This window comes from Streptosporangium sp. OZ121 (genome assembly GCF_051918885.1).
Classification (GTDB): domain Bacteria; phylum Actinomycetota; class Actinomycetes; order Streptosporangiales; family Streptosporangiaceae; genus Streptosporangium.
In genome coordinates this window covers 1-113,711 of the sequence record NZ_JBPXMC010000023.1, presented here as the reverse complement: position 1 = coordinate 113,711, position 113,711 = coordinate 1, and the positions used below count along the sequence as shown (strand labels likewise).

Below are 113,711 nucleotides of genomic sequence, written 5' to 3'. Positions count from 1 at the left end.
GCGGCGCAGAACGTGCTGGCGACGCTGACCGGCGGCATGCAGGGCGGCGCCGGAGAGGTCCTGCCGATGCCCTCGGTGTGCGTGGACCGCTGGGGGCTGAACGTGCTCGGGGCGATGCTGGCCTTCGCCTGGACGAACGATCCGCCCTCCCTCCTGGACAGCTCGGCGGGGGAGGTGGTGCTGTACTTCCGCGGCGGCACGGGGCAGTTCTTCGCCGCCTACTATCCGACCACCGTCTCGCCCGCCGTCAAGCAGCTCAAGGTCACCGACGGGGCGATCCGGTTCACCAGCCGCGAGATCTCGGCGGCTCTGGCCGACTTCTCGGTGAAGGTGAGCGCGGCAGGCTCGGGGACGTGCACGGTGACCGTGTCCAAGGGGACGGTGACGGAGACCTACACCAAGGTGCCGCAACGCGCCGACCACCTGGCCGCCGTGCTCAACGGACCGGTGCAGGGCGCGGATCTGGGCACGCTCCTGGCCGTCCAGGACAAGGTCGTGCTGCTGGTGGAGCCACTCGTCATCGCGCTCCCGCCCGGCTCGGCGATCACGGTGGGGGATGAGATCCGTACAATCGCCGCCTCGCAGGCCGGCTCGCCGCAGCTCACCCTGACCACCGGCAGCCTGACCGCCAAGCCGGGCGCCAAGGTTCGCAAGGCGGTCTACGACTACACCCAGGCCTCCTGCAGCACCCCGGGCGTCTCGCTGGCCGGCGGCTCGCTCCTGGTCAGGGCCGACGCCGGAGCCGCCGTCGCGCCGGTGGCCGACGGCACCGCCACGGATCTGCGCGGGCCGCTCGTGCCGCGCTGGCAGGGCGACGCGCCAGGACGCGCCTTCTCCTTCGACGCCATCGACCAGCACCGCCTGGAGATCTCCGAGGCCTCCAAGCTGGCCAAGCTCGCCGCGCCGGGAGACCTGGCGATCGAGGCCTGGGCCTTCCCGACCTTCGTCGACGGGCCTGTCCGGGTGCTGAACACCGACCTCGGCAACGGCTTCCGCTACTCGCTCGGCCTGGACAAGGCGCCGCTGCCGTCGGGCAAGAGCGGCTACGTCCTGCTGGCCGGGGTCAACGACCAGATCGTGCGCGGCACCGAACCGTTCGCGCTGGAGGAGTGGGCGCACCTGGCCGTCTCGTTCAAGCAGAGCCGCGCGATGGCCATGGACGGCAGCGGTCACCTCGACGCGGGCGGGCCCGGCGGTCTGGACCTCGTCGAGGACCTCACGATCGAGGCGTTCGTGAGCCTGGACACCCTGGGCTTCAGGCAGGGCCTGGTGGGCAAGGGCGCGATGGGCGCCGGTCTCCACCGCGCCGTGCCGTACAGCCTGTATGTCGAGGCCGACGGGCAGCTCGCCTTCGGCTTCGAGGCCGGGTCCGGTGGCGACGGGCAGCAGAAGACCTACCTGTCGGGGGCCTTCCTCAAGCCCAAGGAGTTCACCAAGGTCGCGGTCACGCGCAAGAACCCCACCAGCAGTTCGGGCTCGGTGGAGATCTGCTTCTACGTCAACGGCAAGATCGTCGGCAACGCTCACGAGTACGGCGGGGCCAAGCCGGTCGGCAACGACGCGCCGGTCCACCTCGGCAGCCACCAGGTGGGCAAGGAGGCGTTCGGGCTGCGCGGCGTGCTGACGGAGGTGCGGATCTGGTCGGTGGCCAGGAACTCCAAGCAGATCGCCGCGCCGATCACCACGAAGGCAACCGGCCTGACCGCCTGGTGGACCTTCCCCGAGTCCAAGGGCACGCAGACGGCCGACCTGTGCGGCTCCTACCCGGCCACGCTGTCGGCGGTCACCCGTGTCGCCACCCGCGACCCCGCGGGCAACCGGTTCACCTTCTACCGCAACGGCGCTCCCACTCCCGCCAAGCTGGTCACCGACCAGGGAAGCCGGCTGATGGACGTGAAGAAGAGCCCCGCACACAGCGCCGTGGCCGCCCGCAGGCTCACGACAGGGTACGGCGAGGCGTACACGGGTGACCTGGACGAGATCCGCGTGTGGCGCAGCGCCCGCACCCAGGAGCAGATCCTGGACAACATGTTCGGCCGCATCCGCGGCGACCGGCAGGACCTGCTCGCCTACTACCCCTTCGGCATCGAGGACACCGCGGCCGGGGCGCAGGTGCACGACGCCGGCCTGGGCGGCAATCACCTGACCCAGTCCACGCCGGCCCCGAAGATCGTGCTGTCCAGCGCGCCGATCTCCTCCGACACCGCCGAGGTGCGCTCGGCGCTGACCGGCCTGCGCAGCCCCTTCCACGCCACCACCACCCGCACTCCGGCCGCCACCGAGTACGGCGACGTCCAGCAGAACGTCGAGGGCATGACGTTCGGGGTGATGAAGCGCGCCTACTCCTACCTGCAACCCAGGAAATGGGTGCTGGTCACCGGGTACAAGGTCGGCGAGCTGACCACTACCTGGGTGGGTCAGGCGCAGTTCGACCCGCAGCTCATCGGCTACATCGAGGGCGCCCCGCCGGTCCCGTCGGAGAACCTCGTGACCAGCGGGACCGACTACGGCAACGCCTCGTCCGTCGCGTTCGTGCAGGCCGACAACGTCGTCAACGCCCTGTCGTCGCAGAAGGAACACAGCGTCGACACCTCGGTGAAGCTCTCGCTCGACTACTCGACGAAGAGCGACGTCATGACGGTCCAGGCGCCCCTGGGTGTCGGCACTGCCACTCCCGCGGGCTCGACCTCCTTCGAATACGGCTTCAACGCCCAGTTCGACTTCTCCAACAGCTGGAGCAACGAGGCACGGGTCTCGCAGGGCACCAACACGACCCGCACCAGCAAAGTCGAGCTCACCGGCGGGTGGGAGGACCCCGACGCACGCCGGCAGGTCAACCCGGCCGCGGGGCGGCGCTGGGTCCCGGCCAACACCGGCTTCGCCGTCGTGCAGTCGGAGACCGCCGACCTCTACGCGCTGCGCCTGGTGCACAGCGGCGCCCTGGTCGCCTACCGGATGCTGCCCAGCCCCGACATCCCCCGCGACTGGAACCTCATCCCCTTCCCGATCAACCCCCGCTACACCAAGCAGGGCACCCTCGACGGAGTGGTCGGCTTCGCCGAGCAGGGCACTGCGAAGGAGCTGCGGCCCTTCGCCGATCCCCACTTCCCCAACGCCGCCGACGGTCTGCGCGGCGAGTTCAGCTACTACCGGCCGGGTGAGGCCTACCGGCTCAGGAAGCGCATCCAGCGCGAGCAGCAGCAGCTGCAGAGCTTCTACGACTCGGTCTCCACCGAGACCCACGCTCCCGACCCGACCCGCGCCCAGGCCGCCAAGGTGCTCAACGGGATGATGGGCGGGACCGGAGCGGAGATCGAGCCCGGCGTCGATCGCGAGGCGCTCAGGAACGCCACCCGGTCGGCCTCCCGGCGCAACATCGCCAACACCTACGTGTGGACCGCCGCCGGAGGATTCTTCGCCGAGACCACCGGCACCACCGACCAGGTCACCGAGACCGTCACCGGCTCCTACTCCTTCAACGCCACCATCGGCGGCCACTTCGCGGTCAGCTTCGACGTCGTCGGGACCGGCTGCAAGTTCGGCGTGGAGGCGTCGTTCGGCACCGGATACAGCGTCACCCGCAGCAAGTCACAGGACGCCACCCGGACCTTCAGCCTCGACGTCAACTGCGCCCCCGGCCGCCAGCTCCAGCGCTTCGACGGTGACACCCCGCTGTTCGACAAGGACGGCAAGCCCGCCCTCGTGCCCGGCCGGGTCGACGCCTACCGGTTCATGAGCTTCTACCTGGACACCAGCACCGACAACTTCGAGGACTTCTACGGCAAGGTCATCGACCCCGAGTGGCTGGAGCGCAGCACCGAACCCAACGCCCTGGCGCTCAAGCGGGCCCGTCAGAGCGACCGCAAGCCGCCCTGCTGGCGCATCCTGCACCGCGTCACCTTCGTCAGCCGGGTCCTGCCCACCACCCCCGGCGCCAAGGCGTCCTTGCAGCAGGTCATGGCCACCCAGAAGATCACCAGCACCTACGCCCTGGTCAAGCGCCTGGAACCCTACCTGGGCACCTCCATCGGCAACCCCACTGACCTGACCGCCAAGGCCAAGTCCGTCATCTCCGAGCACTTCCCGGCGTTCATCCCCCACATCAACGACATCGCCGTCCTGCTCACCGACTACTACCTCACGACGGAGTCCACCGCTTCCGGCACCTCCGTCGCCGCGGTCGCCTCCCCACCCGCGTCCACCGCTCCGGCCCTGCCCCCCGTCCCCGCCCGCGCCCACATCGTGGCAGGGCACGTCGAGAAGGTCATCGACGTCTCCCAGTCCTCACTCGCCGACGGCGGGCAGGTCGTGATGGCGACCTGGGCCGGCGGCGGCAACCAGAAGTTCTCCCTGAGCCCGGTCAGCGACGGCTACTACGCCATCATCGCCAAGCACAGCGGGAAGGCGCTGACCGTCGCCGGAGCGGGCACGGTGAACGGCACCGGGGTGCAGCAGCGGGGATGGGAGGCGGCCGACCACCAGAAGTTCAGGCTCGTCCCGAAGGGCAACGGGTCCTTCGGCATCGTCGCCAAGCACAGCGGGCTGGCTTTGACCGTTTACAGCGCGCTGCAGACGGACGGGGCGGCGATCCAGACGTGGGACTGGGTGGGGTCGGCTCACCAGAGCTGGCAGCTCCGCGCCATGGACGACAGCAACTGGTAGGCCGATCCTGCCGGAAACCGCGGCGGGGACGACGTCGCCTCTTACACGGCCTGGCGGTCCATTGCCGAGGTGCGCGCCACGATCTTGCGCTTGATCGCCACTCACATGAAGACGAGAGCCCCCGATTCCCCGGCACGGTGCCGACTCGGACTTCACAGGCGTGGTCTTCACCAACGACGCCGACTTCACTGACGCGATCTTCTCCGGCGGCATGGCCCTCGTTCAACAGCGCGAAGTTCTCGGGCCGCACCGAAGCGCGGGCTCTGTGGCAGATCGAGATCGCCACCGCCCGCGCTTCCGGTCACGCATCGGACGGACGCCCCGATCGACGAGCGGTCCGGGGAACTGGCCGTCCTGCGCGCCCTCGTCGCACCCGGTGAGAACGAGATCGGGCCCGCCCTGGAGCGATGCAACCGCTGGCCCGACTTCGAGCAGGACATCTCCGAAACATGCGGCGCTCACCAGCAGGCATACGAGATCGCGCGAGGCCTGCTGGAGGGATTCGAGCCTTCCCGGGGTCGCGATCCGCACCGCACGATCATCCGGCAGAGCGAGCACGTGGCTCAGATGACCATCCATATCGATGAGTACTTCGGCCACCGCCAGTGGTTCGTCTTCGATGACGTCTGGGCCGCCGCTCACCCCGACCTGGCCGTTTCGCTGCTGCGTCACGGTTCGCACTGGGATCCTCGTCGCCATCGCGACCACGGGATCGGGGAATGCACTCCGCGGGGACGGCAGTATCGACCTGCGAGCTCACCAGGTGCAGGGGCGTGACCACCCGATGCGGTATTCACTTAGTCCGAGACAGACCAAGATCCGGAGCATATACGGAACGGTCGCGCCACCTACACAGCAGGTCACGTGAGATACAGCAGATCAGCGAGCCAACCAGCGGAGGAACGGCGCTCCACATCCAATCCGACGGTCGCAGTTTCGAATCCTGCGGGGCGTGTTGTCGCCGGAGGGCTACGGGTGATCGTGCCGATCAACTGCGGGCGGGGGTTCGGTCCCTGGGGGCCACGCCACCGGTTACGGGTCTCGGCGGAGCTGCTCAGAAGGCACGCGGCGCAGCTCCCAGCGCAGCTGCTGTCCGGAGGTCAGATCCGTGGCGGTGACCACCAGCCGGTCATCGGTGAGGTCGTACCGCCCGGACAGCAGCTGTTCACCTTTGCTGAGCCACGTCCGCCAGATCCCGATCGTTGCGGTGACCGGATCGACTTCGAAGTGGTGGGTCTGCCGCGTCTGTCCGCTGCGCAGGACGAGTTGGTGGGCGCGGTTGTGTTCGAAGTAGACGCGCTCGGCCGGACCGGACAGGCCCGAGGGTCGGAAGGTGCCCGCCGTCACGTCCCATGTGCCGTCGAGCGGAGTGGGCGACCGGTTGTTGTAGTTGGCGACGTAGTACGAGCATGAAGCCGGAATCGCGAGCAGGAGCGCCACGAGCACGGCGTGCACCCACCAGGGGCGCGTACGTCGCGAGCGGGGCGCGACCCGGTTTTGGCCGTCCCAGAACACCGCTGCCAATTCCCGGCGGTGCTTCCACAACAGGTAGCTCGCGCAGCAGGCCCCGATCAGAGCGATGACCAGGGCGTCGTAGGCGATCCCGTAGGAGACGTTGAGCACGGTGATCCCGGCGAGCAACGGTGCGGCGCCCACGGCCCCGAGCAGCGTGGTGCGACGGAACGCCAACGCCAGGCCGAAGCCGATCTGCAAGAGCGCGATCAGATTGCCAAAGAGCGGTGAGTAACCGAAGTAGTACCAGGTCAGCCAGAATCCACTCACCGTGCCCATCGGCTTGTCGAGCTCGGAGTCGAGCACGGTGAACTGGGCGCCGAAGAGCTTGGCGAAGCCGTACTGCAGCAGGATCACCGTGACGGTCCACCGGCATATCGGGTAGAGGAAACGCCCGCCCTCCGGCGCCACGACGTCATCATCCTCATCGTCGCGCTTGGTCGCTGTCTGCCTCGTCACCCGCTGCCTCCCGTCCCAGGCTCACGTTGGCATCCCGAGGTTGTCAAGGCTGGACGCAACGATGCCGACACGGTCATGCCTGCGATGGGGACATTCGGCTCCGAGGTGATTGAATGGAGAGGCGCGTGCGTCCGCGCGCGTCAGGATTCTCTTTCCAGTTGCAATTCAGCGCCGTCCCCCGCCTGAAAGACCTCCATTGTGGGTGAAAGCTCAGTGGGAGCCGCACGGCGATGACGCGGGGGCCGAGGACCCGTGCGACATGCGCGCAATGATCTTGATGGTTGTAATGGCCGAACAAGATGTCGCCGCAGTTCAGAGGCATTGCATGAACAGGAACGGTCACGGGCTGTAAAACCACCTGCTCGTGCCGGGCGGCGGGGGTTAACCTGACCGCATGAACGCGTCCGCGCACCAGGTGACGATGCCCCGCTCACGGGGCCGCTGACGCTGCACGGACGATCGTTTCCGAGGCCCGCTCACGGGGCCTCGACGCTTTTCCCGCCGGTCGGAGCCCCCGTTCTCACGGAGGTTCCGATGACCACACCGCACATCTACGTCACCACCACCATCCCGTACGTCAACGCCCGTCCCCACCTGGGGTTCGCGCTTGAGCTCGTGCAGGCCGACGTGCTCGTACGGTTCCGCCGGGCGCTGGGCGACCGGGTGCGGTTCCAGACCGGCACCGACGACAACTCGCTGAAGAACGTGCTGGCCGCCGAGGCCGCGGGTGTCGCCGTCCAGGAGTTCGTCGACCGCAACGCCGAGGCGTTCGTCGCGCTCCGCGAGCCGCTGGCGCTCGCGGTCGACGACGTCATCCGTACCAGCCGCGACCCCCGCCACCGGGTCGGGGTGGAGCGGCTCTGGCGGGCCTGCGCCGACGCCGGTGACCTCTACCGTAAGCACTACGAGGGCCTTTACTGCGTCGGCTGCGAGCAGTTCTACACCCCGGCCGAGCTCACCGGCGGACGTTGCCCGGAACACGGCGTCGAGCCCCAGCGGGTCGCCGAGGAGAACTGGTTCTTCCGTCTCTCCCGCTACGCGGACCGGCTCCACGACCTCGTCTCCAGCGGGCGCCTGAGGGTCGAGCCCGCCGAACGCCGCAACGAGGTCCTCGGCTTCATCGCCGGTGGTCTGGATGACCTCTCGGTCTCCCGGTCGACCGCGCGCGCCCGCGGGTGGGGAATCCCCGTTCCCGGCGATCCCGGCCAGGTCGTCTACGTGTGGTGGGACGCGCTCGGCAACTACGTCACGGCCCTGGACTACGGCACCGGCGGGGAGAACTACCGGCGCTGGTGGACCGGCGCCGGCCGCCGCGTCCACCTGGTCGGCAAGGGGGTGCTGCGCTTCCACGCCGTCTACTGGCCGGCGCTGCTGCTGTCGGCCGGGCAGCCGCCGCCCACGGACGTGGTGGTGCACGACTACCTCACCGCCGGAGGCCGCAAGATCAGCAAATCCGGCGGGGGCGCGGCCGACCCGGTCGCCCTGGCCGGGGAGTACGGCACCGACGCCGTCCGCTGGTGGCTGCTGCGCGAGGTGCCCCGCGTCGGGGACGCCGATTTCACGGTCGATCGGCTCGTCGCCCGCGCCGACGACGAGCTCGCCAACGGGCTGGGCAACCTCGTCAACCGGGTCGTCACCATGGTCCACCGTTACCGCGACGGGCGTGTTCCCCGGACGGGGCCCGGAACCGGCGCGCCGGGAGGGGAAGGTCTTGAGGCGGCCTGCCGCCGGGCGCCGGATCTCGTCCGCGTGGCCCTGGACGACTTCGAGTTCCGCCGGGCCACCGCGCCGGTCTGGGCCATCGTGGACGAGGCCAACCGCTACGTCGACCACAGCCGGCCCTGGGCGCTGGCCCGGGCCGAACGCGACGGCGACCCCGGCGCCACGGTCCGGCTCGACGCCGTCCTCGCAGCCCTCGTCCGGGCGTGCGAGACGCTGGGCGATCAGCTGGCGCCCTTCCTGCCGGGTACGGCGGCCCGGATCGCCGCGCAGTGCACGGCCCGGGACGGCAGGATTCCCGAACCGTGCCCGGTCTTCCGGAGGATCACCGTCCCGGAGCCGGGAGCCGTGCCCTGACCGTCACCGCGTACGGCTGCCGGGACCCGTGTCCTGACGGTCCTCACCGTGACGCGACGGCGACGGGCGGCGTGGGGGCGTCGCGGCGGCCGCGGATCACGGATGGGCCAGGACGAGGACGAAGTCGCCGGTCGGGTCGGTGTACTGGCGGATCATCCCGAAACCGGCCGTGAGGAGTTCCCGCCGCAGCCCTTCCGGGCGGAACTTGGCGCTGATCTCGGTCCGCATCTCCTCCCCTGTCGCGAAGGAGACCCGCAGGCCGAGGTCGCCGATCCGCACGCGCATGGCGCGGCTCGCGCGCAGCCGCATCTCGATCCACTCGTTCCGGGCGTCGTACAGCGCGACGTGCTCGAAGGCGTCCGGCTCGAAGTCGGCGTCCAGCTCCCTGTTGATCACGTGCAGGACGTTCCGGTTGAAGGCGGCCGTCACCCCGCTCACGTCGTCGTACGCGGCGATCAGCCGGTCGGTGTCCTTGACCAGGTCCGCGCCGAGCAGGAAGGTGTCGCCGGGGCGGAGGGTGGCGCGCAGCTCCTTGAGGAACACCTCGCGTGCCGCAGGGGCCAGGTTGCCGACGGTCCCGCCGAGGAAGGCCACCATCCGCCGTCCCGTACGGGGCAGCAGGGCAAGGTGCACCTCGAAGTCGGCGCAGATCGCGCGCACGGTCAGGCCCCGGTAGCGGGAGGCGAGCCGGTGCGCGGCCTCGCCCAGGGTGACCGCGTCGACGTCCACCGGTGTGTAGACGCGCAGCGTTCCCGTGGCGGAGAGGGCGTCCAGCAGCAGGACGGTCTTCTCACTGGTCCCGGAGCCGAGCTCGACCAGGGTGTCCGCGCCGCCGCGCACGGCGATGTCGAGGGCCTCCCTGCGCAGGATGGCGAGCTCGCGGCGGGTGGGGTAGTACTCGGGCAGCCGGGTGATGCGGGAGAACAGCTCGCTGCCCGCCTCGTCGTAGAACCACTTGGGCGGTAGCCACTTCGGCGTCGACGTCAGCCCGGCGCGGACGTCGTGTTCGAGTGCCTGGCGAAGATGGTCGCGGCCGAGATGGTTGACCAGGCTGATGGCTGACTGGCTGACGGACACGGGGCCTCCTGGGTGTGTGGGCCACGATCCCGCTCGCCGGTCCGTGGCCGGGTTGTGCTTTCCTGTGGTCTCGCTCCGCCCGGTCACAGGGGCTGGACGCGCACCCCGTCGGGTGAGGCGAGGACCAGGCTGTGGTCCGGTACGGCCTGCCAGCCGGGCCGGTCGTCCAGCGGCTCGCTCGTCACGAGCACGCCGTCGTGCGGGGGGCCGTCGAGGCGGAGGAAGAGCGTGTCGCCCCAGGCGGTCGCGGCGATCGACGTACCGTCGCAGGCGAGGAGGTTCAGGCGGGCGCGGGGATCCTTCAGCCCGGCGCGGGTGACGACCTCCGCGAGGGCCTCGCCGAGCGGATCGCCCGCCCGGCGCCGGAGGAACACCGCGGCGGCGAGCCACGCGGAGTCGCACGTGCTCTCCGCGTCGTCGGCGAGTTCCCTGACCACCTCCCGCGCGACACGGCCGTTGTGGCTGAGCAGCCACGGCCCGTCGGTGAAGGGCGCCGTCGCGGTCTCCTCGACCGGCATCCCGGCGCTGGCCGACCGTACGGCGGCCAGCAGGCAGCCGGAGCGGGCCGTCCGCGCGAGACCCGCCAGGTTGGCGTCCGTCCAGGCGGGGATCGTCCGGCGGTAGCGGACCGGTTCCGCGCGGGCGGCGTCGTACCAGCCCATGCCGAAGCCGTCGGCGTTGACCGTGCCGTGGCGCTGCAGGCGCGGGGCGTAGGACTGCCGGAGCAGGCCGTGGACCGGCTCGTGGATCAGCGAGGCGAGGGTGCGGGGAGCGCCCAGCCAGGACGCGTGGCGGCACATCTACCGGCGCTCCGCCGAGCGCCCCGCCGAGCGTGCCGAGCGTTCCGTGGAGCGTGTCGTGGAGTCCGGAGAGTGTCCGGAGGAGTGCTCCGGGGAGACCGAGCGGGCGCACCGGAAGCCGGAGAAGATCTGCCTGCGGGCCGGGCGGTCCCAGTTCCTGAACGTGGTGCGGACCACGGCCGGGTCGGAGGCCCAGGATCCGCCGCGCAGCACCCGGTACCGGGAGCCGAAGAACACCTCGCTGTACTCGCGGTAGGGGAAGCTGCGGAAGCCGGGATGGGGCAGGAACCACGAACCGGTCCACTCCCACACGTCCCCGATCATCTGTTCGGCGCCGCAGGGGCTCGCTCCGGCGGGGAAGGCGCCGAGCGGCGCGGGCCGCGCCGCCCGGTGCCCGAGGTTCGCCATGCCGGGCACGGGGGGATCGTCGCCCCACGGGTACGTCCGCGACCGCCCGGCCTCCGCGTCCCAGCCGCAGGCCTTCTCCCACTCGGCCTCGGTGGGCAGCCGCCGCCCCGCCCACCGGGCGTAGGCGTCGGCCTCGTACCAGCACACGTGCTGTACGGGCTCGTCCATGGGGACGGGCTCGGTCCTGCCGAAACGGGTACGCCACCAGGTGTCGCCCTCCCTGGTCCAGAACAGCGGGGCGAAGGCGCGGGTCCGCCGCAGCCAGCGCAGGCCGTCCGGGGCCCACCAGCGGGGGTCGTCGTAGCCGCCGTCCTCGATGAAGTCCGCGTAGGCGCGGTTGCCGACGGGCAGCCTGTCGATCCAGTAGCCGGGCAGGTCGAGCCGGTGGGCGGGGCGCTCGTTGTCGTAGGCCCACGGCTGGGTGTCGGTGCCCATCATGAAGGGGCCCGCGGGGACGAACACCTCGTCGGCGCCCTGCGCCCGCCAGGACCGGCCGGGCGGCAGGTCGCCGTCGCGGACCAGTCCCGGCCGCCCCGACAGCTGCAGGGTGGCGAGCATCGTCTCGTCGTGCTGGTGCTCGTGCTGGATCACCAGGCCGAAGACGAAGCCGTACCGCCGCAGCGGGTCGGGGTCGTGCAGGTCGACCGTGTCCAGGACGTCCAGCACCCGGCCGCGCACGCCCTCGATGTAGTGGCGCGCCTCCACCGGTCCGAGGATGGGCAGGGACGGGCGATCCGCGCGCGGGTGCCTGAACGCGTCGTACAGGTCGTCGATCTCCGGGCGGAGCGGGGTGATCCCGCCGACCTGCCGCAGCACCCACAGCTCCTCGTAGTTGCCCACGTGGGCGAGATCCCACACCAGCGGTGACATCAGCGGTGAGTGCTGCGTGACCAGCAGGTCGTCCTCGGCGTCGGTGTAGGCCGTGGAGCGGTTGCGCGCGGCGGTCAGCTCGGCGGCGATCCGTTCCTTGAAGTCGCTCATCAAATACCTCCAGCGTGGAGACCCCGGGCTCTTCCGGCCCGGGCTCCCGGTCCGGTCCGCGCCGGTCCGGTCCGGAACCGATTCGGTCCCGGTCCGGTCCCGGGCCGCTTCCGCTCCGGTCCCGGTCCGGTCCCGGACCGGTTCCGGGGAGAGCTCAGATCCGTCCTTCCTCGGCCAGCCAGTCCGGCAGGCGCCCTCCCGGTCCTCTCGCCAGATCCAGCAGGTCCGCGGCGGGGGCACGGCCGGGTGTCACGTGGCGGTCGGCGAACGCGGCCACCTCGCAGACCAGGGCCGGGCCCGCCCCCAGCCGGGGCAGCGCCGAGAGCGCGGCGCGGAAGCAGGCTCCTGCGGCCCTGCGCAGCCGGGGCTCCGACAGGCCGTGGCGCGCCGCCGCCGACCACATCCCCGCGCACGGTCCGGCCTCGGCCAGCGCCGCGTCGGCCGCGCGGTCGTCCATCACCAGGGCGTGGGTCACCGCCGCGCACACCGGCCAGCTCGCCGGGTGCTGGGCGTCGAGGTAGCGGATCTCCAGCCAGCCGCGCGGCCGTACGGGAGGGAAGAGCGTCGTGGCGTGGTAGGTCAGGTCCGCCAGGGTCGGCGGGTGTCCGGACGAGGCCAGCCGGTCGCGGAAGGTCGAGCCGTCGAGGACCGGGCGGTACGGCTCCACGCCGTTCCCGTCCCCGTTCCCGGTGCTCTCGCGCACGGCCATGAGACGGGCGTCGAGCAGGTACTCGGCCCACGCGGCGCCGGGGTCGCCGCTCGCCGGGACGGCGGCCGTCCGGGTGCGGTCGAGCCGCTCCCACACCGCCTGGCGCCCCGACATCCACCCGCACGGCCGGCCCTCGCTGAGCGGCGAGTTCGCGAAGGCCGCCACGAGGACGGGTCCCAGCAGGTGGGCGCGCTCCCACCGCGCCGCGGGCCTGTCGCCCAGGTCCAGGTTGACCTGGATCGACGCCGTCGAGCACATCATCAGCGACCCGTACGGCGTGCCGAGGAACCGCGCCATCACCTCGTACCTGGGCAGGCGCAGCTGCCGCCTGGCCGGGCGCAGCGGGTCGAGACCCACCCCGCCCAGCGCCAGGCCGGCGTCCCGCAGCGCCCGGCGCACGGCGTTCACGTCGGCGGCGAGGAGGGCGATCGCGCCCGGCAGCGAGCCGGGTGGCCCGGAGAGCTCCAGCTGGCCTCCCGGCTCGAAGGTCACCAGGCTCCCGCCGGGCAGCGGGGGCAGGGCGCCGGCGATCCTGGCCATCGGGACCTGCCGGGCGGGGGCCGTACGGTCGAAGACCAGGAACTCCAGCTCGATCCCCACCTGGTCGCCGGGGGAGCCGAGGAAGCATCGTCGCGCGAAGGTCTCCACATCCGAGGCGTTCCGGATCAGTGTGTCCTCGGTCGCCAGACCGGTCATCCCCATCCCCTTTCGCCTGATATATGCAGATGTGTACGGATTTATAGAGCCGCGAGGCGCTCAGGCGTTACAGAGGGGCGAGGGCGGGGCGGGCCCTCGCGACGGCAGGGCGGTGAAGCGACGAGGTGTGGCCGGGGCCGAGAGGGGCCGGTACGGCGTCGCGGGAGGCGGGGTCTCCACCGGCTCAGGTGGGCCGCCTGGCGCGGAAGGCGGCCCGCAGCCGGTCGCGCGTCTCCTTCGGCAGACCTTCCGGCCGCGACGGGCCGGGAGTGTCGGCGGTGTCGGTATCGCCGGTGCCGCCGGCGTCACCGGCGTTGTCGTGGTGCGGGCCGTCGGCCTCGATGTCGTCGCCGGCGCTGTGGCGCCGATCGGGGGCGTCGGTGGTGTCGCCGGCGGTGTGGAGCCGGTCGGGGGCCTCGGCGGTCCGGAGGCGGCCGAGGGCCTCGACGGTGACGCGGAACTGGTCGAGATAGCGCTCGCAGCCCTCACAGCCGCCCAGGTGCTCCTCGAACCGGTCCCGGGTGGGTTCGTCGAGTTCACCCTCCAGGAAGGCGGTGACGAGTTCCACCGCCTCCTCGCAGCTGAACCGCTTCACAACCGTGACCACCTCACCGTCCCGATGACCGGACCTGTAATCGACCCCTTGACCTGACCTGACCTGACCTGCCGCGCCGCCCGGCGCTACGCCGGCCGTCTCGCCGTCTCGAAGTAGTCCTCCAGCCGCCCGCGTACCGCCGTGCGGGCGCGGTGCAGCAGGACGCGCTGGTTGGCGGCGGAGATCTCCAGGATCTCGCAGACCTCCTCGGAGGTGCATCCCTCGACGTCGCGGAGCGTGATCACGGTGCGCTGCCTGATCGGCAGCTCGGCCAGGGCGGCGGCGATCCGGCCGCGCACCTCGGCGGCGAGCACCTCGCTCTCCGGGGTCGGCCAGGCGGCGGGAAAATCCTTCCAATGCCCAGGGTGGGGGTCGTCCACCCCCTGGAAGCACGAGCGGTCGACGGTCTGCCTCTCCTGCTCGAAGGCACTGCTCCAGGGCACCGTGCGGTTCTCGCGCACGCCTCGCTTCCTGGCCGTGTTGACCAGGATCCGGTAGACCCAGGTCTTGACCGACGAGCGGCCCTCGAAGCCCTCGATGCCCCGGATCACCGCCAGCCAGGTGTCCTGCACGACCTCCTCCGCCGAGTCGTTGGTGGACACGTGCGCGCGGGCCAGCCACAGCATCCCCCGCGACCAGGTGTCCAGCAGCGCCGTGAACATCGCCTCATCCCCGGCGCGCAGGGCCGCGACGACGACATCGTCCGAGGGCAACGCGCCGTCTGTGAAGGACTTCACGGTCGCCTCCTCCCGGTGGGGCATCTGGAAGATCCATGGCCGTGACGCGCGCGGCCGGCGCGCGGCGCTCGCGGGTCGTCGTGACGACGCGGCGCTCCGTTCGGCGTCCCGGCCGTCGTGGCACCCTCCCGGTCGAGAGCGCAGCCGGGAGAAAAGGTAGGTCTGGGAGGAAAATTCCCATTCTGACCTGCTTCGACACCTTTTCGTCCTTGGCCTCCGCCCGTACGGCCGCGATCCCCGGTCGTGCCGGGGTCGCGTGCCGTCGGGCCCCGTTCGAACCCGTTTTCGTAACCGATCGGCCCGCCGGCCGGTCAGCCGGTCCCGAAGGGGTGGCCGTCCGGGAGGAGAGCCAGGACGCCTTCCAGGCCGGGCGGTTCCGGCCAGTCCGCGGGCTCCTGTGCGCCGGAGAGGCCGAGGACCGCGCAGGCCAGCCAGTGCTCGCCCGGCTCGTGCTCGCCGCGCAGCGTGGGGATGACCGTACGCGGGACGACGACGTTCGTCCCCGGCAGGGGACGGACGAGCTCTCCGGCCCTTCCCGCTCCGGGCGTCCCGCCGAGGTCCTCGATCACGCACAGCCCGGCGGGGGAGTCGAGGCGGGCGTGGCCGGGCCCCTCGGCGACGCGACGCGCGAGGGGGTCGCGATCGACCGCGAACGCCCCCTCGGCCGACAGCAGCCCCCGCCCCGACCGTACGCGGTGCACCCGCACGTGCCACGGGGATCGGGCGAGCAGCCAGGTGTCGACCTCCGCGTCCGGCCACGGCGTCCACCGGGCGTGCAGCACCCCGTCACACGCGGAGAAGTCCCCGGGCGCCTCGCAGGGCCGCCAGTGCGTCCCGTCGTCGCTCAGGGCCAGGGTGCTGTCGAAGGCTCCCTGCTCCAGCCCCCACGAGCCGGCGGGCACACTGAACCCGAAGGACGTCGAGTAGGCAAACTTGGCGTACTTCGCCGCGCCGTGCCGCACCCACGTGTTGTGCTGCCCCGCGCTCAGCATGACGACCTGCCGGCCCTCCTCGCACCGCATCAGCGCGACACCGGCCTGCGGCTGGACGCCGATCTCGGGAAGCTCCCGCGCGGGCTCCTCGCCCGCCGCCCAGAAGGGGTGGCCGTCGGCGAGCGCCAGCGGCAGGAACGCCTTCATCGCCCAGTATGGGGAACCGGGGGCGTTGTACTGCTCGGCGAGGGCCGGCTGGGCGTAGCCGTACCCCAGGGTCAGCAGGCCCGAGGAGTCGCGGAGCGGCCGCCGCAGCCACCAGCGCAGGTGCCGCATGAGGTGGCCGCGCACCTCCCCCCACGGCAGGGCCTCGACCCCGGCGAAGCCCAGCGCGCCCCAGAAGGCACCCTGGGCGAAGCGGTAGGTCAGGCTCCGGCCGAAGGGCACGGCGGCCCCGTCCGAGGTGAACCAGTGCTGGAAGTCGAGCGCGAACGCCGACGCCCGCTCGCGCAGGCGCTCCGCCCGGCCGGGGTCGCGGTCACCGGCCAGGGCGGCGTAGACCAGGCCGTAGAAGTGCATCGCGAAGGGGACGTAGTAGTCGCGCTGCGCGGTGGGGCCGTCGCCGTACCAGCCGCCGCCCAGGGCGAAGGACTCCAGGCGCTCCAGCCGGGCGAGGTTGGGCCCGGGGTCGAAGGGCACCCCGACCCGGTCCAACCCGAGCCCCACCAGCACGGGGAAGAACCGCCAGTTGTTGTCGGCGGTCTCGCGGGTCATCGCGTGGAGCAGCCAGGCGGCGAGGTTGTCCCGCTCCGCGCCGCTCAGCGGGTCCCACACGGCCTCGGGGGCGAGGGCGAGCGCCAGGCCGATCGCGGCGGTCTCCACCAGCCGCTGGTCGACGTCGGTCGCCGCCCCCCAGAACTCCCCGTGCCCGGGGTCGGTCCCGGCGGCGAGCCCCCGCCGCCACAGCTCCCAGTGACCGAAGGACCCCCCTCCGGCCGCCAGCGGCGCCAGCCCCCACAGCGGGCGGGCGAACGCCTCCAGCTCGGCGGCCTCGTCGCCGTAGTGGGCCGCGTTGGCCCCGAGCCGCAGGCGCGCCCGCCCGGGGCTGAAGCGGGGGAGCAGCGGCTCGGCCAGCTCGGCCACGAGCCGGCGCATGTCCTCGCGGTCGCGCATCGCCCCGCCAACGGTCGGCGGATCGTGGCGGTCGCGCGTCGCCTCACTCGCGGCCGGTGGATCCTGGCGGTCGCGCGTCGCCTCGCTCACGGTCGGCGGATCCTCGCGGTCGCGCGGCGCCCCGCCCGCGACGGGCAGGGCCGGGGGAGGGGTCAACTCTTGAGCCCGGTGAACGCGATCCCCTGCATGATGCGGCGCTGGAAGATCAGCAGCACCACGATGACCGGGATGACCGCCAGGGCCGCGCCCGCCATGATGTAGTACGCCCGCCCGGACTCACTGCTGGCCAGCTGCTGCAGCGCCAGCGGCAGCGTGTAGAGCTCGGGGTCGTTGAGCACCACCAGCGGCCAGACGAGGTCGTTCCAATGGAAGATGAAGCTGGTGATCGTCACGACCGCCAGCACCGGCTTCGACAACGGGATGATGATGCGCCAGAAGATCTGCATCCGCCCCGCGCCGTCGATGCGCGCCGCCTCCTCCAGCTCGGTGGGCAGCGACATGAAGAACTGGCGCAGCAGGAAGATGTCCAGCACCGAGGCGATGTTGGGCAGGATCAGGCCCCACCCGGAGTCGAACATGCCGAGCGCTTGGGTGACGTGGATGCGCGGCACCAGCAGCGTGATCGTGGGGACCATCATGCCCGCGAGCAGGACGACGAACAGCTTGTCCCGGCCGGGGAAGGGGATCCTGGCGAAGGCGTAGGCGGCCAGCGCGTCCACGAGGAGCTTGGCGGGCACCAGGATCAGGCAGACCCAGACGCTGTTGACGAACGCCTGGCCCAGCCCGCTGACCTGCAGGACGTGCTCGTAGTTCTCCAGGGTGGGGGAGAACTCTCCGGTCTTGCGGTCGAGCGGCAGCAGGCTGGGCACCTTGGTGTAGACGTCCGAGCCGTGCTTGAACGAGGTCGCCAGCATCCACAGGAACGGGACGACCGACACCAGGGCCAGCAGCACCAGCGCGATGTAGATGGGCGCGAGCCGTACGTTCCTCGCGGCCTTCACGACGCCTCCTGCTTGACGAACTTGAACTGCAGCGCAGTAATGATCATGATGAAGACGAACAGGATGAACGACATCGCGCAGGCGGCGCCCATCGCGTCGTAGCGGAACGCGAACAGGTACAGGTGCAGGACGTAGGTCAGGCCCGACTGCTCGGGGCCGCCGGTGACACTCCTGCCGCCGCCGCCCGAGAAGATCACGTACACCAGGCCGAAGACCTGGAGCGCCGCGATCACGCCGGTGACCAGCAGGTAGAAGGTGGTGGGCCGCAGCATCGGCACGACGATCTTCCAGAACCGCTGGACGGGTCCCGCGCCGTCGATGATCGCCGCCTCGCGGATCGAGTCGGGGATGCCCTTCAGCCCGGCGAGATAGATGATCATCGAGATGCCGCACTGCCAGGCGGCGATGAACGACAGCGCCGGGATGACCAGGTCCGGGGTGTTGAGCCAGTTCTGCGGCGGGATGCCGACCAGTCCGAGCATGGTGTTGACCAGGCCGTACTGCGGGTCGTAGAGCCAGCGCCAGATGGCGCCCACGGCCGCCTCGGCGGTCACGACCGGCAGGAACAGCAGCAGCCGGAACATGTTGGAACCCCGGCGGATCGCGTTGATCAGCAGCGCCTGGACGAGCGCGGTGCCCAGCGTCAGCGGTACGGCGATCAGCGTGTACTGCAGGGTGACCTGGACCGACTTCCAGAAGTGCGGATACTTCACGTCGTCGAACAGCAGGTCGGTGTAGTTGGCCAGGCCCACCCAGTTCGGCGCCGTCCGCAGGTTCCAGTCGGTGAAGCTGTAGTAGAGGGCGGCCAGGGCGGGGTAGAGCAGGAAGATGACGAAGTAGATCACCGCGGGGGCGATCAGCAGCCACCCGATGACGTGGTCGCGTCGCCCGAAACCCGGGCGACGGCCTCGCCGCCCGGGAGGAGGCGTCACGGCGGGCTTGTCAGCCAGCACCGGAGATGCCACGTTTGCCTCGCTTTCGCGTTAGCCGTTCCAGCCGAGCAGCGCGCGCGTCTTGTTCGCGGCCTCGGTCAGCGCCTCCTGGGAGGTGACCTTGCCGCTCAGCGCCGACTCGATGGCGGGTGCGATGATCTCGTCGTTGATCTGGATCCACTCCGGCAGCGCCGGCCTGGCCTGGGCGACCTTGAGCTGCTCCAGGAACGCCGCCTGGTCGGGCCCGAACGTGGCCGCGTCCCGCTCGGCCGCCTCGATGTTGGTCGGGAAGCCGCCCAGCGCCTGTGCCAGCGTGGTGTTGTTCTGGGCGTTCGTCAGGAAGGTCAGCCACTTCCACGCCAGCTCGGCGTTCTTGCCCTTGCTGAAGACCACCGCGTTCTCGCCGCCGATGTTTCCGGCGGGCTCGGTCTTGTACGGCAGCGGGGCGGTGCTGAACTCCAGGTCGGGGAAGTCCGCCTTGATGGTGGCCACGTCCCACGGGCCGGAGATCATCATCCCGGCGAGGCCGTTCTCGAAGGGCTTGTCCGAGTCGGTGATCTGCCGGGGCGACGAGGGCAGCAGGTCCACCCAGAGCTGGAGCGCCTCGACCGCGGGCGGCTGGTCGAACAGGATCTTCTTGCTCTTCTCGTCGACGAGGGAGCCTCCGGCGCCCCCGACGAAGCCCGGCCACATCCAGCCGCCGTAGCCGTCGCCCTTCGGCACGACCATGCCCGCGATCTTCGGGTCGGCCTGGTGGATCTTCGCGGCCGTCGCCTTGAGCTCGTCCCAGGTCTTGGGAGGCGTCGGCACCAGCTTCTTGTTGTAGAAGAGCGCCACCGCGGTGTGGTCGAGCGGCAGCCCGTAGAGCTTGCCGTTCACCTTGTTGGTGTTGAGGGCGCCCTCGTAGAAGATCTTCTCGTCGACCGTGCCGGCGGGCATCTCCTTGATGGTGCCGTCCAGCGCGTACCTGGCGACCAGCGGCTGGTCCAGGATGCCGACGTCGGGGACGGTCCCGGCGGCGACGGCGCTGCCCAGCTTGGTGTTGTAGTCGTCCTTGGGGATCTTGACGATCTTGACGCTGACGTTGTTGGCCTTCTCGAAGTCGGTGCGCAGCTTCTCGATGACCTCCCCCGCCTGCGGGGTGCGGTCCTGGAACATCCAGTAGGTCAGTGTCGTGGCCTCCGAGGCCGTCCCGTTGTCGCCGCCGCAGGCGACGAGTCCGGCGAGCAGTGCCATACCGGCCGCAGCCCCTGTGACTCTCCTGATCATTTCTTCCTCCTGATGGGGGGTGCAACGGACGATAATGTAAGATGTGAAAAAAGTTCAGTCCCCTTAAGAAACGCTTTGGTAACACGGAGGAGAGACGGACGTAGGCCACCCGTGGGGGCAGGGACCGTCAGGAGGCTCGGGGGCCGGGCGAAGATCTTCGAGTTCTCAATTACCATGTGCCGTGACATGGGGAGGTGGGCCATCGTGAGGCCCGAGCGCAGGACGGTCCGCGACGTGCGCAAGGGCAACCGGGCCATGCTGCTGCGGACCCTCTACTTCAGCGGTCCCGTGACCCGCAACGAGCTGACCAGGCTCACCGGCCTCAGCGCCGCCACGGTCAGCAGCATGACGGGCGACCTCCTCGCCGAGAACATCGTCGTCGAGGCCGGCCAGGCCGAGTCCGACGGCGGCCGCCCCCGCGCCATCCTCCGCGTCAACCCCGTGTACGGCCACGTGGTCGGCGTCGACGTCGCCGAGACCCACGTGCGTGTCGAGCTGTTCGACCTCGAGATGAACGAGCGGGCCAGGGTCGAGTACGCCCTGCGGCCCGGCGGCCACCAGATCGAGCTCGTGGTGCGCCACATCCTCGCCGGGGTCGAGGTCGTCCTCGACGACGCGGGCGTCCCGGCCGATCAGGCCCTCGGCGTGGGGGTGGGCGTCCCCGGCATCGTCGAGGACGGTCCCGACGCCCTCATCCACACCAGGACCTTCGGCTGGGACGGCGTACCCATGGGAGCGCTCCTACGGGCCGGCACCGCGCTCCCGCTGTTCGTCGAGAACGGTGCCAAGGCGCTGGGACGCGCCGAGCTGTGGCCCGCCCTTCGCCGCGGCGGCGACCCGGGCCGCGACGGCGCGGGACGCGGCATCGGCGGCACCGGCGGCACCGACGGCATCGGCGGTACCGCGCCCGGTTCCGGCGACAGGGGAGGTTCGGGCGGCCTGGCGGGACCGGGTGGTCCGGGGCGCGGACCGGGTGGTCCGGGGCGCGAGAGCGACGGCGCGGGACGCGGGTCCGGTGACGCGGTGATCGTGCTGATCGGCTCCGGCGTCGGGGCCGCCATCGTCTCCGACAGCGTGACCTTCCGCGGCGTGAGCAGCAGCGCGGGGGAGTGGGGCCACACCAAGATAGTGGTGAACGGCCGGACCTGCCGGTGCGGCGGGCGCGGCTGCCTGGAGGCCTACATCGGGGCCGAGGGCATTCTCGACCGCGCCGGGGTGCCCACCCGGACGACCGACTGGCAGGCCGAGCTGGCCGCCCTGGTGGAGTCGAGGTCGCCGGTGATCACCCAGACCGTCACCTACCTGGGCGTCGGCCTGTCCAACCTGGTCAACCTCATCAACCCAGAGCGGATCGTCATCGGCGGCTGGCTCGGGCTCCTGCTCGGCAGGCACCTGCTCGACGACATCCGCGCCGCCTCGGCGGAGAACTCCCTGCCCCGGCCGTACGCGGCGACCTCCATCGTCCTGGGCCGTCTCGGCCCCGACGCCGTGGCCCACGGGGCCGCCACCCTCGTCCTGGACGAGTTCCTGAACGCCCACCCCTCCGCGCGGATCCCCGCGTCCCGCTGACCCGGTTCCGGCTGATCCGGAGGAGTCATCCGGCTGGAAGGGGGCCCGCCGCCCTGGACGGCTTCGCGGGCCGGGCTCGCGAAGCCGTTTCGCCCTGACCGGGAAAGGCGGGGGTGACACGGGGAGGGTGCCTGTTAGATCCTATTTGCCCAGGTGAGAGCCTTAAAGTATGAGATATTCAGACAGGGGTGGTGGGCTGTCCGCGCAGGAGCGGGCCAGGCGAGAGAGGCTGCGGTTCCGGGCCGCGGACATGTTCGCGGGGGAGATCGCGCCGGCGCGGGTGGCCCGGCTGCTGGGAATCACCCGGAAGTCCGCCTACGAGTGGTACGCGCTCTGGCGGCGGGGCGGCAGGGCGGCACTGGCCTCCAAGGGCACCGGCAGTGGCCGCAAGCTCACCGACGAGCAACTGGCACGGCTGGAGGAGGCCCTGGAGGCGGGCGCCGCCGCCCACGGCTGGGCCGACAGCCGCTGGACCACCGAGCGTGTCGCCGCGCTGATCGCGGAGAGGTTCCAGGTCTCCTACACCGCGCGCGGAGTGGCCTATCTACTGGACCGGCTGGGGTGGACCGGCCGTTTCCAGCTGCCGGTACGCCGGGCGGGGCGGCGGGCGGGGTGACCGGAGGGACGGTGGACGGGGTGGCCGGAGGGGCGGCGGGCGGGGCGCGGATGCCCGGTGTGGTCGGGTTCGTGATCTCCACTCCGGTGTAACCTCCGCCTTTCCTTCCCGGCGACAATCCCGGACCAAGGCTTTGTCCTTTCTGGGGCGAAAGTCCTTATGCCTGTGAACTAGCGTCTTACGTGACGTCGATTCAGCATATTTCCTGGAAATCTGTTCGGCGCCCTGTAAGTCCTGGCGGCACGCCGGGTTCAACCATCAGACACGGAGTGATTTTTCATGTTCAAGCATGCTCTCGCCGCCGGAACCTTGGTGGCATCCACCCTGATCGTCGGCATGACGATGGCGGCCCAGCCCGCCGGCGCAAGCGCGGCGCCCCAGCAGGTCGCCTCCCTGTCGGCACTCCCGGCGACCGCGGGCGGCAGCAGCTTCGACCCCTTCAACCCCTTCGGCTTCTACCCCCGGTATTCGCCATTCGGTGTCTACAACACATATGTTCCTTTCGGCTTCCGGCCTTACTACCGTCCTTTTGTCTTCCACACCCACTGGTAAGCCCGAAAACGGTAGAGCACGGTAATGGCCGAGCATGACGGCGCCGGGCGTGGCCGACCACGCCCGGCGCCGTTCGCCGTCACGGTGACGGTGGCGTCACCGCCGCCCGTCGCGGTCCGGCCGCACGATCCGGCCGGGCCGATCGTCGCCGTCCGTACGCCGTCCGGCCGAACGGTTTGAAGACCGAGAGCACCACGTTGAGCACGTAGAGGGTCAGGGCGACGCTCGGCGCGATGACCAGGACGCGGTCCACGCCGCCGAGATCCAGGGAGAGCAGCTCCCCGGGGAGTGCCTTCGACACCGCGGCGGCGGCCGTCTCGATGTGGGAGCGCAACGCGAGCACGGACGCGGTGGCCGCGACCAGCGTGGTCACCAGCTTGATCAGCACCCAGTGGTACCTGACGAATCCCCACGGCGTGCCCAGGCAGAGCAGTACGCCGGTCAGCAACGCGCCGAGGCTCACCGGGACGATCAGCACGTCAGCGAAGACGTCCATGGCCAGGTAGGAGGCCCGCAGCACCTCCGGATCCCCGGCCGTCAGCGCGGCGACCCCGAGGCTGAGCAGGCCCAGGTCGAGCCCGAGCCAGCCGACCGAGATCACCACGTGCAGGGTCAGGACGGTCTTGCGGACCGGAGGCGGCATGACCGGCACGGGGCGGCGGGCGGTACGCCGCGCGGTGCGGTCGTCGGAGGGGACGGTCGGGGGCATGGGCGCCTTCCGGGCACGTGCCGCGCCGCGTACCGGCCCCTGCCTCGCGGGCCGTCAGGGGGCCCCGGGCGTGGGGAGGACCGGCGAAACGGCCCGGCGGGAGCGGGACGGGATCGTCATGGTGTCCACTCCACTCTGGCCGGGAACGTCCACCGGGCCGTCCTCCACCGGTTGGCCTCTCACGTACGTCCTCCGTCGTACGGGACGTCATCCGTGAGGCGGCCCGTCTCCGTCCCGCCCCGCGCGCAGGACGGAAGGTGTCCGGGCCGGGGACGCGCGGCGGGCGCGTCCCGGGTGCCGCTCGCGGCGGCTCAGCCCGCTTCCGTCGTCGTGCCCGGAGCGGTGCGTGACTGCCGGCGCATCGCCAGGACGATGTCCGCGATCGCGATCAAGGCCAGCACGGCCATCGCGACGGTGAGCCAGGTGATCCCGGCCACGACGCCGAGCACTCCGAGGCCGATCACCGCTATCAGGGCGAACGAGCCCAGGCGAATGTGAACGACGTCGCGCGGGGTGGCCGCGACCATGGGCTTCCCGCTCGCCGAAGTCTCCTCCGGCATCTGTCCTTCGGCCGTCATGTTTTCCCTCCTTGGTTGAGACGCACCCTTTACCCGGATGTCCCGCTGTCATGTGTCCAGCTCACGTCCGTCGTGACTGTTCGAGGGCTTCCACCAGTCCTTCGGGGTCGGAGACCGTCAGGGTTGCGCCCGGATGGGTCAGGAAACCGCCGGGTGCCAGAGCGGGCACCGGAATGTGGAACCGGACGCACACGCCCCGCCTGGCGTTGGTGCCGAACGTCACCCCGCGGTCGGCCAGCGACAGGCGCGGCCCGATGGCCTTCCACGGCGCGTACGGACCCGTCACGGTGGTGCCCGCGACGTTGGAAAGGGGCGTGCGCAGCGACCAGAAGCCGAAGCGGACCGAGAACTCGCCCTCGCGGACCTCGGCGAAGGCCCTGCCGGGCCCCACCCCGAACAGCAGCAGCGGTATCCGCCACGCCGGGTCGAAGCCGAACGCGAAACGCGTCATTTCATCAGGACTCCCACGGGGCGGCCTCGCCCATCTTGACGTAGTACTTGGCCAGGTGGGCCTTGATCCGGCCGAGGTCCTCCTCAGGCACCTTGACCCCGCCCCGGGCCCCCTGCAGGATCCCACCCGCGGCCCGTACGGCATGGGGCACCACCTTGAGCCTGCCGCCGATCACGTCGGCGATGGGGAGCTTGTAGCTTCCGAAATTCTCCGGTTCGTCGCCGTCGTACCAGAGATGGGCCTCCCGGTAGCGGTCGTTGGGTTCCTCCGTGGCACCTGACCACGAGCGGACGCGCTTCTCTGCCGCTTCGCCGTCCCAGGTCCTGTCGTGGTCGGCCAGTGGCAGATCCTGAAATCGGGTGACCGTCATGAGCTCGCTCCCTTCGTCGAGGGTTTTCCTACCCGGGTGACCGGACCCATGCCTGCCGCCGACATATTTGGACTTTCCCAGGGGAGGGGATCGGCATGACCGAGACTCCTGAGGTGAGCGAAGACACGGCCGGGCGTGACACCCCCGGGCAGGACCCACCGCCCGCGGGCCCGCGAGGGGCCGACGGCGAGACCCGGGTCGTGGCGGAGCGGTCGGGGTCGGACACGACCTTCCCCGAGCGGCCGCTGCTGGCGGACCCCGACGACGCGCGCCGCACCCCGGAAGAGGAAAGCCCCGAGGGTGCGAGCCAGGCCGAGGCCGCAGCCGACGACAAGGCCGACGACAAGGCCGGCGACGGGGCCGAATCCGAGGTCGGTGCCGAGGAAGGCGATGGCGGTGATGGCGGTGATGGCGGGGCAGAGGATAGCGAGGGGGACAGGAAGGGCGCGCCCGGCAACGGGACGCCGGAACCGGAGGTCGGTCCGGCCTCCTGACCCCGGCCTCCTGACCCCGGCCTCCCGGGAGTCATCCGGCCTCCCGGGAGTGACCCGGCCTCCTGAGAGTCGCCCTATCCGAAGCCTCCCGGCCCGAAGCCTCCCGGTCCGGCGGCCTTCGGGGAGTCACTCCCCGAACGCGGCGGCGGGGGCCCCGGAGAACCGGGACCCCCGCCACACGGTCGAGGTTCAGCTCTTGAAAGCGTCCTTGACCTTCTTCGCGCCGTCCTTCACCTTTTCCCCGGCCTGCTTGAGGTGGCTGTCGGCCTGGTCGGTCCTGCCTTCGGCCTCGAGTCGCTCGTCGCCGGTGGCGCGTCCCGCGCCCTCCTTGACCTTGCCCCCGAGCTCTTCGGCCTTGTTGGCAATCTTGTCGTCGGCACCCATGGTGCAATTCCTCCCGTTTGTGGAATTTTGTCCATGCAGTGGTTCCCCTCTCCTGCAGAGGAGGGGGTAAACATGCCCGCCCCGGAGGCCAGGCCGATCCGGCGCCGGCCGGCCGATGAGGACGCCCGGAGGACGGGTGCGCGGGTCATGCCCACTCCCGGGGCCGCCGGTCGGCCGGTACCGGCCGGGTCGCCTCCGCCGCCGGACGTCGCCCGTACGGCGGGACCGCACCCCTCGCCGGAGGCGGGGCGCGCCCCGGCCGCGAAACGCCGTGCCGTGACCGCGAAACGGCCGTGCCAGGCTTCGGAACGGCGCCGTGTCCGGTTCCGGAGCGGCCGGGTGCGGTTCCGGAACGGCCGGGTCCGGCGGGAAAACGGAATGACGGACGCTGCGCTTTCAGCGGAAAGCGCTGACAGCGAACGAACGGAAAACGCGGTCCCCGGCGGGACTATGGTCGCGAGTATTCGTTATTGAAAATCCCGGGTTCGGAGTAGGTGGAAGACATGAGCGGTCCCCAGATCGTCCCCGAAGACCAGCTGTATCAGCGGCTGCTGCGCAAGCGGATCGTCGTGCTCGGCGGCGAGGTGAACGACGAGGTCGCCAACCGGATCTGCGGGGAGCTGCTCCTGCTCTCCGCCGACGACGACCGGCGCGACATCTGGCTCTACATCAACTCACCCGGGGGCTCGGTGTCGGCCGGAATGGCCATCTACGACGTGATGCAGTACATCCCCAACGACGTCGCCACCGTGGCCATGGGCATCGCGGGGTCCATGGGGCAGTTCCTGCTCTGCTCTGGCGCCCCGGGCAAGCGCTACATCCTGCCGCACGCCAGAGTGATCATGCATCAGCCCTCGGGTGGCCTCGGGGGCACGGCCGCCGACATCGCCATCCAGGCCGAGCAGATGCTCTACACCAAGCAGACGATGCGTGAGCGTATCGCCTTCCATACCGGCCAGCCGCTGGAGCGGATCGAGGACGACTGGGACCGCGACCGCTGGTTCACCGCCACCGAGGCCAGAGACTACGGTTTCGTCGACCAGGTCATCCGGAACACCAGCGAGGTGATGTCCGAGGGCTGATGTTTCGTTCCCGAGGCGACTTTCTCTCGGGATGATCGCAACCTGGGAATAATTTCGCTTCCGGGGTGGTTCCGCGCGGAATGGCATGGCGCCATTTCCCCGTTGAGGCAGGAAATGGCGCCGTGGCGATAAGACATCGCCCCGCCGGCCGTTGAACGGCTGCCGTCCGATCGCTTGAACGGCAGTCTCCGGGCCGCCCTCCGGTCGCCCGCCGCCTCCTGAGCGCTTCCCGGCCACCTCTGGCCGCCCCCCGCCGCACGTGGCCGCTCCGCATGCGGCCGCTTCGGCAGTGTGGTTCCGGCAGAGTGGCTCCGCCCGTGGCGGCGCCGTCAGTGGCGCCGTCAGTGGTGGCAGAGCAGGCAGCGCACGGCGTGTTCGAGAGACTCCGCGTCGGTGATGGGCGAGGGCCAGGGAAGCCGGATCAGCGTCGGGTCGTCCACGCCGCAGCGGACCGTCGCCCCGAAGCGGTCGAGTTCCCAGAGCCAGGTCTCCGGCACCGGTGCGGCGAGCAGCGAGCCCAGTGCGGTCTCCAGCTGCCCGCGGTGGGCGTCGTTGACGTGGCGGAGCATGCGCTCGGCCTCACCCATCAGCGGATCGGGGGCGGCGCCGAGATACTCCTCGGCGTCCAGCACACCCGACTCGGGCCCGGTGAGATAGATCACCCTGCCGATGTCGACGCGGAGCAGCCGGGGGCCGTCCGTCCCCTCCAGCACCTCGAACAGAGCCTCGTCGGGGCAGCGCTCGGCGATCGCCACCGCCGTCTCCCTCACCTCGGCCTCGGGCACGGCCTGCACCCAGCCCTGCACCTTGAGCAGGCCGCGTGACAGCTCGTGCTCTCCCAGCGAGCGGTTCGACGTCAGATCCACGGTCACCACGGGCTCGTCCCGCGTGTCATGGAGCGGGTCGCCCGGCAGGACGAGAAGCACGGGCCGGCCGGCGCCGTCCACGCCGCCCCTGGCGGGCCTCGCGGGGCCGGTGGCTCCGGAGACGGACACGTGGGTGGGAGCGGCCGTGGCGGCGAGGGTGCGGACCCGCTCGGGGATCGGCGGAGCGGTGACGGGCTGCATGGACCGGCTCTCCTTGAAGGTCGGGAGATACAGCTGTTGCTGTGTAAGATTAGCCTTGCCTAACTAAGGTAGACCTAACCACAAAGGAGTGAGCATGCGCTACACCGGACCGAAGGTGCGGCTGTCCCGGAGGGCCGGCGTGCCGCTGACCCGCAAGGCCGTCCGCTACTTCGAGGAGCGCCCCTACCCGCCGGGTGAGCACGGTCGCAAGACCAACCGGCGGCAGACCGGTGACTACGGGCTGCGGTTGATGGAGAAGCAGAAGCTCCGCTGGTACTACGACGTCTCCGAGCGGCAGATGCGCCGCTACTGGGACCTGGCGTTGCGCGGCACCGGACGTGCGGGCGCGGAGCTGGTGGTGCTGCTGGAGACGCGCCTCGCCTCCCTGGTCCTGCGCTCCGGCCTCGCTCCGTCCATTTACGCGGCCCGCCAGTACGTCGCCCACGGCCACATCACCGTGGACGGCCGCAAGGTCGACATCCCCAGCTACCTGGTCAAGCCGGGCCAGGTCATCGCGGTGCGCGAGAAGTCACGCCGGATGCAGCCCTTCGTCGCCGCGTCCGAGGGCGTGTACGCGGACGACCGGATCGCCGCCTATCTCGACGTCGATCACGCCGAGCTCACGTTCACCCTGTTCAGCCGCCCGCTACGCGAGCAGATCGTGGTCCCGGTGGACGAGCAGCTCGTGGTGGAGTTCTACTCGCGCTGACCTGACGCCGATCCGCGGCGCCGGCCCGCTGCCCCCCGGGTGGCGGGCTTTCTCGCGCCACCGTTCCTTCGCGCGCCCTTGGGGTCCGAGCCGCCGCCGCTTCCCTCCGGGCGCGCGTCGCCGTTCGACGCGGTGTTCGACGCGGTGTTCGACGCGGTGCTCGCCGCGGTGTCCCTGGCGTCGCCGTCCGCCGCCGTGTCCCCGGAGTCCGGGCCGCCGTTTCCCGCTGAGCGGGCGTCGCCGTTCGCCGCCGTGTTCGCCGCAGTGTTCCCGGGGGGCGGCCCGGGGTCCGGGGCGCCGTTTCCCGCCGCGCGCGGGCGGCCCTTCGCGGCCGGGCCCGGACCGCCGTTCGGCGTCACCGGGACCCGGTCCCGCAGCTCCCGCACCTCGGCCCGGAGCGTGGCCAGCTCGGTGAGCACCGCCCTGCCCAGGTCCTCGGTCGCCTGCATGGACTCCTCGGCGTGCTCCTCCTCCATCGCGCTGACCACCACCGCGATGAACAGGTTCAGCACCACGAAGGTGCACACCAGCATGAACGCCACGAAGAACACCCACGCCGAGGGGTGCTGGGCCATCACCTCGCGGGTGATGTCGGACCAGGCGTCCCCGGTCATCATCTGGAACAGGGTGAACAGCGAGGTGGGCAGGTCGCCGAAGTACTCCGGGGCGGTGACGTGGTAGAGCTTCGTGCCCATCACCGCCGTGACGTAGAGCACCAGTGCCAGCAGCAGCACGATCGAGCTCATCCCCGGCAGCGCGGTGAGCAGCGCGGTCACCACCCGGCGCAGGCTCGGCACCACGGAGATCAGCCGCAGCGCCCGCAGGATCCGCAGCGCCCGCAGCACCGAGAGCCCGCCCGCCGTGGGCAGCAGCGAGATCGTCACGATCGCGGCGTCGAAGAGGTTCCACGGGTTGCGGAAGAACCGCCAGCCGTAGGCGTAGAGCCTGGCGGTCAGTTCGACGACGAAGACGTAGAGCGCCAGGTGGTCGACGATGGTGAGCAGCGTGCCGAACCGCTCGACGGTCGACGCGGAGGTCTCCAGCCCGAGGGTGGCCGCGTTGATCACGATGACGGCGACGATGAACTGCTGGAAACGGTGCGTTTCGAGCAGGCGGCGGAGACGCTCGCGCGGTGGCACGGGGGCTCCCGGGGGTCGGAGAGGCCAAGGACAAGCCAAGATCATAACGGACTGGTGAAGTTCCGGATCCACCGTTGATGTCATGAAACATTCCGGTCATTCGATCTTTGCTGTCCGGAAACATGGCACGGCGGCGTCTTCGTCGCCGTGGCCGGGACTCACGCGGCCCCGGCCATGCTCATGCTCATCATCTCCACAGCCAAGGGAGGGGGTGTGGTGAGTTCACCGGACAGAGCGGAAGGCGGCCTCCCAGGCGAACCCGTCCGGGTCGGTGAAGGTGCCGGCGTCGGTGTCGATGATGAGCCGGTGTGAGCCGGTTCCCTCGATGGGAACGCCGGCGTCCTTGGCGGCGGCGCGGCGGCTGTAGAGGGCCAGTCTGACGGGCGCGGTGGCGAACTCGACGTACTTGCGACCGAAGCTCCTGGTCACCGACAGGCCGCGCTCGACGTAGAAGCGCTTGGTCACGGCGACGTCGTCGACGCCCAGCAGGAGCACGACGTCGTCGATGTTCCGGGTGGTCGGTCCGGTGTCCTTCTTCGACGACGACGCGATCTTCCAGAGCGTGCCGTACGGATCACGCAGGACACCGCCATACCCCCAGAAGCTCTTCACAGGTGATTTCAGGGTGGTCGCACCGCCCTGCAGAGCGGTGCCGAAGAGGCTGTCCACCGCGCTCGGCTGGGACACCACCAGCGACATGAGGTAACCGCGGAAGCCGGTCGTGGGCGTCTGCGAAGCGCGGGTGAGTACATGGGCCCCCACGCCGAAAGCGGTGGCGTAGAAGTCATCGGCGGCCGTGGGGTCGGGGACTTCGAACGTGACGGAGTGAATGGAGGTCATTGCGGTTTCCTTCTTGTCAGTCCTGGATGAGGCCGAGGACGTTGCCATCGGGGTCGGTGAAAGTGGCCACCAGGCGGCCGCCGCCGACGTCGTGCGCCGCCTCCCGCACCGTGGCCCCTGCGGCGGTCACCTCGGCGAGCTTCGCCTCGATGTCCGGCACGTGCCAGTAGGCCACCGGGGCGGTCATGCCCTGCGGTCCACCGCCCGGCACCAGCCCGATGTGCTGATCGTCGGCCTCGAAGCCGACGTAGTAAGGAGTGTCGTTCTCCGGTTGGAGGCCGAGCAGGGCTGCGTAGACCTTTTTGGCCTTGGCCAGGTCGGACACGGGGTGCAGCACGGTCTTGATCATGATTTCTCCCGTAGGCGCGATCTGTTGTGCTCCTAGCTTTCATTCCGGCCCGGTCGGTGAGCATCCGTGGCGACCACGGAACCGACCACGGAACCGACCACGGATCGCCGGCCCGGATAGAGCACGGAGCGGGTGCGACAGAATGCGACCATGGCGACAGAAGGTGATATCTCTCCGAGGGAGACCGAGGTGCTGGAGCTCCTCGGATCTCACTTCAGCAACGCTGAGATCGCAGCGCGGCTGTTCATCTCGGTACGCACCGTCGAAAGCCACGTTTCCTCACTGCTGCGCAAGCTGGACGTGCCGGATCGGCGAGGTCTCGCCCGGCGCGCGACCGTCGATCGGCCTCATCGGGAACCGGTCCCCCCGCCGGCCCCGCTGACCTCGTTCATCGGCCGGGCCAGGGAGCGGGCGGAGCTGTCCGAGATGATCATGGCGCACCGCCAGGTGACCGCGACCGGTCCTGGCGGCGTGGGCAAGACCCGGCTCGCGGTGGCGGTGGCGGCGGAGGTGGCCGGCCAGTACGCCGACGGGGTGTGGTTCGTCGACCTGATCCCGGTCACCGATCCCGGCATGATCGCGGCCGCTGTCGCGGGTGCGCTGGGACTCGGCGAGCAACCCGGCCGCGACTTGACCGAGTCGGTGGTCACCGCGCTGGCCGACCGTCAGGCGTTGCTGGTGTTCGACAACTGCGAGCACGTTGCGGACGGGGCGGCGCTGTTTCTCGAGCGGCTGCTCGCGGCCTGCCCTCGAGTGACCGTGCTGGCGACCAGTCAGGCCCGGCTGATGGTGCCGTTCGAGCGGGTGTATCAGGTCCCGCCGTTGTCGCTGGCCGGTGAGTCGGACGCGGTCGCGTTGTTCATGGAGCGGGCGCAGGCAGCCGGCTGGCCGCTGGATCCGCCACAGCACGACCAGATCGCCGCGATCTGTGCGCGGCTGGACGGCATGGCGCTGGCGATCGAGCTGGCCGCGGCCCGCTACCCGACGCTCGGGCTGGACGGCATCACCGCCGCTGTGTCCCACCCGCTCCGGATGCTCACCGGCGGCTCCCGTGCCGATCAGCGGCACCGCTCGGTTCGGGCCGTGCTGGACTGGAGTCACGCCCTGCTGGAGCCGGCCGACCAGGAGCTCCTGCACCGAGTGTCGGTCTTCGTGGCGCCGTTCACCGCATCGGCGGCGGCCGAGGTCGCCGGATCCGCGACAGGGGTGGTCACCGACGGACTGGCCCGGCTCGCCGAGCAGAGCCTGCTGGGGGTGACGGCATCCTCGAAGGGCACCCGCTACCGGGCATTGGAGACCATCCGCCAGTACGGGACGGAACGGCTCAGCCAGGCCGGTGAGCTGGCCGGTGCCCGGGCCCGGCACCTGCGCTGGTGCCTCACCCAGGCCGTCGACCTGGTGGTGGCCGGGCAGGACTGGCGGGCCCGGTTCGACGCGGCCGCCGATGACCTCCGCGCAGCGCTGAGGTGGGCGGCGAGCGAGCCGGAGCAGAGCGCGGACGCCTACCGCCTGGCCCGGCACCTGGCTGAGCTGACGTTCACCCGCCATCTGATCGGGGAATCGCAGCAGCGATACGAGCAGGCTTCCGCGCTCGCCGACGACCCCGCCGCCACCGCATCCATGCTCCGGCAGGCCGCGGAGGTGGCCGGCTGTCGTACGCGCGGCGATGACATGTACCGCCTCTACCGCGCCGCCGCGGATGCCGCCCGCCGTGCCGGGGACACCGCCGGCGCCGCCGTGGACCTGGCCACCGCCGCAACCGCCGCGTACCGGTTCTCGAGCACGTTCGTGCAGGTCCCGTCCGAGAAGGAGGCGGTCGCCCTGGTCCGCGAAGCGCGGGAGCTGGCCGGTGACGACCCGGCCGCCGAGGCGGCCGTGGCGCTGGCGGAGGCCGGGGTGCTCAGCGACGCGTTCGGCGCGGTTCAGGGCCCGGCCGACAACGCCGTGCCGGAGACGCTCGCGCGCGCCGAACGTGCGGTCGAGCTGGCTCGCCGTATCGGCAACCCGCTCGCGGAGTCCGCGGCGCTCGACGCGCTCACCGCGGCACACGCCTGGGCCGGTGACACGTTCGCCTGCGCGGCCACAGCCGGGCGCAGGATCACGCTGCTCTCCTCCATGCCGGACGAGCCGGAGACGCCGGGCGGTGTCCACGAACTGATCGACGGGCTCGGCATGGCCGTTCAGACCAGCCTCGGCGCGGGGAACCTGGCGGACGCCCTCCGGAGGGGGCGGCAGCTGGCCGACCATCCGGCACTGGCCGAGGTGGGCCATCGGGCCACGAGCTGGCTGCTGGTCGCCGACGCGCTGGCGGGCAACGTCCACGAACTGCTCTCCGGCAGCACGCGCTTCCTCGATGCGTGGCGGCGTGCCGGCAGCCCGGCCAAGGCGGCCCTCGGCCCGGCGGCCGCCGCGGTGGCGATGATCCACAACTTCCGAGGCGCCCATGACGACGAGCGCGAATGGCAGGTGGTTCTGGACCGGCTCGGCGACTCATCCGAGCGCACGTACGGCTACGGGGCGCTTTTCGACGCGATGCGGATGCTCCATCACGGGCACGCCGGGGAGGCCATGGAGCGGATGGCGCCCGAACCCGGCGAGGTGTGGAAGTGGGTGACCTGGATCTGGCTTCACTGGTACGTGGCGATACGCGCCGAGGCCACCGTTCTCGCCGGGAGCCCCGACGCGCGCGACCGCCTGGCCGACGCCCGTACAGTCACCGCCGGCAACCCGGTCGCCGGCGCCGTCGTGGAGCGGGCGGAATCCTTCCTCGACCAGGACCACGAGCGCCTGCTCGCCACCGCGGACGTATTCGAGGCCGCCGGTTGCCGCTACCAGGTAGCGCGGACGATGGTGCTGGCCGGTGGCGAGCATGCCACCCGTGGTGCCGCCGTCCTGGCTGATCTCGGGCTCGCCCCCATGACCGTTACCTGAGTACGCACATCGAAGACCGCTCTGATCGTCTCAAGCTCGTCGATCGTTACCTCGAACAAAGCACTAGGAAGGTTCCCCGGTCGCGGCGGTCCGGGGGGTGTCCTGCCGGCGAAGGCAGTGATCGCCGATGCCCGACTCCAGCAGCTCGAAGCCGCGCTCGGCGTGCCGTCGCAGGTCGGGGGCGATGGCGTCGACGGTCTCGCCCGCCAGCATGCGCTCGACGGCGTGGGTCATCAGCCGGTGCAGCACCGCGCTGATCTGGGCGGCCACGAACACCGGGGTGAGGTCACCCGGATCGGCGCCCGCCTCCTCGGCGAGCGTCCTGGCGAGGGCCTTCTCCCGCGCCTCGTTCATCTCCCGCACCCGGGCGTTGAGTGACGGGCTCCGGGAGACCATGCGGGTGAAGGCGTCGCTTCCCTCGTGGAACCCGTAGCGGTGGTGGCGGGTGTCGAGCGCGTCCAGGAAGTCGCGCCGCAGCGCCGCCAGCGGGCTCTCGCCGGGCCTTCGCTCCCGTACGACCCTGCTCGGCAGGTCCTCCACCTCCTCCTGCCGGTCGAAGAGCAGGTCCTCCTTGGTACCGAAGTAGTTGAAGACCGTGTTGACCGACACGTCGGCGGTCCTGGCGACCTCGGCCACCGTCACGTTGTCGAAGCCCTTCGTCACGAACAGCCACGTGGCGATGTCGGAGATGCGCTGCCTGGTCTCCCGTTTCTTGCGCTCGCGCAGGCCCTCGCTCATGGGGCTCATTCTAGGTGCCGGACTATTTTTGCAGTGACTCCAAAATTGGTGTTACTGTAAAAATGGAGGCGATCAAATGATCAAGACATCGGCACTGAGCAAGACCTTCCCCGGCGGCGTGGAAGCCGTCCGGGGCGTCGACCTGGCGGTGGAGGCCGGGGAGATCGTCGGATTCCTCGGCCCGAACGGAGCGGGGAAGACGACGACGATGCGGATGCTGACCACCCTGGTGCGTCCCGGCGGCGGCACCGCCACGGTCGCGGGCCACGACCTGCTCACCGACCCGAGGGGCGTGCGGCGGCGCATCGGCTACGTGTCACAGGGCGGCGGGATGGACCTGTCGAACCCGGTGGGGGAGGAACTGGAACTGCACGCCATGCTGTACGGCATGCGCCCGGCCGAGGCGCGCGAACGGGTCGGGAGGGTGCTCGACCGGTTCGCGCTCACCGAACTGCGCGAGCGGCCGGGCGGGGCGCTCTCCGGCGGGCAGCGCCGCCGCTTCGACCTCGCCTTCGGCCTGGTCCACGACCCCGTCCTGCTCTTCCTCGACGAGCCCACCACGGGCCTGGACCCGCAGAGCAGGGCCGCGCTGTGGGAGCACATCACGAGCCTGCGCGACGAGTTCGGCCTCACGGTCTTCCTGACCACGCACTACCTCGACGAGGCGGACGCGCTCGCCGACCGCCTGTTCGTCATCGACGACGGCGTGATCGTCGCCCAGGGCACCCCGGCCGAACTCAAGGGCGGCACCGGCACCCTCGACGACGTCTTCCTGTCCATCACCGGCCGCTCCCTCAGAGACGATCCGCCGGGTTCACCGGGCTCCTCGGGTTCACCGGGCTCCTCGGGAACGGGCGACGAGCGGCAGGCGGCTCACCCGGCGGGTGGGCGGTGATGAGCGTCGTCCGCGACACCTGGCTGATCTTCCGGCACCACGTCCGGATCTCGCTGCGGCAGAAGGCCGGGATCGTCTTCGGGGTGCTGCAGCCCCTGCTCTACCTGGTGCTGTTCGGCCCGCTGTTCGTCACGATCGGTCCCTGGGAGACGCTGATCCCCGGTCTGCTCATCCAGGTGGCGCTGTTCAGCGCGGGCCTGGCCGGGTTCGGCATCGTCATGGACGCCAGGGCCGGGGTGCTGGAGCGGCTGCGGGTCACCCCGGCGCACCGCGTCTCCCTGCTGCTCGGCCGCGTCCTGGCCAGCTCGCTCACCCTGGTGATCCAGTCGATCATGCTGATCGTGGTGGGCTACGCCTTCGGCCTGCGCGCGGCGATTCCCGGCGTGCTGGTGGCGCTGCTGATGATGATCCTGCTCGGCGTCAGCCTGGCCGCGCTGTCCAACGCGATCGCGCTCGTCATGGACCCCGAGGCGTTCGCGCCGATCATGAGTACGGCGATCGTCCCGCTGGTCCTGCTGTCCGGGGCGTTCCTGCCGATGTCGATGGCACCGGACTGGCTGGACCTCCTGTCGCGCGTCACGCCGTTCCGCTACGTGCTGGAGGCCATGCGCGAGCTGTTCAACGGCGACTACGTGAACGGGACCGTCGGCCTCGGCGTCGCGGTGACCGTGACCCTGTCGGTGCTCTGCGTCGTCGTGGGAACCCGCGTCTTCAATCGCGAGAACGCCTGACCGCCCTTCTCGCCGACCGGCTCTCGCGGTCATGGCGCCGTCGCCGGGCCGGAACGGGGGCCGGGCCGGAACACGGGCCCCGCCCGGCGAGCGCGGTGTTCAGCCCGGGGGGCCGTACGGCTCGATCCTCGGGTCGGAGTAGGGGCCCCCGTCCGCCTCCGGGGCGACCCGGCGGGCGGCGGACTCGCTCACCCGCAGGCCGTACAGGCCCTGGTCGGGGTCGATGAGCACCAGGCCGTAGTCGGTGTCGACGTCCTCCTCGGGTAACTCCAGGCGCCGCATGGCCTGCGCGAGCGTCGCGTCGGGCGGGAGCCGTACGGTGATCAGGAGCATGCACTCACGCTACGCGTTTGGCGCGGCGGCGCAACGAGGCGAGCATTCCGGCGGTGTCGACGACGCCGTAGCCGTAGTCGTGGTCGAACCCGACGGCGCCGTGGTCGTCGGCGGTGCGCCGGAGCAGGGTGCGCAGCTGGGCGGGCGACAGACGCGAGGAGGGCCACATGGTGCGTACGGCCGCGACCAGCCCGGCGGCGACGGGGCACGCGGCCGAGGTGCCCGAGTCGGCCTCGTCGTCGCCGAAGGCCCCCGAGCCGGAGAAGTGGGTGTAGGCGCAGAGGTCGGGCTTGCGGGCGGTGAGGCGGCCCGGACCCTGTGAGGAGTAGCCGACCCGCTCGCCCCGGATGTCGACGCCGCCGATCGACAGGACGCGCGGGTGGGAGTTGGCGCCCGTGATCGGCCGGTCGGGGTACGCGCACCGGCCGTCGGGACAGTCGCGCCCGCAGTTTCCCGCGGCGAACAGCACGTCGGCCCCCGCCCGCTCCAGGCTGGAGACGATCAGGTTGAACGGGTGGGCCGGGTTGTCGGAGTAGTTGCCGGGGTGGCCGGCGGGGAAGTCCCAGTCGGGAGAGAAGGAGCCCCAGCTGTTGCTGACGACCAGGGAGCGCGAGGCGGCGGGCTGGGCCTCCAGGACGGTGCGCAGGTGGGCGAAGGCCGCCACCGCGTCCGACAGCAGGCCGTCCAGCGCGCTGCCTCCGGGGCGCCGGGACAGCAGCACGGGCACGTCGATCAGTGACGCCCCCGGCGCGGCGATGAGCGCGTCGAAGGCGCACATCGTGCCGTGGTCGACGGGGAACTCGCCCGCCGTGCCCCGTACCCCCGAGGGCTTCCAGCTGTGCTGCGCGTCGAGGGCCACGGCGCGGTCGAGGCGCCGGGCCACGTGCGCGGCGTTGATGCCGGTGTCGAGCACCGCGAGCGCGACGCCCGCGCCGTCGAGACCCTCGCGGGCCAGCTCGGCCACGTTCAGCAGTCGCCCCACGTCGCGCCAGTCGCCCACCGGGGCCGTTCCGCCGCAGGTGAGACCCCGCTCGATCACCGGGTCGGCGAAGACTCCCACGACGTCCGGACGGAGCGAGGGCAGAAGGGTGATCCGGGTGGAGATCTCGTCGTCGGAGATCTCCCCGCGGACCAGGACGGAGGCCTCGTCGTCGGCGAAGGAGAACGTCAGCGGCTGGTTGAGCGAGAGGGGGTCGCCCCCGGCGACGGGAACCGGCCGGGGCGCGACGACCGGGGTGAAGGAGGGGTCCACGACGACCCCGGGCAGCGCGTCGGCGACGTCGGCGGCCGCCGTGCTCACCGTGGGGTCGGCCACGGCCGCGACGACGTCGGGGGAGGGACGGAGCTGGAGCAGGACCCGCATGTGCACCACCGGGGTTCGAGGGGATCGGGTCCCACCACGTTCCTGCATCCGCCTCGATCCCGTCCAGCCGTTGAAATCCCTCCCTATCCGGACTCATGGCATGTAACCCGTGCAAACGATGGGCGTGGATTTCCTTCCCTGTGCGGGTGCCGGTCACTAGCGTTGGGCGTCATGACCGCAGCGGCGGAGACGACTCCACCCCCCAGCCCCGATGTCCGGCACGCACACTGGCTGAGCACGCGGCCCAGACTGATAGTGGCCAGTGGCTTCATGCTCTTCCTGGAGCTGGCCCTGATCCGGTGGACCGGGTCGAACATCGTTCATCTGAGTTACTTCACGAACTTCGTCCTGCTGGGGTCCTTCCTCGGCATCGGACTCGGCTTCCTGCGGGTGGGACGCAGCACCCGGCAGCCGTACTACTCGCCGATCGTGCTGGCCGTCCTGGTCGTGGTCGTGTGGCTCTTCCCGGTCACCGTGGACCGCCAGACCGAGGGGGTCCTGTACTGGACGAGCCTGAGCGCGAGCGGGCCGCCCCCCTGGCTGATCCTTCCGGTGATCTTCGCCGCGGCGGCGATCGTGCTGATGGGCCCGGCCGAGCTGGTCGGGCGCTGCTTCCCCGAGCTCGAACGGCTGGAGGCCTACCGCTACGACCTGATCGGCAGCCTCAGCGGCATCGCGCTGTTCACCGCGCTGTCGTTCCTCAGCGCGCCCCCGGTGGTGTGGGGCACGATCGCCGCGATCGCCTACGCGGTGCTGCTCTGGCCCCGCAAGGTCTGGGCCCGCGCGGCGCTGCTCGTGCCGTCGCTGATCGTCGTCGGCGTCCTCGCGACGGAGACGCTGACGGCCGGGGCGCTGTGGTCGCCCTACTACAAGGTGACCTACGTGCGCGGCTACTGGGAGGGCGTGCCGCTGATGAACATCGACGTCAACGGCATCCCGCACCAGCAGGCCACCCCGGCCAAGAACCGCCTGGAGTGGGAGCGCCAGTACGCCCTGCCGTACGAGCGGGCGGCCTCCGGCAAGCTGGACAACGTGCTCATCGTGGGCGCGGGCAGCGGCACCGACGTGTCCATCGCGCTGTCGAAGGGCGCCAAGCACGTGGACGCCGTGGAGATCGACCCCAAGCTGCTCGAACTCGGCCACTCCTACCACCCGGACAAGCCCTACTCCGACCCCCGGGTCACCACCCATGTCACCGACGGCCGCGCCTTCCTGGAACGGACCTCCGACAAGTACGACCTGATCCTCTTCGCGCTGCCCGACTCGCTCACCCTGGTGTCCGGGGCGAGCTCGCTGCGGCTGGAGAGCTACCTGTTCACCCGGCAGGCGATGGAGGCGGCCAGGGACCACCTCAAGCCCGGCGGGGCCTTCTCGATGTACAACTACTACCGCGAGACCTGGCTGGTGGACCGCCTCGGCTCCACCATGCAGGCCGCCTTCGGCCACAAGCCCTGCGTCGACATCGTCAGCGAGACCGGCCAGCAGGCGGTGATCACCGCGGGGCTCACCCCCGAGGCGCAGCGGTGTGAGTCCGAGTGGGCGGGGGTGAAGGCCGACACCCCGCCGCCGGCGAGCGACGACCGGCCCTTCCTCTACCTGAAGGACCGGACGATCCCGCAGATCTACATCATCACCCTCGGCCTGATCCTCATCGTGAGCCTGCTCGCCGTCCGGGCCGTCGCCGGTCCGTACCGGCGGATGCGCCCGTACGCCGACCTCTTCCTGCTCGGGGTGGCGTTCCTGCTGCTGGAGACGAAGAGCGTCACCGGGTTCGCGCTGCTGTTCGGCACCACCTGGGTGGTGAACGCGATCGTGTTCGGCGGGGTGCTGGTCGCCGTGCTCGCCGCGGTGGAGGTGACACGCCGCTTCAGGGTGCCGTCCCTGCCGGTGATGTACGGCGTGCTGCTCGCCGGGCTCGTCCTGGCCTGGCTGGTGCCCAACTCCTGGCTGCTGAGCCTGCCGCTGCCGCTGCGCGCGGTGACCGCCGTGGTCGTGGCGTTCCTGCCGATCTTCGCGGCCAACGTGGTGTTCGCCAAGCGCTTCGCCGACTCCGCGGACGCCACGGTGTCCTTCGGCGCGAACCTGCTGGGCGCGATGGTCGGCGGCTGCCTGGAGTATCTGGCGCTGGTCATCGGCTACCAGGCGCTGCTGATCGTGGCGGGCCTGGTCTATCTGGGCGCCTTCGCCCTGCTGCCCAGGACCTCCGGGGCCGTCGCGGGCGGCGGGGGAGCCGGGGGCGGCGGCGCGGTCAAGGTCGGCTGACAAGGTCGGCCGCGCCGGTGGGCTCCGGGCGGGGAGCCCGGAGCCCCGACGTCTGGGGGTCCTGAAGTCCCGGGGTCCCGGGGTCCTGAAAGCCCGGATCCCGGGGCCAGGAAAAAGCGTTGTGGCCCGTCCTCCCGCGAAGGAGGGCGGGCCACATGCGTGTGGCGATCGCGCGGGGCCGTCAGCGGCGGAGCCGCCCGCGCGGAGCGGTCAGAACCCGCAGAGCTCGTCCAGGGACTGGGCCTCGGCCTTGCCGTTCTGGGTGGGCGTCTGGCTCGGCTTGGCCACCGCCGGCCTGGAGGGCTTGGGCGTGGCGGCGGGCGTCGCACCGCTCGTGCCGGGCGAGGCCGTCGCGGCCAGGGGGCGGCGGGCGGGCTGCAGCGACTGGCGCAGCGTCCTGGCGGTCGCCGTACGGATCTTCTGCCAGTCGGGCGAGCCGGTGTAGAACTCCGGCGGCACGAACTGGAGGCTGACGATCCTGGCGTCCTTCACCTTCAGTCCCAGCTCGATGATGTGCTCCAGCAGCTCGCGGGGGATGTCGGTCTTGGCCATCTTCTTGGCCACACCCGCGATCTTGGCGAAGTTGGTGAGCACGACCGACGGGGTGGCCTGCTGGGCGAAGGCGCCGATGACGCAGCGCTGGCGGGCCATCCGGGAGAAGTCGTCGCTGCCGACGCGGGAGCGCCCGTACCAGAGCGCCTCCTCGCCGGAGAGCTTCCGGTATCCGGCCTTGATGGTCCCGGCGGTGCCGTAGAGGCCGCCCCACGGGACGTCGCGCTCCACCCTGATCCTGAGGCCGCCGATGGCGTCCACCAGGTGGGCGAAGCCGAACATGTTGACCAGGGCGTAGTAGTCGATCTTCAGGTTGAGCGTGTAGCCGATGGCGTCCATGAGCGCCCGGGGGCCCCGATGCCCGTCCTTGACCCCGGGCATCAGCTCGGGGTGGTCCTCGGCGTACTGCCAGACCTCGTTGAGCAGGCCGCCGTTGGGCAGCTCGCGCATGAAGCCGTCGGGGAACCGCTTGCCGAGAGCGCTGCCGGGCGGGAAGCGGACGTGCTGGAGGTTGCGGGGGAGGCTGAACATGGCGGTGTTGCCGGTCGCGACGTGCACGCTGGCCATGGTCATGCTGTCGGTCCGCACGCCCTCCCGGTTCCCGGCGCCGTCGCCGCCGACGAGCAGGAAGTTCACCCGCTTGCGCCCGCCCCACGGGTCCTCGTGCTTGACGGGGACGGCCGTGGGGTTGTCGGCGGCGGGCGCGAAGATGGCGTTGGCCGTCTCCTTGCCGGTCATCACGGTGCTCGCGGTCAGCGCGAACGGCGCCATCACCGACACGCACAGCACGCCGACCGCGATGCCCGACACGATCTGCCCCCTGCCGCTGAGCCGGTCGGGCCCGAGGGAGATGTAGGAGAAGAGCACCAGCAGGAACCAGGTGATCGCGCCGACGACGGCCAGGACCACCGCGGTCGTCAGGATGCCGTCGCGGGCGACGAAACCCGCGTTCTCCGTACCGCCCAGGGCGAACCAGCCGACCAGGGCGGCCAGCAGCAGCGCGCCGAAGATCGTGAGCAGGATGTACCCGGTGCGGCGGTGTCCCGACCGCAGGTGCGCCGCGCCGGGGAGGACCGCCGACAGCGCGGTCCAGCCGATGAGCGCGCCGACCGTCAGCGGCTTGGCGAACTGCGGCCGCTTCCCGGGAGGGGCGGGCGGTCCGGGCGGACCGCCCGGACCGGGAGGTCCGGGGGGAGACCCGGCGGTCCCTCCGGTCTGCCCCGCCGCCTGGGCCGGGCCGGCGCCTTGGCCGGGCCCGGCGTCCCGGCCGGGCCGCGTGCCCGCTCCGGTCTGCGAGGGAGAGGTCATCCGCCCGTCGGGCGCGCCCGGGGCCGGGAGGGTGTCGTGCCCGTTGTGCGCGGGCTGCCCGTTGGGTACGCCGTGCGGGGGAGGCGTCTCCTGCCCGTTGACCCCCTGCCCGTTGACCCCCTGCCCGCTGATCCCCTGTCCGTTGATGCCCTGCCCGTTGTGCGCGCCCGGGAGGGAGCGCGCCTCCTGCCCGTTGGCGGCGCCCCGTGCGCCGGGCCGAGGCTGCGGGGGAAGCGTCCCCCGCCCGTCAGGCAAGCCCTGGACCAGGTCGGGAACCGCCCGGATCCCGTTGTGCGCGTCCCCGGCGGGAGCGTCCCGGGCCGGTGGCGTGCCGGGTGGGCCAGGGGGGATTCGCGTCTCGGCCGGACCTTGCGCGCCGCCGCGGCCCGCGGCCGGGCCTCCGCTGCGGCGCCGGGGGCGCCGTTTCCCACTGTCGCCGGCGAGATCCCCCGAGTCTTGCCCAAGGCGCATCGTCACACCGCTTCCTACTACGTTTTGCCCCGGTCTACCTGGCAAAACAGCCAAGGTTCCCCGATTGAACGGAATTTGCCAGGATTCTAGTCCCCATACCTGGACATGACAGACAGATAGCCAATCTGTGGTTAATGATCCCTTAAGTCGTGATGTCGCCTAAGACGTGGACGAGGAGGGCGCCAACCAGGTGTTGCACTGGAACGCCTTGTTCTTCTCGTAGCCCTGGCGGAACCACCGGTTGTTGTTCGCCGGGGAGCCGTGGTCACGGGGGTAGCCGGGCCAGTCGCCCACGCGGGAGTAGAAGTAGTAGAGGGTGTTGCGCCGGGCCGGGGTCACCGGGTAGCTGGCCGAGACCGAGCGCATGAACATCGCGCCGAAGCAGGTCGCCTGGAGCTCGAACCTGCGGCTCAGCGCGAGCCTCCCGCTGCGGCTGCTGGACCGCAGCGACCGCTGCCACCAGGTGTCGGACAGCCCCGACAGCTGCTGCACGTGGTGCCCGTACTCGTGCGCCATCATGCTGATGACCCCGCCGTGCCACTCGGTGATGGAGCCGTACCCGCCGGAGTTGCCGACCCCCCGCGCCATCGCCCTGGTCGAGGCGTAGATGGTGGTGTTGCGCGGGCAGTAGTACGGCACCATGCTGCCCGGTGAGGGGAAGTCGCCACAGGCGCCGCGGCCCTTCGTCGCGGTGAGGGCGTAGCCGGGCGGGCGCCAGTCCATGCCCTGCTTGCGCATGATCTGCGACCAGCCCCGGTCCATGCACTTGGAGGTCCTGAGGATCAGTGCCTTGAGCTGGCTGTGGCTGTAGATGCTGGCCGACCCCGCCGGGCAGTTCACCCGGGGAAGCCCTCCGGCCCGGTAGAGCGTGTTGTTCTCCAGGCTGGTGTTGAGCGTCCGCGCCTTGACCGGGGGCTTGATCGTGTCCTCCGAGATGTCGGAGGAGGCCGTGGTCCGTCGCGGCTCGGCGGACGCGGTACGCGCGGGCTCCGCGGTGGGCGTGTACGACGGCCTGCTGTCCGAGAAGGTGGGGATCGCGATCGGCGAGACCGGATCCGAACGGCGGCTGTTCTTGGCCACCGCGCCCATCACCACGAGCCCGACGAACACCAGCGCGAACACGCCGAGGATCCCGCCGACGATCGCCCCGGCACCGCCGGAGCGAGGGCGCTGCGGCTGCCACTGCGGCGGCGGGTGGGCGTGCCGCTGCCAGGGGTCCGGCGGCGGTGGCGGGGCCGGCTGCCCGTACGGCGCGCGGCCCCCGGGCCGCGTCGGCAGGTGCGGGTATCCCTGTCCCGGCGGTGGCTGCTGCGGAGGCGCCGGCGGGGGAGGGAAGTGCGGCGGATACCCCGGGGGCGGCGGCTGGGGGTGGCCCTGGGGTGGTCCCGGCGGGTACCCCCGGCCGGGCGGGGGCGGGGGTGGGGGCGGGACCGGCCGCCGGGAGGGAGGGGGCGGGTACCCGTACCCGGGCGGGAATCCCTGTCCTGGCGGCGACGCCGGGTGGCTCCCGTGCCCCGGCGGCGACGCTGGACGGTTTCCCTGTCTCGGTGGTGCCGGCGGATGGCCCGCCTGTCCCGGCGGGGGTGCCTGCGGGCCCGCCTGCCCCGGATACGCGGGCAGGTGCGGGTATCCCTGTCCCGGCGGTGGCGGCTGTTGCGGATATCCCGGCGGTGGCGGTTGAGGATGGCCCTGAGCCGTCCATCCGGGTGGTGCCTGAGGTGGTCGCCCCTGAGGTGGAGGGGGTGGTGGAGGATAGTGCCCGTTGCCTGTCACGCTGTCTCCCCGTTAACCCGAGCGTCCGATCTGAGCTACAGGTCCGGACTTTTGCCGAATTTGGGGCGTAAGCATACTGATTTATCATCCGTCACGGATGTCGCTGCATTCGATTACATTCCGAAATCATCCGAGGTGATCTCCGCGATGTACCGGACCGATCCAGGGCTCGTGACCTAGCTTCAAATCATGAATCTGCAGCAGCTCCGCTATGTGGTCGCGACGGCGGAGCATCGCACCATGACCGACGCGGCCAGGTCGCTGTACATCGCACAACCTGCCCTTTCCCGTGCGATCAGGGATTTGGAACGAGAGCTCGGGATGACGTTGTTCGCACGTTCCGGACGTGGCGTGGTCGTCACGGCACAGGGACGCCGGGTGGTCAAACTGGCCCGGGAGGCGCTCGACGCCGTCCGCGAGATCGAGTCACTGTCCACGCACGGCCACGCGTCCGAGGCGGAGCTTCGCATCGCCTCGATACCCAGCCTCGAACCGGGGCTGGCAGGACGCCTCCTCCCCGCGTACACCGCCGAACATCCCGGGGTACGCATTCACATCGTCCGCTGTGACGGGCGGGACGGCGTGGTGAGCGCCATCAGGGACCAGCGGGCCGACCTCGGCTTGACGGACCTGCCCGTCCCCACTGATCTGATCAGTCATCCGCTGGAGCGCCAGGAGATCGTGCTGATCTCCCCGCCCGGCGTGGACCTGCCCGACCCGGTGCCGATGAGGAGACTCAACGGCATGCGACTGGTGCTGCCGGTTCCCGGCAGTTCCCGGCGCAGGGAGTTCGACGCGCTCTTCGCCAAACACGGTGTGGCCCCCGTGGTGGCGACGCAGCTCGACGAGCGCGGCAACTGGCTGAGCACCGTCCGTTCGGGCACGGCCTCGATGCTCTGGTACCGGGGGATGGCCGAGCAGGCCGCCCGCGCCGGGCTCGTGGTCCGCACCCTCGATCCCTCGGTCCGCCGGGTGATCGCCATCGTGCACGCGCGACGGCGGTTGCCCGCCATCGCCCAGGAGTTCCTGTCCGTGGCCGAAAGTGGGTCGGCCGCGTAGGAGCCCCGAGGCTCGTCAGTTCTTCCAGTTTTCCCCCAGAGGCGGCGCAGGTGGGAGCGCCGTCCTCTCCGACACCGGGCTATAGGCTCGGTCTCGATGACTATCTTGCGCCTGCGCGGCCGTGAGTTCCGGCCCGGCGAGTTCGCGATCATGGCGGTGGTCAACCGCACCCCCGACTCCTTCTTCGACAGGGGAAGGACGTACGGCTTCGCGGCGGCCCTGGAGGCGGTGGACGGTGCCGTCGCGGGAGGCGCGGACATCGTCGACATCGGCGGTGTCAAGGCGGGTCCCGGCGACGAGGTCGACCCCGCGGAGGAGATCCGCCGGGTGGCCGACCTGGTCGCGGAGGTGAGGCGCCGTCACCCCCGGCTCATCGTCAGCGTCGACACCTGGCGCGCGGAGGTCGCCGAGGTCGTCGCCGAGGCGGGCGCGGACCTTCTCAACGACACCTGGGGCGGGGTCGACCCCGAACTGGCCGGGGTCGCCGCCAAGCACGGCATCGGCCTGGTCTGCGCGCACGCCGGTCGCGTGACCCCGCGCACCCGCCCGCACCGTATCGCCTACGCCGACGTGGTCGCCGACGTCATCGGCTACACCGTCGACCTCGCCGAGCGCGCCGTCGCCGCGGGGGTGCCCAGGGAGTCGATCCTCATCGACCCGGCGCACGACTTCGGCAAGAACACCTGGCACTCCCTGGAGGTCAGCCGCCGCCTGGACGAGATGGTCGCCACCGGCTGGCCGGTGCTGGTCGCGGTCTCCAACAAGGACTTCGTCGGCGAGACCCTCGGCGGTCTGCCGGTGGACGAGCGCCACGCCGGGACCATGGCCACGCTGGCGGTCTCCGCCTGGCAGGGGGCCCGGGTCTTCCGGGTCCACGACGCCGCGTCCGCCCGCGCCGCCCTGGCCACCGTCGCGAGGCTGCGCCGATGACCGTTCCAGCGCCGGCGCCGCCGATGACGCCCGCCTCGCGGGCACACCTCTCCCGCGGGCGCCGTGCCCGCCGCGAACACGGACGGGAGCCCCACCCATGCCGGAAGAACGACTCGACCACCTCGTCTACGCCACCCCCGACCTGTACGCGACCGTACGGGAGATCGCCGGCCTGTTCGGCGTCGAGCCCGTGGAGGGCGGGCGCCACGTGGGCCTGGGCACCCGCAACCACCTGCTGGGCCTGGGCGGGCGCCGTTACCTGGAGATCATCGGCCCGGATCCCGACCAGCCTGATCCCGGCCTCGCCCGGCCGTTCGGCCTCGACCTGCTGCCCGGCCCGCGCCTGGTCACCTGGGCGATCCACCCGGCCGACCTCGACGCGGCCGTCGCGCGGGCCCGCGAGCGCGGGTACGAGCCGGGCGAGATCCACCCGATGTCGCGCCGCACCCCGGAGGGCGAGCTGCTGGAGTGGCGGCTCACGTCCTCGCCCGACGACACCGGCGACGGCCTGGTCCCGTTCCTGATCGACTGGGGGACGACGGCGCACCCCGCCGAGCGCGGCCTGCCCGTGGTGGAGCTGACCTCCCTCACCGCCCGCCACCCCGACCCCGCGGCCGTCGCCGCGGACCTGGCCGCGCTCGGGGCCGAGCTGGAGGTGGCCGCCGGTGACGAACCCCGCCTGGTGGCCGTGATCGGCGGGGTGACGCTCTTTTAGGGCGTCCTTTCAGCAGCGTCGTCCATGGGGAGAGAAGGGCCGGGCCACCCTCGGGGGGAAGGGTGGCCCGATCGCGAGGCGGGGGCGCGCCTCGCATTCCAGGAGGGTCTACTGCGAGGTGATCTTGACGTCGTCGACCCCGGCCTCCACCAGGCTCGCCCCGGAGGCGTCGGCCGCCTCCACGACGACACGGACGACCTGCCCGGCGTGGCCGGAGACGTTGGCCGTGGCGGTGGCCCAGGCGGCGGCGCGGCTGGACGCGGCGCCGGTCTGGTTCAGCACGGTCGTGGTGGTCGTGCCGACCACGCGGACCCGGACGTAGTCCGCGCTGCTCGCGTTGTTCAGGTGGCCGAGGTACCAGGAGAAGGACAGCGTGAGCGTCCCGCTCGCGGGCAGCGTGATCGCCGGCGACTGCGCGCTCGTCACGCCGCCGTCGATGTCGCCGTCACCCGCGCTCGACCCGGCCGCCGCGCCGCTGACCAGCCCGTACGTGCCACTGGGGGTGGTGCCGGGCTGGGTGGTCACGCCGCCGCTCGACGTCTGTCCCGGGTCGCCGCGCTCGAAGCGGCCCGTGGTCGCGGTGTCGGTGCCGCCGGGGTTGACCGTCCAGCCGCGCTCGGCCTCGAAGTCGTCGGAGTAGACCACCGTGGGCTCGGGGCCGGGGCCGCCGCCTCCGACGTACAGCAGCAGGTTCGGCGATCCGGTGCCGGGGTTGGTCACCACGCCGGGCGTGGCATTGGTGACGATCGTGTCGCGCACCTGCGCCGGAGTGGCGGCGGGGCTGCCGCTCAGGACCAGCGCCGCCGCGCCCGCGACGTGCGGGGAGGCCATCGAGGTGCCGTTGATCGTGTTGGCGGCCGTGTCGTTCGTGTTCCAGGCCGAGGTGATGGCCGAACCGGGGGCGAACAGGTCCAGGCAGGTGCCGAAGTTGGAGTAGGACGCGCGGGCGTCGGTGCTGGTGGTGGCGCCCACCGTGATCGCGGCGGGAAGCCGCGCGGGGGAGCGGGTGCACGCGTTGGTGCTCTCGTTGCCCGCGGCGAGCGCGTACACGACGCCGGAGGCGATGGAGTTGGAGACCGCGGTGTCGAGCGCGGTGCTCGCGCTGCCGCCCAGGCTCATGTTGGCCACGGCGGGCTTGACCGCGTTGGCGGTGACCCAGTCCACGCCCTCGATGATGATCGAGGTGGAGGTGCTGTTGCCACAGCCGAACACCCGCACGCCGACCAGCGTGACGGCCTTGGCGATGCCGTACTGGCCGCCGCCGACCGTTCCCGAGACGTGGGTGCCGTGGCCGTTGCAGTCGGCCACGTCGTTGTCGTCGTCGTAGACGTCGCGTCCGGCCTGCGCCCGCCCGCCGAAGTCGGAGTGGGTGACCCGGATGCCGGTGTCGATGATGTAGGCCCGCACGCCGGAACCGGTGTTCGGCGCGGTGTAGTTGCCGTCGAGCGGCAGGTTCCGCTGGTCGACCCGGTCCAGGCCCCACGAGGACACGGCCTGGTTGACCAGGGTGAACTCCTGGTCCTGCTCGACGTAGGCGACGTCGGGCCGCGCGGCGATCCGCCGGGCCTGCTCTTCGCTCGCCCGGACGGCGAAGCCGTTGATGGCGCGCTGGTAGACGGTGCTGACCTGCGCGCCCTCGCCTTCGGCGACCTCGCGCGCCCTGCGGTCGCGGTCGACGAGGCTGAAGCGGCCCTTGAGGACCACGATGTAGCTGTCGGCGAGCGCGGTCGCGCTGTCCGCCTTGACGATGGAACCGGTGGAACGCGTGGAATCCGCGGAACCGGCGGAATCCGTGTGCTGCAGCGCCGAGGCCGGGGTGACCGACCCGAGGGCGAGCAGGAGTGCGGCGGTGACCAAGCCCGCTAATCGGAGGGCGGGGGTCTTGCTCATGTTCGCGGACCTCCTGGAGGGGGGTGGGCCCGGCATCCCGGTCGGGGATCCCGGGCGGCGGTGGAGCGTCCCCATCGTCGGCCAGCACGATATTTACTGCAATATCATGACAGGGGTAAATCAATTTGTTATGTAGTTGTCCGTGGGCGATCGGGAGTGGAGAGCTGACGATCAGGTGTAGATGACGGAGAGGAAGCGGATCAGGATCGCCTCCCGCCGGTCGGCGGGCAGGGCGTCGAGAACCGCGTTGACCACGGCCATCTCCGGCTGCCCCGAGCCGCCCAGGTCCACCCCGACCGCCGCCGCCAGCTCGCCGAACGCGGCGTCGTCGAGCGCGTCCAGGTCCAGGCCCGCCACCAGCTCCACCAGCCCCTCCGGCAGCTCCGCGGGGCCCCGCTCGCGGGCCGCCTCCACGGCCTCCGCGATCACCTCCAGCATCGCCTCGACGCCCCGCAGGGTCACCCCGGTCACCGTGATGTGGATGTTGGCCGGGATGCCCGCGTAGGACAGCTGCGGCTGCAGGAACCACCCGCGCTTCCTGGCCTCGTCCGACAGCACGAACACGTCCACCCCGTCCACGTCGTCCGTGGAGCCGAAGGCGACCAGTGCCGACTCCGGGTCGCCGAGCACCCGCAGCCCGGGGATCTTCGCGATGCCCTCGCGGAGCTCGCGGGCCGCCGCCAGGGTGGTGCGTCCGAGCTCCAGGTAGCCCTCCCGGCCCAGGGCCTGGAAGGTGGCCCACGCCCCGCCCAGCGGGCCCGCGGACTTCGAGCTCTGCACGGTGGCGTTGATCACCGTGTAGCCGGGCCACGACGCCGAGGCGAAGTACGCCCTGCGCCGCAGCGCCGGGTCGGCGAACAGCACGACCGAGGCGCCCTTGGGCGCGTACCCGAACTTGTGCAGATCGCAGGAGAGCGACGTGACCCCGGGAACCGACAGGTCGAAGGGCGGGACGTCCGCCCCGGCCTCGCGCAGCCACGGCAGCAGCCACCCGCCCACGCAGGCGTCCACGTGGCAGAGCACGCCGCGCGCGGCGGCGATCCCGGCGATCTCGGCGATCGGGTCGATCACGCCCTGCGGGTAGGACGGCGCCGAGGCGACCACCAGGACTGTGTCCTCGGTGATCGCGGCCTCGACGTCCGCGGCGGAGGCCCGGAACGTCACCGGGTCCACCGGTACGGCGTCCACCACGACCCCCAGGTAGTGCCCGGCCTTGTGGAAGGCGGGGTGCGCGGTCACCGGCACCGCCATCCGGGGGCGGCCCGCCGTCTCGCGGGAGTCCCGCGCGGCCTTCACCGCCAGCATGATCGACTCGGTGCCTCCGCTGGTGAAGATGCCCGACCCCCCGCCGAGCAGCTCGGCGACCGCGCCGACGACCTGCTTCTCCATCTCCACCACGCTGGGGAAGGCCGTCGGGTCGAGGGTGTTGACCTCCAGCATCTCGAAGTAGGCCCTGGCGGCGGCCTCGTGCACCTCGGGCCGTCCGGTGTCGTAGACGTACGCGGTCACCTTGCCGCCGCGCACCGGCAGGTCGTCCTGCTTGAGGCGGGCGATCTCGGCCAGCAGTTCGTCGGTGTTGCGGCCCTTGTCAGGCAGGCTCATCGGTCTCCTCGGGGATACGGCTCGCGCGGGCCGGAAGGACGCGGCCCGCAGGGGCCGCCAGGGAAATGCCAGCATCACACGAAATAACACGAAATCGTGCCGTACGGAGATCCGGTGGCGCGCACCGGCCCGGCATACGGGACGGAGCCGGGAAACCGGGCGGAGGTCAGGACGGAGGCAGGGAGCCGGGCGGAGGTCAGGCCGGCGTGGCGTCAACGTGGGCGGGGCGAGGGGTTCCGGATCGTCGCGTTCAAACCTGGTGACGTACGCCGCGTGTCGCGCAACGTCGGCGAGGTTCGGGTCCCGAAGGTTGGCTGGGTGCGGTTTCGCCGGTCGCGGCCCGTGGGTGAGGACGTGAGGTCCTACCGCGTCACCCGTGACCGGGCGGGCCGTTGGCATGTGGCGTTCGCCACGATCCCTGAACCGGTCCCAGCACCCGGTCGGGGTGAGGTCGTTGGCGTGGACCGTGGCGTGGCCGTGTCGGCGGCGCTGTCCACGGGCGAGTTGCTGAACGCGCCCACCCTGCGCGGCGCCGAGAAGACACGGCTGCTGAGGTTGCAGCGGAAACTCGCGCGAGCGAAGCGGGGGTCGAACCGGCATGGCACGGTCAAGGCCGCCATCGCGAGGCTGAAAGCCCGCGGGCCGACCGGCGCAAGGACTGGGTCGAGAAGACCTCGACCGGCCTGGCCCGCCGTTTCGACGTGATCGCGGTCGAAGATCTGAAGATCGGCAACATGACGCGGTCGGCCAAGGGCGCCGTCGAAGCACCGGGGCGGAACGTCCGTCAGAAAGCGGGCCTGAACCGCGGCATCCTCGCTGCGGGGTGGGCCGGCTGGTGGAGCGGCTGGAGCAGAAAGCCCCGGGCCGGGTTCAGAAGATCGACCCGCGTTACACGTCGCAGACCTGCAACGCCTGCAAGCACCTCGCCAGGGAGAGTCGCGAGAGCCAAGCTCTCTTCCTGTGCGTGGCCTGCGGGCACCGGGCGCACGCCGACGTGAACGCGGCGAAGAACGTTCGCGACACTGCCGCAGGGCATGCGGTGGCTGCGCGGGGAGGCTTCGGGTTGCCGGAGCCTGTGAACCGTGAACCTCAACGCGACCTCCTCCTCGTGGGGTAGTCGCCGTTGGAATCCCCCGCCTTCAGGCGGGGGAGGATGTCAAAAGCCTCGGTCAAGATAGTGGAAGCCGTACGACCGCCCGGAGGCCCGGGGAGGCGTCCTCCAGGTGGACGGCGCCGCCGTGGGCGTGGACCGTCTCGCGCACGATGGCCAGGCCCAGCCCGGCTCCGCCCTCGTCGCGGCTGCGCGCGCTGTCCAGCCGGGTGAACCGGTCGAACACCCGCTCCCGGTCGGCCTCGGGGATGCCCGGCCCGTCGTCGGTGACGGTCAGCACGGCGTCGGCCCCCTCGGCCCGCAGCTCGACCACCACGGGGGCGGAGGTGTGCCGCAGCGCGTTGTCGACCAGGTTGACCAGCACCCGGCTCAGGTCCAGCGCGTCCCCGGTGACCCTGACCGGCCCGCTTCCCGGCCCGCTCCTCGGTCCGCTTCCCGGTCCGCCGGCCGTGCCGGGTCCGCTTTCCGGCCCGTCGCCGGCCGCGCCGGGTGCGTTCCCCGGTTCCCTCTCCGGTTCGCCCGCGATCCGCACCGTGACGGCCTCGCCGTACCGCTCGACGGTCTGCGCGACCAGCTGGTCCAGCTCCACCGGCTCCCCCCGCGCGGGCGTGCCGCCGCGCTCGTCCAGCCGGGCCAGCGAGAGCAGGTCCTCGGCCAGCCTGGACAGGCGCATGGTGTCCTCCAGGACGCCCTCGGCCGTCTCCCGCCAGTCCTGTCCCTCGGGGTGGCCGAGCGCCACCTCCAGCTGGAGCCGGATGCTCGCCAGCGGGCTGCGCAGCTCGTGCGCCGCGTCCGAGACCAGGGCCCGCTGCCGGACACCGGCCTTCTCCAGCCGGGCCAGCATCGCGTTCAGCGTCGTGGCCAGGCTGTGCACCTCGTCGCGTGCCTCGGGCACCGGCAGGCGGCGCGAGCGGGCGGTGTCGGTGATCTCGTCCGCGCCCCGGCGCAGCGCCGCGATCGGCCGCAGGGTCCGACCGATGATCACCCAGCTGGCTCCCGCGAGCAGGATCAGCAGCAGCGGCGTACCGACGATCAGCACGTGCCCGGCCGTGGAGATGCTGGTCTGCACCTCGCTGAAGGGGCGCGCCGCGATCACCGTCTGCCCTCGGTCGGCGCTGAGCACCCGGACTCGGAGCATGTGCGGGATGCCGTACGGCTTCCCGTCCAGGAAGCGCGCCTCGCCCATGCCGATCGCCGCGGCCCGCTCCCCGGCGCCCAGCAGCGGCACCAGCCTGTCGGTGCCGGTGGTCGTGTGGGTGATCCGTCCCGTGCCGTCGATCACTTGCAGGAGCGTGCCGTCAGGTGAGGTCATCTCGTCGGGCAGCCGCCCCGCGTCGGCCAGCGAGACCGTATCCCTGGCCCGCTGGTAGATCGAGTCGTCGATGGTGGCCAGCAGCGCGTTGCCGAGCACGGTGATCATCACGTAGGCCGAGACCACCAGCGCCACCGCCAGCACGGCCGAGGCGACCGCCGTCAGCCGGAAGCGCAGGCTCTTGCGCCGCCACCGGCCGACCGCGCGCCCTCCCCCGTGCGCGGCCGCGCCGGCCGGGGAGGCCGTGCCGGCGGGGTGTCCCGCGTCCGCTCCGGCGGCGGGCCGGTCCTGGCGGGCCCGGGGGTCCCTGCGGGCCGGGGAAGCCGGATCAGCCGCCATCGCCGGCCAGCCGGTATCCCGCTCCCCGCACCGTCTGCAGCGCGTTCCGGGAGAACGGCACGTCGATCTTGCGTCGCAGGTAGCCGACATAGACCTCGACCACGTTGGGATCGGTGTCGAAGGTGTCCCAGACGTGCTCCAGGATCTCCGTCTTGGAGACCACCTCGTCGTGGTGGCGGATCAGGAACTCCAGCAGCGCGAACTCCCTGGGCGTCAGCTCGATCGGCGTCTCGCCCCTGGTGACCCGCCGCCGCGCCGGGTCGAGCGCCAGGTCCCCGGCCCTCAGCACGGACGGGCGCCGGTTCGCCCCGCGCCTCAGCAGCGCCCTCAGCCTGGCCACCAGCACCACGTACGAGAACGGCTTGGTCAGGTAGTCGTCGGCGCCGAGGTCGAGCCCGTCGGCCATGTCGTACTCGCCGTCCTTGGCCGACAGCATCAGGATCGGCACCCAGTTCTCCTCGGCACGCAGCTGCTTGCAGACGTTGTAGCCGGAGATCCTGGGCAGCATGATGTCCAGCACCACGACGTCGTACTCGCCGTGCCTGGCCTGGTGCAGGCCGTCCTCCCCGTCGTGCGCGAGGTCGACCGCGAACCCCTCGGCCTGCAGGCCCCGCTGCAGGGCGGCCGCCATCCTCCGCTCGTCCTCCACGACGAGAACCCGCATGTGAACGCCCCTTTCGCCATGTCGGACGTGCCCATCCTCGACCACCCCGCCTGAGAGGCGGCTGAGAAGCCTGTGAGCACTCTCAGTCTGTCTCAGCTTCGGCACAGGACCTGTCACGCAGTCTGCTGTTGACAGGGATTGACGGCATACCGTGGAGGAATGAGATGTCTGAGCAAGCGAGACGGGGCCGCGCGGTGAGGTGGGCCGTGCCGGCCGCCGCGATCGCGCTGGTCGCCGGAGCCATCGGAGCCGGACCGGTCATCGCCGCCGTCCAGGGGGATCCCACGCTGCCCGAGCGCACCGCGGAGCAACTGCTGGCGAGCGCGGCCCAGGCGAGCCGGAGCGGGCTGAAGCCCATGTCGGGCACCGTCATGCAGACCGCCTCGCTCGGGCTGCCCGCGCTGCCCGGCGTGCCGGGCATGGGGGGATCCTCGCCCGCCGCCCTGCTGGCGGGCTCGCACGAGCTCAAGGTCTGGTACGGCGGGGAGGACAAGTTCCGCTTCGCCCTCCCCGGACGGATGAGCGAGACCGACCTGATCGCCAACGGCGACCAGGTATGGCTGTGGCAGAGCGACGCCAACAAGGCCACCCGCGTCAAGGCGGGAGGCGCCGAGGGCCTCAAAGAAGGGAGGCCGGGTGCCGCCGACGCGCACAAGGCGCTGCCCACGGCGACCACACCGCAGCAGCTCGCCCAGGAGCTGCTGGGGCGGATCGGCGCCGACACCGTGGTCAGCGTGACCAACACCGAGAAGGTCGCCGACCGCGCGGCCTACCAGCTCGTCCTCGCGCCCAAGGACACCTCGTCCCTGGTCAAGGAGGTCAAGCTGGCGCTGGACGGGGAGACCTTCGTCCCGCTGCGGATCCAGGTGTACGCCAGGAGCGCGGCCGAGCCCGCCTTCGAGGTCGGCTTCACCTCGGTCACCTTCACCCCGCCCGCCGCGGAGAACTTCACCTTCACCCCGCCCGCGGGGGCCAAGGTCGAGGAGGCGTCGATCGGCGAACTCGCAGAGGAGCGCGGCGCGCGGCAGGGCGAGAAGCTCAGGCAGGGCGAGGAGATCAGGGAGAAGGCCAGGACCGTCGGTAAGGGCTGGACCACGGTCGCGGTGATCCCCGCCTCAGAGATGGCGAAACTGGCCTCGGCGCCCCAGGGCGAGGGCCCCGCGGGGCAGGGCGCGGGACAGGACGCCGCCGCGATCACCGACACCCTGCTGAAGTCGGCCAAGCCGATCAGCGGCACGTGGGGCAGTGGCAAGGTCATCCAGACCAAGCTGGTCTCCGCGCTGCTGACCGACGACGGCCGCCTGCTGGTCGGCGCCGTCACCCCGGAGAAGCTGTCCGAGGCGGCCGGTCAGAAGTGAGCCCGGCGCCGGGAGCCCGACGCCGCCCCGTGCGGGGGCGTCGGGCTCCCGGCCAGGGTCCACGGCCAGGGTCCACGGCCAGGGTCCACGGCCAGGGTCCACGGCCAGGGTCCGGTGGCGTGAATCGGGGACGCCGTCCGGGCCACGTACGACGTTTCGGAAATCCAGCGCATACGACGTATCAGCCGCTTCATGGGCGCTCGGGGGCGCTCGTGAACGTCCAGGGCGCGAGCCCTGACCGGGACGACCGCGCGGCCGCCCCGGAACCGACGAGCAGTGGAGAAGAAGTGCCGATCGTCCAGAACGTGAGGAACAGCGGGAGCGGGGAGAACCCGGCCGGCGAGGTCCGGGAGGACCCGGCGGGCGGGAGCGCCGTGCTGGCCGGCGAGAGACCGGCCCCGAGCCCCTCCGGCGGGGAGTTCGCCATCGTCACCAGCGGGCTGACCAAGCGCTTCGGGGGTGGCCAGGTGGCCGTGGACGCCCTCGACCTGGCCGTCCCCGGCGGGTCGGTGTTCGGCTTCCTCGGTCCCAACGGCTCGGGCAAGACCACCACGATCCGCATGCTGCTCGGCCTGGTGACCCCGACGGCGGGGGACTGGCGACTGCTCGGCACGCCGATGCCCGGCGGGGCGGGCGGCGTGCTGCCCAGGGTGGGTGCCCTGGTCGAGGGGCCGGCCTTCTACCCCTACCTGTCGGGCGAGGCCAACCTGCGCCGCTACGACGCCGCCGACCCCTCGGCCGACCCGCGCACCGTCACGGCCAGGATCGGGTACGCGCTGGAGCGGGTGGGCCTGGCCGCCGCGGCCCGCAAGCGCTACCGGGCCTACTCGCTCGGCATGCGCCAGCGGCTGGCCATCGCCGCCGCGCTGCTCGGCCCGAGGGAACTGCTGATCCTCGACGAGCCGACGAACGGCCTGGACCCGCAGGGCACCCGCGAGGTGCGCGGTCTGGTCAAGGAGATCGCCGCCGAGGGGACGACGGTGTTCGTCTCCTCCCACCTGCTGGCCGAGGTGGAGCAGATGTGCTCCCACATCGCCGTCATGCGGACCGGGCGGCTCGTCGCCCAGGGATCCATCGCCGAGTTGCGCGCGGGGGAGACGGTCAGGATCCGGGTGGAGACCCCCGACACCGTCGAGGCGGCGGCCGTGCTGGCCGGGCTCGGTCTGCCGGAGATCCGTCTCGGTGACGGCGACGTCAGCGCCGCGCTGGGCGCCGACGTGCCGGAGCGGGTGTGCGCCGCCCTGGTCGCGGGCGGCGTCGCCGTCCGCGGCCTGGCCGTCCAGCGGCCCAGCCTTGAGGACATGTTCGTGGGCCTGACCGGGGAGGGATTCGATGTCGACGGTTAGCGGGAAGGAAGCCGTGTCCACCGAGAACGCCACACGCGCCACTCCCGGCGGGGAGCCCGCCACGGGTGCGGGCCTCGCGCCGGAAACGGCCCCTACGTCGGAAACGGGCCTTGCGCCGGAAACGGGCCTTGCGCCGGAAACGGGCCTCGCGGGCGGCGGGCACGTCTCCGGGGGCCCGGCCCCCTCCGGGCGGGCGGTGGGCGCCCCCCGGGCGTGGCTGCGGCTGCTCGGCTCGGAGGTCGGCCTGATCTTCCGGCGGCCGAGGAACCTCGCCATGCTCGCGGTGCTCGCCGTGATCCCGGCGCTGATCGGGATCACGCTGCTGACCTTCAGCGGATCCATGGGCGACGGGCCCGGTGGGCCCGGTGGGGGGTCGGCGATCTTCGAGCAGGTCACCGGCAACGGGTTGTTCCTCACCTTCGCCGCGCTCTCGGTCCTGGTGCAGTTGCTGCTGCCGGTCACCGTCGCCGTCGTCGCCGGAGACTCGATCGCCGGAGAGGCGGGCATCGGCACGTTGCGCTACCTGCTCGCGGCCCCGGCCGGCCGGAGCCGCCTGCTGGCCGTCAAGTACGTCGGCGTGATCTTCTTCTGCCTGGCCGCCGTCACCGCCGTGGCGCTGTCCGCGCTGCTCACCGGCCTGCTGCTGTTCCCCGCCGGTCCGATCACGCTGCTGTCGGGAGGGACGATCCCCTTCCTCGACGGCGTGCTGCGAATCGGCGTCGTCGTGCTGTACGTCACCGCGGGCATGGCCGCGCTGGCCGCCATCGCGCTGGCCCTGTCGACCCTGACCGAGGTGTCCGTCGGGGCCATCGCCTCGACCGTGGTCGTCGTCATCGTGGCCCAGGTGCTGGGAGTCATCCCGCAGCTGTCGGTGATCCGGCCGTACCTGCTCACCGACTGGTGGAACGGCTTCGACGGGGTCCTGCGGGATCCGGTGGCGACCGGCGAGATGGGGCAGGGGCTGCTGGTCTTCGCCGCCTATGTCGTCGTCTTCGGCTCCGTCGCCTGGGCGCGCTTCACCGGCAAGGACATCACCGCCTGACCCCACCGCACGTCTTCCCCGTCCTGTCCCGGCCTCGTCCCGGCCCCCGCCCTTCGCCGGCCCCCGCGTCCCGTGAGGTGCGGGCGTCCGGAGGTCGTGCGGGGGTCGCGCCGAGTCATGCGGCGGGAGTGCCGGGCGTCCAGGGAGCCGGACGGCCGGCTTTCCGTGCCTCGGCTTTCCGCGCCCCGGCTGTCCGGAACCGCGCGACGCAGGGGTTCCGGGCCGCCGCCCCTGCTTCTCGCGCTGTCTCCGAACAGGAAAGCTGTCTCCGAACAGGAAAGAGGCGATGAGAGGACTCATTAGCCGGCGGAGACCTTGAAGCCCTGCCGCCGCGCATAGGCGCTGAGCTGCAGCTGCCAGGCCCTCAGCCCGATGTCGAGGTCGGTGGCGTTCGAGAGCGACCGTCCCACGCTGTCACCGAAGAGGCCGTTGGCGTAGAGCTGGAACGGCAGGTACTGCCAGCCCTTCGCCACCTGCGTGGAGCCCTTGCTGAACATCCTGTTCGCCCGCTGACCTCCCAGGATCGGGATCTCGACGTCGAGGAACTCCTTGCTCCTCAGCAGGCCGGTCGTCGCGGGGAACACCCCGGAGACGGTGTTCAGCGACCTGACCGCCTCGGGATCGGAGTTCAGCCACCGGGCGAACCCGAAGGCGGCGAGCCGGTGCTTGCTCGTCGAGAGCACGGACACGCCGGAGCCGCCGTTCTCCGCGTTGACCGGTTTCCCGGCGTCCCAGCGCGGGATGGGCGCGGCGCGCCACCGGCCTTTGGTCCGCGGGATCGCGCCCTCGATGACGCCGGGTGCCCAGGCGCCCGTTATCCACAGCGCGTACCTGCCGCTCGCCATGCTCTTCCACCACGCGTCGCTCCAGGTCACGGCAGGTTCGACGAGCTTCTCCCGCGTCAGTCTGGTCCACAGTCTCGCCCACCGCCTGCTCCCCCTGTCCTGCAGGTCGATCCGGAGGGTCGTGGCGTTCTCGATGCCGAACGGCCGCCCGCCCGCCTGCCAGATCAGGCTGTCGGTGATGCCGGAGTCGGTCGGGTCGACGCTGGTGACGAAGACGCGGGGGTCCCTCTTCCTGATCTTCTCGGCGACCGTCACGAACTCTCCCCAGGTTTTCGGCGGCGTCAGTCCGATCCGGTCGAAGACGTCCTTTCGGTAGATCATGGTCATCGGGCCGGTGTCCTGGGGGATCGCGTAGACGCTGCCGTTGAGGTCCACCTGGTCCCAGGCCGAGGGACTGAACTCCTTCACCAGCTTTTCGGCGCCGTAAGGGTTGAGGTCGGTCACGACTCCGGAGAACGCGAAGCGGGGCAGCGCGAAGTACTCGATCTGCGCCACGTCGGGAATGCCGGTGCCGGTCTTCAGCGCCGCCCGGAGCCTGGCGTACTGACCCCTGGATCGGCCGGCGTTGATCAGATTGATCTTGATTTTGGGGTATTTCCGTTCGAACAGCGCCACCGTCTTCTGAAGGTTGGGCACCCACGACCAGAACGTCAGCGTGGTCTCGGTCCGCAGGGCCCTCTCGATGTCGGCGGATCTGATCTCGGGTGGCGGAGACTGCGAGGGGTGGCGGGGCGGCACGCCGCAGGCCGCCAGGGCGAGCAGGACGATGGAGAGCGCGGCGAGCGCTGTGGCGCGCGTGCTGTGCCGCATGACGAGGACCTCCATGAGGGGCGGGAGAACGTTGCCCTGCGGCTTCGGCCGACGGAACGGACCGTGCCGCGGGAGGGGGAGACGATGGGCCGGCGTAAGGGAAGCGATGTGACGGACATAACGGTAGAACGCTGCCCTGAGCTGCAAACATTTCCGGAACGCGCGGCCCGCCGCCTCGTTTTACGGCACGGTGACGGGCCGGCGCCAGCCGTGAAGGACCGGGAGGCGCGTGCCGCGGCGCCCTCCCGAGAGGCGGGCGGCCGCGGCCGGTGAAGGAAAACGCGGAACGGCCCCGGGAAAGGAGGTTTCCCGGGGCCGCCCCGCGCCCTGAAGGAGACCGGAAGCCGGTCGGGAGGCGATCAGGAGGCGATCAGGAGGCGCGGCCCCGGCGCAGGCCGAACGCCGCGACCACGAGCCCGGCGAGCCCGAGCACCAGCCCGGCCCCGCCGAGCAGGCGGGCGGTGCCGTCCGAGCTCTCCGAGGCGGCGACGGGGGCCACCGACGGCGCCGACACCGCCGGGGCCGTGGCCGAGGGGGCGGCCGAGGGGGTGGCGGAGGCGCCGTGGCCGTCTCCCCCGGCGGGGGCGGGGGTCAGCTTCAACGTCGGGGCCGGGCGCTCGGGCTCGGAGCCGTCGGCCTTGGGCTCGTCCGCCCACGTGACGACCTCGCCGCCGCTGTAGGTCTGGGTGGCGGGGAAGACGAGCTGGTCGGTGTCGGTGGGCAGCGCGCCCATGGACACCTCGAACTCCTGGAACTGGCCGGGATCGATCTTCCCGCCCGACCAGGTGACCTTCGTGACCGCCTCGGTGAGCTCGCCGTACTCGGTGGTGATCGGCTTGGGCAGCTTGCCCTCGACCACCTTGACGTCCCAGCCCGGCACCGGCTTGACCGAGACGAAGGCCAGCGGGTGGTCGGTGGGGAAGGTCACCTCCAGCTTGGTCGTCGAGGCGTCGTCGCGCTCGTTCGGGACCCGGAAGGCGACCTTGGTGAATCCGCCCTGCTGGGCGCTGCCGGGATTGATGGTGACGTGCGCGAGGGCGGGAAGGGCGAGACCGAGGGTGAGGGCGGCGGCACCGGCGGTGACGGCGGCCAGGCGGCGGCAGGCGTGCGTGAGCGACACGGGGTTCTCCACTTGGGGTTTTCGGGTTTTCCGGGGTCGGGTCAGGCGGCGGGAAGCGGAGGACCGCGCCGGCTGACGGAGTGACGGAGGACGGCACGCGAGGGAACGGGCGCGGCCGGGACGTACGCGGGACCCGGCGGGCGGGCGAGGGCGGCGGGGGGCCGCAGCAGCGGGAACATGGCGCCGAGGCGGCGACCGGCCGAGCGGAGCAGCACCCACAGGGCGCTCTCGCCGCGGGCCAGCCACCATCCGGTGATCAAGGTCGCGGTGAGGTGCGCGACGAGCATGCCGAGGCTCTCGCCCAGCCCCCTGACGTGCGGATGCGGGGGCGGGATCCCCTCGACGCCACCGAGCGCGAACAGCTCGTGCAGCGACAGCTGCAGGGTGGCGAGCCCGGCGCTGATCGTCACCATCGACCGCTCGCGCCCGGCGAGCAGCGCGGCCGTCGCCATGACCGCCGCTCCCGCCGCGGCCACCACTCCCGGCCGCGGCCAGGAACCGCCCGCGGCCACGTGGCCGAGGACGGCGAGTGCCAGGCAGACGGCCGAGAAGGCGGCCGCGCGCATGAGGCGTAACGGGAGGCGGGCGCGCATGGTGACCCATATGTTCTCACGCCCTGGGATGTCTGCCGTTCTGGAGTTTTTGTCGCTATGGTTGCCGCGACCGTGACCGGTCCTTCGAGCCGAGGTGGTGGCGATGCGGCACGTCGTTGGGGTGCTTGTCGGGCTGGCCGTGGCGGCCGTGCTTCTCTTCGGCGCGGGCTGGGCCGTGCAGGAGGCGGGGGCGAGTCTGGTGCCCCTCCCCGCGGAGAGCGGTTCGAAGACCTGGATCGCCCTCGGGGTGATGGCCGGGATCGGTCTCCTGGTCGGCCTGGTGGTCGCCGGTCGCGTCTCCCCGCTGGCGACCTTCGTCCCGTCGATGGTCCTGCTCGCCTGGACCGTGGTCTACGCCCTGGACGTCAGGCGAGCCATGGGCCTGGTCCCCGACGATCCGACCTTCCACGAGGTGCTCCTGCAGGCCGGTCGTGGCATGGGCCTGCTGCTGACCACCGGCGTCTACGCGCTCCTCGGCATCCTGCTGTTCCTGCCGGTGCTGATGCCCTCCCGCTGGGCGCCGCGGTTCCGGGACGACGAGGAGGAGTACGAGGAGTCCGACGCCCAGGGTTACCGCTGAGCCCTGGATCGCCGGGGCCGTACCCGCCACCGCGCGTCCGCCGGGCCCGCGCCGTCCCCGCGGTCACCGCCGGCGGGGACCGGCCGAGCTGACCGAGCCCTCCGCGCCGGTGCCCTCCTCGCGGTCCCCCTCATCACGGGAGGGCTTCTCCTCGCGGGCGGGCTCCTCGCCGCCCGCCCTTCCGGGGGGGAGGGCGGCCTTCCCCACGCCGGCGTGCCGGCCCTCCGGGCCGGTCCCGAGCGGCTGCGCGTCCTCCAGCGGGAGCCGGAGGACGAACCGGGCACCTCGCGGCGAGTCCTCGATCAGCAGGGTTCCCTGGTGGGCGTGGGCGATGTCGCGGGAGATGGCGAGGCCGAGCCCGCTGCCGCCGGAGTCGCGCAGACGTCCGTCGTCCAGGCGGGTGAAGCGTTCGAAGACGCGCTCGCGGTCGGCCGGCGCGATGCCGGCGCCGTCGTCGACCACGGCCACGACGGCCTTGCCGTCCGCGAAGCCGACGGAGACCTCGACGCGGCTGTCGGCGTGCCGCCGCGCGTTGCTCAGCAGGTTGTTCACCACCCGGATCAGCTGGATCCGGGAGCCCCGGACCGTCACGCGGGCGGTCACCTGGACCCGTACGGGCATCCCGGTGCCCTGGGCCGCCTCCTCCGTCACGAGGGCGCCGAGATCGATCAGCTCCTTCGGCGCAGGGTCGGCGGCGCGCAGCCGGGCCAGTTGCAGCAGGTCGTTGACGATCGCCTCGAGCCGGCCGCTGGCCGTCAGCGCTCTCCGGATGGTGTCGCGCGGATCGACGTCGTCGGGGTAGAGCAGGGCCTCCTCCAACTGCACGCGCAGGCCCGCGATCGGGGTCCTGAGTTCGTGGGAGGCGGTGGAGGCGAAACGGCGCTGCTGCTCCACGGCCTCCTCCAGGCGGGCCAGGGTCTGGTTGGCGGTGCGGGCGAGCAGCGCGATCTCGTCCTCGCCCGAGGGGATGGGCACCCGCAGGCTCAGGTCGCTCACCGTGATCTCGGACATCCGCGCGCGGATCGCCGCCACCGGGCGTAGCGTCCGCCCCACGACGCACCAGGTCATCCAGGCCGCGAGGGCCAGGAGGACGAGAACGCCCGCGGCGATGAAGTACTCCAGGTGGTGCTCGTGCAGGATGGCGGGCTCCTCGAGGCCCGCGTAGACCACCGGGGAGTCGGCCGCCGGAGAGACCCGGATGGCCATGACCATGACGGATCCCTCGGTCAGCTGCTGGAACCGGTCGTCGGCGGGGGGGCGGCTCGTGCTGATCGGCGGCAGGTCCGTGGCCTGCCTGCTGGAGTTGATGACCACGCCGTGGGCGTTCACCAGCTGGACGAGGTCGACCGGGGCGGTGGCGGGGATCGGGTCGGGGATGTTGCCGATCCGCACCAGCGCGCTCCACTGGCTGGCGACCCGCTCGGCGTTGCCGAAGCCGTCCTCCTGGATCCGGTAGCGGATCGCCATGTCGATGCTCGTTCCCACCAGGGCGAGGATGACCAGCAACAGCATCGTCGTGATGATGGTGTAGCGCGCCTGGATCGAGCGCATGCGCGGCCCCCTCATGGTGACGTCAGCGCCGCGAGGCTGCTCAGCAGGTCCAGAGCGTGCGCGGAAGGGCTTCCGGGTTCGGCCTGGAAGACGATCAGTTTCTGGCCGGGAGAGCCGTTGATGTTGAACACCTCGTACGTGAGCGTCAGGTCGCCGACGTCATGATGGCGGAAGCGTTTGGTCGCGACGTTCTCGCCGGACACCTCGTGGCGCGCCCACATCCGGCGAAAGTCCGTGCTCTTGAGCGAGAGCTCGCCGACCAGCTCGGTCAGGCAGGGATCGTCGAGGTCCGCGCCCGCGATGGCACGCAGCTGGGCCACCTTGGAGCGGGCGGACTCCTCCCAGTCGCGGTAGAACCGGCGGGAGTCGGGGTTCAGGAAGATCAGCCGGAGCAGGTTGTCCCGGTGGTCCAGCCCGTCGTAGAGTGCGTCGGCCATCTGGTTCGAGGCCAGCACGTCCATCCAGCGGCCGGTCACTATCGCCGGGGTGTAGGGCCAGCTCCGTATCAGCCGTACCAGTGCCGGTTTGACCCGGGCCGGCTGGTCGGGGGTTCTGGACCGCCGCGGCACGGGGTGCGCCAGCTGGTGCATGTGAGCCGCGGCGTCGGGGGTGAGATTGAGGACCTGCATGAGAGCGCCGAGCACTCGCTCGGACGGGTGGCGTTCCCGTCCCTGCTCCAAGCGGATGTAGTAGTCGGTGCTGACTCCGGCCAGCATCGCCACCTCTTCCCGGCGCAGCCCCGGTGTCCGCCGGGAACCGGCAGGCAGGAGCCCCACCTGTTCGGGGGTGGTGAGTTCACGCCGAGCGCGCAGGAACTCACCCAGGAGATTGTCGCTGTCCATAGCGTTACGGTATGTCAGAACGCATTTGACAAGGTGGCAGTATTACTCCCATGAACGTTCCCCAGCCTTGACGAACGCCCTGCTGGGAGCCTTTTCTAAGGTTTCTTTCCGATCGTTTTCCCCTCCGGGCCGATGATCGTCGAACCTTGTGCGATCGCGTTCTACCTTTGTCGCTCCGATGCCATTTTCGGCTACGCGTGGGGGATTCCAGTGGTAAAGGGCGGGGGAAAACGGTCATTGGAAAGCTGGTTTTCGTATGGAGGGGGTCTGGGGGGTCAAGAGGGGTCCAAGCGCGAGTGAAGGATGACCCCGCACCGGCGGGAGCATGGAAATGTGATTAGCATCACTCTTGCTTCGCTGGAGATTCCTGGGGGACATCTTGACCTTCTGGCGGGGGTGGCGTAAAAGGTCGTTTCCTCCCTCCGGCCCCGGCCCCGGCCGCTCGCGGCGATGCGCCCCGGGGTGCCGCCCCCGACGTCCGGCGGTCAGCCGGAGTAGAGGCGGGCGACCACCTCCTCGATGGAGTCCCCCTCGGGGGCGGTGGCGCGCAGGTCGTCGAGGGTGCCGTCGAAGGCCAGGCTGCCGTGGTCGATCAGCATCACGCGGTGGCAGAGCTTCTCGATGTCGCCCATGTCGTGGGTGGTGAGCAGGACGGTGGTGCCCCGGTCGGCGTTGAGGTGCCGCAGGAAGTCGCGCATGGCGGCCTTGCTCACCACGTCCAGGCCGATCGTGGGCTCGTCGAGCACCAGCACGGCGGGGTCGTGCAGGAGGGCGGCGGTGATGTCACCGCGCATGCGCTGGCCGAGGCTGAGCTGGCGGACCGGGGTGGTCATGAAGTCGGCGAGGCCGAGGATCTCGGTCAGCTCGGCCAGCCTCCGCCGGAAAATCGGCTGATCTACTTTGTAAAGGTGTCGGATCAGCTCAAAACTGTCCCGCAGCGGAAGATCCCACCACAGGGTCGTCCGCTGGCCGAACACCACCCCGATCCTGCGCGCCAGGGCCACGCGGCGGCGGGTCGGATCGAGCCCGGCCACCCGGATGCTGCCCGAGGTCGGCGCCAGGATGCCGGTGAGCATCTTGATGGTGGTGGACTTGCCCGCGCCGTTGGGGCCGAGGTAGCCGACGAACTCCCCGGCCTCCACGGTGAACGACAGATCCCGTACGGCGTGCACGGTCTTTTTGGCCCTGCGGCGGCCCACGGTGAAAGAGCGGCCGACCCGGTCGAGTTCGATCATGTGTCAACTTCCCGTCGAGCGGTAGCGGCGGATGCCCGCCCGCCAGGCGAGGGCGGCGACGGCGGCCAGCAGGACGGCCGCCAGGGGCGAGGCGAAGCGGAGCCAGTACGGCAGGCCGAGGGGGTCGTCGCGGTCGAGCACGAACAGCGCGGGCTGCCAGTTCACGAACGCCAGCGGCACGACGAAGGTGACGCCCTTGACGAGTTCGGAGCCGTAGACGCTCAGGGGGTACTGGGTGAGGGTGCCGCCTCCGTAGGTGAAGGCGTTGGCCACCTCGGGCGCGTCGGTCAGCAGGAACTGCACGGCCCCGCCGAGGGCGAAGACCGAGGTGAAGATGACGAGCCCGCACGCGACCATCAGCGGGATCATCCAGACCCTGCCCCAGCTCAGGCCGAGCTGGGGCAGGGCGACGGTGAGCACGACGGCCGCCTGGGCCAGCCTGCCGAAGCGGTGCACCCCGAAGCGGTCGACGGCCATCTGTGTGAACGCGCTCGCCGGGCGGATCAGCATGGTGTCGAAGCTGCCGCTCCTGATGTGCTGGCTGAGCCGGTCGACGTTGCCGAAGAGCATGTCGGCCAGTGCGAAGGACAGGCCGGCGGTGCCGTACAGGAACATCACCTCGGCCAAGGTGAAGCCGCCGAGCGATCCGGTGTGCTCGAAGATCACCCAGATCGCCGCCACGTCCAGCGCGTTGACCGCGAACGAGCCCAGCGTCATCATGATCAGCGGTCCCGGGTACTGTGCGGAGGCCCTCAGCCAGGTCCAGGCCAGCAGGAGGTAGGTCCTCACCATCGGGTGCCTCCCGCGGCCGTCTCCCGTGCGGCGGGTCTGTGGTCCCGGTGGTCCCGGTGGTCCCAGGGGTTCCGGTTGTCGTCGTCAGCCACCTTGGATCACGACCTTTCTGCGGGCCGCGTTCGTGGCCAGGGCTCCCAGGGCCAGCAGGGCCGTCGCCCACATGGCCTGGAATCCCAGGGCGTCCAGGACGTCGCGCTTGCCGAGGTAGAGGTCGGCGGGGACCTGGACCATGGCCGACCAGGGGAGTGCTTCGGCGAGGGCGCCGAGCCAGCCGGGGAAGAGGTTGAGGGGCAGGACCATGCCACTGAAGAAGAGGGTCGTCACCAGTGAGATCGTGTGCACCCCCCGGTCGTCGATGATCCAGCAGGCGGACAGTGCGACCAGGTAGCGCAGGGCGAAGCTGACGATCACCCCGAGGGTGAGGCCGGCCATGAAGGACAGCCAGGTCAGCGGGTCGTCCGGTACGACGAGGCCGAACAGGGCGGCGCCGGCGATCGTGGGTGGCAGGCTGCGGCCGAGGAGGAGGTAGCAGGCCCGGCCGAGGTCGTCGGCGAGGTTCCACATCTGCAGGGACGCGGGGCGGAGCAGGTCGAGGGCCACGTCTCCGTTGCGTACGCGTTCGGAGAGTTCCAGGCCGCCGCCGAAGACCTGCATGGGGCCGATGAAGGCCTGGCTGAGGAAGCAGAAGGTCACGGCGTCGGCGAGGTCGTACCCGGCGAGGCCGGGGCGGGCCTGCCAGAGGGCGATCAGGACGTAGGCGCGGAGGATGCCGAAGACGGTGTTGGTGAATGCTCCGGCGACGGCGGCGGCGCGGTAGGTGGAGTGGCGGCGGAAGCCGTACCCGGCGATGCGCGCGTAGAGCAGGAAGGCTGCCTCCTGGAGGGTGTCAGGACAACCCTCCTATCCTCCTTGGCGCTTTGGGGGGAGGCAATGGATTTTCGGCGGCGCGGGGTGCGGCGGGGTGCGGCGGGATCGGTCGTCGATGTGGTCTGTTTCCGGGCTTGGAGGGATGATGACTTTCGGTGTTCGAGTGTGTCGTGAGAGTGATGTATACATGCGTGATACTTAGTTGTAATCTCTCCGATATGTCCAATCGCCGATAAAAGCCCATTCTGAGGGGAATGTCCTTTTGTGGAGGTCCCCCATGCGCGACGAGATCGATATGGATGTCAGTCCGGTCTACCCCTTCAGCTGGCAGGCCGCGACCCTCAACGCGATCATGCGCGGCACGTTCAAGCCCATCTCCGACCTGCTGCTGAGAAACGACGTCGGCTTCGCCGCGGCCTCCCGCATCGTCGCGCTGGCCGGCAGGGTGCCGTTCCGTCTGCCCGTCCACGTGCGCGTGACCCCCGACGAGGCGGGGGCGTGCCCGGGGGAGTGGGTCCGCGCGGGGGAGGAGCTCGACGAGGGCAAGGTCCTGCTCTACTTCCACGGCGGAGGCTACTTCTCCTGCTCCCCGGCGACCCACCGGCCGATCACCTGGCGTCTGTCGGCCGCGACCCGGCGCCCGGTGCTGGCGGTCGACTACCGCCAGGGCCCCGTCCACCGGCCGGCCGAGGCCCTCGAGGACGCGATCGCCGCCTACCGATGTCTCCTGGAGCTCGGCTACGGCCCCGGCGACGTCGTCTTCGGCGGGGACTCCGCCGGGGGCCACCTCACCCTGGCCACCCTTCTGGCGCTCCGTGACCAGGACATGCCGCTGCCGGCCGCCGCGGTGTGCCTGTCCCCGTGGGCGGACCTGACCGGCGCGCCCCGCAGGGTCAACCGGCTGCTCGACCCGATGATCCCGGCCGGCCGTGTCGACTGGCTCGCCCGCCGCTGGACGGCGGGGCTCGACCCCCAGGACCCTCTGCTCTCCCCGGTCCTCGGCGACTACACCGGCCTGCCCCCGTTGATGATCGTCACGGGCTCCACCGAGGTCCTGCGCGACGAGGGCCGCCGGGTGGCCGAGCGGGCCCGTGCCGCCGGGGTGCCGGTCACGTACGAGGAGTGGCCCCGCATGCCGCACGTCTTCGCCATCCTCGCCGACGTCGTCCCCGAGGCCCGCGAGGTGTACCCGCACATCGCCCGCTTCCTCGTCGCGACCCAGGAGCTCATGCCCGGCCGCGCCACCTCGAAGCGGAGCCGCGCTCCGGCCGCCCTGGAGGTGCCCGACCTCTCGGCCTCGGACCTTTCTGTGTCGGATCTCCCCGTGCCGGACCTTCTCCTGCCGGGCCTCGCCGTCCCCGGTCTCGCCCAGCCGGTTGCCTCCCCCGAGGAGGCCTCCGCCCCGGCTCCGCGGAACCCGTCCGCGCGCTCCGCCTCGACCGCCGCCTGAGGCGTTCCGGGACGTGCGCCCGAGAGCCGGCGCGCGCCCTTGCCGCTGGTCACACGGTTCCGCCCCGTCCCAAGGGCATCCCGAACACCACGGATTCCTTACCCCGAGGGATCATTCGCCTTACCTCTCATATCCCTTGTGACCGGTCGGGAGCGAAGGACGCTCGAATCCCGCCACAGTGTGCTTGCCGTAGCCCGCGCACGAGAGGCTCAACGAGGATGGCACGTGGGGGAGCAGGTCCCGTGAACGGCATGCCGACCGGTGTGCGGCCGCTGACCGTCGGGGACCCGGTCATCATCGGCCGCTACCTTCTGCTCGGCCGCCTCGGAGTGGGTGGGATGGGCATCGTCTACCTGGCCGAACACCCGCAGGGTGGGGCGGTGGCGCTCAAGACGCCGCACCCGATGCATCTCAACGATGCCACGCTCCGCGCCCGTTTCGCCGAAGAAGTGCGATTCTCCCGGAGAGTGGTGCCTTTCTGCACCGCCGCGGTGATCGAGGACGGCACCGACAAGGACCGTCCCTACCTGGTGTCGGAGTACGTCCCGGGCCCCGCGTTGTCCCAGGTGGTCTCCGCGCACGGCCCCCTCACCCCCGACCTGGCGTACGGAGTCGCCCTGGGGGTGGCCGCGGCGCTGGTGGCGGTGCACGAGGCGGGGCTGGTCCACCGCGACCTCAAACCCGGCAACGTGCTTCTGTCGGACACCGGCCCCCGAGTGATCGACTTCGGTATCGCCAGGGACGTCGACGTGCTCGCCGCGCACACGCAGGCGGGACAGGTCATGGGCAGTCCCGGCTGGGTCGCCCCCGAGCGGCTCACCGGCGGGCTCGCGCTGCCCGCCTCCGACGTCTTCGCCTGGGGCTGCCTGATCGCCTACGCGGCCTCCGGCCACCACCCCTTCGGCGCCGGGGAGGCGGACGTGCTGACCCGGCGCATCCTGGTCGAGCCGCCGAGGGTGGCCTCGGTGCCCGCGCTGCTGCGCCCGGCGGTCGAGGCCTCCCTGGCCAAGAACCCCGCCGAGCGGCCCAGGGCCGCCGACCTGCTCGGCGCGCTGCTCGCCGCGGGCGGCGTGGGCGACCCGTGGGACCTGCGCGAGGCGGTCGCCGAGGTGCTGGCGGAGATCTGGACGCCGGTGCCCTGGGCCCCGGGAGCCGGGAGGGTCCGGCTCGCGGCCGTGTCCTCACCGTCCTCACCGTCCTCACCGTCCTCACCGTCCTCGCCGTACTCCTCGTCCCTGCCCCTGTCGCCCTCGTCGCCCTCCTCGTCGCTCCACGACGAGCCCTCGGTCCCGGTGAGGATCCCCGGCAGGGGGTCGCGCAGGGCCGGGCCGCGTAAGGGGGCGCACCTGTCGCAGGCCGGTTTCGCGGCGCTGGCCACGGTCTCCATGGCGGCGGTCACCGTGGCCGCCGCGACCGGTGGCGGCGGGCCCGGCCCCGTCGGCGATCCCGGCGTTCCCGAGCCGGTTCCGCTGGTCCTTCCCGCCGAGGGCACGCCCTCCGCCTCCGTCTTCGGCGCCGGCACCCGCCCGCCCACCGGCCGGCCGCGGGTGCCGGCGCCGACCACCCCCTCCACCGTCCAGATCACCACCACCAGGACCGTCTCGCTGCCCACCGCGGGCCACGACGGCCACGACGGCCGGGAGGACCCGTTGCCGGAGCGCCCCCGGGGACCTCGTGGCTCGGGCGGCTCGCCGGACGACGGCGACGACCCGCGTGACTGCGCGGACACGACCGCCAAGGGCAGGGGCAAGGGCCGGGCCGGGGACTGCCCGACGGCCTCGAGCGATCCCAAGCCCTCCTTCACCCAGATCCCGCAGACCGGCGACGGGGAGAGCCCGTCCCCGACGCCCACCGCCCCCGCCCCCTCGGGGACGACCATCACCCCGCAGCCCACCCCCGGCCCCTCCATGCAGATGGGCTGAGTCATCCTTTTCGGACGATTTACAGGGAGATATCGGTGCATCGGTTAAAGTGAGCGCCGCGAGTCGAGGCGGAGGGGGATACCGATGGGCGGGCCTGTGGCCGGTGCGGTGGAACTGAGCGGCGTCGGGGTCCGGGTGGTCGGCCGTACCCTGCTGGACGGCATCGGCTGGCGGGTCGGATACGGGGAGCACTGGGTGGTCCTCGGCCCCAACGGGGCCGGGAAGACGACGCTGCTCTCGCTGGCCGCCGCCGTACGTCATCCCACCGAGGGGGCCGTCACCGTGCTCGGCCAGCGGCTGGGCCGGGTCGACCTGCGGGAGCTGCGCCGCCACATCGGCCTCGTCGCGGCCAGCCAGCGGCTCGTCGACGAGGAACTGCTGGAGGAGGAGGGCGCCACCGCGCACACCGTCGTCCTGACCGGCCACACCGGGACCAGCGCCCCGCTCTGGGACCGCTACGGCCCCGCCGAGCACGAGCGCGCCCACCACCTGCTGGCCGACATGGGCTGCAAGGACCTCGCCGACCGGCTTTTCCGCGTCTGCTCCCAGGGTGAGCGGGCCCGTGTCCGCGTCGCCAGGGCGCTGATGGCCGATCCGGTGATCCTGCTGCTGGACGAGCCGTTCGCCGGTCTCGACCTGCCCGCCCGCGAGGACCTGATCACCGCGGTGGAGGACCTGGCGGCGACCCGCCCGGCGCTGACCACGGTCACCGTCACCCATCACCTGGAAGAGGTCCCGGCCACCACGACCCACGCCCTGCTGATGCGCGACGCCCGCGTCCAGGCGGGCGGGCCGGTGGCGGAGATCCTGACCGCGGAGAACCTGTCGGAGTGCTTCGGGCGTCCGCTGCGCGTCGACCACCTCGACGGCCGCTGGTCCGCCCGCGCGGTGCGCGGCTGAAGGTCTCGCGGCGGGCGGGGCGCCGGCCGGCCGTGAGGCCGGGCGGGCCATGTCGGCGAGGGAGTGACCGGAACGCGGGGCGATCCGCGGAAAAAGCGGTGTTATGCGGGTGATCTTCCCGGTACGGTGTCACGCATGGCGACCAAGCTGAACCAGATCCTCGCCGTGGAGAAGGGCGTCAAGTCCGACACCCAGCGCAAGGTGACCGACGCTTACCACACGATCCAGAAGAACGCCCTGCTGTCGGGCATCTCGCGGACCTACCAGCCCATCGACGACGAGGGCGAGCGGCTGCCCCCGGAGTCGACCCGGGTCCAGGTGCAGGGCGAGGACCTGCTCAAGCAGGTCGGCGCCGCGCTCACCCGGCTGTTCGACGTCACCGCCACCAAGGACTGGGCCAACTGCTCGGCGCGGGCCGACGTGAAGGTCGACGGTTCCACCCTCCTGGAGGACGTGCCCGTCACCTATCTTCTGTTCCTGGAGAAGCAACTGGTCGACCTGCACACCTTCATCGCCAAGCTGCCCGTCCTGGACGCCGCCGAGGCCTGGACGCTGGACCAGTCGACCGACTGCTGGCGGACCGAGCCGGTCAAGACGACCCGGACCAAGAAGGTGCCCCGTAACCACGTCAAGGCGGAGGCCACCGACAAGCACCCCGCCCAGGTCGAGGTCTACCACGAGGACATCGTCGTCGGCTTCTGGACCAAGGTCACCTTCTCCGGGGCCGTGCCGCAGAAGCGGGTCAACGAGCTCCTGGAGCGGGTCGGCAGGCTCCAGAACGCGGTGAAGTTCGCCCGGGAGGAGGCCAACGGCACCGAGATCACCTACCAGCGCGTCGGTGAGAAGGTGATGGGCTACCTGCTCGGGTAAGATCACAGGACTCCCCGTCGGAGCACGGGGATGCGCGAAAGCGCGAAAGCTGAAACTGAGACCGTCAGACTGACACGCGGCCACAGCGGGGGTTCGAATCCCTCCCCCGGCACCACCTGCCGGGGTGGCCCAACCGGTAGAGGCAGCCGCTCAAGCTCAGGCTCTCGCTCCAGATTCAGCATTCGCCGCCGGGCGCCGGATCGAACGGATACGGGCGACGATGGTCGAGTGCGGGTTCGAGTCCCGCTGGACGCTCCACGTGCGTCTATAACTTAACGGCAGAGTGCGACCTCATCATGAGTGACCCGGATCCTTAAACGTGCCGGTGCCGCGATATGGCGGCACTCCAGGCCCTCGGGGAATGGATACTTCCCCGGGGGCCGTCGCCTTCCCGCCGCCGCTCTCCCGCCGCGGTCCTCCGATCCGTCCCGTCCTGGACGGGGACGCCGTGGACGGCGCGGAGCGGGCCGGAGACGGCGCGGGGAGCCCGTGGACGGTGACGCGGGCCCGAGGTGGTCAGTCCTTCTTGCGCTGGCGGATCAGGCCCATGAACCCCGGGCTGGGCTTGAACCTCGCCGTCCAGGTCTCCGCGATCTCCAGCGGTTCCCCGGTCTGCGGGTTGCGCCCGCTCCGCGCGGGCCTGTGCACCATCTCGAAGGATCCGAACCCGGGAATCGCCACCTTGTCCTCGGCCGCCACGGCCGTCTGGATCGTCCCCAGGATCGCGTCGAGAGCCGCGGCCGTCTGCCTCCGGGTGAGCCCGGCCTCGGCGGCGGCCTTCTCGATCAGCTCGCGCTTGTTCATGGGAACAGTTAACGCCATCACCACCCGGTGAATCGAGCCCCGTTCTCCACTCGCCGCGCGGGTGTGACGTCTTCGCGGTGACCGGGTCCCCCGCGTGGCCGGCCGTCTTGCGCTCGCCGCGCGGGTGCCCGCCGTTTTCGGGCGGCGGGCACCCGGCCTCGTTCAGCGGTCGGGCTGGGCGGCCAGCCGTTCCGCCTCCGTGTGCAGTGCCTCGACGAGGATGAGCTCCAGAAGGAGGTCTTCGTCAACGAGGCCGATCAGAACATCCATCGAGCCTCCCTGACTACTCGACGCCCCAGGGGTCGCGGAAGTTGACACACGTACCGAACAAGACTCGGACATGATCGACTGTTGATCGTTCGCATACGTGGGGGCTCGCTAGGCGGGGACCAGTTCCGCCAGGTCGACGTGCTCTCCGACCTCGCGGATGCTCATGCAGTACGCCACCAGGACCCGCCGCCCGTCGATCCGGCGGGTGACCAGCAGACAGGGGCCGTCGTGGACCACGATCGCCTCAACCTCGATGCCCTGGGGGCTTCGCCAGATACCCATGAGCCCGAGGCTACGGAGAACCGGGTAAGGGCGGGGTAACCAAACGGGCATATCGTGATACACGGCGTGGAGGCTGTGGATCTATATGTATGCCCTCTGATGATTAACCTGGTGGCTTTGGGTAGCAGGACGCTGGAATTACCGTCATCAGGGAGAAAACACCATGGCTTTGCCCAAGCTCACCCCCGAACAGCGTCAGGCCGCCCTGGTCAAGGCCGCCGAGACCCGTACAGCTCGCGCCAAGCTTCTCGCCGAGGTCAAGACCGGCGCGCTCAGCCTGGAGCAACTGCTTGGCCGTGAGGACGACATCGCCAGGCGCATCAAGGTCTCGCAGGCTCTGCGGGCCCTGCCCGGAGTCGGGACCGTCAAGGCCGCGCAGCTGATGGCGCAGGCCGACGTGGACGAGGCGCGCCGTCTGGGAGGCCTCGGTACCCAGCAGCGCCGCAAGCTCATCGAGGCCGTCGGCCGCTGAGATGCCGCCCGCCGTCCGCCGCCCGCGTCCCCGGGGGAGAGGCTCCCGGGGACGCGGGCCGTGGGGGACCCGCGGGGAACGGTGCGGGAGGGGCCGCCGTGGCCGGTGCGCGGAGCGCGAGGCACGGAGGGGCCGGGGGAACGGGGAGGCCCCGCCGTACGGACTCGGGGGAGACCCGCGCGGCGGGGCCTGTCGACCTGGTCGTCGGGCTCGTCCGGGGGGAACCGTCCCATGCCCTGGGAGCGTCCGGTCGAGCCCGGTCCGGAGAGTCAGTGAGCCTCTGCGAACTGCTGCTCCTCCGTCGAGCCCTTCAGGGCCGTGGTGGAGGAGTCCGGCGCGATGGCCGTGCTGACCAGGTCGAAGTATCCGGTGCCGACCTCGCGCTGGTGGCGGGTGGCGGTGTAGCCGCGCGCCTCGGAGGCGAACTCGGCCTCCTGGAGCTCGACGTAGGAGGTCATGCCGTCCTCGGCGTAGCCGCGGGCGAGGTCGAACATCGAGTGGTTCAGTGAGTGGAAGCCCGCCAGCGTGATGAACTGGAACTTGTAGCCCATGTGGCCGAGCTCGCGCTGGAACTTGGCGATGGTGGAGTCGTCCAGGTGCTTCTTCCAGTTGAACGAGGGCGAGCAGTTGTAGGACAGCATCTGGTCGGGGTACTCGGCCTTGACGGCCTCGGCGAACTCGCGGGCCACGTCCAGGTCCGGGGTGGAGGTCTCCATCCAGAGCAGGTCGGAGTGGGGCGCGTAGGCCAGGCCGCGGGCGATGCAGGCGTCCACGCCGTTGCGGACCCGGTAGAAGCCCTCCGCGGTACGGTCGCCGGTGGTGAACGCCTGGTCGCGGGGGTCGACGTCGGTGGTCAGCAGGGTCGCGGCCTGGGCGTCGGTCCGCGCGATGACCAGGGTCGGCACGCCCAGCACGTCCGCGGCGAGGCGGGCGGCGCTGAGGGTCTTGATGTGCTGGCCGGTGGGGATGAGCACCTTGCCGCCCAGGTGGCCGCACTTCTTCTCCGAGGCGAGCTGGTCCTCCCAGTGCACCCCGGCGGCGCCCGCGGCGATCATGCCCTTCATCAGCTCGAAGGCGTTCAGCACGCCGCCGAAGCCGGCCTCGGCGTCGGCCACGATCGGCGCCAGCCAGTGCGGCGCGTCCCGGTCGCCCTCCGACCAGGTGATCTGGTCGGCGCGCAGCAGCGCGTTGTTGATGCGCCGCACGACGGCCGGGACCGAGTTGGCCGGGTAGAGGCTCTGGTCGGGGTAGGTCTGGCCGCCGAGGTTGGCGTCGGCGGCGACCTGCCAGCCGGACAGGTAGATGGCCTTGAGCCCGGCCTTGACCTGCTGCACGGCCTGGTTGCCGGTCAGCGCGCCCAGGGCGTGCACGTAGTCCTCGGTGTTGAGCAGGTCCCACAGCCGCTCGGCGCCGAGCCGGGCGAGGGTGTGCTCCTCCTGGACGGAGCCCCGGAGCCGGACCACGTCCTCGGCCGTGTAGGTCCGCGTCGTCCCCTTCCAGCGGGGGTTGGTCTCCCACTCGCGCCGCAGCTCGTCTGCGGCTCCCTTGAGGCGATCATTCATGATGCGACTCCTTTTCGTCCCCTGGGTGCCTAGTTCGAGTGTGTGCCTCGACGAAACGGTCAAACAAGGTCGACTCGGACGAAAGAATGGAGATTATTCTCCTGAGATCAATACTCACCGGTATTTGGAGGGGAAGAAGTTAATAGTTTTCTCTATGGACTAGACCAATTCTTGTGCCGGGATCAGGTGTTCGCGGGCCGGCACCGAGGTAGGCACCGGTTTCCGGGGTGGCGGAGGTCCGCGGCGGGCCGGCGCGGTGATCGCCACCGGTGGATCGGTACCCCCCGCGCGGGCGCGCCCGGCGGGCTCCGGCGGCGGGCGCGACGGACGCTCGGGGGCGAGTGCGGCGGGCGCTCGGGGGCGGGTGCGGCGACATCCGCCCGAACGGCCCGCGGGGAGATGAAATTTCCTCGGAAATTTCGTTTAGCATCGGGTCATGGCATCTTTGGTGGGTGAAGAACCGCTTTCCTTGACGCAGGAGCTCGATCTCATCGCGTTCGGCCAGCGGTTGAGACACCTGCGCAAGCAGCGCGGCCTCACCCTTTCCGACCTGGGCGAACGCGTGAACCGCGCGCCCAGCCAGCTCTCCCTGCTGGAGAACGGCAAGCGCGAGCCGAAGCTGTCGCTGCTGAAGTCCCTGGCCGCCGCGCTCAACGTGCCGATCGAGGAACTGCTGCGCAGGCAGGCCCCCAACCGGCGGGCCCAGCTGGAGATGGCCTTGGAGGAGGCGCAGCGCGACCCCCTGTACGCCGGGCTCGGCCTGGCCAGGCTGAAACTCTCCGCGCGCGTCCCCAACGACGTGCTCGAACACATCCTCGGCCTCTACGGTGAGCTGCGCTCACGTCAGGCCAGGGGGACCGCCACCCCCGAGGAGGCCCGCGCCGCCAACGCCGAGCTGCGCCGCAAGCAGCGTGAGCAGGGCAACTACTTCGCCGAGATCGAGCAGGCCGCCGCCGAGGCGCTCGCCGCGGTCGGCTACCGCTCGGGCGCGCTGTCGCAGAGCACGGTCCAGGCGCTGGTCGGCCACTTCGGCTACACCGTCCAGACGGTCCAGGACCTGCCGCGCACCGTGCGCTCCATCTCCGACCTGCGCAACCGGCGCATCTACGTCAAGCACGAGCAGGTCGGCATGCACACCCCGCGCACGATCCTGCTGCAGACCCTCGGCCACCTCTCCCTCGGCCACCACCGGCCCCGCGACTTCGCCGACTTCCTGCGCCAGCGGACCGAGGCCAACTACTTCGCCGCCGCCGTCCTGGTGCCCGAGGCCGCCGCCGTGCCGTACCTGCGGGAGGCCAAGAAGGACCGCGCGCTGAGCGTGGAGGACCTGCGCGACGTGTTCGCCGTCTCCTACGAGATGGCCGCGCACCGCTTCACCAACCTGGCCACCCATTTTTTGGACCTGGTCTGCCACTTCGTCCGCAACAACGCCGACGGGATCATCTACAAGGCGTACGAGAACGACGGCATCGTCTTCCCCGCCGACGAGCAGGGCGCGATCGAGGGCCAGCGCATGTGCCTGCAGTGGTCGGGGCGCCAGGTCTTCCTGTCACCCGACCGCTTCTCCGTCCACTACCAGTACTCCGACTCGCCCACCGGCACCTACTTCTGCCTCGCCCACGTCGACATCTCGCGTGAGCGCGACTTCGCCATCACCCTGGGCGTCCCCTACCGGGAGTCGCGCTGGTTCCGCGGCCGGGAGGTCACCACCCGCACCAAGTCCGGCTGCCCCACCGGCGACTGCTGCCGCCGCCCGCCCGCCGAGCTGACCCAGCGCTGGGAGGGGTACGCCTGGCCCTCGGCCCGCGGCAACTCCCACATCCTGGCCGCGCTGCCGCCCGGGTCCTTCCCCGGGGTCGACGAGGCCGACGTCTACACCTTCCTGGAGCGCCACGCCGCGGGCTGAACGCGCGGTCCCCCGGGCCTCACTCGGCGGGCGGGGCCGTCCGGCGCAGCGTCAGGGACGGGTGGCCGTGGAACTGGTAGGCGCCCGCGCTGTCGGGGGCCTGCCCGCGCATGGACCGCAGCACCTCGGCCGGCGGCTCACCGGCGAAGCAGCGCCGGTAGAACTCCGGCGCCGGCCCGCCACCGGTGGACCAGAGCGGGGCGACGACCCCGCTCGCGCCCGCGAGCAGGAACGCCCGGGCGTCCCCCGGCTCCTCCAGGAAGACGAACGGGCTCCCGGCCAGATCGTGACCCAGCACCTCGGACGCGGCCCCGCCGTCGGTGAAGTGGACGACCTCGGGACCCTGGCCGAGCACGCCCAGGACGTCGCCGAGCGCGGGGGAGACCTGCGTGGCGCCGTACTCCGTCACCAGCGGATGCGCCCGCTCCTCGCCGTACACCACCGCGACGCGGTCGGCGGCGCGCGCGTCCGAGGGAGGGGGCAGCTCGGGGCGCCGCCCGCCGAGGGGCCAGCGGCCGGTCACCGTCTGGCAGTTCAGGTAACCGGGGAGCGAGGGATCGTAGGGATGCTCCAGCACGGCCAGCTCCCAGGGGACGTGCGGCTCCTGGGAGAGGATCAGCACGCTCGGGCGGCGCGGCGCCACCCGGCCGGCCACCGCGTTCAGCAACTCCCAGAAACCCCACGGCACGCGCGAGCCGACCTCCCGCCCCAGCTCCTCGGAGAGACGGCCCCGCCCGGTCAGCCGCCCGCCGAACTCCGAGGCCCGCGTGCCGAGGTCGCACAGCTCGGCCCGGTCGGGGGTGACGAAGTGCGGCGACTGGTAGGTCCACCACAGCCGTCCCGGCCTGTCGCCGTGCACGATGATCGCGGTGACGTCCGCGGGCTCGCCCATCAGGGCCGGGCGGATGCGGGTACCCGAGACCGGCTCCAGCGCCTCGTGCCCGCTCAGGCTGCCGGGCGAGCCGTGGACCGTGATCGCGCGCAGGCCGAACCCGATCACCTGGCCGCGTACCGCGTAGGTCGCCTGGATCTGCCGGGAGAACTCCGGCTCCTCCTGGGCGAGGGCGATCAGGTTGACCGCGGCGCGCGGGTAGGGTGCCGTCTCGTCGGCGCGCAGCCGCACCCGCCACCCGCCGGGCGCGTCGAAGCCCTCGGCGACGATCTGGATGTCCAGGTCGAGCGGCTCGCGCGGTCTCGCGGTGCCGTCCTGCCCCTGGCCGGGGGCGACGCCGATCGCCACCTCGGCACCCCAGCCCGCGACCGCCTCGGCGGGGGACTCGATCAGCGGGATCCCCTTCCACTCGGACCCCGGCGCCACGGCGGGCGTCTCCTTGCGCCGCCTGCGGAAGGCGCCGGTCAGCCGGTCGAGGACCGAGGGCCCCCGCGCTTCGGTGGGAGCCGGTGCCACGGCGGGCGGTTCGGCCGGTGCCGGCGGGGCCGGCGACGGTGAGCCCTGGGGGGCCTGTGGTTCCCGGGACGGCGACGGCTCCTGGAACGACGGCTCCTGCGACGGCGGCGGCTGAGGGAACGACGGTTCCTGCGACGACGGTCCCTGCGACAACCACGGCGACGGCGAGGACGACGGGAACGGCGGGGACTGAGGGGACGCGGGGGGCGCGGGGTCCGACAGCTGGTCGGGGCGCAGCCAGTCGGCGCTCATGGCGCCGGTGGACGGCATGTCGCCGTACCCGTTGTCGCGCTCGGTGTCGTGCGGGTCCCCGCCCCGGTCCCGCGGTGCCCGCCCGGGACCCGGCGCCGGATGCCCCTGCCCCTCCGCGCCGGGGAGCGTCCACTCCGGGGTGTAGGCGGCGGTCTGCGGAGCGTCGGCCGGATCCCGGCCGGAGGGGTCGGTACCGGCCGGCGGCGCCGCGCCCCACGAGGGCGGCGTGGGACCCGCGCCGCCCGGCGACGGAGGGCTGAGGCTGCTCCCGCCGCCCCCGTGCGAGCCGGGCCCGGCGCCCGCTCCCTGGGAGAGCAGGGGAAGCACCTGCTCGGCGGTGATGCCCCGGTCCAGGCTCAGCAGCGTGGTGAGCCGCTCCCAGGCGGGGCCGTACTCGGCGATGAGCATGATGACGGCGTCGGCCAGCTGCCCGGGAGGCCGGCTGCCCGCCTCGGCGAGCAGCGGATCCAGCCGGTCGCGAAGCTCGCCGGAGGCGCCGCCCATCAAGCTGTCGAGCTCGTCGCGGACGCCGCGCGCCGCCCGCATCACGGCTACCGGGTTCATGCCGTCCCCCCTCGTTCCGGACTGGACTGATCTTCCCACCTGCGCGATGGGGACGGGAGCCGGTAGGTGTGCGGAATCGGCGCCACATAGGGTGATACCCCTAACCACCGAGGTGATGGAAAGGACGGGTCGTGCTGCCTGAGGTCGAGGCGTGGCTACGCGGGCGCACCTCATCCTCGGCCGACTGGGCGCTGCCGGAGCTGCTGAGGGCCAAGGGGGAGACGACGATCAGCGTCGTGCTGCCCGCCCGCGACGAGGAGGAGACGGTCGGGGAGATCGTCGCCGCGATCCGCCGCGATCTCATGGAGGCCGTGCCGCTCGTCGACGAGCTCGTGGTCATCGACTCCCGCTCCGTCGACGACACCGCCGCGCGCGCCGCGCGGGCCGGGGCGACGGTGATCGCCCAGGACGAGGTCCTGCCCGATCTCAAACCGCTGGACGGCAAGGGTGAGGCGCTCTGGAAATCCCTCGCCGCGACCTGCGGCGACCTGCTGGTCTTCGTCGACGCCGACCTGCGCGAGTTCCGCACGTCCTTCGTGACCGGGCTGCTCGGCCCGCTGCTCGCCGACCCGGCGGTGGTCTACGTCAAAGGCTGCTACGACCGGCCCCTGCGCAACGTGCAGAGCGGCGGCGGGCGGGTCACCGAGCTGGTCGCGCGCCCCCTGCTCAACCTGCACTGGCCGCGGCTGGCCGGGTTCGTGCAACCCCTCGCGGGAGAGTACGCCGGGCGCAGATCCGTGCTGGAGAGCGTCCCGTTCGTCACCGGCTACGGGGTGGAACTCGCCCTGCTGATCGACCTGCTCGACCTCGCCGGTCTCGACGCCCTGGCCCAGGTCGACCTGGGCCGCCGGGTGCACTCCCACCAGTCGACGGAGGCGCTCGGCGGGATGGCCGCCCAGATCCTGCAGACCTCGTGGTCACGCCTGGAACGCCAGAACATGATGGTCTCCCTGCACCGGCCCTCTCCCCGCCTCGCCCAGTTCCGCCGGGGCGCGGACGGCCACCAGGTGAGCGTCCGGGACGTCGCCGTCGCCGAACGCCCCCCGATGGTCACGATCCCGGCCTACCGCGCCGATCGCCCCGTCCGCTGACCGCGCCGTACGGCCGGGTGACCACGCCGCACGGCCGCGATCCCGGCGGCGAGAACGGCGAGAACGGCGAGAACATGGCGTGGCGGTGAGAATCGCGTCACGGGCCCCAAGCCGGTTTGATCTTCCTTCGGCGCCGGGCCGCATCGCGCGGATCGTGGCGTCGGCGCCGCGCAGCGCAGATGAGCACGCGCACGGTGGTCACGGTGAACACGGTGAACACGGTGAACACGGCGGACGGTGAGCCGGACATCGCCGGCGGGCCCACGCTGAAGATCGATTGCTCGGCCCGAAACCATCAGGCTACGCTGCCCCATTGTGCAGGAAACGCGCCTCGACATCGCTCGGATCCAGGCGGCTCGCCGGATCATCGACCCGATCTTTCTCGACACACCGCTGTATCGCTGCGAGGCGCTGGAGCCCGGCCTCGGGTGCACGGTGAGCATCAAGCTCGAAACCGCGAACCCGGTCCGCAGCTTCAAGGCCCGCGGCACCGAGCTGGTCGCGAGCCTCCTCGCCGGCGAGGGTTCGCGAGCCGTGGTGTGCGCCAGCGCGGGCAACCTGGGCCAAGCCCTGGCCTGGTCCGGTCGCGGCCGGGGGCTCGACGTCATCGTCGTGGCGTCCCGGCACGCGCCGGCGGCCAAGCTCGATCGCATCCGCGCGCTGGGCGCCAGGCTGGAGCTGGTAGACGGCGACTTCGACATGGCTCGCGACCGGGCGGCGGCCATCGCGCGGCACGACGGCATCCGGCTGGTCGAGGACAGCCTGGACATCGAGACCTGCGAGGGCGCGGCGACCATCGGCCTGGAGCTGGCGGACACCCGGGACGACGCCGTGCCGTCGTTCGACGCCGTCCTCATCGCTCTCGGCGGCGGGGCGATGGCCACCGGTGTCGGTCATGTGATCAAGGCCCTGGCGCCCGGCGTCGAGGTGATCTGCGTCCAGCCGCTGGGCGCGCCGGCGATGACCCACTCGTGGCGGCGGCGGCGCGTCGTCACCACCGACTCGACCGACACCATCGCCGACGGCGTCGCCGGTCGGCGACCCATCCCGGCCGTCCTGGACGACCTCCTCCTGGTCGCCGACGACGCCGTCCTGGTCCAGGAGGCGTCGATCATCGCCGGGATGCGGATGCTCCTCGACCACGCCGGCCTCGTCGTCGAACCGTCGGCCGCGCTCGGCGTCGCGGCCGTCCTCGAAGACCGTGACCGCTTCGCCGGCCGCCACGTGGTCACCATCGTGTGCGGCAGCAACGTCGACATGAACGCCTATCACCGCTGGATCGGCGCGGCTCCCGCCCACGAATCATGACCGTGGGACAGGTGCCCCGGGCCGGTGCTCCACGCCGGCGCTTCAGGCCTGGAGCGCGGCGGTCAGGAGGCCAGCAGTGACGCGTAGCGCTCCAGGTCGACGTTGCCCCCGCTGACGATCACGCCGACCCGCTTGCCGCGCAGCTCGGCGGCGAGGTTGCGGACGGCGGCCAGGCCGAGGCAGCCGGTGGGCTCGACGACGATCTTCATGACGGATCCGAAGAGCCTCAGGGCGTCGACGAGTTCGGCGTCGGTGGCGGTGACGATGTCGTCGACCTCCCGGCGGATGATCTCGAAGGGATAGGCACCGAGGTGCTGGGTCTGCGCGCCGTCGGCGATGGTCTTCGGCGTGTCGATGTGGACGATGGAGCCCTCGCGCAGCGACCGCCGCCCGTCGTCGCCCGCTTCCGGCTCGACACCGTACAGCGCGCAGCCGGGCGACAGTGCCCGGGCCGACAGCGCCGTACCGGAGAGCAGGCCGCCCCCGCCCAGGGGGACGAAGAGCGCGTCGAGGTCGCCGACCTCGTCGAACAGCTCCTTGGCGGCGGTGCCCTGACCGGCGATCACGTGGGGGTGGTCGTACGGCGGTATCAGCGTGAGGCCGCGGTCGGCGGCCAGCGCGCGGCCGATCTCCTCGCGGTCCTCGGTGTAGCGGTCGTAGCGGACGACCTGCCCGCCGTACCCCTCGGTGGCGGACACCTTCGAGGCCGGCGCGTCGTGCGGCATGACGATCGTGGCCGGGATGCCGAGCAGCCGGGCGGCGAGGGCGATCGCCTGGGCGTGGTTGCCCGAGGAGTAGGTGACCACCCCCGAGCGTCGCTGCTCGGGGGTGAACCGCGACAGCGCGTTGAACGCGCCGCGGAACTTGAAGGCGCCCATCCGCTGGAAGTTCTCGCACTTGAACACCACGTCGGCGCCGACGCTCTCGTTGATGCGGCGCGAGCGCAGCACGGGGGTGCGGTGGGCCTGCGGCGCGATGTGGGCGGCGGCGCTCAGGACGTCGTCATAGGTCGGTGACGCCGGTGACGGGGACATCGGCTACCTCTTCTTCTCGGTCGGCACGGCTACGGAATCGAAGCCTGCCATCCCCGCCGGACAGCCGGTGTACCGGGCGGTGTCATGGAATCGGCTCGGACATGGCGCGCCGTCCGGTCTAGCATCGGGTCGTCCGGTGTGACAGGCAGGCGGACTCACTGTCCGGACAGTTCCGGAAAGTGACAGCGAAGCGGTGCGATTCTCTGTGCAGGTGGTGTTGTTGTGGCAGTCGGTACGATTCTTCGTTTCGATGAGGTGCGCGGGTACGGTTTCATCGCCGCCGTCGGCGGGGGCGAGGATGTGTTCTTCCACGCCAATGACTTCGGTGAGAGCAGGCACGCCGTCCAGCCCGGTCTGCGGGTGGAGTACGAGGTCATGGAGGGCGAGCGCGGCCTGAAGGTCTCGACCGTCACCCTTTTGGACCCGCCGCCGGTCCGGCGGCCGGTCGCGGCGGCGTCCCCGGTCGCCGCCGCCCCGCAGCAGCTCGGTGACGACGACGGTGTGTGCGACGTGTTGTCGGCGAAGTCCTTCAGCGGTGCGGTGACCGAGCTGCTCATCGAGTACGCGCCCACGCTGACGGGCGCGCAGATCGGGCAGGTCAGGCATCGTTTCCTGGCGTTCGCCCGGTCCCACGGCTGGGTCGACGACTGAGGCCGGCCGGCGCGTCCCCCGGGGGCCCGGATCGCGGTGGGCGCGATCCGGGTTCTGCCCGCCGCTATCGATGGTGGCTCCGGCGACGTGCCCGTCGGCGTACCGGCGCGACTGGTTCGGAGTGACGGCGCGGTCCCACTCGAAGCCGCCGCGCGTCGCGGAACGGGTGCGGGACGGCGTGGCTCACAGTCCCTGACGCTCTTTGGTTGGATGCGCACCCAAGTTCTGTTCATATGGGACAAAAGCGGCTACTCTCGACGGGAATTGACCTTGAGCGGTCGGAATCGCCCGCGGTTTCCAGGGCCAGTGGGCCTTCCCGGTGGAGAGCAGAGGTGGCGATGGCGCGCTGGTTGGGCCAGCTGCTCGTGCTGGCCGTCGTGGCCGGCGTCGCGCTGACCGCCCTCGCGACGCCCGCGTCCGCGCACGGCCAGCTCGCGATGTCGACGCCGGCCAAGGACAGCACGGTGACCGAGCCGATGGAGTCGCTCGCGCTCTACTTCACCGAGAAGCCCGCCCCGAACGCGTACTTCACCGTCACCACCCCCAGCGGTGCCCGCGTCGACGAGCCGTGGTCGCACGGGCAGCCCAAGCGCCTCGACGAGCCGGTCACCGAGTACAACCTCGTGGACGGCACCTGGCAGCCGAACCTCTACCACACCGGGTTCCCGGCGATGGTCCCGGTCGCGTACTGGCCGGAGCAGGGCCTGTACGTCGCCCGTTACATGTCGGTCGCCTCGGACGGCGAGAAGGTCACCGGAGAGGTCAAGTTCACCTACAAGGGCAAGATGTCGGAACCGCCCAAGGGCTGGAAGGCCCCCACGAACGAGCCCGACCCCGCTCTGCTCAACCCGGCGCAACCCAGCGCCGCCGCGCCGTCGGCCGGAGCGGCCGCCCCCGCCACCCCTCAGACCACGCCGCAGGCGGCGGCTTCGAACGCGCCCCAGGCCGCCTCGGGCTTCGACCTGTCGGTGTGGCTGCTGCCCGCCGTCCTCGTCGTCGGAGTGGGGTTCATGGTGGTCCGGGCGGCGCGGCGGCCGTCGCCCCGCGGCGCGGAGGTCCGGCGGCGTCCCACCGGGCCGCCCGCGCGAACGCCTCCTGGCCGGCCCGCGACCGCGTCGCGCAAGGCGGCCAAGAGCGCCAAGGCGGCCAAGAGCGCCGAGGCCGCCAAGGGCGCCAAGGCGGTCAAGAGCGCCAAGCGACGCTGACCGGCCCGTTCTCGGCACCGCCGTCCCCGCCACCGTGCCGGCTCGCCGCCTCCGCGCCGGCCTGACACCCCCACCCCCCAGGAGAACAGCCATGACGTCACCCCTTGCCCGCCGCCGCCCGCTGCTCGCCGCGCTCATGCTCGGCGTGGCCCTGCTGATCGCCCTGCCGATGGCCACGGCCTGCGGCTCGCCCAGCGCGGCCCCCGGCGCCTCGACGGTCAAGGAGATCGCGGTGACCATCGCCGGACGGCAGGTGACGCCCCCGCCCGGACGGATCGACGTGGCCAAGGGCCAGACGGTACGGATCACGGTGACCGGCGACGCGGCCGACGAGGCGCACGTCCACGGCTACGACAAGGCGGCGGACCTGCAGCCGGGCGTCCCCGCGACGATCGAGTTCGTCGCCGACCGGGACGGGCTGTTCGAGGTCGAGACCCACGACTCGAAGCTGCAGCTCTTCCAGCTCGTGGTGCGCTAGGCCGGCGTGATGTTCCTGGCTCACGGCATCGGCGGTCGCCAGGACCTGCCGATCCCGTTCTCGGCGGCGCTGACCGGCGCGATCCTCGCCCTGCTGGTGTCGTTCGTGGCACTGGGCGCCCTGTGGACCGAGCCGCGGCTGGGCGGTGACCTGCGCCGTCCCCGCCCGCTGGCCTCCGTTGTCCAGGGGGTGGTGTCCGCGCGGGCGTGGCCGTGGTTCTGGCGTGCCGCCGGGCTCGTCGCCGCGGCGTACTTCTGCGTGGGCCTGCTCTTCGGCCCGGACCGGGTCGAGAACCCCACGGCGGGGGTGTTCTACGTCCTGTTCTGGGTCGGCCTGGTGCCGCTCTCGCTGCTGTTCGGGCCGGTGTGGCCGGTCCTCAACCCGCTGCGGACGCTGCACCTGCTGGCCTGCCGGGGGCTCGGACGCGACCCCGCCACCGGGCTGCGCCCGCTGCCGGGCGGGCTGGGCTACTGGCCCGCCGCCGGTGGTCTCCTCGCCTTCGTCTGGCTGGAACTCGTCGCCCCCGAGCGGGCCACCCTGCCCGTCATCGGGGCCTGGCTCGCCGTGTACGTCGTGTTCATGCTCGGGGGAGCGGTGCTCTTCGGGTCGCGCTGGTTCGACCACGCGGACGCGTTCGAGGTCTACAGCACCCTCGTCGGCCGGCTCGCCCCGGTGGTGAGAGGTCCCGACGGCGTCGTGACCTGGCGCAACTCGCTGGACGGCATGGCCGGGCTCCGGCCGGTGCCGGGGCTGACGGTGCTGGTGGTGGTGCTCCTCGGCTCCACCATGTACGACAGTCTCTCCAACGCCCCGGTCTGGGTGCGCTTCGTGCAGGAGAGTTCGGTGCCGGCTCCGGTCATGGGGACGGTGGGCCTGCTCACCGTCATCGGCCTGGTGCTCGCGGCGTACCGCGGCGCGACCTCGCTGGCCGGCCGGTGGGGCGCGGCGGAGCCGGGTACGACGGCGGGCGAGCTCGCCCACGCGGTGGTCCCGATCGCCGTCGGGTACGTGGTCGCCCACTACTACACGCTTCTCCTCCTCGAAGGCCAGCGGACCCTCGCCCTGCTCTCCGACCCGCTGGTCACCGGCGCCGACTGGCTGGGCACCGCGGGGTGGACCGTGCAGGCGGCGGGTACCTCCCCCGCCGGGATCGCCATGCTCCAGGTGACGGTCATCGTCGTCGGTCACGTGCTCGGCACCGTGCTCGCCCACGACCGCGCGCTGGCCCTGTTCCCGCGGCGGACCGCCGTCATCGGGCAGATCCCGCTCCTCGTCCTGATGGTGGTCTACACGGTGGTGGGCCTGCTTCTCCTCTTCGCGGGCTGACCGGCCCTGCCACCGGACCGGCCCGGCCGACCGGACCCGCCTGGCTAGCGGACCCGCCCGGCGGGGGCGGGGGCCGGGGTCGGGGTGGGGGCGGCGGTCATCAGGGTCAGCCGGTAGGTCCTGAGGATCTCGCGGATCGGCTGGAAGTAGGTGACGCCACCCGTGCCGTCCGTGGCGCAGCCGCCCGAACCGCCGGAGGTGACCCCCTGGGCCTGGTCGATCGAGACGAGGGCGCCGCCGGAGTCGCCGTTCTCCGAGCAGACGCTGGTACGGGTCATCTCGAAGAGTTTCCCCGTGGGGTACACGGCACTGACGTCGCGTTGCAGGACGAGGCCGCAGTGCCATCCGGTCGTCGAGCCCGACCGGCAGACCGAGGCGCCTTCGATGGCCGCCGTGGCGCCGGCGACGGGCACGGCGGCTCCCGCGCCACCGCTGCTCACCTCCGCCGTGGGCGCCCAGCGGTCGTTCACCGCGACCCACGCGAAGTCGCTGACCGGGAAGGTCGAGTCCTGGAAGGTGCCCTGGGCGATCCGGTTGAAGCCGGTGGTGAGGTCGCCCTTCCTGCCGCAGTGACCGGCGGTGACGAACCCTCTCCGGGTCCCGCGGGTCACCGGGAAGCCGACGGAGCAGCGGTTCTCCCCGACGTAGTAGGCGTCGCCCCCCTTGAGGCCGTACGGGGGACGCTCCGCGAGGTGCAGGGGACGCGGGTCCTCCCGGGAGAACAGCACGACCACCAGGTCCGTGTCCACCCCGATGGACCTGAGGATGTCCCGGGTCGCCGAGGTGTGCCTGGACAGGATGACGACCTTGTTGCTCCGCACGTCGACGTACCGGACGCTTCCTCCGATCGGGTGGGCGGGCAGGGCCTCGTCGAGTCTCCGCTTGACCGCCGTGAGCGTCGCCAGCGACGCGCGGACGACCTCGGCCCTGGCGCCCGCGGAGACGATCCTCGGAATGTCGGCGGCGCTGGTGGTGGCGACCACGAGGGTCTGCGCCAGGGTTCCCGTGAACCAGGAGCCGCCGAAACGGCCGCCGAGCTCCTCGCGCAGCCGAGCCTCGACCGGTGCCAGCCGGATCTCGTTGAGCAGCCGGGTCTCGGCCTGCCTCCTGGTGAGACCGAGGTCGCGCTGGAGCGCCTCGATGACGCCCGGCGGCAGGTTGATCGCGCGGGGAGGGCTCGCCGCCGTCTGAGGCGGGGCCACCGGGGTGAGGACCGTCGGGGCGAAGGCCGTCGGGGTGGGGGCCGGGGTGAGTGCGGGGCCCGAGGCCCGGGGCGTGGTGACGGCGGGAGAAGGTCTCAGAGCACGCGCAGGGACAGGGGCGGCGCCCGCCGCCCGGTGCGCGACGAGGGCCGGAAGGGCGGTCAGGGTGAGCGCGGTGATCGCCAGGACGCACCCCGTGGCGGCGATGTGGCTGCGGGACATGTGAGTCTCTCCTCGACCTCGGCTTTCGAAGCGTGAGGGGGGAGGTCATTCCGCGTCGCGGACCGGTCGCGCGACAGGGGCACCGCCACCCTAATCCAGCCGTCGCCGGTTCCGGCCGGTAAGGCCGGGCGCCACGCGGGACGGATGATCCCGGCCGGCGGACCGGTACGTCCGGGTCACGGCCGGCGACCGTGCTCCCCGCGCCCGCGGCGGCCGGCTCCGATCGGGCACTTCACCGGTTGCCGGCGGCGTTCGCGAACTTCTTCGCATCGGGGCGAGTACCGGGCATCGCCCGGGAGCGTGCGCGAACGCTCGGTTTGACCACGGGACATGGTGGAGATGAAGGGGCAGGCGGGAGGACCGGTGGCCGCGCCTCGCTCCCGCGAGCAGAACCGAGGGCAGTAGACATGTTCACCTATGGTCAGGGAGGTCGTCATGCCGCGAGACAGCCGGTTGGGCAGGTTCGGCATCTGGAGCGGGGCCTGGAGCAACGCGTCGCGCGGCGACGGCCCGGCCGACAGGGGCGCGTTCGACGACGCGGTGGCCGAGCTGGACGCGCTGGGGTACGGCACCCTCTGGCTCGGCGGGAGCCCGGCCGTCGACCACGCCGTACCGCTCCTCGATGCGGCCCCGCGCATCACCGTGGCCACCGGCATCCTCAGCATCTGGGAGTACGAGACCGCCGAGGTCGCCGCCCGGCGGGCCGCTCTCGAGCGAGAGTATCCCGGGCGCTTCGTCCTGGGGCTCGGTGTGAGCCACGAGGGCTTCACCGAGCGGTACGCGCGCCCGTACTCCGCGATGCGGGAGTATCTGGACGCGCTGGACTCCGCCGCCGATCCGGTGCCCGCGCAGGGGCGTGTTCTGGCCGCTCTCGGCCCCAGGATGCTGGAGCTGGCCCGCGACAGGGCCGCGGGCGCGCACCCGTATCTCGTCACCGTCGAGCACACCGCCCGGGCCCGCGAGATCCTGGGAGAGCACGCCCTGCTCGCCCCCGAGCTGAAGGTCGTCCTCGATCCCGACCTCGAAAGCGCCCGCGCCACCGCGCGCGGCTATCTCCGCTTCTACCTGAAGCTGCCCAACTACACCAACAACCTGCTCCGGCTGGGTTTCGAGGAGGACGACTTCCGCGACGGCGGTAGCGACCGGCTGGTGAACGCGGTGTTCGCGCTCGGGGACGCCGACGCCGTCGCCGGGAGGGTCGCGGACTTCCTGGCCGCGGGAGCCGACCACCTCGCCATCCAGGTCGTGACCGACGACCCCTTCCACGACCTGCCGCGCGACGCGTGGCGCCGCCTGGCAGAAACACTCCCGCTGGACGGCTGAGCCGTGGACCCGCTCCACGGTCCGCGCCTGCCAGGCCGGCCAAGACGCCGGCCGCCCGTGCCGCGGGCCTCCCACGCCCGGGGCCGGTCGGGGCGAGGTCCGCCCCGGGCCCGGTCAGCCGATGCGGAGCGGGAGCGTGCGCGGCCCGCGGACCTGACCCGTCGCCCAGGTCACCGCCGCCGGGTCGTCGAGGCCGAAGGCCGGGATCCGCTCCAGCCAGACCTCGAGGGCGACCCGCAGTTCCATGCGGGCCAGGTGCGAGCCCACGCAGCGGTGGATGCCCAGGCCGAACGCGGCGTGCCGGTTGACCTCGCGGTCGATGACGACCTCGTCCGCCCGGTCGAACTGGGCCCGGTCGCGGTTGGCCGCGGGGAACGACAGCAGGACCCAGTCGTCGGCCTTCATGTCGACGCCGCGCCAGTGCATGTCCTCCTTGACCAGCCGCGCCATCGTGACCGGTGCGTAGGCCCGCAGGAACTCCTCCATCGCGGTCGGCAGCAGGGCGGGCTCGGCGACCAGGCGCTCGCGGTCGGCCGGTGTCTTGGCCAGGTGCCACAGCGAGGCGCCGATCGCGCTCCACGTCGTGTCGATGCCGGCGATGAGCAGCAGCGCCATCGTGCCCGCCACGTGGAGCGACTCCAGCTTCCTGCCGTACAGCTCCGCGTTGACGAGATAGGTCGTGAGGTCGTCCCTCGGGTTGTCGACGTGGTCGCGGATCTGCGCCAGCAGGTAGTTGAACAGCTTCTCCATCCGGGGGATGCGCTCTTCCGGAGGCAGGTTGATGCCCTCCAGCGCGTTCTCGACGAACTCGCGGAACCGCGGCCCGTCCTCGGGCGGGAAGCCCAGCAGGTCGGCGATGACGCGCATCGGGATGTGCTGGGCGTAGTCACGGGCGGCGTCGATGACGTCCTGCCCCTCCAGCGCGTCGAGGAGCGAGTGGCAGAACGCCCGCGTCGCCGGCTCCTGCCTGGCGACCACCGTCTTGGTGAACATCGGCAGCAGCAGCTTGCGCGCGTCGTGGTGGAAGGGCGGGTCGGAGGAGATCGGCGGCGTGCCGCCCACCGGCGCCACCTCGCGCGGCGGCCGGAAGTTGCTCATGACGACCGACCGGGAGGAGAAGCGCTCGGTGTCGTAGGCGATGGCCGCGACGTCCTCGTAGCGGGTCGGCAGCCACGCGCCGCCGAACCGGTCGGTGTGCGCGATCGGGCAGCGCTGCCGCAGGTCGTCCTGGATCGGGTACGGGTCGGCCGCCCACTCCGGCTCGGTGTGGGAGAAGTCGGTCGCCCAGTCGGAGACCGGCCCGGTGATGACCTCGTTGCGCACGCCGTCAGGGCGCTCTCGCAGTCTCTCCTCGAATTCCTGCTGGTCGAAGCGGTCATCGACGGTCATGTCGCGTCTCCTGGAGGATCTCGATCGTTCTTTCCGGGCAGTTCTCCATGGCCAGGCGCGCCGTCTGCTCCTCGCCCGGGGGTACGACGCCGTCGCCGACGACCAGCCCGTAGCCCTCGTCGTCCTCGCCGAACAGGCCGGGGGCGAGGTCGTAGCAGCGACCGTGTCCCTGGCATCGCTCGGAGTCGATCTTTACTTTCACCGTGGCGCTCTTCTCTGTGCTGTGGTGCCGGCGGAGACCGAGGTCTGCGCCGTGGTGCCGGCGGGGGCCAGGGCGGCGACGACGCGGGCGAGCAACGCGGCCCACTCCTCGTCGTCGACCGGGTGCAGGTCGGGTGTGACGAGCGCGCTGCCCATCGCGAGCAGCAGGCAGAAGTGCGACAGCGCGTCCGGCGACAGCTCGCCGTCCAGCTCGCCGTCGTTCTGGGCGGCACGGACGAGCCCGGCGAGCCAGCCGGTGCGTTCGCCGACGTAGTCGCGCATCGGCCGGGCGACGTCCTCGTCGCGGCGCGCCGCCACGAGCGCCTCGACGATGAGGTAGCCGTGGGCGTCGCGCCGGCGCGGGAGCCCGCGTCCGACGACGGCCAGCAACTCCGTGATCGGCCGGTCCGGGTCGGCGGCGAACAACTTGGCCAGCAGTTGCGGCCCGTGCGCGCGCAGCGCGGCCACCAGCAGCTCGGCCTTCGAGTCGAAGTGGGCGTACAGGGCGCCGTTGCTCACCCCCGCGGCTGCGGCGATGTCGGCCACGCGCGTGCCGTCGTAGCCGCGCTGGGCGAAGGCCTCGGCCGCCGCGCGCAGCAGCCGCTCCCGCGTCTCGGTGGCGGTGACGCCCGCGATACGCCCCATGCGCCAATTAAAAGAACGTTCATTTGATGTGTCAACAGCGTCAGGAGCCCCCGGGATGTTTGTCTGGAACCCTTGCGGATGTCAGTACGGCACGCGAGTTGTCAGTGGGCTTGGCAGTGGGTCATCGGGGATGGCGGTAGACGCGTGTGCGACAGGAGGTTCAGCCCGTGGCATCCGGCCGCATCCCTCGGCGTTCGACGTTGGTGGTTGAGCCTCCAGCGTCCTTCCCTTCACCGCGTTCCCAGATCAGCGCCATCGTCGTCCCCGGTGCCGGCCAGACGGGTACCTTCTGGGTTGAAGGCCACCGACTACACTCGGTCGGTGGCCTTCAAGGTCGCACGCGCAGGTTGGCTGAGCAGCGTGAGCATGCCCTATCTCGCTTCGACGGTGGGGGGCGGTGCCCAGGCAGGCGCGGCCAACCGTGCTGACGTCGCCGGATTTTCGGGGAACAGGGACTGTGGAAGGGTCTTCCAGTAAACGGCTCTGGCACGAATTCGGTGGTGACAGTGCGTGGTCAGGAAAGGAGGATCCGCTGCAGCAACAGGGCGAAGCCGGCTCGGCCGTACATCTGGTGTCCTGCGTCAGGAGTTCGTCGGCGATATCGGGCTGAGGATTCGAGGACTAGAGCCGCTTCTCGTGCCAGGTGTAGTAGAGGTAGGTGCTGCCGGGCCCGGTCAGCGTGCCGTAGACCTGCCAGAAGCTGTTCGGGGCGAGCGAGAAGCGGAAGACCTTGTCACCGGGCCGGTCGTCCACGAAGGCGGTCTGTGTGCCGTTGTTCCAGATCCGCACTTCGATCGTGAACGTTGAGGTGTCCGGGATGTCGAGGCAGATCTCGTAGTCGTACGACAACGAGCCGCCGATGTTGTAGCTGCGCCCGTCGATGGCCCCTCGCTCCATGTTGGAGGGGATATAGCTGTTGTACGCCCGCGTGTACCCGCCAGTGGAACAGTCGACCGCGGAGGTGGCCGCGGACGCGGGATTGATGCCGGTGAGCATGGCGCCGATGACGCCGATGAGAACGAAGATGGTGCGCTTCATACCTCTCCTCATCCGTGCAGGTGAGCCTCCGACCAATTAGTTGAAGGCTTAACTGATTCTGACGAGGTCGCCGTAGCCGGACAAGATCGGGCAGGGATTCCCATAGATTCGCGTCAAACGGGCCACGTTGAGCTGCACCGATGAATCCGCTCTTCTTCCTTCGGCTGAAATTAGGTGAAAGCCGCATGCCAGAGGGTTCGGAGGGGGCCGTTGCCTCCCCGACGTCTGGTGGTTACGGTCACCCGCCGGAAGCCGACAAGCCCACAGGCGTGCCGTCACGTGGCGGGCTCGCTGGGGGCCGGCGTGCCGGCCACCCGGATCAGCGACTCCCCGGAGGCCGCCCGCACCCGCAGGCGCTCTGAGAGATCCCGGCCTGGAAGGGACAGGGGCCGAGACCGGCCTCGGCAGCGCCTTGTCCGCGGCAGATCCGCATGGGTCAGAATGCGCCGATGACGACATCCGCCGGCGACTCCGGTCCAGTCCGGATCGTGACGGCCGTTCTTCGCGACGGCGATCGGGTGTTGCTGTGTCGTCGAAGCGCCGGACGCCGTTGGTATCCCGATGTGCGGGACCTGCCGGGCGGTCATGTCGAGGAGGGGGAGGGGCCGAAAGGGAGCCGTGTCCGCGAGCTTCGGGAGGAATTGATGTACCCCGAGTTCGGTGGAGTTTGGTTGGCGGCGCAGTGACTCGAGAGGGAGGCGGCCGGAGTGGAAAGTCACACCTGGGCTGCGATGCCCAGGAAAGCCTCCACTCGGGTACGGAAGCCGCTCATGATCTGAGTTATGGCGACCGGTGGTGGGCGCGGGCCCGCGACAGGATGGGCATTACTTACGATAACGGCGTTGGGGATGGTCGTCTGGCTGGCGTGGCGGACGCTGCCGGTGGTAACCGCCGCAACCGATGACCCGGCTGGCTTGATCGTCGCTTCGCTGGGCTTGGTCGTCGCTCTGCCAGGCTTGGCGTTCGCGTTTTACAGCGCCCGCGCGAGCATCCTCGCGGTCCGCCACTCGGAGCCTGAACCCGGCCGGATCGCCGATCGAGTGGCGAAAGACGTGTTGGAACGGGAGCGGGAGGCCCTGCGCCAGCTCCTCGGCAACCATTACGAGGCGATCGATGTGGGCTTCAGCCTCCATCGTGCGCCCGCTCACCCGGCCGCAGGAGCGGGTGAGCGCTCCCGCTTAACCTCGGTGGTGAACTATTTTCAGAAGCTTCGGCCTCGGCGAATGGTCATCACTGGGGCGCCAGGCGCGGGGAAAACCGTTCTGGCCGTGAAGCTCATCATGGGTCTGCTGCAGATCCGGTCTTCCGGCGATCCGGTCCCGATCCGGATCGCCGCCGCCGCTCTGGACAGTGATATGCCTCTCAAGTCGGCGGTGGAGGAATGGCTGCGGCGGCATCTGACCGAGGTCTACCGGTTGCGCAAGACTGAGGCCGGCGCGCTGGTATCGGCTCGGCTGGTGCTTCCGGTCATTGACGGCCTGGACGAACTTGACACCGAAATCGACACCGGATCGCGAGTGGATCCCGATGCCGGGCGCCGCGTCGATCATGCTGGGGGAATTGTCGTTGATGGGGCCAGGGCCGCTCGGGTGCTGGTCGCGCTGAACGCCTATCAGGACCATGACCGACTCGCTGCTGTGGTACTGACTTGCCGTTCGGATCGATACGAAGCCCTGGAGCAGCAGCGAATCTGGGCACATCACACCGCTCGTGTGGAGATGGCTCCGCTGAGACGCTCACAGATCCTTGGTTTCCTGCAAGCTCGTTCTGAACATCCGGCGCGGTGGAAGCCGGTCTCAGCCGCCCTTGGCGGTCGCCGTGCTGGCACACTGGCGCAAGCCCTGTCCACGCCGTGGCGACTGGCCATGGCCGCTTTTGTCTACGAACAGCGAGAGCCGTCCAACACCGGTTCATTCGTCCGCGACCCCGCCGACCTGATCGCCATCGCCGCCGGCACACCCGCGGGCCTTGACCCCCTCGATCCGGAACGAGGCCAGAACGGGGTCGAAATCGAGACCACCCTCAACCGCTCCTCCAACTCGGTCGGAGACCATCTCATGGGTCTGCTGATTCCCGCTGCGGTGGCCGTCTCCCCACCGCCGGGCAGAGCCGATGCCGAATCGGTGCGGCGCTGGCTGGCGACTTTGGCCCGATACCTCCACCACAACACTGCTCACCAGCGCACTCTGGGCGGGCGCTCTGTGTCGGGCACCGACCTGGTGTGGCACCGGCTATGGCCGATGGCCGGCCTTCACCGGCCCCGGTTGGTCGCCTCCCTGCTCGGCTACCTCGCCTGCCTCCCCGTGCTGGTGTTCCACGCGGCCGCTCCGCTTCCACCGGAACGGCAGTACTTTCCAGGCTGGGACGTATACGTGGTAGCGCTGACGATTCTCATCGGCGTGCCATGGCTGGCATGGATCCACCCCTGGGCTCAGCCGTGGTCGCGGCTGAGCATGAACGATGTGAAGGACATCGCCGCTTCCCGCGGGCGGCGGGATCTCAGGACCGCGGTGATGTGGGGGTTCGGGGCCGGGTCCTGCTACGCGTTGATCGTCGGATCGGCTCGTGGAATAGCGGCTGGACTACTGACTGGCCTTGGATTCGGAGTGGGAAGCGCGTTCGTGGCCCTGGCCGTGACGCGCCTGCGCTCCGGACCGGAGAACCCGCCCAGGGCAGGCGCCGATGGGCCAAGTGATGGCATCATCCGTTCCGAAGTGGTGTCCGCTGCCAGGGGCGTCCTGGCTGTGGTGACCGCATTCGCCGCCGTGGGAGCCACACAGGCGATCCAGCCGCTGGGACCAATCGACGACCTGGCGCTGAACATCACGGGCTGGGCGCTGTGGGGGCTCCTGACCATTCCCGTGTTCGGTCATGTGGTGCTGCGGTATGTGGCGCTGCTCCTGTGCACACGACGAGGGCCATCCGCGCTCCCCTGGCGTCTGGGAAAGTTCTTGCGGTGGGCGTACGACGCCGGGCTGCTCCGTGTTGCGGGAGACGCCTACCAATTCCGCCACCTGGAACTACAGGACTATCTGGCCCGCCGCCCCTCACCTGACAGGACACCTCGGCGCCACCAAAACGAGCCGGCATCGACCGACCTGGACACATGATGAATGGCCCGCCGATTTGGGGTTCTGCCGAGCTGCGCACACGCGATCCAGGCCGACGAGCCCACGAACGGGGCTGCGAAGAGCTGCGCACCGGCACCCCCATCGGCAAGCCTCTGACGGGCCGCTAAAGCAGCGCCGAATTCATCGACTGACCCGCAAGATCATCACCTACTGCCAACTTCGATGACCTGTCCGGCCGGGCGGTCACGCACAGCTATCTGACAATGTGCAGGTCACGATGTCGGCCACCGTCATCTTCGACGGCGCAAGACGACTGTTGTCCGGGGCCGTCGAACTTGAGACGGTGTGTCGCCGCGGTTACCGCCTCCCACGGGATGTGCGCGTGGCGGCGAATCACCTGCGTCAGGTCACCTCGGGGGCGCGGTAGCGGAAGGCCGGGGAGGTGGGTGGGTCGCCCCGGTAGAGGAAGACGCAGATGTCGAGCCACAGTGCGCGTTCGGTGGGCAGGTCCGCCGGCGGTTCGAGGCCGAGCTCGTGGATGACCAGCCGCCGGTGGAGGTCGAAGGCGGCCTTGAGCTGGTCGGCGAAGGCCAGCGCCGCCTCCCGCGCCCCCGCCAGCAGCAGGCGGGTGAGGGAGGTGAGCGCCCCCGCCAGCACCAGGCCGAGGGCCGTGCGCAACACCACGGCGACCACCCCACCGGGGACCGGGTCCACCGACCACAGCAGCACGGGCAACGACAGCAGCGGCACCGAGAGCATCGTCGCCACGGCAAGCCGGCAAAGGCGGAACAGGCCCGCCGCCGAGAGGAGCGCGGCGACCAGCGCAGTCCAGGCCGTCGGGTCCGCTCCGAGCGGGAGGTTGGCCGCTGCCAGCACGGCGAGCGGCAGTCCGGCGACCGGCACGTGGATCGCGAGGGTCAGCATCAGGTCGAGAGAGGCCTTGGCGTCGCGGAGCGCGGCGGAGAACGGCTCGGGCAGGAGTGGCTGCAGCCGGGACCAGATCACGACTGGGTCCAGCCCGTAGCGCACCCGAGGGTGCTGCTCGGCGGCCAGCATGATGTTGCCGATGCCGGTGGGTGCGACGTCGAGCGGCTCGTCGGGGTAGAGCACGAAGAGCCGCTGTTGCACGGCGGCCCGCCGCGTCCGCACCTCGTGGAAGCGCCGGGCGAGGCCACGTCTGGCCAAGGCGAGCGACGTCGCGAAGCGGACGCGATCCAGTGCCGGATCTTCGCTTGTCGCCAGCGCCGAGAGCCGGGCGCTCAGCCCGGGCAGGCAGGACGCGGCCTTCTCCAGGGTGAGCTGGTCCGACTCCTCCCAGGCCGTCGCCACTTTCGCCATCTCCTCGGAGGCGTCGCCGGTGAAGGCTTCGGCCGGCGCGTCTTTCACGGGCATCGTGGCTTCGGCCGCGACGAGGGCGGCTTCCAGGCGCTCGAGCCGTTCGTCCTCCTCGATCAGGGCGTCGCGTCGCGCGCGGTGGTGCTTGACGCGGCGCTCGACGGCGATCGTGGCCCTGCCCCACCCTCCCTGGAGGGACTGGTCGAGCAGCGACCGGAGATTGACGAGCACGAACGAACACATCGTCACCAGCACCAAGAAGCCCGCGATCAGCAGCGCCTGGGTGAGGGCGGACAGCGTGCTCCATGTCCGCATGCCGTTTCCCGCCAGCGCCACGCCGATGACCAGGGCGCTCGCAGCGACCAGGGTGGGCAGGAAGGTCGACAGGAGGGCTCTTCGGTCGAAATATCCGGTGATCTCCTTCAGTACGGTGGCGAACACCGGACGATCAGCCTCCTTGCAACTGCATCGGGCCGTGCGACCAGGCGTTACGACATTCGGGTGGTCCCGCTGCGGCCGATCGGGGCACTCGCCATTCCTCCGGCACGCATTGGCGGCACACATACCGGCGCGAGGCCACGGCCGGCGTGCCGAAGATCCGTTCGTTGATCCAGCCGAGGTCCTCCACACGCATGACGGTGGCCAGATCGACCCGGTCCACCACCCCGTACGGTCTGCCGTCGCGTTCGACGAGCACGCCGGGTACCTCCCGCCGGCCGCCCAGGATGTGCCCGATATCCAGCAGGACGTCCACCTCGACCCGGTCATCGTCGAGTTCCAGCTTGACCAGAGGAGGCAGCGACTCCGGCACGATGTCCTTGACGAGGCTGATGACCTGCCCGTCCTCGGTGAGAGCGGCGAATCCCCCCACCGTGCCATCGGTGATCGATTCCAGCGGCACCAGGGCCGCGTGGCCGGGGAACGTGCGGACGAATATGTCGATCATTCGGTTCTCCAGTCTCCGACGAGCATGAACGCTCCCCAATGACGTGGGTCGGCGAAGGGGCGCCACCCGTAGTCGGCGGTCACCGGCGCCTCGGCCCTGAACCGCAACAACGTGAGCCGCCGCAGGATGAGGTCGGCGGGGGCGTCCGGTTCGGCCAGGAGGTCTTCGTAGAGGGCGATCGCCGCGGCGAGATCCCCCGCGCGGGCACGTAGCCCGGCCACGTCCAAGCGCGTTCCCGGAGAGTCGCCGGTCGGCCAGGACTGCACGCGGCGGATGGCCTCCGCGCAGGTCAGATCCCTGATCGCGAGCTGGGCTCCGGCCAGGGCCGCTGCCGGGCCCGCGCCGGAACGCCAGCGAGGATAGAACTCGTCCATGGTCAGGGCGGCGGACAGGTCGTCGACCGGGTGACGGCTGACCACCAGAGAGGACACCCCCGCGTACATGAAGGCCCGGACCAGGCCCATCAGTTCGTCGCCCGGCCGTTCCTGGCTGCGCCCGCTCTCGCAGGCGCTCAATACGACCAGGCGGGCGTCCAACCGCAGGTCGTAGACGTCCTCGACGGTGAGCTGGGCATCGGCCAGCAGGATGCCGGACTGCTCCGGATTGTCCTGGTCGAAGAAGGCGTGACAGGCGATGTGGATGACGTCGTGGGCGTCGGCTCCGTTCCTGAGGAGATCGCGGGTGGCGTCCGTGCCGATGAAGGGACGGGCGCCGAGCAGATCCGCGACCGTCCTGGCCTCGGTCCTGGCGTGTCGCAGGTCACCCCGCGAGTCGCCGAGCACGAGGGCGGAGAAGGGCCGCCCGCCCGGCTCGCCCCTACGAGCCCGGCACAGGGCCAGCACCGAGGCGCTGGGCAATCGGCAGACGGGATTACGCATGATCAACGGCTTGCCGTCCACGACCAAGGCGTGCGGCGGCACGTCGTGCAGCGGTCCCGAAGGGACCAGGCACAGCACGTCGCCAGGCTGCGACATGCCTTGGAGGTGGCGAGACAGCTCCTCAAGCGCCTCGGTCGGCCAGGTCGACCAGGCGATGCCGTCTCCGGTGACGGCCAGCAGCCCGACCAGGCCGGGTTCGAGCGCCACGAACTCGGCCAGCAGCACGGCCGGTCCGAGCATGGCGCGCACCTCGCCGGCCGAGCTGACCCGCCCGGCCAGCGACGCGCGACCGCCGAGGGCGGACTGAAGCAGCCGCTGTTCCAGCCGTCGCAACGCCGACCCCTCACCGGTGATCTCCCTGGCGATGCGCTCGCCAAAGGTCTCGTCACCGCGCAGGTCGGTCCCGAGTTCCCGGAGCCGCTCGACGGCGGGCGAGTCCACCCAGGGGTCGGCGGCGAGGGACAGCAGCAGCCGTCGTCGTTCCCTGGCGGCGGCGACGGAACCGGCCAGGCGGGCCGCCTCGGGCCCGTAGAGGGGGTGGCCGAGTTCGAGTCCGTCCACGAAGGCCCTGGCCCGGCCGCGTTCGACCAGTTCCAGGGCGGTGTCGAACCGGGCGGCGGCGATCGCCTGGGTCAGGGCGTGCTGGAGCAGGGGAAGGTTCTCCGCCTGCCAGGCGATGCGGTCGGCCTCCGCACGGAGACCGCCCCTGACACGGTCCTTGAGGTCCAGCGCCCTGAGCAGGTCCGCCAACGCCTCCTCGGGCCGGCCGAGCACGTCGAGCACCCGGCCACGCGCGTGAGACCAGGCGATGCGCACCGACGGCTGAGCGCGGGGCGCGGGGGGGTTGGCGTCCAGGACCGCCAGCCCGCCGGCCGGGTCGCCGACGCTGGACAGCGCGTCGGCGAGGTTGCCCGCGATCACCACGCGTTCGCCCGGGTCCAGGTCGTCGCGGTCGAGCAGGCCCGTGAGAATGCGGGCGCCGCCGGCGTGGTCGCCCTGGAGACGAAGGATGGTGGCCTCGATCGTGGCGGCCTGGCTGTCGTCCTCCAGTCCTTGGAGGATCTCGCGCGCTTCACCATGGCGTCCGGCGTCCCGCAGGACCCGGGCCAGCAGCAGCCGGGCAGGGCGGGCCGGTTCTCGCACGTCGAAGCGCTCCAGCGCGCGGTCCGGGGCACCGAGCCGGACATCGATCTCGGAGTGGAGCAGGTCGGCGAAGTCGTCGAGGCTGACCAGCGCGGTCATCATGACCTCCTGGTGGTCGAAGTCGATGACCCGGGGCAGCCTGCCCCGGACGTCGGCCTGCTCCCGGTGGTCGTCGAAGTCGCCGTGGGCCCAGCTCGGGAGATACTCGACGTTGGGGGGCTTGCCGAGGAAGGCGATCACGGCCTCGGCCGCCCCCAGGTAATCCATGGCCCGCTGCACGTCCGGCAGGCGGAGCACGACGTCGGCACGCATCAGGTCGATCAGGGCCGCGAGAACGCCCAGGCCTGCCGCCGCCGCCTCCTCCCGCGCCGCCCCGAGCAGCTCGTCGCTCTCGGCCAGCGCCTGGCGCGGGCTCAGCTCGGTCTGGTACGTCACGAGCCGTGCGATGACGGAGTCCAGGCCGGGGAACGCGTCGAGGATGCCCCCGTACGGCTCCTCGCCCTCAGTGATGAGGATCATGAGCGGCAGCCGCAAATCGGGGACCGCCATGGTGAGCTGGAAGAGCCAGCGCAGCGCGTTCAACGGTCTGCGCTCGTCCTCCGGGGCGGCGCGCACGGCCCTGACCAGGTCTTCGAGGGCCGAGGTGATGGCTATCGCCTCGGCCCAGTGAGGGTCGCCCTCGGCGTGGGTGACCTGGGCCATGCCCCGCAGCAGCAGCCCATGCCAGTCGCCCGGCGACAAGGTGAGAAGGAGGTGAAGATGGTCCAGCGCCGAGCGCGGCCGCCAGTGCACCAGCAGCACCTCAGCCAGGAGGCGGCGCACGCCGGGATCGTCCGGGTGCCGCACGGCGAGCAGTTCGAGCAGACCCGGCGTCGCCTGGAAGGCCTCCATGTCATAGGGCCGCAGGCGCATCTCCTCGATGACGGGCAGGGCCCGATCCACCTCGTCCAGCACGGTCAGGCAGCGGGCCAGCCGCAATGTGTTCCCGTGCACTCCGGCGGCCAGGATCTCGGCCGGGGACGGCCCTCGCCCGGTCCAATCCTCGACGACGGGCCCGATCCCGGGCAGCCGCGGATCGATGAGGGCCTCGAACGCGCACAACACGGCGTCGTCGCGCCGATCCAGCGCGTCCAGCAGCACCAGGCGGGTGACCACGGCCTCATGAATCAGGTCCGCCGTGGGGATGGTGTCCAGGTAGGGCAGTCTGGCTTGGGGATCGGCGGCCAGGACCGCGGCCTCGTCCGCGGCCTGCCGCACGCAGGCGGTGAGGTCCTCCACCGCCTCCACGTACCGCTGCCGCTCCGTCAGACGGCGGGTCCGGACGAGCCGGTGCCGAGGTTGATGGGGTTCTCTGACGATCGCACCGCTGATCGCCTCGATCGCCTCCTCTCCCCGCTCCAGTCGTGCAAGTACGGCGGACTTGCCCTCGTACGGGCCGGCCCGGTCGGGGTCCGCGGCGATGAGCCGGTCGAAGTAGCCCAGAGACTCCTCGAAGCGGCCCTGTCTCGCGGCGCCGTAAGCCAGGGCGAACAGCGCCGGCGGCTCCTCCGGGTTCAACGCCAGGGCCGTTTCGGCAAGCAGGGCGGCATGCTCGGCCGCCCCCTCGTGATGGGCCGCCCTGGCCATCCACCCCAGCTGCGCGGAGGTCTCCGCGACGGCCTGTTCCGCGCTCCCGCTCGCGGCCAGTCCGGCCAGTTCCCCGGCGATCACCGCAACGGCGGCGTGATCACGGTTGGCAACCTTGACCACCGCCATCCGGGCCAAGGCGGACAACTCGCCGGGGATTCTGGCATCGCCGAACGCCTCTCGCATCCGCCGCAAGACAGGGAGCAGTCCTTCGAGGTCGCCGAGCCCGATGAAGACGTCCTCAAGGCGTTCGCCGACATTCCGGAAGGCGGCGGTCTTCTCTTCGGGCCACCACCCGAAAAAGGACCGCAGCAGCCGTGGCTTGACCGCCCGGTAGAACGTGCGTCGTATCCGGTCCGTGTACTGGCCCACGCCCGCTCCTCATCGGCGGTCAGGAAAAACCAGAATGAAGCCCCTTCAGACCATCGCGGACCCCGCAATCGCGTTACGCGGCACCCGGTCGTGGAGCCGATACGAGTTCGACGGTGAGGGGGAGACGCGTCGCGCTCGCCGCTCCCCGCTCCCGCCGCCGACGGCCTTGGCCGCCTCGGCCAGGCAGGGGCATATCTCCTGGATCTACCGTCTGCTCGCGTCGCCGGCCGTTCCCGGTGAAACAGGCGCCGGGGTGTGGCTAGATCGGGAAGTGACCGCGGCGGATGCGCCAGTGGCGGCCGGCCTTCAGGTGGTCGACGATCGCGCGCTGGAGCACGGTGCGGCGCGGCAGCCGGTCGAGCGGCGTGGTCAGGGTGCGGAACACGAACCGCAGCACCTCGACGTCGGCGTCCAGCCCTTCCGGCTCCTCGTAGGGCTCCAGCTCGAACCTCCGCTGGAACCTGACGATGTTGGAGTCCTCGGGCAGGTACTCCAGCAGTTGCGGGTCGAGCAGCCACGAGCCGCAGGAGAACGCCGTGTAGCGCTCGTCGGGAAAGTGACGCGGGAAGAACGCGCGGGCCTCGTCGAGCGACGCCGCGACCGCCTCCGGGGTCATCGGCCCCGACTCGGGGATGTGCAGGTCGATGGTGGTGCCGCCGCGGTGGTGCTGCAGCCTGCCCAGCTCGTAGAGGGCGCCGCGCGCGTGCAGGGTCAGCCAGCCCTGCATGACCGGCCAGCCCTCGCGGTGCATCCGCCGGTCGATCGCGAGGTTGCGGCCCAGGTCCGCGAGGGTCGCCCACGACACGGCGTCGGCGATGCCGTGGTCGCGGTGGTAGCCCATGACGACGTCGACCAGGGCCAGGTACGCGTACACGTAGAGATGCCGCCAGGCGGGGCCCCGTTCGCGCGGCAGATCAGGACCGGGCGACAGCCAGCCGTGGCCCCCGAGATCGGCGCGGACCAGGGCGATCGAGCGGTCGAGCAGCCAGCGCAGCTCCGGGGTCCACAGTGGAGAGCCGGGGTCGGGCCAGCCCGCCATGATCTCGGCGGCGTCGTCCGGCCGCACCGCGAGCCGGGCGAGGATCTCGGGGGCGTCGGCCTTGGCGGGCAGCGGAGCCGACGGCCGGTCGCCGGCGAGCCGGTGCACGCGCTCGACGTCCTCGACGGAGACCCCGAGCTGGGCGGCGGTACTGTCCAGATCCACGCGGATGATCCTACTTCCGTCCGGTATGAGGGTCAGCTGAACCGGCTCCACCGGACCCGGGGCGTGTCAGATGACACGGCCGCCCTCACTTCGTCCGTCAGGGCGGCCGCGTCGGCCACGACCTGCTCGATCCGCCGCGTCGACTCGCCGACGTGACCGAGCAGCCGCTGCGCACGTGCGGCGAAGTCCCGCGGGGCCGTGGGCAGCCGGGCGGCCGAGGCCACCATGCCCTTCTCGTTGACCAGCCACCGGCCCGCGTGGCCGTGCAGGGCCTGGCAGGCGACGCCGACGGCGCGGAACAGGCAGCCGGCCGCGTAGGCGGGGTCGGTGCCGGCCGCCCCGTACCGCGCCAGTGTCACGGAGAAGTCCGCCTCCCACAGGCCGTCCACGAGCGCGGCGCTCAGCGCCGCCGGGTAGGCGCGAGTACGTTCTCGCAGGTCGGCGAGCTCCCCGGTGGGATCGGCCAGCACCCGGCACAGTGCCACCTCACCGGCGTAGGCGTGGGAGTAGAAACCCAGCGGATGTCCGGCCTGGACCCCGACCTCGTAGCGGCCTTCCCGGCAGTCGGCCCAGATCCGGTGGACCCGGTCCAGGTCGCGGTAGATCCAGTCGACCCGCCGGCCGCCGATGGTCAGCCAGCCGCCGCCGTCGACCCAGGGACCCCAGCCGCCCGGCGCGGTCAGCTCGGTCTGCTCCCCGGTCTCCCGCTCGGCCAGCGCCCGCAGCGCCGGCACGTCCAGGTCACCTCGGTAGTACAGCCCCAGGTCGATGTCGGAATCGGGGCGGTGCGTGCCACGGGCACGGCTGCCGCCGAGCACCACCGCGACCATCCCGGGGATCCGCGTCAGCCGCTGTGCGAGCGCCCCCAGCGCCATGTCGTCCATGGGGACGTATTCGATCACGCCGGGTACTTCGCCCACCGCTGTTCTCTCGCGGAACCGCTGCCGGCCCCGCTTCCCTTGCCGGCCTCCGCGGTACGGGCTCGGGCTTCACCGGCACCCCGCGACCGGGGTGCCGGTGAGACCGCTGCCACCAGGTACGCGCGATTGCGTCGGTGCGGGTGAGCCCTCGTACCTCGCGCCGAAAAAGGCGGCGCCGAACCTGATGACGTCCGATCCGCCGAACGCTTCCGGGTCCACCGTGTTGTTCGGCGATCAGCTCTCCGGCGTTCACCGCTACGGCGGCGCCGCGCCGCACCTGCCCCGTCCCCTTGGCGGGGACCGCGGCCTCACGGTCGGAACGTGCGGCGGTAGGCGTCCGGCGGTACGCCGACCGTGCGGTGGAAATGGCGGCGCAGTGTCGTCGCCGTGCCCATGCCCGCGGCCGAGGCGATGGCCTCGACGCTGTCGTCCGTGGTCTCCAGCAGTTCCTGCGCGCGGCGGATCCGCTGCGTCGACAGCCACTGCAGCGGGGTGGTGCCGGCCACCGAGCGGAAGTGGCGGGCCAGGTGGCGCGAGCTCATGTTCGCCTGACGAGCCAGGTCTTCCACGGTGAGCGGCTGGTCCAGCCGCCGCATCGCCCAGGTGAGCAGCTCGGCCAGGGGGTGGCCGTCCTGGGCGGGCACCGGCGTGGTGACGAACTGGGCCTGGCCGCCGGCCCGGTGGGGCGGCACGACCAGGCGGCGGGCGACCACGTTGGCGATCGCCGAGCCGTGGTCGCGGCGGACCAGGTGCAGGCACAGGTCCATCGCCGCGGACTTGCCCGCGGAGGTGAGCACGCTGCCGTTGTCGACGTAGAGCACGTCCGGGTCGACCTCCACCCGGGGGTGGCGCGCGGCCAGTTCCTCGGTGTGAGCCCAGTGCGTGGTCGCGCGCAGCCCGTCCAGCAGGCCCGCGGCGGCGAGCACGAACACGCCCGTGCACAGGGAGACCACCCGCGCGCCCGACTCGTGAGCCGCGCGCACCGCCTCGACCAGCTCGGCCGGCGGGTCCTCGTCGACGTCCGCCAGGGCGGGGACGATCACGGTGCCGGCGTGCGCCAGCCAGTCGAACCCGTGGTCCGGCTCCAGCAGGAACCGGCCGACCCGGACGGGGTGCGTGCCGCACACCCTGACGTCGTACCAGGGGCCTGGCACGGCGTCGGGGGCGGAGCCGAAGACCTCGTAGGCCAGGGCCAGCTCGAAGTGCAGCATCCCGTCGGTGGCGGCGACCGCGACGGAGCGCGGGAAAGAACTCATGTCGGAAATTGTACGGGTCATGTCGTTCCGGACACTGGGCACCGATGGGCCGGCGAAGACAGGATCTATCCGGTGAAGCACTTCGAGCACGCGGGAGCAGGCATGGGATCGGGTTCGATCGTGGCGGTGTTCGGCGCCTACGGGCACACCGGGCGGTTCGTGGTCGCGGAGTCGCGCGAGCGCGGACACGTCCCGCGGCTCCTCGGCCGGGACCGGGACAAGCTGGCGGCGCTGGCGGAGGCCCACCCCGGGCTTGAGGCGCGGCAGGCGTCGGCCGACGACCCGGCCTCGCTCGACCGCGCGCTGGACGGCGCGGCCGCCGTGATCAACTGTGCCGGGCCCTTCGCCTCGACCGCCGCGCCGCTGGTCGAGGCGGCGCTGCGCGCCGGCATCCCGTATGTCGACGTGGCGGCCGAGATCGAGGCGAACGTCGACACGTTCGCGCACTTCGCGGAGCGCGCCCGCGCCGCGGGCACCGTGGTGGTCCCGGCGATGGCCTTCTACGGCGGCCTCGGCGACCTGTTGGTCACCACCGCGATGGGCGACTGGACGGCGGCGGACGAGGCGCACATCGCCTACGGCCTGAGCAGCTGGCACCCCACCGAGGGAACGCTCGCCTCGGGCGCGGTCTCGGGGCGGCGACGGGGTGGCCGCCGTGTTCGCTTCACCGGCGGACGGCTGGAGTACCACGATGACGCCCTGCCGACCCTGGAGTGGCCCTTCCCGGCTCCGCTCGGCCCCCAGAGCGTCATCGGAGAGTTCACCATGGCCGACGTCGTCACCGTTCCCAGCCACCTGGCCGTCCCGGAGGTGCGCACCTACATGACCGCCAAGGCGGCCGCGGACCTGTCCGCTCCCGGCGCCCCGGCACCGGCCGCCGTCGACGAGCGCGGCCGCTCCGCGCAGACCTTCGTCGTCGACGTCCTCGTCCGCTCAGGCGGCACGGAACGCCGCGTGGCCGCCGCCGGTCAGGACATCTACGCCATCAGCGCGCCGCTCGCGGTGGAGGCCGTCGACCGCATCCTCACCGGCCGGACCAAGACCGTCGGCGTCGCCTCCGCGGGCGCGGTCTTCGACGCCCCGGACTTCCTCCGCGCCCTGTCCTCGCACCTCTCGCTGCACGTCTCGCCGGACACACGCGGCTGACCGGCGACCCGTGCCGGCCACGGGTACGTCAGCGGGCCGGGACCCGGGGGCGATTCCACCACAGGGAGAGGGACAGGGCCGCGGTGATGAGGACGGCGCCGCCGGCGGCGAAGGCGGCGGCCGTGTCGACCCGTTGCCGGACGACGGTGAAGCTGCCGGGGAGGGCGTCGAGGGCGCTCTGGAGCTGGCCGGCGTTCTCGGCGCGGTGGTAGGAGCCGCCGGTGGTCTGGGCTATCCGCTTGAGCGCGGGCTCGTCGATGACGCGGGGGTTGCGGCCCCTGTCGAACCCGCCGCGGCCGCCTCGGCCGCCGGATCCGCCGCCCCAGCCGCCCCAGCCGCCGTAGCCGCGGCCGTCGAACTGTGAGTTCTCGCAGACCATCGGGACCGGGTTCGTGGTGCCGAAGCCGATGGGGAAGACGCGGACGCGGCGCAGGGCCGCCTCCCGGGCGGCGATCTGCGGGTCGACGCCCTGGGTGTTGGCGCCGTCGGTGAGCACGACGATCGCGGCACCGGAGTAACCCGGCCCGCCGCCGCCGGGGTCCGCCCCGGTGGAGGCGACCGACGGGTCGACCTCCGCGATCGCGTCGATCGAGGTGAGCATGGCCTGCCCGATCGCGGTGCCGCGGGCCACGGCGAGGCCGTCCAGCGCCTCGATCAGCGAGTCGGTGTCGTCGGTGGGCGGGACGAGCAGCCCCGCGCTGCCCGCGAAGGTGACCAGGCCGATGCGCGGCCCGCCCCGCTGCGACTCGATGAACTCGGCGGCGGCTTTCCTCGCGGCGGTGATGCGGTTGGGGTCGACGTCCGTGGAGCACATGGAGCCGGAGATGTCGAGCGCGAGCAGGATCGTCACCGACGTCTGCGGCACCGGAACCGACGCCTGCGGCCGCGCGGCCCCGACCGCGAGCAGCGCGAGCCCGGCCACGAACAGCGCCGCGGGAATCTTCCGCGTCCAGCGCGTACGGCCGGGCAGGGCGCCGCGTACGAGCGCGATCGAGGTGACGCGCACGGCGGCCCGCCGGCGGCGGCGCCGCGCCCACTCGCGGATGGCGAGGATCAGCGGGACGACCAGGATGGACAGCAGCGCCCACGGCCATGAGAACGACATTCAGATCACCCGTCCAGACCGGAGCACGTTGAGCGCCGCGCCCGCGGTGAGCAGCGCGAGGGCGAGCCCGATCAGCCCGCCGGCGAGGGGCAGCGGCTCGTCGGAGACGGTGAGCCGCAGGTCGATCGTGTCGGCGATCCCGTCGAGCCGCGTGGTGTCGGAGGCGGGGTGGTAGGCACCGCCGGTGGTCCGCGCGATCGAGGTGAGGGTGTCCTCGTCGAGCGAGGTCTGCAGATGGTAGCCGTCGACCTTCACCGCCGCCCCGGCCGTGGTGCCGACCCCGACGGTGTGGACGTGGACGCCCGCCCGCTGGGCCACGGTGGCGGCCCGTTCGACGTCCGCGCCCTGGTTCTGGCCGTCGGAGAACATCACGATCGTCGCGGACGGCCAGTAGCCGATGTCGGGCGCGGTGCCGTCGCGGCCGACGGCCACCTGCTTGCCGGTGATCGCCGACAGGGAGGCCGTGATGGCCGTCCCCAGCGAGGTGCCACCGGTGATCTTCAGCCGGTCGATGGCCTTGAGCGCGACGGAGTGGTCGGCGTCGGGCCGCGCGGTGGTGAGCGCACCCCGCTCGAACGCGACGACTCCGATGTCGACGCTGTCGGGCTGCGCCGCCACGAACGCGCGGGCCGCCCGTTGCGCGGCCGCCAGCCGGGTGGGCGCGACGTCGTCGGCGCCCATGCTGTTGGAGACGTCGACGGCGAGGATGACGGTGCCCGCGGTCCGCGGGACCGGCACCATGGCCGCCGGTCCGGCGGCGGCGATCGCGAGCACCCCGACGCCGGCGATCGTCAGGCCGACTCCGAGGTACGCCCGGCGGCCGTCCGGCACGGCGACCCCGGCCGCGGTGAGGGCGGCCGTCCTGCGGCGCGCCAAGACGACGGCCGCCCAGGCGAGCGCCGCCGTGACGAGCAGCCCGACGGCCGCCGGCAGCCAGGAGGACAGGGTCATGAGGCCACCTTCGCCGGTCTCGGGTGCCCGTGGACGACCTCGGCAAGCCCGGTCATGGCGACCGGTTCCCGGTCCGGGCGACGACCTCGACGAGCGCCTCGGCCAGATCGCGGTCGGTGTCGACGCGGTGGACGGGCACCCCGGCCCGGCGCATGCCCGCCTCCAGCCGGGCGTCGCGGGCGTCGACGGCGGCGCGGAGGCGGACCCGCAACAGCGGGTCGGCGGAGTCGACGACGAGTTGCTCGCCGGTCTCGGCGTCCTCGACCACGATCAGCCCGGCTTCGGGCAGCACGTCGTCGGCCGTGTCCACGATCCGCAGGGCGACCACCTCGTGCCGCCGGGCCAGGCGCTGGAGCGAGCGCTCCCAGTCGCCGTCGCCAATGAAGTCCGACAGCACGACGACGAGCGCGCGGCGGCGCGCGAGCCGTCCGGCCGCGTCGAGCATCTCCGCCAGGTCGGTGGTGGTGCCGCCGCGCGCCTCGGAGGTGCGTTCCAGCTCGGCGCCGATCCGCAGCGCGTGCCGCCGGGAGGTGCCGGGCGGCACGACGCGCGGCGCCCCGGTGTCGAACAGCAGGGCGCCGACGCGGTTGCCGCCCCGGCCGAACAGCCGGGCGAGGACGAGCGCGAGCTCGGCGAGCACGTCGTGCTTGCCGCGCCCCGGCCGGCCGGCCGTCATCGACGCCGACCGGTCGAGGACGAGCCACACCGTCAGCTCGCGGTCCTCGGTGAACACTCGCAGGTGCGGCTCGTCCAGCCGCGCGGTCACGTTCCAGTCGATGTGCCGGGCGTCGTCGCCGTCGCCGTAGGCGCGTAACCCGGTGAAGTCGATCCCGGAGCCGCGGTGCGCGGTGCGGTGGGCGCCCTGGAGCCGGCCGTCGAGCCTGCGGACGACCTTCCACTCCAGGCGGAGCAGGAGCCTCTCGGGGGCGGTGGCCATGGCGGGTCAGCGGTTCTGCAGGACGACGTCGGGCGCCCGGACGGCCCCGAGCACCCCGGTGACGATCGTGTCGGCGTCGACGTCGTCCGCGAGGGCCTCGTAGGACAGCACGAGGCGGTGGCGCAGCACGTCGAGCGCGAGCTCGGACAGGTCGTGCGGCAGGACGTAGTCGCGGCCGCGCAGGAACGCCAGCGCCCGGGCGCCCGTGACGAGCGCGATGGACGCCCGCGGGCTCGCCCCGTAGGTGACATACCGTTCCAGCTCGCCGAGCCCGGCCGTCGCGGGGGAACGCGTCACGGAGACCAGCCGTACCGCGTAGTCGACGATCGCCGGATCGACGTACACCTGCCGGGCGCGGGCCCGCATCGCGATCAGGTCCTCGGCCGTCACCATCGGCTGCGGCGGTTCGGGCGGGCGCAGCGCTCGCCTGACGATCGCCTGCTCCTCGGCCTGCGTCGGATAGTCGACGACCACCTTCATCATGAAACGGTCGACCTGCGCCTCGGGCAGCGGGTAGGTGCCCTCCGACTCGATCGGGTTCTCCGTCGCCATGACCAGGAACGGCTCGGGCACCCGGAACGTCTCACGGCCGATCGTCACCTGATGCTCCTGCATCACCTCCAGCAGGGCGCTCTGCACCTTGGCGGGGGCGCGGTTGATCTCGTCGGCCAGCAGCAGGTTCGCGAACACCGGGCCGAGCTCGGTTCTGAACTCCCCGGAGTGCTGGTGGTAGACCCGCGTGCCCACGAGGTCGGCCGGCACCAGGTCGGGGGTGAACTGGACGCGCTGGAAACTCCCGGCGATCGCGGCGGCCAGCGACCTCACTGCGAGCGTCTTGGCCAGGCCCGGCACGCCCTCGACGAGCAGGTGGCCGTCGGCGACCAGCGCGACGGCCATGCGCTCCAGCAGGATGTCCTGCCCGACGATCGTGCGTTTGACCTCGAACAGCACATGTTCGAGCGGATGGGCCGACTCGGAGGACTTGGTCGAGGTCATGTGCTGTTTCTCCTCGTGACGCTTCGGTCAGATCTGGGGCCCGTCGCCCGGCGGCCCGTCGCCCTCGCCACCGCCCAGGGCCGCACCGATCGGCACCGCGAACGCGATGCCGGCGAACGCCTCGTCGCCTCCCGGGTCGGCGATCGAGACGACGATCCCGATGACCAGGCCGCGAGCGTCCAGGAGGGGACCGCCGGAGCTGCCCGGGTTCGCGGAGGCGTCGAACTGGATGAGCCCGTTCAGGCCGCCGTCCTTGGCGGTCCGGTCGGCGGTCCGGTTCAGGCCCGACACGACGCCGGTGGAGACGCTGTAGGTCAGGCCCAGCGGATTGCCGATCGCCACGACGGGCGCGCCCACGGTCGCGGCGCCGCCGAGCGTCGCGGGGACGACGATCTCCGGCAGCTTCGCCGGCTTGAGGGTCGCGACGTCGAGCTTGGGATTCGACGACGCGACGACGGCCTTCGTCCTGGTGCCGTCGGCGAACGTCACGGTGACGTCCTCGGCACCTTTGCTCGCAGTGCCTTTGTCCGAGGTGTCTCCGACGACGTGGTGCGCCGTGAGAATCGTCCCGTCCTCGGCCGCGATCACCCCCGTTCCGAGCGACTTCCCGGCCTGGACGACCACCACCGACGGCCCGACCCTCTTGAAGACGTCGGGCACCGTGAGCGTCGCACTGGGCGTCGGCGTCGCGCTCGGCCCGGGCGCGGCCTCTTCACCGCTCCCGCCGCCGCTTCCCAGCCAGTATGCGAGCAGCGCCACGACGACGAGCGCGCCGCCCCCGACGACGGACCGCCGAGCCCTGCCGGCCCCGGCTCCCCGAGCCCCGGCCGCATCGGCCTCCTGCGGCACGCGCTCCATCGCCCCATACTCATAAATTTCAGTTGAAAGTGCTACAAACTCCGCCTGAAAACTCGCTGAGAACCGGTCCCCGCAACCTCACGCGCGCGGCACGGATACGGTCTAGAGCACCTTCCGGGCGCCCGGCAGGGCGCGTACCAGGTACGCCGTCGCCCAGCACAGCGTTGACGTCCTCTCCGTCCTAAAGGACGGAGAGGACGTCAAAACCGGCTGGGCTACAACCGGCGCAGCACCCGCATGGCGTCCCTCTCGATGCGCGAAAGATCGTGGAGGATGACGCCGGCCTGCTCGAGGTATCCCGCGTCGCCGCTCTCTCCGGCTTTCTCGATCAGGGCGGACACGTCCGTCCACAGGACGGCGGCCTCGGCGTACAGCCGGTGACCGGTACGGAGGTCGCCGTCGTCGATCAGCCGGGCGCACTCGCCGAGGAAGTCGCGGTAGAGGGCGCGAAACAGGGCGCCGCCGGTGCCGCCCTTCTCCATGAGGAGAGCGGCCTGCGGCAGGTCCCGCCGCGGCTCGCCGGCGCGTAGCAGCCATCCGGGCACCTGCCTGCCGGCCTTCTCGATGCCGCGGTGGCCCAGGTTCGCGATGGGAGCGGCGAGGAAGGCGTCGGCGCAGTCCCTGATGGCGGGGATGATCTGGTCCTGCCAGGAGGGCGGGCGAGCCGGCAGGGTGACGGTGAAGGATCGGTTCCTGGCGGTCATCGGGCCGCGTTCGGCGCGCGCCATGGCGAGGCCGGCCCGGCTGGTGCGCACCGCTCCTCCCTGCTGGCCGGTGTCCACCAGGTAGGCGTCGTGCTCGTCGTAGCCGTACATGGCGACGACATGACCGCCGAAGTGCACCTTGGAGCGGAAATAGTCCAGGTGGTAGCAGTCGAGTTGAAGACCGACCGGCCGGCCGGCGTCGATGGGGGCGGTCACGTTCTCCCACGCCTTGCGCGGTGAGGTGGTCTCCTTGGCCGTCAATGTCAGCCCCAGCCGGGCGGTCAGGTTCCTGGTGAGGTCGAAAGGCTTGACACGGCCTCCGAGAAAGGGAAACGCCATGCCCTTGCTGTCCCAGTAGATGAAGGACAGGCCCGCGCCCAGCCCGAACAGCATGGGCTCGGACAGATCAAGTCCCTCGTGCCGCAACAGCACCCCCAGCGCCGTCGTCTCGCAGTGGCGCATGCCGCGGGCCTCGATGTCCTTCACGATGGTCATGCGTCGCTCTCCCCATGCCTCACGCCTCACGCCTCACGCCGACGCGGCGAACGGTCACACCGTCCCCACCCCTGAACACCTTCGTGGTCAACCGCTGGGGACCGCCGGGAGCAGCATGAGGCCTCCCACAGTGGGAGAGTCCAGCCGAGGCCGGACTCGCACGCCGATGTGTCCCGGCTTTCGCGGAGTCGGGTTCTTGAATTCCCGTGCCACTCGTCGAGAGGAGAGCGGCATGGGACGGCATAGGACGGCATGGCAAGGAGACATCCCGTGAGTTCCGCCGGAAGGTCCTGAACCTGTCAAGACCGTCGGACCGCGCGGCAGGCGAGGGAAGAAGGATGCGAGCAACTCCGGAACCGGCATTCACCATGATCACCAGGCCGTCGACCCCGCCGCAGGGAGAGCACGGAATATGTGCCCGAACCAAGATTGAGACGTCGTTGACGGTGGAGCCGCTCTCTTGTGATCAGGACGATCACGGCTGCGGGACGCCGTGCTTGTTGGCGCTCACATCAGATATCCGCTTGGTCGAGCCCCTCTCCGTTGAGTGGATGGAGGTGGTGGTGGGGGGGATCACACACGAGAGGTGAAGCCCCTGTCAAGGAACGGAGACGTCCTCGCGTTGGTGGCACGGAGCTGATCGTGGATTCACCTGGTCTTATCGCGACGGCTTATCCGGCTGATGAGGCCTCACGATGAAACGTTCATGCGCGTCCCTGGTCTGGAACGGGCCATGGCGAAATTCTCGGGATGTCAATTCTGCTTCGTACGCGCAATTCGGCGCCGGGATCGAATGTGTTAACCGAAAGTTTCGCTCAAGCCTTGACAAGTTTCGGACGTGTTTCCACACTGAGTCTCCGAGGCGGTCCCCTCTGCCACATGGTTCGGCGGGGAGCCGCGTCCTTGATGCCTTGGTGGTGTGCGCCCGAGAGCGGGCGCGGTGTCGAGCCCGCGGGGAACATCCCCGCATTCCCCTTCACCTGTGATGTAGTTATGGAGGCTCAGACATGGGCACAAACGCCATGCCCCCGCCCGGCACCCGGCGACCCCTCGGCGGTCTTCGCCGGGCTCTGGTCGCCGGCGCCCTCGGCACCCTCGTGCT

The 113,711-nt window shown here is 71.3% G+C and carries 95 protein-coding genes and 1 pseudogene (1 of these 96 running past the window's edge); 36 read left to right on the top strand and 60 right to left on the bottom strand.

What is annotated here, in order from left to right; translation table 11 throughout:
- Positions 1-4,662 carry the 3' portion of a LamG-like jellyroll fold domain-containing protein gene (locus ACTOQ1_RS31670; protein ID WP_440071630.1) on the top strand. It extends 2,238 nt beyond the left edge of the window, so the window shows 4,662 of its 6,900 coding nt (coding positions 2,239-6,900); the start codon falls outside the window, past its left edge; it ends in the stop codon at positions 4,660-4,662.
- A 222-nt stretch (positions 4,663-4,884) separates the two neighbouring features.
- On the opposite strand, the gene ACTOQ1_RS31665 is transcribed toward ACTOQ1_RS31670, so the two are convergent.
- Together ACTOQ1_RS31665 and ACTOQ1_RS31660 are read right to left on the bottom strand one after the other, a co-directional pair.
- Positions 4,885-5,334 carry a hypothetical protein gene (locus ACTOQ1_RS31665; RefSeq protein ID WP_440071629.1) on the bottom strand — a complete coding sequence of 150 codons (450 nt, stop codon included), beginning with the start codon at positions 5,332-5,334 and terminating at the stop codon, positions 4,885-4,887.
- Between the two features lie 360 nt (positions 5,335-5,694).
- Positions 5,695-6,633 (bottom strand): hypothetical protein, encoded by a 939-nt coding sequence (locus ACTOQ1_RS31660; protein WP_440071628.1) that lies wholly within the window; start codon positions 6,631-6,633, stop codon positions 5,695-5,697.
- A gap of 534 nt (positions 6,634-7,167) precedes the next feature.
- On the opposite strand from ACTOQ1_RS31660, the gene ACTOQ1_RS31655 reads away from it, so the two are divergent.
- Positions 7,168-8,709, top strand: a complete 1,542-nt coding sequence (locus ACTOQ1_RS31655; RefSeq protein WP_440071627.1) for a methionine--tRNA ligase — start codon at positions 7,168-7,170, stop codon at positions 8,707-8,709.
- 96 nt (positions 8,710-8,805) lie between these two features.
- Here ACTOQ1_RS31655 and egtD read toward each other — a convergent pair whose 3' ends face one another.
- From egtD to ACTOQ1_RS31605, 10 genes are all read right to left on the bottom strand, one after another.
- Positions 8,806-9,786 (bottom strand): L-histidine N(alpha)-methyltransferase, encoded by a 981-nt coding sequence (gene egtD, locus ACTOQ1_RS31650; RefSeq protein ID WP_440071625.1) that lies wholly within the window; start codon positions 9,784-9,786, stop codon positions 8,806-8,808.
- A gap of 83 nt (positions 9,787-9,869) precedes the next feature.
- Positions 9,870-10,586, bottom strand: coding sequence for an ergothioneine biosynthesis protein EgtC (gene egtC, locus ACTOQ1_RS31645; protein ID WP_440071624.1), 717 nt, complete (start codon positions 10,584-10,586; stop codon positions 9,870-9,872).
- On the bottom strand, positions 10,587-11,975 hold the full coding sequence (gene egtB / locus ACTOQ1_RS31640; protein ID WP_440071623.1) for an ergothioneine biosynthesis protein EgtB: 1,389 nt from the start codon (positions 11,973-11,975) through the stop codon (positions 10,587-10,589). It lies immediately after the preceding gene.
- A gap of 154 nt (positions 11,976-12,129) precedes the next feature.
- Entirely contained in the window at positions 12,130-13,380 is a 1,251-nt protein-coding gene (locus ACTOQ1_RS31635; RefSeq protein ID WP_440071622.1) for a glutamate-cysteine ligase family protein, read from the bottom strand.
- 184 nt (positions 13,381-13,564) lie between these two features.
- Complete coding sequence (locus tag ACTOQ1_RS31630) at positions 13,565-13,975, bottom strand: anti-sigma factor family protein (RefSeq protein WP_440071621.1); 411 nt, start codon at positions 13,973-13,975, stop codon at positions 13,565-13,567.
- Between the two features lie 86 nt (positions 13,976-14,061).
- Entirely contained in the window at positions 14,062-14,712 is a 651-nt protein-coding gene (locus tag ACTOQ1_RS31625; protein WP_440071620.1) for an RNA polymerase sigma factor, read from the bottom strand.
- A 311-nt stretch (positions 14,713-15,023) separates the two neighbouring features.
- Positions 15,024-16,907 (bottom strand): DUF2264 domain-containing protein, encoded by a 1,884-nt coding sequence (locus ACTOQ1_RS31620; protein WP_440071619.1) that lies wholly within the window; start codon positions 16,905-16,907, stop codon positions 15,024-15,026.
- 62 nt (positions 16,908-16,969) lie between these two features.
- Positions 16,970-17,818 (bottom strand): carbohydrate ABC transporter permease, encoded by an 849-nt coding sequence (locus ACTOQ1_RS31615; RefSeq protein WP_440071618.1) that lies wholly within the window; start codon positions 17,816-17,818, stop codon positions 16,970-16,972.
- Complete coding sequence (locus ACTOQ1_RS31610) at positions 17,815-18,783, bottom strand: carbohydrate ABC transporter permease (RefSeq protein WP_440071617.1); 969 nt, start codon at positions 18,781-18,783, stop codon at positions 17,815-17,817. Before ACTOQ1_RS31610 ends, ACTOQ1_RS31615 begins: the two co-directional genes overlap by 4 nt.
- A gap of 18 nt (positions 18,784-18,801) precedes the next feature.
- Complete coding sequence (locus tag ACTOQ1_RS31605) at positions 18,802-20,019, bottom strand: ABC transporter substrate-binding protein (protein WP_440071616.1); 1,218 nt, start codon at positions 20,017-20,019, stop codon at positions 18,802-18,804.
- A gap of 186 nt (positions 20,020-20,205) precedes the next feature.
- On the opposite strand from ACTOQ1_RS31605, the gene ACTOQ1_RS31600 reads away from it, so the two are divergent.
- The 3 genes and pseudogenes from ACTOQ1_RS31600 (at position 20,206) to ACTOQ1_RS31590 (ending at position 22,756) form a co-directional block, all read left to right on the top strand.
- A complete protein-coding gene (locus ACTOQ1_RS31600) occupies positions 20,206-21,588 on the top strand; it encodes an ROK family protein (RefSeq protein WP_440071615.1) in 1,383 nt (460 codons plus the stop codon).
- A gap of 169 nt (positions 21,589-21,757) precedes the next feature.
- Positions 21,758-22,195: pseudogene (locus ACTOQ1_RS31595) on the top strand (winged helix-turn-helix domain-containing protein); the annotation flags it as partial.
- A 288-nt stretch (positions 22,196-22,483) separates the two neighbouring features.
- Positions 22,484-22,756, top strand: a complete 273-nt coding sequence (locus tag ACTOQ1_RS31590) for a hypothetical protein (RefSeq protein ID WP_362682726.1) — start codon at positions 22,484-22,486, stop codon at positions 22,754-22,756.
- Positions 22,757-22,835: 79 nt separating this feature from the next.
- Here the strand turns inward: ACTOQ1_RS31590 and ACTOQ1_RS31585 are convergent, their stop codons facing one another.
- From ACTOQ1_RS31585 to ACTOQ1_RS31570, 4 genes are all read right to left on the bottom strand, one after another.
- Entirely contained in the window at positions 22,836-23,465 is a 630-nt protein-coding gene (locus ACTOQ1_RS31585; RefSeq protein WP_440071614.1) for a hypothetical protein, read from the bottom strand.
- Between the two features lie 311 nt (positions 23,466-23,776).
- A complete protein-coding gene (locus tag ACTOQ1_RS31580) occupies positions 23,777-24,043 on the bottom strand; it encodes a hypothetical protein (RefSeq protein WP_362682720.1) in 267 nt (88 codons plus the stop codon).
- Positions 24,044-24,104: 61 nt separating this feature from the next.
- Positions 24,105-24,494, bottom strand: a complete 390-nt coding sequence (locus tag ACTOQ1_RS31575; protein WP_440071613.1) for a hypothetical protein — start codon at positions 24,492-24,494, stop codon at positions 24,105-24,107.
- A gap of 4 nt (positions 24,495-24,498) precedes the next feature.
- Positions 24,499-24,864, bottom strand: coding sequence for a hypothetical protein (locus ACTOQ1_RS31570; RefSeq protein WP_440071612.1), 366 nt, complete (start codon positions 24,862-24,864; stop codon positions 24,499-24,501).
- Positions 24,865-24,959: 95 nt separating this feature from the next.
- Between ACTOQ1_RS31570 and ACTOQ1_RS31565 the strand changes: the two genes are divergently transcribed.
- Positions 24,960-25,358, top strand: coding sequence for a hypothetical protein (locus ACTOQ1_RS31565; protein ID WP_440071611.1), 399 nt, complete (start codon positions 24,960-24,962; stop codon positions 25,356-25,358).
- Between the two features lie 189 nt (positions 25,359-25,547).
- Here ACTOQ1_RS31565 and ACTOQ1_RS31560 read toward each other — a convergent pair whose 3' ends face one another.
- On the bottom strand, positions 25,548-25,742 hold the full coding sequence (locus ACTOQ1_RS31560; protein ID WP_440071610.1) for a CsbD family protein: 195 nt from the start codon (positions 25,740-25,742) through the stop codon (positions 25,548-25,550).
- 503 nt (positions 25,743-26,245) lie between these two features.
- On the opposite strand from ACTOQ1_RS31560, the gene ACTOQ1_RS31555 reads away from it, so the two are divergent.
- Positions 26,246-26,824, top strand: a complete 579-nt coding sequence (locus tag ACTOQ1_RS31555) for a ClpP family protease (RefSeq protein ID WP_440071609.1) — start codon at positions 26,246-26,248, stop codon at positions 26,822-26,824.
- A 341-nt stretch (positions 26,825-27,165) separates the two neighbouring features.
- On the opposite strand, the gene ACTOQ1_RS31550 is transcribed toward ACTOQ1_RS31555, so the two are convergent.
- Positions 27,166-27,891 (bottom strand): DUF2470 domain-containing protein, encoded by a 726-nt coding sequence (locus ACTOQ1_RS31550; RefSeq protein WP_440071608.1) that lies wholly within the window; start codon positions 27,889-27,891, stop codon positions 27,166-27,168.
- A 94-nt stretch (positions 27,892-27,985) separates the two neighbouring features.
- Between ACTOQ1_RS31550 and rpsD the strand changes: the two genes are divergently transcribed.
- Positions 27,986-28,600: a 30S ribosomal protein S4 gene (rpsD, locus tag ACTOQ1_RS31545; protein ID WP_440071607.1), complete on the top strand. Its 615-nt coding sequence runs from the start codon at positions 27,986-27,988 to the stop codon at positions 28,598-28,600.
- On the opposite strand, the gene ACTOQ1_RS31540 is transcribed toward rpsD, so the two are convergent.
- The 3 genes from ACTOQ1_RS31540 to ACTOQ1_RS31530 all read right to left on the bottom strand — a co-directional run bounded on the left by ACTOQ1_RS31540 (position 28,588) and on the right by ACTOQ1_RS31530 (position 30,928).
- Positions 28,588-29,739, bottom strand: a complete 1,152-nt coding sequence (locus ACTOQ1_RS31540; protein WP_440071606.1) for an ion transporter — start codon at positions 29,737-29,739, stop codon at positions 28,588-28,590. The two genes, rpsD and ACTOQ1_RS31540, sit on opposite strands and share 13 nt — an antisense overlap.
- 222 nt (positions 29,740-29,961) lie before the next feature.
- Positions 29,962-30,579 (bottom strand): glyoxalase, encoded by a 618-nt coding sequence (locus ACTOQ1_RS31535; RefSeq protein ID WP_440071605.1) that lies wholly within the window; start codon positions 30,577-30,579, stop codon positions 29,962-29,964.
- Positions 30,580-30,595: 16 nt separating this feature from the next.
- Positions 30,596-30,928 (bottom strand): VOC family protein, encoded by a 333-nt coding sequence (locus tag ACTOQ1_RS31530; protein WP_440071604.1) that lies wholly within the window; start codon positions 30,926-30,928, stop codon positions 30,596-30,598.
- 150 nt (positions 30,929-31,078) lie between these two features.
- Here ACTOQ1_RS31530 and ACTOQ1_RS31525 point away from each other — a divergent pair, with 150 nt between their 5' ends.
- Positions 31,079-33,859, top strand: a complete 2,781-nt coding sequence (locus ACTOQ1_RS31525) for an ATP-binding protein (RefSeq protein WP_440071603.1) — start codon at positions 31,079-31,081, stop codon at positions 33,857-33,859.
- Between the two features lie 63 nt (positions 33,860-33,922).
- Here ACTOQ1_RS31525 and ACTOQ1_RS31520 read toward each other — a convergent pair whose 3' ends face one another.
- A complete protein-coding gene (locus ACTOQ1_RS31520) occupies positions 33,923-34,597 on the bottom strand; it encodes a TetR/AcrR family transcriptional regulator (protein WP_440071602.1) in 675 nt (224 codons plus the stop codon).
- 76 nt (positions 34,598-34,673) lie between these two features.
- Here ACTOQ1_RS31520 and ACTOQ1_RS31515 point away from each other — a divergent pair, with 76 nt between their 5' ends.
- Positions 34,674-35,492 (top strand): ABC transporter ATP-binding protein, encoded by an 819-nt coding sequence (locus ACTOQ1_RS31515; protein ID WP_440071601.1) that lies wholly within the window; start codon positions 34,674-34,676, stop codon positions 35,490-35,492.
- Positions 35,492-36,223 carry an ABC transporter permease gene (locus tag ACTOQ1_RS31510; protein ID WP_440071600.1) on the top strand — a complete coding sequence of 244 codons (732 nt, stop codon included), beginning with the start codon at positions 35,492-35,494 and terminating at the stop codon, positions 36,221-36,223. Before ACTOQ1_RS31515 ends, ACTOQ1_RS31510 begins: the two co-directional genes overlap by 1 nt.
- 99 nt (positions 36,224-36,322) lie before the next feature.
- Here ACTOQ1_RS31510 and ACTOQ1_RS31505 read toward each other — a convergent pair whose 3' ends face one another.
- Together ACTOQ1_RS31505 and ACTOQ1_RS31500 are read right to left on the bottom strand one after the other, a co-directional pair.
- Positions 36,323-36,556 carry a hypothetical protein gene (locus ACTOQ1_RS31505; RefSeq protein ID WP_362682676.1) on the bottom strand — a complete coding sequence of 78 codons (234 nt, stop codon included), beginning with the start codon at positions 36,554-36,556 and terminating at the stop codon, positions 36,323-36,325.
- Between the two features lie 4 nt (positions 36,557-36,560).
- Positions 36,561-37,919 carry a S8 family serine peptidase gene (locus ACTOQ1_RS31500; RefSeq protein WP_440071599.1) on the bottom strand — a complete coding sequence of 453 codons (1,359 nt, stop codon included), beginning with the start codon at positions 37,917-37,919 and terminating at the stop codon, positions 36,561-36,563.
- Between the two features lie 171 nt (positions 37,920-38,090).
- On the opposite strand from ACTOQ1_RS31500, the gene ACTOQ1_RS31495 reads away from it, so the two are divergent.
- The gene (locus ACTOQ1_RS31495) at positions 38,091-40,181 is read left to right on the top strand and encodes a spermidine synthase (protein ID WP_440071598.1); all 2,091 of its coding nucleotides are present in this window, start codon (positions 38,091-38,093) and stop codon (positions 40,179-40,181) included.
- A gap of 210 nt (positions 40,182-40,391) precedes the next feature.
- Here ACTOQ1_RS31495 and ACTOQ1_RS31490 read toward each other — a convergent pair whose 3' ends face one another.
- Both ACTOQ1_RS31490 and ACTOQ1_RS31485 read right to left on the bottom strand, forming a co-directional pair.
- Positions 40,392-42,296: an LCP family glycopolymer transferase gene (locus ACTOQ1_RS31490; RefSeq protein WP_440071597.1), complete on the bottom strand. Its 1,905-nt coding sequence runs from the start codon at positions 42,294-42,296 to the stop codon at positions 40,392-40,394.
- A gap of 375 nt (positions 42,297-42,671) precedes the next feature.
- Entirely contained in the window at positions 42,672-43,634 is a 963-nt protein-coding gene (locus ACTOQ1_RS31485; RefSeq protein ID WP_440071596.1) for a neutral zinc metallopeptidase, read from the bottom strand.
- 840 nt (positions 43,635-44,474) lie between these two features.
- Here ACTOQ1_RS31485 and ACTOQ1_RS31480 point away from each other — a divergent pair.
- The 3 genes from ACTOQ1_RS31480 (at position 44,475) to ACTOQ1_RS31470 (ending at position 46,989) form a co-directional block, all read left to right on the top strand.
- A complete protein-coding gene (locus tag ACTOQ1_RS31480; protein ID WP_350966547.1) occupies positions 44,475-45,344 on the top strand; it encodes a LysR family transcriptional regulator in 870 nt (289 codons plus the stop codon).
- 96 nt (positions 45,345-45,440) lie between these two features.
- A complete protein-coding gene (gene folP / locus ACTOQ1_RS31475) occupies positions 45,441-46,274 on the top strand; it encodes a dihydropteroate synthase (protein ID WP_440071594.1) in 834 nt (277 codons plus the stop codon).
- A gap of 97 nt (positions 46,275-46,371) precedes the next feature.
- Entirely contained in the window at positions 46,372-46,989 is a 618-nt protein-coding gene (locus tag ACTOQ1_RS31470; RefSeq protein ID WP_440071593.1) for a VOC family protein, read from the top strand.
- A gap of 108 nt (positions 46,990-47,097) precedes the next feature.
- Here ACTOQ1_RS31470 and ACTOQ1_RS31465 read toward each other — a convergent pair whose 3' ends face one another.
- Both ACTOQ1_RS31465 and ACTOQ1_RS31460 read right to left on the bottom strand, forming a co-directional pair.
- The gene (locus ACTOQ1_RS31465; protein WP_440071592.1) at positions 47,098-48,879 is read right to left on the bottom strand and encodes a S8 family peptidase; all 1,782 of its coding nucleotides are present in this window, start codon (positions 48,877-48,879) and stop codon (positions 47,098-47,100) included.
- Between the two features lie 171 nt (positions 48,880-49,050).
- Positions 49,051-50,481, bottom strand: coding sequence for a pyridoxal phosphate-dependent decarboxylase family protein (locus tag ACTOQ1_RS31460; RefSeq protein ID WP_440071591.1), 1,431 nt, complete (start codon positions 50,479-50,481; stop codon positions 49,051-49,053).
- A gap of 835 nt (positions 50,482-51,316) precedes the next feature.
- Between ACTOQ1_RS31460 and ACTOQ1_RS31455 the strand changes: the two genes are divergently transcribed.
- Positions 51,317-51,598 carry a zinc ribbon domain-containing protein gene (locus ACTOQ1_RS31455; RefSeq protein WP_440071590.1) on the top strand — a complete coding sequence of 94 codons (282 nt, stop codon included), beginning with the start codon at positions 51,317-51,319 and terminating at the stop codon, positions 51,596-51,598.
- A gap of 52 nt (positions 51,599-51,650) precedes the next feature.
- Here ACTOQ1_RS31455 and ACTOQ1_RS31450 read toward each other — a convergent pair whose 3' ends face one another.
- Both ACTOQ1_RS31450 and ACTOQ1_RS31445 read right to left on the bottom strand, forming a co-directional pair.
- A complete protein-coding gene (locus ACTOQ1_RS31450) occupies positions 51,651-53,243 on the bottom strand; it encodes a sensor histidine kinase (protein ID WP_440071589.1) in 1,593 nt (530 codons plus the stop codon).
- Positions 53,233-53,907 (bottom strand): response regulator transcription factor, encoded by a 675-nt coding sequence (locus ACTOQ1_RS31445; RefSeq protein WP_362682642.1) that lies wholly within the window; start codon positions 53,905-53,907, stop codon positions 53,233-53,235. The genes ACTOQ1_RS31450 and ACTOQ1_RS31445 overlap by 11 nt, the downstream gene beginning before the upstream one ends.
- 164 nt (positions 53,908-54,071) lie before the next feature.
- On the opposite strand from ACTOQ1_RS31445, the gene ACTOQ1_RS31440 reads away from it, so the two are divergent.
- From ACTOQ1_RS31440 to ACTOQ1_RS31430, 3 genes are all read left to right on the top strand, one after another.
- Entirely contained in the window at positions 54,072-55,265 is a 1,194-nt protein-coding gene (locus ACTOQ1_RS31440; RefSeq protein ID WP_440071588.1) for a LolA family protein, read from the top strand.
- Between the two features lie 287 nt (positions 55,266-55,552).
- Positions 55,553-56,611, top strand: coding sequence for an ATP-binding cassette domain-containing protein (locus ACTOQ1_RS31435; RefSeq protein WP_440071587.1), 1,059 nt, complete (start codon positions 55,553-55,555; stop codon positions 56,609-56,611).
- A gap of 196 nt (positions 56,612-56,807) precedes the next feature.
- Entirely contained in the window at positions 56,808-57,653 is an 846-nt protein-coding gene (locus ACTOQ1_RS31430) for an ABC transporter permease subunit (protein ID WP_440071586.1), read from the top strand.
- Positions 57,654-57,952: 299 nt separating this feature from the next.
- Here the strand turns inward: ACTOQ1_RS31430 and ACTOQ1_RS31425 are convergent, their stop codons facing one another.
- The 3 genes from ACTOQ1_RS31425 to ACTOQ1_RS31415 form a co-directional block, all read right to left on the bottom strand.
- Positions 57,953-59,308 (bottom strand): ABC transporter substrate-binding protein, encoded by a 1,356-nt coding sequence (locus tag ACTOQ1_RS31425; RefSeq protein WP_440071585.1) that lies wholly within the window; start codon positions 59,306-59,308, stop codon positions 57,953-57,955.
- Positions 59,309-59,678: 370 nt separating this feature from the next.
- Positions 59,679-60,428: a YcnI family copper-binding membrane protein gene (locus ACTOQ1_RS31420; protein ID WP_440071584.1), complete on the bottom strand. Its 750-nt coding sequence runs from the start codon at positions 60,426-60,428 to the stop codon at positions 59,679-59,681.
- A 41-nt stretch (positions 60,429-60,469) separates the two neighbouring features.
- On the bottom strand, positions 60,470-61,021 hold the full coding sequence (locus ACTOQ1_RS31415) for an MFS transporter (protein ID WP_440071583.1): 552 nt from the start codon (positions 61,019-61,021) through the stop codon (positions 60,470-60,472).
- A 103-nt stretch (positions 61,022-61,124) separates the two neighbouring features.
- Between ACTOQ1_RS31415 and ACTOQ1_RS31410 the strand changes: the two genes are divergently transcribed.
- A complete protein-coding gene (locus ACTOQ1_RS31410; RefSeq protein WP_440071582.1) occupies positions 61,125-61,601 on the top strand; it encodes a hypothetical protein in 477 nt (158 codons plus the stop codon).
- Positions 61,602-61,664: 63 nt separating this feature from the next.
- Here the strand turns inward: ACTOQ1_RS31410 and ACTOQ1_RS31405 are convergent, their stop codons facing one another.
- From ACTOQ1_RS31405 to ACTOQ1_RS31385, 5 genes are all read right to left on the bottom strand, one after another.
- Positions 61,665-63,152 (bottom strand): sensor histidine kinase, encoded by a 1,488-nt coding sequence (locus tag ACTOQ1_RS31405; RefSeq protein WP_440071581.1) that lies wholly within the window; start codon positions 63,150-63,152, stop codon positions 61,665-61,667.
- Positions 63,153-63,163: 11 nt separating this feature from the next.
- A complete protein-coding gene (locus ACTOQ1_RS31400; RefSeq protein ID WP_440071580.1) occupies positions 63,164-63,994 on the bottom strand; it encodes a helix-turn-helix transcriptional regulator in 831 nt (276 codons plus the stop codon).
- Between the two features lie 485 nt (positions 63,995-64,479).
- Positions 64,480-65,229: an ABC transporter ATP-binding protein gene (locus ACTOQ1_RS31395; RefSeq protein WP_440071579.1), complete on the bottom strand. Its 750-nt coding sequence runs from the start codon at positions 65,227-65,229 to the stop codon at positions 64,480-64,482.
- 3 nt (positions 65,230-65,232) lie between these two features.
- Entirely contained in the window at positions 65,233-66,021 is a 789-nt protein-coding gene (locus ACTOQ1_RS31390) for an ABC transporter permease (RefSeq protein ID WP_440071578.1), read from the bottom strand.
- 84 nt (positions 66,022-66,105) lie between these two features.
- Positions 66,106-66,792 (bottom strand): ABC transporter permease, encoded by a 687-nt coding sequence (locus tag ACTOQ1_RS31385; protein WP_440071665.1) that lies wholly within the window; start codon positions 66,790-66,792, stop codon positions 66,106-66,108.
- A gap of 376 nt (positions 66,793-67,168) precedes the next feature.
- Here ACTOQ1_RS31385 and ACTOQ1_RS31380 point away from each other — a divergent pair, with 376 nt between their 5' ends.
- From ACTOQ1_RS31380 to ACTOQ1_RS31365, 4 genes are all read left to right on the top strand, one after another.
- Positions 67,169-68,341, top strand: coding sequence for an alpha/beta hydrolase (locus tag ACTOQ1_RS31380; protein ID WP_440071577.1), 1,173 nt, complete (start codon positions 67,169-67,171; stop codon positions 68,339-68,341).
- A 251-nt stretch (positions 68,342-68,592) separates the two neighbouring features.
- Complete coding sequence (locus ACTOQ1_RS31375) at positions 68,593-70,263, top strand: serine/threonine-protein kinase (protein WP_440071664.1); 1,671 nt, start codon at positions 68,593-68,595, stop codon at positions 70,261-70,263.
- An 84-nt stretch (positions 70,264-70,347) separates the two neighbouring features.
- Positions 70,348-71,163: an ABC transporter ATP-binding protein gene (locus ACTOQ1_RS31370; protein ID WP_440071576.1), complete on the top strand. Its 816-nt coding sequence runs from the start codon at positions 70,348-70,350 to the stop codon at positions 71,161-71,163.
- A 135-nt stretch (positions 71,164-71,298) separates the two neighbouring features.
- Positions 71,299-72,033, top strand: coding sequence for a DUF7873 family protein (locus ACTOQ1_RS31365; RefSeq protein WP_440071575.1), 735 nt, complete (start codon positions 71,299-71,301; stop codon positions 72,031-72,033).
- 516 nt (positions 72,034-72,549) lie between these two features.
- Here ACTOQ1_RS31365 and ACTOQ1_RS31360 read toward each other — a convergent pair.
- Both ACTOQ1_RS31360 and ACTOQ1_RS31355 read right to left on the bottom strand, forming a co-directional pair.
- The gene (locus ACTOQ1_RS31360) at positions 72,550-72,837 is read right to left on the bottom strand and encodes an HU family DNA-binding protein (protein WP_344750228.1); all 288 of its coding nucleotides are present in this window, start codon (positions 72,835-72,837) and stop codon (positions 72,550-72,552) included.
- Between the two features lie 378 nt (positions 72,838-73,215).
- A complete protein-coding gene (locus ACTOQ1_RS31355) occupies positions 73,216-73,389 on the bottom strand; it encodes a hypothetical protein (RefSeq protein ID WP_326640877.1) in 174 nt (57 codons plus the stop codon).
- A gap of 163 nt (positions 73,390-73,552) precedes the next feature.
- Here ACTOQ1_RS31355 and mihF point away from each other — a divergent pair, with 163 nt between their 5' ends.
- On the top strand, positions 73,553-73,861 hold the full coding sequence (mihF, locus tag ACTOQ1_RS31350) for an integration host factor, actinobacterial type (RefSeq protein ID WP_440071574.1): 309 nt from the start codon (positions 73,553-73,555) through the stop codon (positions 73,859-73,861).
- 269 nt (positions 73,862-74,130) lie between these two features.
- Here mihF and aceA read toward each other — a convergent pair whose 3' ends face one another.
- On the bottom strand, positions 74,131-75,423 hold the full coding sequence (gene aceA, locus ACTOQ1_RS31345) for an isocitrate lyase (protein ID WP_440071573.1): 1,293 nt from the start codon (positions 75,421-75,423) through the stop codon (positions 74,131-74,133).
- Positions 75,424-75,859: 436 nt separating this feature from the next.
- Between aceA and ACTOQ1_RS31340 the strand changes: the two genes are divergently transcribed.
- Positions 75,860-77,329 carry a helix-turn-helix domain-containing protein gene (locus ACTOQ1_RS31340; RefSeq protein ID WP_440071572.1) on the top strand — a complete coding sequence of 490 codons (1,470 nt, stop codon included), beginning with the start codon at positions 75,860-75,862 and terminating at the stop codon, positions 77,327-77,329.
- Between the two features lie 19 nt (positions 77,330-77,348).
- Here the strand turns inward: ACTOQ1_RS31340 and ACTOQ1_RS31335 are convergent, their stop codons facing one another.
- Positions 77,349-79,553 (bottom strand): hypothetical protein, encoded by a 2,205-nt coding sequence (locus ACTOQ1_RS31335; RefSeq protein WP_440071571.1) that lies wholly within the window; start codon positions 79,551-79,553, stop codon positions 77,349-77,351.
- Positions 79,554-79,684: 131 nt separating this feature from the next.
- On the opposite strand from ACTOQ1_RS31335, the gene ACTOQ1_RS31330 reads away from it, so the two are divergent.
- Positions 79,685-80,644, top strand: coding sequence for a glucosyl-3-phosphoglycerate synthase (locus tag ACTOQ1_RS31330; RefSeq protein WP_440071570.1), 960 nt, complete (start codon positions 79,685-79,687; stop codon positions 80,642-80,644).
- Between the two features lie 315 nt (positions 80,645-80,959).
- The gene (locus ACTOQ1_RS31325; protein WP_440071569.1) at positions 80,960-81,952 is read left to right on the top strand and encodes a threonine ammonia-lyase; all 993 of its coding nucleotides are present in this window, start codon (positions 80,960-80,962) and stop codon (positions 81,950-81,952) included.
- Between the two features lie 62 nt (positions 81,953-82,014).
- Here ACTOQ1_RS31325 and ACTOQ1_RS31320 read toward each other — a convergent pair whose 3' ends face one another.
- Complete coding sequence (locus ACTOQ1_RS31320) at positions 82,015-82,986, bottom strand: threo-3-hydroxy-L-aspartate ammonia-lyase (protein WP_440071568.1); 972 nt, start codon at positions 82,984-82,986, stop codon at positions 82,015-82,017.
- A gap of 222 nt (positions 82,987-83,208) precedes the next feature.
- On the opposite strand from ACTOQ1_RS31320, the gene ACTOQ1_RS31315 reads away from it, so the two are divergent.
- The 4 genes from ACTOQ1_RS31315 (at position 83,209) to ACTOQ1_RS31300 (ending at position 86,646) form a co-directional block, all read left to right on the top strand.
- On the top strand, positions 83,209-83,637 hold the full coding sequence (locus ACTOQ1_RS31315) for a cold-shock protein (RefSeq protein WP_440071567.1): 429 nt from the start codon (positions 83,209-83,211) through the stop codon (positions 83,635-83,637).
- Between the two features lie 338 nt (positions 83,638-83,975).
- Positions 83,976-84,842 (top strand): copper resistance CopC family protein, encoded by an 867-nt coding sequence (locus tag ACTOQ1_RS31310; RefSeq protein WP_440071566.1) that lies wholly within the window; start codon positions 83,976-83,978, stop codon positions 84,840-84,842.
- Positions 84,843-84,933: 91 nt separating this feature from the next.
- Entirely contained in the window at positions 84,934-85,320 is a 387-nt protein-coding gene (locus ACTOQ1_RS31305; RefSeq protein ID WP_440071565.1) for a hypothetical protein, read from the top strand.
- Between the two features lie 9 nt (positions 85,321-85,329).
- Complete coding sequence (locus tag ACTOQ1_RS31300) at positions 85,330-86,646, top strand: hypothetical protein (protein WP_440071564.1); 1,317 nt, start codon at positions 85,330-85,332, stop codon at positions 86,644-86,646.
- A gap of 44 nt (positions 86,647-86,690) precedes the next feature.
- Here the strand turns inward: ACTOQ1_RS31300 and ACTOQ1_RS31295 are convergent, their stop codons facing one another.
- Complete coding sequence (locus ACTOQ1_RS31295) at positions 86,691-88,070, bottom strand: trypsin-like serine protease (RefSeq protein ID WP_440071563.1); 1,380 nt, start codon at positions 88,068-88,070, stop codon at positions 86,691-86,693.
- 435 nt (positions 88,071-88,505) lie between these two features.
- On the opposite strand from ACTOQ1_RS31295, the gene ACTOQ1_RS31290 reads away from it, so the two are divergent.
- Positions 88,506-89,393 (top strand): LLM class F420-dependent oxidoreductase, encoded by an 888-nt coding sequence (locus ACTOQ1_RS31290; RefSeq protein ID WP_440071562.1) that lies wholly within the window; start codon positions 88,506-88,508, stop codon positions 89,391-89,393.
- 114 nt (positions 89,394-89,507) lie between these two features.
- Here the strand turns inward: ACTOQ1_RS31290 and ACTOQ1_RS31285 are convergent, their stop codons facing one another.
- The 4 genes from ACTOQ1_RS31285 to ACTOQ1_RS31270 form a co-directional block, all read right to left on the bottom strand.
- Positions 89,508-90,782: a cytochrome P450 gene (locus ACTOQ1_RS31285; RefSeq protein ID WP_440071561.1), complete on the bottom strand. Its 1,275-nt coding sequence runs from the start codon at positions 90,780-90,782 to the stop codon at positions 89,508-89,510.
- Entirely contained in the window at positions 90,769-90,984 is a 216-nt protein-coding gene (locus tag ACTOQ1_RS31280; protein WP_440071560.1) for a ferredoxin, read from the bottom strand. Before ACTOQ1_RS31280 ends, ACTOQ1_RS31285 begins: the two co-directional genes overlap by 14 nt.
- Positions 90,981-91,628, bottom strand: coding sequence for a TetR/AcrR family transcriptional regulator (locus ACTOQ1_RS31275; protein ID WP_440071559.1), 648 nt, complete (start codon positions 91,626-91,628; stop codon positions 90,981-90,983). Before ACTOQ1_RS31275 ends, ACTOQ1_RS31280 begins: the two co-directional genes overlap by 4 nt.
- Before the next feature lie 621 nt (positions 91,629-92,249).
- A complete protein-coding gene (locus tag ACTOQ1_RS31270) occupies positions 92,250-92,666 on the bottom strand; it encodes a hypothetical protein (protein WP_440071558.1) in 417 nt (138 codons plus the stop codon).
- Between the two features lie 431 nt (positions 92,667-93,097).
- Here ACTOQ1_RS31270 and ACTOQ1_RS31265 point away from each other — a divergent pair, with 431 nt between their 5' ends.
- On the top strand, positions 93,098-93,352 hold the full coding sequence (locus ACTOQ1_RS31265; protein WP_440071557.1) for an NUDIX domain-containing protein: 255 nt from the start codon (positions 93,098-93,100) through the stop codon (positions 93,350-93,352).
- Between the two features lie 162 nt (positions 93,353-93,514).
- Positions 93,515-95,776, top strand: a complete 2,262-nt coding sequence (locus ACTOQ1_RS31260; RefSeq protein WP_440071556.1) for an NACHT domain-containing protein — start codon at positions 93,515-93,517, stop codon at positions 95,774-95,776.
- A gap of 363 nt (positions 95,777-96,139) precedes the next feature.
- On the opposite strand, the gene ACTOQ1_RS31255 is transcribed toward ACTOQ1_RS31260, so the two are convergent.
- From ACTOQ1_RS31255 to ACTOQ1_RS31230, 6 genes are all read right to left on the bottom strand, one after another.
- Positions 96,140-97,513 (bottom strand): hypothetical protein, encoded by a 1,374-nt coding sequence (locus ACTOQ1_RS31255; protein ID WP_440071555.1) that lies wholly within the window; start codon positions 97,511-97,513, stop codon positions 96,140-96,142.
- A 7-nt stretch (positions 97,514-97,520) separates the two neighbouring features.
- A complete protein-coding gene (locus ACTOQ1_RS31250) occupies positions 97,521-98,018 on the bottom strand; it encodes a hypothetical protein (protein ID WP_440071554.1) in 498 nt (165 codons plus the stop codon).
- Positions 98,015-102,037: a CHAT domain-containing protein gene (locus tag ACTOQ1_RS31245; protein ID WP_440071553.1), complete on the bottom strand. Its 4,023-nt coding sequence runs from the start codon at positions 102,035-102,037 to the stop codon at positions 98,015-98,017. Before ACTOQ1_RS31245 ends, ACTOQ1_RS31250 begins: the two co-directional genes overlap by 4 nt.
- A 259-nt stretch (positions 102,038-102,296) precedes the next feature.
- On the bottom strand, positions 102,297-103,241 hold the full coding sequence (locus tag ACTOQ1_RS31240) for an acyltransferase domain-containing protein (protein ID WP_440071552.1): 945 nt from the start codon (positions 103,239-103,241) through the stop codon (positions 102,297-102,299).
- A 32-nt stretch (positions 103,242-103,273) separates the two neighbouring features.
- Positions 103,274-104,161, bottom strand: a complete 888-nt coding sequence (locus tag ACTOQ1_RS31235) for a nucleotidyltransferase domain-containing protein (RefSeq protein ID WP_440071551.1) — start codon at positions 104,159-104,161, stop codon at positions 103,274-103,276.
- Positions 104,162-104,469: 308 nt separating this feature from the next.
- Positions 104,470-105,417, bottom strand: a complete 948-nt coding sequence (locus ACTOQ1_RS31230; protein ID WP_440071550.1) for a helix-turn-helix domain-containing protein — start codon at positions 105,415-105,417, stop codon at positions 104,470-104,472.
- A gap of 72 nt (positions 105,418-105,489) precedes the next feature.
- Here ACTOQ1_RS31230 and ACTOQ1_RS31225 point away from each other — a divergent pair, with 72 nt between their 5' ends.
- A complete protein-coding gene (locus ACTOQ1_RS31225; RefSeq protein WP_440071549.1) occupies positions 105,490-106,563 on the top strand; it encodes a saccharopine dehydrogenase family protein in 1,074 nt (357 codons plus the stop codon).
- A gap of 28 nt (positions 106,564-106,591) precedes the next feature.
- Here the strand turns inward: ACTOQ1_RS31225 and ACTOQ1_RS31220 are convergent, their stop codons facing one another.
- The 6 genes from ACTOQ1_RS31220 to ACTOQ1_RS31195 all read right to left on the bottom strand — a co-directional run bounded on the left by ACTOQ1_RS31220 (position 106,592) and on the right by ACTOQ1_RS31195 (position 112,609).
- Positions 106,592-107,668: a VWA domain-containing protein gene (locus ACTOQ1_RS31220; protein WP_440071548.1), complete on the bottom strand. Its 1,077-nt coding sequence runs from the start codon at positions 107,666-107,668 to the stop codon at positions 106,592-106,594.
- Positions 107,669-108,619, bottom strand: a complete 951-nt coding sequence (locus tag ACTOQ1_RS31215) for a vWA domain-containing protein (RefSeq protein WP_440071547.1) — start codon at positions 108,617-108,619, stop codon at positions 107,669-107,671.
- A gap of 52 nt (positions 108,620-108,671) precedes the next feature.
- Positions 108,672-109,556 carry a DUF58 domain-containing protein gene (locus ACTOQ1_RS31210; RefSeq protein ID WP_440071546.1) on the bottom strand — a complete coding sequence of 295 codons (885 nt, stop codon included), beginning with the start codon at positions 109,554-109,556 and terminating at the stop codon, positions 108,672-108,674.
- A 6-nt stretch (positions 109,557-109,562) separates the two neighbouring features.
- On the bottom strand, positions 109,563-110,552 hold the full coding sequence (locus ACTOQ1_RS31205) for an AAA family ATPase (protein WP_440071545.1): 990 nt from the start codon (positions 110,550-110,552) through the stop codon (positions 109,563-109,565).
- A gap of 27 nt (positions 110,553-110,579) precedes the next feature.
- Entirely contained in the window at positions 110,580-111,410 is an 831-nt protein-coding gene (locus tag ACTOQ1_RS31200; protein ID WP_440071544.1) for a S1C family serine protease, read from the bottom strand.
- A gap of 215 nt (positions 111,411-111,625) precedes the next feature.
- Positions 111,626-112,609, bottom strand: coding sequence for a BtrH N-terminal domain-containing protein (locus tag ACTOQ1_RS31195; RefSeq protein WP_440071542.1), 984 nt, complete (start codon positions 112,607-112,609; stop codon positions 111,626-111,628).
- Between the last annotated feature and the right edge of the window lie 1,102 nt (positions 112,610-113,711).

Excerpts from the sequence above, each read along its gene's own strand:
- ACTOQ1_RS31655 (WP_440071627.1), top strand. The coding sequence starts at position 7,168 with ATGACCACACCGCACATCTACGTCACCACCACCATCCCGTACGTCAAC.
- egtC (WP_440071624.1), bottom strand. The coding sequence starts at position 10,586 with ATGTGCCGCCACGCGTCCTGGCTGGGCGCTCCCCGCACCCTCGCCTCG.
- egtB (WP_440071623.1), bottom strand. The coding sequence starts at position 11,975 with ATGAGCGACTTCAAGGAACGGATCGCCGCCGAGCTGACCGCCGCGCGC.
- ACTOQ1_RS31635 (WP_440071622.1), bottom strand. The coding sequence starts at position 13,380 with ATGACCGGTCTGGCGACCGAGGACACACTGATCCGGAACGCCTCGGAT.
- ACTOQ1_RS31605 (WP_440071616.1), bottom strand. The coding sequence starts at position 20,019 with ATGATCAGGAGAGTCACAGGGGCTGCGGCCGGTATGGCACTGCTCGCC.
- ACTOQ1_RS31600 (WP_440071615.1), top strand. The coding sequence starts at position 20,206 with ATGGGGAGGTGGGCCATCGTGAGGCCCGAGCGCAGGACGGTCCGCGAC.
- ACTOQ1_RS31590 (WP_362682726.1), top strand. The coding sequence starts at position 22,484 with ATGTTCAAGCATGCTCTCGCCGCCGGAACCTTGGTGGCATCCACCCTG.
- ACTOQ1_RS31585 (WP_440071614.1), bottom strand. The coding sequence starts at position 23,465 with ATGCCCCCGACCGTCCCCTCCGACGACCGCACCGCGCGGCGTACCGCC.
- ACTOQ1_RS31580 (WP_362682720.1), bottom strand. The coding sequence starts at position 24,043 with ATGACGGCCGAAGGACAGATGCCGGAGGAGACTTCGGCGAGCGGGAAG.
- ACTOQ1_RS31575 (WP_440071613.1), bottom strand. The coding sequence starts at position 24,494 with ATGACGCGTTTCGCGTTCGGCTTCGACCCGGCGTGGCGGATACCGCTG.
- ACTOQ1_RS31570 (WP_440071612.1), bottom strand. The coding sequence starts at position 24,864 with ATGACGGTCACCCGATTTCAGGATCTGCCACTGGCCGACCACGACAGG.
- ACTOQ1_RS31565 (WP_440071611.1), top strand. The coding sequence starts at position 24,960 with ATGACCGAGACTCCTGAGGTGAGCGAAGACACGGCCGGGCGTGACACC.
- ACTOQ1_RS31560 (WP_440071610.1), bottom strand. The coding sequence starts at position 25,742 with ATGGGTGCCGACGACAAGATTGCCAACAAGGCCGAAGAGCTCGGGGGC.
- ACTOQ1_RS31555 (WP_440071609.1), top strand. The coding sequence starts at position 26,246 with ATGAGCGGTCCCCAGATCGTCCCCGAAGACCAGCTGTATCAGCGGCTG.
- ACTOQ1_RS31550 (WP_440071608.1), bottom strand. The coding sequence starts at position 27,891 with ATGCAGCCCGTCACCGCTCCGCCGATCCCCGAGCGGGTCCGCACCCTC.
- rpsD (WP_440071607.1), top strand. The coding sequence starts at position 27,986 with ATGCGCTACACCGGACCGAAGGTGCGGCTGTCCCGGAGGGCCGGCGTG.
- ACTOQ1_RS31535 (WP_440071605.1), bottom strand. The coding sequence starts at position 30,579 with ATGACCTCCATTCACTCCGTCACGTTCGAAGTCCCCGACCCCACGGCC.
- ACTOQ1_RS31530 (WP_440071604.1), bottom strand. The coding sequence starts at position 30,928 with ATGATCAAGACCGTGCTGCACCCCGTGTCCGACCTGGCCAAGGCCAAA.
- ACTOQ1_RS31525 (WP_440071603.1), top strand. The coding sequence starts at position 31,079 with ATGGCGACAGAAGGTGATATCTCTCCGAGGGAGACCGAGGTGCTGGAG.
- ACTOQ1_RS31520 (WP_440071602.1), bottom strand. The coding sequence starts at position 34,597 with ATGAGCGAGGGCCTGCGCGAGCGCAAGAAACGGGAGACCAGGCAGCGC.
- ACTOQ1_RS31515 (WP_440071601.1), top strand. The coding sequence starts at position 34,674 with ATGATCAAGACATCGGCACTGAGCAAGACCTTCCCCGGCGGCGTGGAA.
- ACTOQ1_RS31510 (WP_440071600.1), top strand. The coding sequence starts at position 35,492 with ATGAGCGTCGTCCGCGACACCTGGCTGATCTTCCGGCACCACGTCCGG.
- ACTOQ1_RS31505 (WP_362682676.1), bottom strand. The coding sequence starts at position 36,556 with ATGCTCCTGATCACCGTACGGCTCCCGCCCGACGCGACGCTCGCGCAG.
- ACTOQ1_RS31500 (WP_440071599.1), bottom strand. The coding sequence starts at position 37,919 with ATGCGGGTCCTGCTCCAGCTCCGTCCCTCCCCCGACGTCGTCGCGGCC.
- ACTOQ1_RS31495 (WP_440071598.1), top strand. The coding sequence starts at position 38,091 with ATGACCGCAGCGGCGGAGACGACTCCACCCCCCAGCCCCGATGTCCGG.
- ACTOQ1_RS31480 (WP_350966547.1), top strand. The coding sequence starts at position 44,475 with ATGAATCTGCAGCAGCTCCGCTATGTGGTCGCGACGGCGGAGCATCGC.
- folP (WP_440071594.1), top strand. The coding sequence starts at position 45,441 with ATGACTATCTTGCGCCTGCGCGGCCGTGAGTTCCGGCCCGGCGAGTTC.
- ACTOQ1_RS31470 (WP_440071593.1), top strand. The coding sequence starts at position 46,372 with ATGCCGGAAGAACGACTCGACCACCTCGTCTACGCCACCCCCGACCTG.
- ACTOQ1_RS31465 (WP_440071592.1), bottom strand. The coding sequence starts at position 48,879 with ATGAGCAAGACCCCCGCCCTCCGATTAGCGGGCTTGGTCACCGCCGCA.
- ACTOQ1_RS31460 (WP_440071591.1), bottom strand. The coding sequence starts at position 50,481 with ATGAGCCTGCCTGACAAGGGCCGCAACACCGACGAACTGCTGGCCGAG.
- ACTOQ1_RS31450 (WP_440071589.1), bottom strand. The coding sequence starts at position 53,243 with ATGGCGGCTGATCCGGCTTCCCCGGCCCGCAGGGACCCCCGGGCCCGC.
- ACTOQ1_RS31445 (WP_362682642.1), bottom strand. The coding sequence starts at position 53,907 with ATGCGGGTTCTCGTCGTGGAGGACGAGCGGAGGATGGCGGCCGCCCTG.
- ACTOQ1_RS31440 (WP_440071588.1), top strand. The coding sequence starts at position 54,072 with ATGTCTGAGCAAGCGAGACGGGGCCGCGCGGTGAGGTGGGCCGTGCCG.
- ACTOQ1_RS31425 (WP_440071585.1), bottom strand. The coding sequence starts at position 59,308 with ATGCGGCACAGCACGCGCGCCACAGCGCTCGCCGCGCTCTCCATCGTC.
- ACTOQ1_RS31415 (WP_440071583.1), bottom strand. The coding sequence starts at position 61,021 with ATGCGCGCCCGCCTCCCGTTACGCCTCATGCGCGCGGCCGCCTTCTCG.
- ACTOQ1_RS31410 (WP_440071582.1), top strand. The coding sequence starts at position 61,125 with ATGCGGCACGTCGTTGGGGTGCTTGTCGGGCTGGCCGTGGCGGCCGTG.
- ACTOQ1_RS31405 (WP_440071581.1), bottom strand. The coding sequence starts at position 63,152 with ATGCGCTCGATCCAGGCGCGCTACACCATCATCACGACGATGCTGTTG.
- ACTOQ1_RS31400 (WP_440071580.1), bottom strand. The coding sequence starts at position 63,994 with ATGGACAGCGACAATCTCCTGGGTGAGTTCCTGCGCGCTCGGCGTGAA.
- ACTOQ1_RS31395 (WP_440071579.1), bottom strand. The coding sequence starts at position 65,229 with ATGATCGAACTCGACCGGGTCGGCCGCTCTTTCACCGTGGGCCGCCGC.
- ACTOQ1_RS31390 (WP_440071578.1), bottom strand. The coding sequence starts at position 66,021 with ATGGTGAGGACCTACCTCCTGCTGGCCTGGACCTGGCTGAGGGCCTCC.
- ACTOQ1_RS31380 (WP_440071577.1), top strand. The coding sequence starts at position 67,169 with ATGCGCGACGAGATCGATATGGATGTCAGTCCGGTCTACCCCTTCAGC.
- ACTOQ1_RS31375 (WP_440071664.1), top strand. The coding sequence starts at position 68,593 with ATGCCGACCGGTGTGCGGCCGCTGACCGTCGGGGACCCGGTCATCATC.
- ACTOQ1_RS31370 (WP_440071576.1), top strand. The coding sequence starts at position 70,348 with ATGGGCGGGCCTGTGGCCGGTGCGGTGGAACTGAGCGGCGTCGGGGTC.
- ACTOQ1_RS31365 (WP_440071575.1), top strand. The coding sequence starts at position 71,299 with ATGGCGACCAAGCTGAACCAGATCCTCGCCGTGGAGAAGGGCGTCAAG.
- ACTOQ1_RS31360 (WP_344750228.1), bottom strand. The coding sequence starts at position 72,837 with ATGAACAAGCGCGAGCTGATCGAGAAGGCCGCCGCCGAGGCCGGGCTC.
- ACTOQ1_RS31355 (WP_326640877.1), bottom strand. The coding sequence starts at position 73,389 with ATGGGTATCTGGCGAAGCCCCCAGGGCATCGAGGTTGAGGCGATCGTG.
- mihF (WP_440071574.1), top strand. The coding sequence starts at position 73,553 with ATGGCTTTGCCCAAGCTCACCCCCGAACAGCGTCAGGCCGCCCTGGTC.
- aceA (WP_440071573.1), bottom strand. The coding sequence starts at position 75,423 with ATGAATGATCGCCTCAAGGGAGCCGCAGACGAGCTGCGGCGCGAGTGG.
- ACTOQ1_RS31340 (WP_440071572.1), top strand. The coding sequence starts at position 75,860 with ATGGCATCTTTGGTGGGTGAAGAACCGCTTTCCTTGACGCAGGAGCTC.
- ACTOQ1_RS31335 (WP_440071571.1), bottom strand. The coding sequence starts at position 79,553 with ATGAACCCGGTAGCCGTGATGCGGGCGGCGCGCGGCGTCCGCGACGAG.
- ACTOQ1_RS31320 (WP_440071568.1), bottom strand. The coding sequence starts at position 82,986 with ATGTCCCCGTCACCGGCGTCACCGACCTATGACGACGTCCTGAGCGCC.
- ACTOQ1_RS31310 (WP_440071566.1), top strand. The coding sequence starts at position 83,976 with ATGGCGCGCTGGTTGGGCCAGCTGCTCGTGCTGGCCGTCGTGGCCGGC.
- ACTOQ1_RS31305 (WP_440071565.1), top strand. The coding sequence starts at position 84,934 with ATGACGTCACCCCTTGCCCGCCGCCGCCCGCTGCTCGCCGCGCTCATG.
- ACTOQ1_RS31300 (WP_440071564.1), top strand. The coding sequence starts at position 85,330 with ATGTTCCTGGCTCACGGCATCGGCGGTCGCCAGGACCTGCCGATCCCG.
- ACTOQ1_RS31295 (WP_440071563.1), bottom strand. The coding sequence starts at position 88,070 with ATGTCCCGCAGCCACATCGCCGCCACGGGGTGCGTCCTGGCGATCACC.
- ACTOQ1_RS31290 (WP_440071562.1), top strand. The coding sequence starts at position 88,506 with ATGCCGCGAGACAGCCGGTTGGGCAGGTTCGGCATCTGGAGCGGGGCC.
- ACTOQ1_RS31285 (WP_440071561.1), bottom strand. The coding sequence starts at position 90,782 with ATGACCGTCGATGACCGCTTCGACCAGCAGGAATTCGAGGAGAGACTG.
- ACTOQ1_RS31275 (WP_440071559.1), bottom strand. The coding sequence starts at position 91,628 with ATGGGGCGTATCGCGGGCGTCACCGCCACCGAGACGCGGGAGCGGCTG.
- ACTOQ1_RS31270 (WP_440071558.1), bottom strand. The coding sequence starts at position 92,666 with ATGAAGCGCACCATCTTCGTTCTCATCGGCGTCATCGGCGCCATGCTC.
- ACTOQ1_RS31265 (WP_440071557.1), top strand. The coding sequence starts at position 93,098 with ATGGGTCAGAATGCGCCGATGACGACATCCGCCGGCGACTCCGGTCCA.
- ACTOQ1_RS31260 (WP_440071556.1), top strand. The coding sequence starts at position 93,515 with ATGGTCGTCTGGCTGGCGTGGCGGACGCTGCCGGTGGTAACCGCCGCA.
- ACTOQ1_RS31250 (WP_440071554.1), bottom strand. The coding sequence starts at position 98,018 with ATGATCGACATATTCGTCCGCACGTTCCCCGGCCACGCGGCCCTGGTG.
- ACTOQ1_RS31230 (WP_440071550.1), bottom strand. The coding sequence starts at position 105,417 with ATGAGTTCTTTCCCGCGCTCCGTCGCGGTCGCCGCCACCGACGGGATG.
- ACTOQ1_RS31220 (WP_440071548.1), bottom strand. The coding sequence starts at position 107,668 with ATGTCGTTCTCATGGCCGTGGGCGCTGCTGTCCATCCTGGTCGTCCCG.
- ACTOQ1_RS31215 (WP_440071547.1), bottom strand. The coding sequence starts at position 108,619 with ATGACCCTGTCCTCCTGGCTGCCGGCGGCCGTCGGGCTGCTCGTCACG.
- ACTOQ1_RS31210 (WP_440071546.1), bottom strand. The coding sequence starts at position 109,556 with ATGGCCACCGCCCCCGAGAGGCTCCTGCTCCGCCTGGAGTGGAAGGTC.
- ACTOQ1_RS31205 (WP_440071545.1), bottom strand. The coding sequence starts at position 110,552 with ATGACCTCGACCAAGTCCTCCGAGTCGGCCCATCCGCTCGAACATGTG.
- ACTOQ1_RS31200 (WP_440071544.1), bottom strand. The coding sequence starts at position 111,410 with ATGGAGCGCGTGCCGCAGGAGGCCGATGCGGCCGGGGCTCGGGGAGCC.
- ACTOQ1_RS31195 (WP_440071542.1), bottom strand. The coding sequence starts at position 112,609 with ATGACCATCGTGAAGGACATCGAGGCCCGCGGCATGCGCCACTGCGAG.